This is a genomic window from Saccharothrix tamanrassetensis (assembly GCF_014203665.1).
Lineage (GTDB): Bacteria > Actinomycetota > Actinomycetes > Mycobacteriales > Pseudonocardiaceae > Actinosynnema > Actinosynnema tamanrassetense.
This window is the reverse complement of the sequence record NZ_JACHJN010000006.1, coordinates 1-115,343: the sequence shown is the minus strand read 5'-3', so window position 1 is coordinate 115,343 and position 115,343 is coordinate 1. Positions and strand designations below refer to the sequence as shown.

Annotated in this window: 105 protein-coding genes, 3 tRNA genes, 1 rRNA gene, 1 other RNA gene and 1 pseudogene (1 of these 111 running past the window's edge); 37 read left to right on the top strand and 74 right to left on the bottom strand. The window is 69.9% G+C overall.

Annotated features, from left to right (window positions below; translation table 11 throughout):
- A protein-coding gene (locus FHS29_RS20010) for an ArsR/SmtB family transcription factor (protein WP_184692590.1) crosses the window boundary here: on the bottom strand, positions 1-198 show its 5' portion. It extends 135 nt beyond the left edge of the window; the window shows 198 of its 333 coding nt (coding positions 1-198); its start codon is at positions 196-198; the stop codon falls past the left edge of the window.
- A gap of 422 nt (positions 199-620) precedes the next feature.
- Here FHS29_RS20010 and FHS29_RS20005 point away from each other — a divergent pair, with 422 nt between their 5' ends.
- On the top strand, positions 621-3,269 hold the full coding sequence (locus tag FHS29_RS20005; protein ID WP_184692588.1) for a M4 family metallopeptidase: 2,649 nt from the start codon (positions 621-623) through the stop codon (positions 3,267-3,269).
- A gap of 196 nt (positions 3,270-3,465) precedes the next feature.
- Here FHS29_RS20005 and FHS29_RS38200 read toward each other — a convergent pair whose 3' ends face one another.
- Positions 3,466-4,752 (bottom strand): FHA domain-containing protein, encoded by a 1,287-nt coding sequence (locus tag FHS29_RS38200; protein ID WP_184692586.1) that lies wholly within the window; start codon positions 4,750-4,752, stop codon positions 3,466-3,468.
- Positions 4,749-5,537 carry a PP2C family protein-serine/threonine phosphatase gene (locus FHS29_RS19995; RefSeq protein ID WP_184692584.1) on the bottom strand — a complete coding sequence of 263 codons (789 nt, stop codon included), beginning with the start codon at positions 5,535-5,537 and terminating at the stop codon, positions 4,749-4,751. Before FHS29_RS19995 ends, FHS29_RS38200 begins: the two co-directional genes overlap by 4 nt.
- Positions 5,538-5,931: 394 nt before the next feature.
- Between FHS29_RS19995 and FHS29_RS19990 the strand changes: the two genes are divergently transcribed.
- The 3 genes from FHS29_RS19990 to FHS29_RS19980 are packed head-to-tail and all read left to right on the top strand — an operon-like array spanning position 5,932 to position 9,085.
- The gene (locus FHS29_RS19990; RefSeq protein ID WP_312865008.1) at positions 5,932-7,344 is read left to right on the top strand and encodes a serine hydrolase domain-containing protein; all 1,413 of its coding nucleotides are present in this window, start codon (positions 5,932-5,934) and stop codon (positions 7,342-7,344) included.
- Positions 7,345-7,355: 11 nt separating this feature from the next.
- A complete protein-coding gene (locus FHS29_RS19985; RefSeq protein WP_312865007.1) occupies positions 7,356-8,435 on the top strand; it encodes a sensor histidine kinase in 1,080 nt (359 codons plus the stop codon).
- The gene (locus FHS29_RS19980; protein WP_184692577.1) at positions 8,432-9,085 is read left to right on the top strand and encodes a response regulator; all 654 of its coding nucleotides are present in this window, start codon (positions 8,432-8,434) and stop codon (positions 9,083-9,085) included. Before FHS29_RS19985 ends, FHS29_RS19980 begins: the two co-directional genes overlap by 4 nt.
- 224 nt (positions 9,086-9,309) lie before the next feature.
- Here FHS29_RS19980 and FHS29_RS19975 read toward each other — a convergent pair whose 3' ends face one another.
- The 4 genes from FHS29_RS19975 to FHS29_RS19960 all read right to left on the bottom strand — a co-directional run bounded on the left by FHS29_RS19975 (position 9,310) and on the right by FHS29_RS19960 (position 13,721).
- The gene (locus tag FHS29_RS19975) at positions 9,310-10,011 is read right to left on the bottom strand and encodes a hypothetical protein (RefSeq protein WP_221456336.1); all 702 of its coding nucleotides are present in this window, start codon (positions 10,009-10,011) and stop codon (positions 9,310-9,312) included.
- Entirely contained in the window at positions 10,008-10,337 is a 330-nt protein-coding gene (locus tag FHS29_RS19970) for a hypothetical protein (RefSeq protein ID WP_184692575.1), read from the bottom strand. Before FHS29_RS19970 ends, FHS29_RS19975 begins: the two co-directional genes overlap by 4 nt.
- A 35-nt stretch (positions 10,338-10,372) precedes the next feature.
- Complete coding sequence (locus tag FHS29_RS19965; RefSeq protein WP_221456335.1) at positions 10,373-12,580, bottom strand: glycoside hydrolase domain-containing protein; 2,208 nt, start codon at positions 12,578-12,580, stop codon at positions 10,373-10,375.
- Positions 12,581-13,163: 583 nt separating this feature from the next.
- On the bottom strand, positions 13,164-13,721 hold the full coding sequence (locus tag FHS29_RS19960; protein WP_184692571.1) for a GtrA family protein: 558 nt from the start codon (positions 13,719-13,721) through the stop codon (positions 13,164-13,166).
- A 591-nt stretch (positions 13,722-14,312) separates the two neighbouring features.
- Between FHS29_RS19960 and rho the strand changes: the two are divergent.
- Positions 14,313-15,407 (top strand): annotated as a pseudogene (gene rho / locus FHS29_RS19955) (transcription termination factor Rho); the annotation flags it as partial.
- 177 nt (positions 15,408-15,584) lie between these two features.
- On the opposite strand, the gene FHS29_RS19950 reads toward rho, so the two are convergent.
- Positions 15,585-16,121, bottom strand: a complete 537-nt coding sequence (locus tag FHS29_RS19950; protein WP_184692567.1) for a hypothetical protein — start codon at positions 16,119-16,121, stop codon at positions 15,585-15,587.
- Between the two features lie 145 nt (positions 16,122-16,266).
- On the opposite strand from FHS29_RS19950, the gene FHS29_RS19945 reads away from it, so the two are divergent.
- Both FHS29_RS19945 and FHS29_RS19940 read left to right on the top strand, forming a co-directional pair.
- Positions 16,267-17,466 (top strand): cytochrome P450, encoded by a 1,200-nt coding sequence (locus tag FHS29_RS19945; protein ID WP_184692565.1) that lies wholly within the window; start codon positions 16,267-16,269, stop codon positions 17,464-17,466.
- A gap of 17 nt (positions 17,467-17,483) precedes the next feature.
- The gene (locus FHS29_RS19940; protein WP_184692563.1) at positions 17,484-18,503 is read left to right on the top strand and encodes a methyltransferase; all 1,020 of its coding nucleotides are present in this window, start codon (positions 17,484-17,486) and stop codon (positions 18,501-18,503) included.
- A 75-nt stretch (positions 18,504-18,578) separates the two neighbouring features.
- Here the strand turns inward: FHS29_RS19940 and FHS29_RS19935 are convergent, their stop codons facing one another.
- The 4 genes from FHS29_RS19935 to FHS29_RS19920 form a co-directional block, all read right to left on the bottom strand.
- Positions 18,579-19,046 (bottom strand): anthrone oxygenase family protein, encoded by a 468-nt coding sequence (locus tag FHS29_RS19935; protein WP_184692561.1) that lies wholly within the window; start codon positions 19,044-19,046, stop codon positions 18,579-18,581.
- A gap of 1 nt (position 19,047) precedes the next feature.
- Positions 19,048-20,871, bottom strand: coding sequence for an asparagine synthase (glutamine-hydrolyzing) (gene asnB, locus FHS29_RS19930; RefSeq protein ID WP_184692559.1), 1,824 nt, complete (start codon positions 20,869-20,871; stop codon positions 19,048-19,050).
- Between the two features lie 207 nt (positions 20,872-21,078).
- Entirely contained in the window at positions 21,079-21,774 is a 696-nt protein-coding gene (locus FHS29_RS19925; RefSeq protein WP_312865005.1) for a response regulator, read from the bottom strand.
- Complete coding sequence (locus FHS29_RS19920; protein WP_184692557.1) at positions 21,771-23,033, bottom strand: sensor histidine kinase; 1,263 nt, start codon at positions 23,031-23,033, stop codon at positions 21,771-21,773. Before FHS29_RS19920 ends, FHS29_RS19925 begins: the two co-directional genes overlap by 4 nt.
- A gap of 136 nt (positions 23,034-23,169) precedes the next feature.
- Between FHS29_RS19920 and FHS29_RS19915 the strand changes: the two genes are divergently transcribed.
- The 3 genes from FHS29_RS19915 to FHS29_RS19905 are packed head-to-tail and all read left to right on the top strand — an operon-like array spanning position 23,170 to position 25,297.
- Positions 23,170-23,766, top strand: a complete 597-nt coding sequence (locus FHS29_RS19915; protein WP_184692556.1) for a hypothetical protein — start codon at positions 23,170-23,172, stop codon at positions 23,764-23,766.
- Complete coding sequence (locus FHS29_RS19910; RefSeq protein ID WP_184692554.1) at positions 23,763-24,002, top strand: ferredoxin family protein; 240 nt, start codon at positions 23,763-23,765, stop codon at positions 24,000-24,002. The genes FHS29_RS19915 and FHS29_RS19910 overlap by 4 nt, the downstream gene beginning before the upstream one ends.
- Positions 23,999-25,297: an FAD-dependent oxidoreductase gene (locus tag FHS29_RS19905; RefSeq protein ID WP_184692552.1), complete on the top strand. Its 1,299-nt coding sequence runs from the start codon at positions 23,999-24,001 to the stop codon at positions 25,295-25,297. Before FHS29_RS19910 ends, FHS29_RS19905 begins: the two co-directional genes overlap by 4 nt.
- Here the strand turns inward: FHS29_RS19905 and FHS29_RS19900 are convergent.
- The 11 genes from FHS29_RS19900 to FHS29_RS19850 form a co-directional block, all read right to left on the bottom strand.
- A complete protein-coding gene (locus FHS29_RS19900; RefSeq protein WP_184692551.1) occupies positions 25,275-26,681 on the bottom strand; it encodes a peptide MFS transporter in 1,407 nt (468 codons plus the stop codon). The genes FHS29_RS19905 and FHS29_RS19900 overlap by 23 nt on opposite strands.
- Positions 26,678-28,453: an AfsR/SARP family transcriptional regulator gene (locus FHS29_RS19895; RefSeq protein ID WP_184692550.1), complete on the bottom strand. Its 1,776-nt coding sequence runs from the start codon at positions 28,451-28,453 to the stop codon at positions 26,678-26,680. Before FHS29_RS19895 ends, FHS29_RS19900 begins: the two co-directional genes overlap by 4 nt.
- Before the next feature lie 372 nt (positions 28,454-28,825).
- Positions 28,826-29,128: an antibiotic biosynthesis monooxygenase family protein gene (locus FHS29_RS19890; protein ID WP_184692549.1), complete on the bottom strand. Its 303-nt coding sequence runs from the start codon at positions 29,126-29,128 to the stop codon at positions 28,826-28,828.
- On the bottom strand, positions 29,125-29,445 hold the full coding sequence (locus FHS29_RS19885) for an antibiotic biosynthesis monooxygenase family protein (RefSeq protein ID WP_184692548.1): 321 nt from the start codon (positions 29,443-29,445) through the stop codon (positions 29,125-29,127). The genes FHS29_RS19890 and FHS29_RS19885 overlap by 4 nt, the downstream gene beginning before the upstream one ends.
- Positions 29,445-30,650, bottom strand: a complete 1,206-nt coding sequence (locus tag FHS29_RS38195; RefSeq protein ID WP_312865004.1) for an SDR family oxidoreductase — start codon at positions 30,648-30,650, stop codon at positions 29,445-29,447. Before FHS29_RS38195 ends, FHS29_RS19885 begins: the two co-directional genes overlap by 1 nt.
- A gap of 4 nt (positions 30,651-30,654) precedes the next feature.
- A complete protein-coding gene (locus FHS29_RS19875) occupies positions 30,655-30,915 on the bottom strand; it encodes an acyl carrier protein (protein ID WP_184692547.1) in 261 nt (86 codons plus the stop codon).
- 28 nt (positions 30,916-30,943) lie between these two features.
- Positions 30,944-32,179 (bottom strand): ketosynthase chain-length factor, encoded by a 1,236-nt coding sequence (locus FHS29_RS19870; RefSeq protein WP_184692545.1) that lies wholly within the window; start codon positions 32,177-32,179, stop codon positions 30,944-30,946.
- On the bottom strand, positions 32,169-33,431 hold the full coding sequence (locus tag FHS29_RS19865) for a beta-ketoacyl-[acyl-carrier-protein] synthase family protein (RefSeq protein ID WP_184692543.1): 1,263 nt from the start codon (positions 33,429-33,431) through the stop codon (positions 32,169-32,171). Before FHS29_RS19865 ends, FHS29_RS19870 begins: the two co-directional genes overlap by 11 nt.
- On the bottom strand, positions 33,428-33,856 hold the full coding sequence (locus FHS29_RS19860) for a cupin domain-containing protein (protein WP_184692541.1): 429 nt from the start codon (positions 33,854-33,856) through the stop codon (positions 33,428-33,430). Before FHS29_RS19860 ends, FHS29_RS19865 begins: the two co-directional genes overlap by 4 nt.
- Positions 33,853-34,188: a TcmI family type II polyketide cyclase gene (locus FHS29_RS19855; protein ID WP_184692539.1), complete on the bottom strand. Its 336-nt coding sequence runs from the start codon at positions 34,186-34,188 to the stop codon at positions 33,853-33,855. Before FHS29_RS19855 ends, FHS29_RS19860 begins: the two co-directional genes overlap by 4 nt.
- Positions 34,189-34,375: 187 nt before the next feature.
- Positions 34,376-34,867, bottom strand: coding sequence for an FBP domain-containing protein (locus tag FHS29_RS19850; RefSeq protein WP_184692537.1), 492 nt, complete (start codon positions 34,865-34,867; stop codon positions 34,376-34,378).
- A gap of 81 nt (positions 34,868-34,948) precedes the next feature.
- Here FHS29_RS19850 and FHS29_RS19845 point away from each other — a divergent pair, with 81 nt between their 5' ends.
- Complete coding sequence (locus tag FHS29_RS19845) at positions 34,949-35,521, top strand: TetR/AcrR family transcriptional regulator (protein WP_184692535.1); 573 nt, start codon at positions 34,949-34,951, stop codon at positions 35,519-35,521.
- 76 nt (positions 35,522-35,597) lie between these two features.
- Here FHS29_RS19845 and FHS29_RS19840 read toward each other — a convergent pair whose 3' ends face one another.
- Positions 35,598-36,563, bottom strand: coding sequence for a LysR family transcriptional regulator (locus FHS29_RS19840; RefSeq protein ID WP_184692533.1), 966 nt, complete (start codon positions 36,561-36,563; stop codon positions 35,598-35,600).
- 38 nt (positions 36,564-36,601) lie between these two features.
- Between FHS29_RS19840 and FHS29_RS19835 the strand changes: the two genes are divergently transcribed.
- Positions 36,602-37,825 (top strand): MFS transporter, encoded by a 1,224-nt coding sequence (locus FHS29_RS19835; protein ID WP_312865003.1) that lies wholly within the window; start codon positions 36,602-36,604, stop codon positions 37,823-37,825.
- 22 nt (positions 37,826-37,847) lie between these two features.
- Here the strand turns inward: FHS29_RS19835 and FHS29_RS19830 are convergent, their stop codons facing one another.
- Positions 37,848-38,714: a hypothetical protein gene (locus FHS29_RS19830; protein WP_184692531.1), complete on the bottom strand. Its 867-nt coding sequence runs from the start codon at positions 38,712-38,714 to the stop codon at positions 37,848-37,850.
- Positions 38,715-38,792: 78 nt separating this feature from the next.
- Positions 38,793-39,320, bottom strand: coding sequence for a hypothetical protein (locus FHS29_RS19825; RefSeq protein ID WP_184692529.1), 528 nt, complete (start codon positions 39,318-39,320; stop codon positions 38,793-38,795).
- Between the two features lie 302 nt (positions 39,321-39,622).
- Here FHS29_RS19825 and FHS29_RS19820 point away from each other — a divergent pair, with 302 nt between their 5' ends.
- A complete protein-coding gene (locus tag FHS29_RS19820) occupies positions 39,623-41,410 on the top strand; it encodes a tetratricopeptide repeat protein (protein WP_184692527.1) in 1,788 nt (595 codons plus the stop codon).
- A 59-nt stretch (positions 41,411-41,469) separates the two neighbouring features.
- On the opposite strand, the gene FHS29_RS19815 is transcribed toward FHS29_RS19820, so the two are convergent.
- The 10 genes from FHS29_RS19815 to FHS29_RS19770 all read right to left on the bottom strand — a co-directional run bounded on the left by FHS29_RS19815 (position 41,470) and on the right by FHS29_RS19770 (position 52,176).
- On the bottom strand, positions 41,470-41,682 hold the full coding sequence (locus FHS29_RS19815) for a hypothetical protein (protein ID WP_184692525.1): 213 nt from the start codon (positions 41,680-41,682) through the stop codon (positions 41,470-41,472).
- 108 nt (positions 41,683-41,790) lie between these two features.
- Positions 41,791-42,492: an SDR family NAD(P)-dependent oxidoreductase gene (locus FHS29_RS19810; protein WP_376774456.1), complete on the bottom strand. Its 702-nt coding sequence runs from the start codon at positions 42,490-42,492 to the stop codon at positions 41,791-41,793.
- A gap of 280 nt (positions 42,493-42,772) precedes the next feature.
- Positions 42,773-43,720: a class I SAM-dependent methyltransferase gene (locus tag FHS29_RS19805; RefSeq protein ID WP_184692521.1), complete on the bottom strand. Its 948-nt coding sequence runs from the start codon at positions 43,718-43,720 to the stop codon at positions 42,773-42,775.
- Between the two features lie 310 nt (positions 43,721-44,030).
- Positions 44,031-44,609: a hypothetical protein gene (locus FHS29_RS19800; protein ID WP_184692519.1), complete on the bottom strand. Its 579-nt coding sequence runs from the start codon at positions 44,607-44,609 to the stop codon at positions 44,031-44,033.
- A complete protein-coding gene (locus FHS29_RS19795; RefSeq protein ID WP_184692517.1) occupies positions 44,606-44,770 on the bottom strand; it encodes a hypothetical protein in 165 nt (54 codons plus the stop codon). The genes FHS29_RS19800 and FHS29_RS19795 overlap by 4 nt, the downstream gene beginning before the upstream one ends.
- Positions 44,771-45,108: 338 nt before the next feature.
- A complete protein-coding gene (locus FHS29_RS19790) occupies positions 45,109-45,576 on the bottom strand; it encodes a DNA phosphorothioation-associated 4-like protein (RefSeq protein ID WP_512700867.1) in 468 nt (155 codons plus the stop codon).
- Complete coding sequence (locus FHS29_RS19785; protein WP_184692513.1) at positions 45,573-47,633, bottom strand: AAA family ATPase; 2,061 nt, start codon at positions 47,631-47,633, stop codon at positions 45,573-45,575. The genes FHS29_RS19790 and FHS29_RS19785 overlap by 4 nt, the downstream gene beginning before the upstream one ends.
- Positions 47,630-47,824, bottom strand: coding sequence for a hypothetical protein (locus FHS29_RS19780; protein WP_184692511.1), 195 nt, complete (start codon positions 47,822-47,824; stop codon positions 47,630-47,632). Before FHS29_RS19780 ends, FHS29_RS19785 begins: the two co-directional genes overlap by 4 nt.
- 12 nt (positions 47,825-47,836) lie before the next feature.
- Positions 47,837-49,969, bottom strand: coding sequence for a DEAD/DEAH box helicase family protein (locus FHS29_RS19775; protein ID WP_184692509.1), 2,133 nt, complete (start codon positions 49,967-49,969; stop codon positions 47,837-47,839).
- A complete protein-coding gene (locus FHS29_RS19770) occupies positions 49,966-52,176 on the bottom strand; it encodes a sigma factor-like helix-turn-helix DNA-binding protein (protein ID WP_184692507.1) in 2,211 nt (736 codons plus the stop codon). Before FHS29_RS19770 ends, FHS29_RS19775 begins: the two co-directional genes overlap by 4 nt.
- A gap of 326 nt (positions 52,177-52,502) precedes the next feature.
- Here FHS29_RS19770 and FHS29_RS19765 point away from each other — a divergent pair, with 326 nt between their 5' ends.
- The gene (locus tag FHS29_RS19765; RefSeq protein ID WP_184692505.1) at positions 52,503-53,939 is read left to right on the top strand and encodes a DNA phosphorothioation-associated putative methyltransferase; all 1,437 of its coding nucleotides are present in this window, start codon (positions 52,503-52,505) and stop codon (positions 53,937-53,939) included.
- A 4-nt stretch (positions 53,940-53,943) separates the two neighbouring features.
- On the opposite strand, the gene dndA is transcribed toward FHS29_RS19765, so the two are convergent.
- Complete coding sequence (gene dndA, locus FHS29_RS19760; RefSeq protein ID WP_184692503.1) at positions 53,944-55,086, bottom strand: cysteine desulfurase DndA; 1,143 nt, start codon at positions 55,084-55,086, stop codon at positions 53,944-53,946.
- A gap of 215 nt (positions 55,087-55,301) precedes the next feature.
- On the opposite strand from dndA, the gene dndB reads away from it, so the two are divergent.
- The 4 genes from dndB to dndE are packed head-to-tail and all read left to right on the top strand — an operon-like array spanning position 55,302 to position 60,405.
- Complete coding sequence (gene dndB, locus FHS29_RS19755) at positions 55,302-56,429, top strand: DNA sulfur modification protein DndB (protein WP_184692501.1); 1,128 nt, start codon at positions 55,302-55,304, stop codon at positions 56,427-56,429.
- Positions 56,426-58,006: a DNA phosphorothioation system sulfurtransferase DndC gene (gene dndC, locus FHS29_RS19750; protein ID WP_184692499.1), complete on the top strand. Its 1,581-nt coding sequence runs from the start codon at positions 56,426-56,428 to the stop codon at positions 58,004-58,006. The genes dndB and dndC overlap by 4 nt, the downstream gene beginning before the upstream one ends.
- Entirely contained in the window at positions 57,993-60,038 is a 2,046-nt protein-coding gene (gene dndD / locus FHS29_RS19745; protein WP_184692497.1) for a DNA sulfur modification protein DndD, read from the top strand. The genes dndC and dndD overlap by 14 nt, the downstream gene beginning before the upstream one ends.
- Positions 60,028-60,405 (top strand): DNA sulfur modification protein DndE, encoded by a 378-nt coding sequence (gene dndE, locus FHS29_RS19740; RefSeq protein ID WP_184692495.1) that lies wholly within the window; start codon positions 60,028-60,030, stop codon positions 60,403-60,405. The genes dndD and dndE overlap by 11 nt, the downstream gene beginning before the upstream one ends.
- 199 nt (positions 60,406-60,604) lie before the next feature.
- Here dndE and FHS29_RS19735 read toward each other — a convergent pair whose 3' ends face one another.
- The gene (locus tag FHS29_RS19735; protein ID WP_184692493.1) at positions 60,605-61,495 is read right to left on the bottom strand and encodes an HNH endonuclease family protein; all 891 of its coding nucleotides are present in this window, start codon (positions 61,493-61,495) and stop codon (positions 60,605-60,607) included.
- The gene (locus tag FHS29_RS19730; protein WP_184692491.1) at positions 61,416-62,294 is read right to left on the bottom strand and encodes a DUF262 domain-containing protein; all 879 of its coding nucleotides are present in this window, start codon (positions 62,292-62,294) and stop codon (positions 61,416-61,418) included. Before FHS29_RS19730 ends, FHS29_RS19735 begins: the two co-directional genes overlap by 80 nt.
- Before the next feature lie 1,094 nt (positions 62,295-63,388).
- On the opposite strand from FHS29_RS19730, the gene FHS29_RS19725 reads away from it, so the two are divergent.
- Positions 63,389-64,378: an IS30 family transposase gene (locus FHS29_RS19725; protein WP_184692489.1), complete on the top strand. Its 990-nt coding sequence runs from the start codon at positions 63,389-63,391 to the stop codon at positions 64,376-64,378.
- Positions 64,379-65,131: 753 nt separating this feature from the next.
- Here FHS29_RS19725 and FHS29_RS19720 read toward each other — a convergent pair.
- Both FHS29_RS19720 and FHS29_RS19715 read right to left on the bottom strand, forming a co-directional pair.
- Complete coding sequence (locus tag FHS29_RS19720; RefSeq protein ID WP_312865001.1) at positions 65,132-66,148, bottom strand: phosphotransferase; 1,017 nt, start codon at positions 66,146-66,148, stop codon at positions 65,132-65,134.
- A gap of 539 nt (positions 66,149-66,687) precedes the next feature.
- Positions 66,688-66,760 (bottom strand) — tRNA-Ala (locus FHS29_RS19715).
- A 121-nt stretch (positions 66,761-66,881) separates the two neighbouring features.
- Between FHS29_RS19715 and FHS29_RS19710 the strand changes: the two genes are divergently transcribed.
- Complete coding sequence (locus FHS29_RS19710) at positions 66,882-68,174, top strand: phenylacetate--CoA ligase family protein (protein ID WP_184692487.1); 1,293 nt, start codon at positions 66,882-66,884, stop codon at positions 68,172-68,174.
- Here FHS29_RS19710 and FHS29_RS19705 read toward each other — a convergent pair.
- From FHS29_RS19705 to FHS29_RS19685, 5 genes are all read right to left on the bottom strand, one after another.
- Positions 68,167-68,943 (bottom strand): DsbA family protein, encoded by a 777-nt coding sequence (locus FHS29_RS19705; protein ID WP_312865000.1) that lies wholly within the window; start codon positions 68,941-68,943, stop codon positions 68,167-68,169. The genes FHS29_RS19710 and FHS29_RS19705 overlap by 8 nt on opposite strands.
- Before the next feature lie 45 nt (positions 68,944-68,988).
- Positions 68,989-70,296: an MFS transporter gene (locus FHS29_RS19700; protein ID WP_312864999.1), complete on the bottom strand. Its 1,308-nt coding sequence runs from the start codon at positions 70,294-70,296 to the stop codon at positions 68,989-68,991.
- A 57-nt stretch (positions 70,297-70,353) separates the two neighbouring features.
- A complete protein-coding gene (locus tag FHS29_RS19695) occupies positions 70,354-71,163 on the bottom strand; it encodes a GNAT family N-acetyltransferase (RefSeq protein WP_184692482.1) in 810 nt (269 codons plus the stop codon).
- A gap of 4 nt (positions 71,164-71,167) precedes the next feature.
- On the bottom strand, positions 71,168-72,268 hold the full coding sequence (locus FHS29_RS19690) for a glycosyltransferase (protein WP_184692480.1): 1,101 nt from the start codon (positions 72,266-72,268) through the stop codon (positions 71,168-71,170).
- A 62-nt stretch (positions 72,269-72,330) separates the two neighbouring features.
- Positions 72,331-72,957, bottom strand: coding sequence for a RhiA family protein (locus FHS29_RS19685; protein ID WP_184692478.1), 627 nt, complete (start codon positions 72,955-72,957; stop codon positions 72,331-72,333).
- Between the two features lie 241 nt (positions 72,958-73,198).
- Here FHS29_RS19685 and hrpB point away from each other — a divergent pair, with 241 nt between their 5' ends.
- Together hrpB and FHS29_RS19675 are read left to right on the top strand one after the other, a co-directional pair.
- Complete coding sequence (hrpB, locus tag FHS29_RS19680) at positions 73,199-75,532, top strand: ATP-dependent helicase HrpB (protein ID WP_184692476.1); 2,334 nt, start codon at positions 73,199-73,201, stop codon at positions 75,530-75,532.
- A gap of 117 nt (positions 75,533-75,649) precedes the next feature.
- Complete coding sequence (locus tag FHS29_RS19675; RefSeq protein ID WP_184692474.1) at positions 75,650-77,224, top strand: GMC oxidoreductase; 1,575 nt, start codon at positions 75,650-75,652, stop codon at positions 77,222-77,224.
- 303 nt (positions 77,225-77,527) lie between these two features.
- On the opposite strand, the gene ssrA is transcribed toward FHS29_RS19675, so the two are convergent.
- Positions 77,528-77,900, bottom strand: a transfer-messenger RNA (tmRNA) gene (gene ssrA, locus FHS29_RS19670).
- 187 nt (positions 77,901-78,087) lie between these two features.
- Here ssrA and FHS29_RS19665 point away from each other — a divergent pair.
- Positions 78,088-79,335: a sensor histidine kinase gene (locus tag FHS29_RS19665; protein ID WP_184692473.1), complete on the top strand. Its 1,248-nt coding sequence runs from the start codon at positions 78,088-78,090 to the stop codon at positions 79,333-79,335.
- Complete coding sequence (locus FHS29_RS19660; RefSeq protein WP_184692471.1) at positions 79,323-79,967, top strand: response regulator transcription factor; 645 nt, start codon at positions 79,323-79,325, stop codon at positions 79,965-79,967. Before FHS29_RS19665 ends, FHS29_RS19660 begins: the two co-directional genes overlap by 13 nt.
- 87 nt (positions 79,968-80,054) lie before the next feature.
- Here the strand turns inward: FHS29_RS19660 and smpB are convergent, their stop codons facing one another.
- The 5 genes from smpB to FHS29_RS19635 all read right to left on the bottom strand — a co-directional run bounded on the left by smpB (position 80,055) and on the right by FHS29_RS19635 (position 83,991).
- Positions 80,055-80,531, bottom strand: a complete 477-nt coding sequence (smpB, locus tag FHS29_RS19655) for an SsrA-binding protein SmpB (protein WP_184692469.1) — start codon at positions 80,529-80,531, stop codon at positions 80,055-80,057.
- 95 nt (positions 80,532-80,626) lie between these two features.
- Complete coding sequence (gene ftsX, locus FHS29_RS19650) at positions 80,627-81,526, bottom strand: permease-like cell division protein FtsX (protein WP_184692467.1); 900 nt, start codon at positions 81,524-81,526, stop codon at positions 80,627-80,629.
- A 41-nt stretch (positions 81,527-81,567) separates the two neighbouring features.
- Positions 81,568-82,257 carry a cell division ATP-binding protein FtsE gene (ftsE, locus tag FHS29_RS19645; RefSeq protein ID WP_121002587.1) on the bottom strand — a complete coding sequence of 230 codons (690 nt, stop codon included), beginning with the start codon at positions 82,255-82,257 and terminating at the stop codon, positions 81,568-81,570.
- A 78-nt stretch (positions 82,258-82,335) separates the two neighbouring features.
- Complete coding sequence (prfB, locus tag FHS29_RS19640; protein WP_184692465.1) at positions 82,336-83,439, bottom strand: peptide chain release factor 2; 1,104 nt, start codon at positions 83,437-83,439, stop codon at positions 82,336-82,338.
- 51 nt (positions 83,440-83,490) lie between these two features.
- Positions 83,491-83,991, bottom strand: coding sequence for a PadR family transcriptional regulator (locus FHS29_RS19635; protein WP_184692463.1), 501 nt, complete (start codon positions 83,989-83,991; stop codon positions 83,491-83,493).
- Positions 83,992-84,366: 375 nt separating this feature from the next.
- Here FHS29_RS19635 and FHS29_RS19630 point away from each other — a divergent pair, with 375 nt between their 5' ends.
- The gene (locus tag FHS29_RS19630) at positions 84,367-84,561 is read left to right on the top strand and encodes a hypothetical protein (RefSeq protein ID WP_184692461.1); all 195 of its coding nucleotides are present in this window, start codon (positions 84,367-84,369) and stop codon (positions 84,559-84,561) included.
- A gap of 56 nt (positions 84,562-84,617) precedes the next feature.
- On the opposite strand, the gene FHS29_RS19625 is transcribed toward FHS29_RS19630, so the two are convergent.
- The 3 genes from FHS29_RS19625 to FHS29_RS19615 form a co-directional block, all read right to left on the bottom strand.
- A tRNA-Met gene (locus FHS29_RS19625) sits at positions 84,618-84,691 on the bottom strand.
- Positions 84,692-85,580: 889 nt separating this feature from the next.
- Positions 85,581-85,654 (bottom strand) — tRNA-Met (locus FHS29_RS19620).
- A gap of 95 nt (positions 85,655-85,749) precedes the next feature.
- Positions 85,750-88,737 carry a UPF0182 family protein gene (locus FHS29_RS19615; RefSeq protein ID WP_184692459.1) on the bottom strand — a complete coding sequence of 996 codons (2,988 nt, stop codon included), beginning with the start codon at positions 88,735-88,737 and terminating at the stop codon, positions 85,750-85,752.
- A 106-nt stretch (positions 88,738-88,843) separates the two neighbouring features.
- Here FHS29_RS19615 and FHS29_RS19610 point away from each other — a divergent pair, with 106 nt between their 5' ends.
- Complete coding sequence (locus FHS29_RS19610) at positions 88,844-89,383, top strand: PPA1309 family protein (protein WP_184692457.1); 540 nt, start codon at positions 88,844-88,846, stop codon at positions 89,381-89,383.
- A gap of 111 nt (positions 89,384-89,494) precedes the next feature.
- Here the strand turns inward: FHS29_RS19610 and FHS29_RS19605 are convergent, their stop codons facing one another.
- Positions 89,495-90,580 (bottom strand): YlbL family protein, encoded by a 1,086-nt coding sequence (locus FHS29_RS19605; protein WP_312864998.1) that lies wholly within the window; start codon positions 90,578-90,580, stop codon positions 89,495-89,497.
- An 81-nt stretch (positions 90,581-90,661) separates the two neighbouring features.
- Between FHS29_RS19605 and FHS29_RS19600 the strand changes: the two genes are divergently transcribed.
- Positions 90,662-91,987, top strand: a complete 1,326-nt coding sequence (locus tag FHS29_RS19600) for a zinc-dependent metalloprotease (protein WP_184692455.1) — start codon at positions 90,662-90,664, stop codon at positions 91,985-91,987.
- A 119-nt stretch (positions 91,988-92,106) separates the two neighbouring features.
- Here FHS29_RS19600 and FHS29_RS19595 read toward each other — a convergent pair whose 3' ends face one another.
- Positions 92,107-92,634 carry a M48 metallopeptidase family protein gene (locus FHS29_RS19595; RefSeq protein WP_184692453.1) on the bottom strand — a complete coding sequence of 176 codons (528 nt, stop codon included), beginning with the start codon at positions 92,632-92,634 and terminating at the stop codon, positions 92,107-92,109.
- A 204-nt stretch (positions 92,635-92,838) separates the two neighbouring features.
- Between FHS29_RS19595 and FHS29_RS19590 the strand changes: the two genes are divergently transcribed.
- From FHS29_RS19590 to FHS29_RS19575, 4 genes are all read left to right on the top strand, one after another.
- Positions 92,839-92,994 carry a DUF5679 domain-containing protein gene (locus tag FHS29_RS19590; protein ID WP_015098458.1) on the top strand — a complete coding sequence of 52 codons (156 nt, stop codon included), beginning with the start codon at positions 92,839-92,841 and terminating at the stop codon, positions 92,992-92,994.
- 124 nt (positions 92,995-93,118) lie between these two features.
- The gene (locus FHS29_RS19585; protein ID WP_221456331.1) at positions 93,119-94,135 is read left to right on the top strand and encodes a TOMM precursor leader peptide-binding protein; all 1,017 of its coding nucleotides are present in this window, start codon (positions 93,119-93,121) and stop codon (positions 94,133-94,135) included.
- An 84-nt stretch (positions 94,136-94,219) separates the two neighbouring features.
- Positions 94,220-95,530: an ABC1 kinase family protein gene (locus tag FHS29_RS19580; RefSeq protein ID WP_184692451.1), complete on the top strand. Its 1,311-nt coding sequence runs from the start codon at positions 94,220-94,222 to the stop codon at positions 95,528-95,530.
- Positions 95,531-95,626: 96 nt separating this feature from the next.
- On the top strand, positions 95,627-96,283 hold the full coding sequence (locus FHS29_RS19575) for a hypothetical protein (RefSeq protein WP_246440608.1): 657 nt from the start codon (positions 95,627-95,629) through the stop codon (positions 96,281-96,283).
- A gap of 89 nt (positions 96,284-96,372) precedes the next feature.
- On the opposite strand, the gene FHS29_RS19570 is transcribed toward FHS29_RS19575, so the two are convergent.
- The 6 genes from FHS29_RS19570 to FHS29_RS19545 form a co-directional block, all read right to left on the bottom strand.
- Entirely contained in the window at positions 96,373-96,546 is a 174-nt protein-coding gene (locus FHS29_RS19570; RefSeq protein WP_184692449.1) for a hypothetical protein, read from the bottom strand.
- Between the two features lie 189 nt (positions 96,547-96,735).
- Positions 96,736-97,629, bottom strand: coding sequence for a class I SAM-dependent methyltransferase (locus tag FHS29_RS19565; RefSeq protein ID WP_184692447.1), 894 nt, complete (start codon positions 97,627-97,629; stop codon positions 96,736-96,738).
- A gap of 136 nt (positions 97,630-97,765) precedes the next feature.
- Positions 97,766-97,990 (bottom strand): putative WhiB-interacting protein, encoded by a 225-nt coding sequence (locus FHS29_RS19560; RefSeq protein WP_184692442.1) that lies wholly within the window; start codon positions 97,988-97,990, stop codon positions 97,766-97,768.
- Positions 97,987-98,400 (bottom strand): WhiB family transcriptional regulator, encoded by a 414-nt coding sequence (locus tag FHS29_RS19555; protein WP_184692440.1) that lies wholly within the window; start codon positions 98,398-98,400, stop codon positions 97,987-97,989. Before FHS29_RS19555 ends, FHS29_RS19560 begins: the two co-directional genes overlap by 4 nt.
- Before the next feature lie 128 nt (positions 98,401-98,528).
- Positions 98,529-98,747, bottom strand: a complete 219-nt coding sequence (locus FHS29_RS19550) for a hypothetical protein (RefSeq protein ID WP_184692439.1) — start codon at positions 98,745-98,747, stop codon at positions 98,529-98,531.
- Positions 98,748-98,894: 147 nt separating this feature from the next.
- A complete protein-coding gene (locus FHS29_RS19545) occupies positions 98,895-100,949 on the bottom strand; it encodes an ATP-dependent DNA helicase UvrD2 (protein WP_281391657.1) in 2,055 nt (684 codons plus the stop codon).
- Between the two features lie 71 nt (positions 100,950-101,020).
- Between FHS29_RS19545 and FHS29_RS19540 the strand changes: the two genes are divergently transcribed.
- Complete coding sequence (locus tag FHS29_RS19540; RefSeq protein ID WP_184692435.1) at positions 101,021-101,749, top strand: DUF4191 domain-containing protein; 729 nt, start codon at positions 101,021-101,023, stop codon at positions 101,747-101,749.
- A gap of 294 nt (positions 101,750-102,043) precedes the next feature.
- Here FHS29_RS19540 and FHS29_RS19535 read toward each other — a convergent pair whose 3' ends face one another.
- Positions 102,044-102,517, bottom strand: coding sequence for an RDD family protein (locus FHS29_RS19535; RefSeq protein ID WP_184692433.1), 474 nt, complete (start codon positions 102,515-102,517; stop codon positions 102,044-102,046).
- 197 nt (positions 102,518-102,714) lie between these two features.
- On the opposite strand from FHS29_RS19535, the gene glnA reads away from it, so the two are divergent.
- On the top strand, positions 102,715-104,139 hold the full coding sequence (gene glnA / locus FHS29_RS19530; RefSeq protein WP_184692431.1) for a type I glutamate--ammonia ligase: 1,425 nt from the start codon (positions 102,715-102,717) through the stop codon (positions 104,137-104,139).
- 54 nt (positions 104,140-104,193) lie between these two features.
- Here glnA and FHS29_RS19525 read toward each other — a convergent pair whose 3' ends face one another.
- Together FHS29_RS19525 and FHS29_RS19520 are read right to left on the bottom strand one after the other, a co-directional pair.
- Positions 104,194-104,931 (bottom strand): DUF6338 family protein, encoded by a 738-nt coding sequence (locus FHS29_RS19525; RefSeq protein ID WP_184692429.1) that lies wholly within the window; start codon positions 104,929-104,931, stop codon positions 104,194-104,196.
- 325 nt (positions 104,932-105,256) lie between these two features.
- Positions 105,257-105,880: a hypothetical protein gene (locus FHS29_RS19520; protein ID WP_184692427.1), complete on the bottom strand. Its 624-nt coding sequence runs from the start codon at positions 105,878-105,880 to the stop codon at positions 105,257-105,259.
- A 201-nt stretch (positions 105,881-106,081) separates the two neighbouring features.
- On the opposite strand from FHS29_RS19520, the gene FHS29_RS19515 reads away from it, so the two are divergent.
- On the top strand, positions 106,082-106,297 hold the full coding sequence (locus FHS29_RS19515; RefSeq protein ID WP_184692425.1) for a hypothetical protein: 216 nt from the start codon (positions 106,082-106,084) through the stop codon (positions 106,295-106,297).
- A gap of 46 nt (positions 106,298-106,343) precedes the next feature.
- On the opposite strand, the gene FHS29_RS19510 is transcribed toward FHS29_RS19515, so the two are convergent.
- The 6 genes from FHS29_RS19510 to FHS29_RS19485 form a co-directional block, all read right to left on the bottom strand.
- Positions 106,344-107,273: an NADP-dependent oxidoreductase gene (locus tag FHS29_RS19510; RefSeq protein WP_184692423.1), complete on the bottom strand. Its 930-nt coding sequence runs from the start codon at positions 107,271-107,273 to the stop codon at positions 106,344-106,346.
- A 12-nt stretch (positions 107,274-107,285) separates the two neighbouring features.
- Entirely contained in the window at positions 107,286-110,228 is a 2,943-nt protein-coding gene (locus FHS29_RS19505; RefSeq protein WP_184692421.1) for a bifunctional [glutamine synthetase] adenylyltransferase/[glutamine synthetase]-adenylyl-L-tyrosine phosphorylase, read from the bottom strand.
- A gap of 39 nt (positions 110,229-110,267) precedes the next feature.
- Positions 110,268-110,492, bottom strand: coding sequence for a hypothetical protein (locus FHS29_RS19500; protein ID WP_184692419.1), 225 nt, complete (start codon positions 110,490-110,492; stop codon positions 110,268-110,270).
- Positions 110,489-111,622 (bottom strand): inorganic phosphate transporter, encoded by a 1,134-nt coding sequence (locus tag FHS29_RS19495; RefSeq protein ID WP_184692417.1) that lies wholly within the window; start codon positions 111,620-111,622, stop codon positions 110,489-110,491. Before FHS29_RS19495 ends, FHS29_RS19500 begins: the two co-directional genes overlap by 4 nt.
- Before the next feature lie 83 nt (positions 111,623-111,705).
- Positions 111,706-112,443: a type 1 glutamine amidotransferase gene (locus tag FHS29_RS19490; protein ID WP_312864997.1), complete on the bottom strand. Its 738-nt coding sequence runs from the start codon at positions 112,441-112,443 to the stop codon at positions 111,706-111,708.
- A gap of 15 nt (positions 112,444-112,458) precedes the next feature.
- Positions 112,459-112,881 (bottom strand): rhodanese-like domain-containing protein, encoded by a 423-nt coding sequence (locus FHS29_RS19485; RefSeq protein ID WP_184692415.1) that lies wholly within the window; start codon positions 112,879-112,881, stop codon positions 112,459-112,461.
- A gap of 80 nt (positions 112,882-112,961) precedes the next feature.
- On the opposite strand from FHS29_RS19485, the gene FHS29_RS19480 reads away from it, so the two are divergent.
- The 3 genes from FHS29_RS19480 (at position 112,962) to FHS29_RS19470 (ending at position 114,362) form a co-directional block, all read left to right on the top strand.
- Complete coding sequence (locus tag FHS29_RS19480; RefSeq protein ID WP_184692413.1) at positions 112,962-113,426, top strand: Lrp/AsnC family transcriptional regulator; 465 nt, start codon at positions 112,962-112,964, stop codon at positions 113,424-113,426.
- Between the two features lie 124 nt (positions 113,427-113,550).
- Entirely contained in the window at positions 113,551-114,150 is a 600-nt protein-coding gene (locus tag FHS29_RS19475; RefSeq protein WP_184692411.1) for a DUF2975 domain-containing protein, read from the top strand.
- Entirely contained in the window at positions 114,147-114,362 is a 216-nt protein-coding gene (locus FHS29_RS19470) for a helix-turn-helix domain-containing protein (RefSeq protein WP_184692409.1), read from the top strand. Before FHS29_RS19475 ends, FHS29_RS19470 begins: the two co-directional genes overlap by 4 nt.
- Here FHS29_RS19470 and FHS29_RS38190 read toward each other — a convergent pair.
- Both FHS29_RS38190 and rrf read right to left on the bottom strand, forming a co-directional pair.
- Positions 114,334-115,197, bottom strand: coding sequence for a GNAT family N-acetyltransferase (locus FHS29_RS38190; protein ID WP_221456329.1), 864 nt, complete (start codon positions 115,195-115,197; stop codon positions 114,334-114,336). The genes FHS29_RS19470 and FHS29_RS38190 overlap by 29 nt on opposite strands.
- A gap of 68 nt (positions 115,198-115,265) precedes the next feature.
- Positions 115,266-115,343: ribosomal RNA gene (rrf, locus tag FHS29_RS38635) — 5S ribosomal RNA — on the bottom strand; the annotation flags it as partial.

Here is a 115,343-nt window from a genome sequence, read left to right as displayed (position 1 = left end):
CTTGCGGGTGGTCACCAGCCCCGCGCGGCGCAGCACGGCCAGCTGCTGCGACAGGTTCGCGGCCTCGATCCCCACCTCGGGCAGCATCTCGGCGACCGCGTGCTCGCGTTGGCTCAGCAGCTCCAGCACGCGGATCCGCGCCGGGTGCCCGAGCGTCTTGAAGAACTCGGCTTTGAGCTGGTACAGGGGCCTGCTCACCAGCACGCCTCCCCACGCGACGACACCGAACCGCGACTGCCGACCCTAGCAACCCGGCGCCCCGGCCCGGCTCCCGGACGCGGCGACCGACCGGCGGGCATTCGTCCCATTGCGCACGTCCGGATCCGGACAAATACCGGAAACAGGCGATCGGGGCCACGGAGGGGTAGATTCGTAAATAATCGTGCGACCGTTCGGGGGCATACCGGAAAGCCATAAGGCCGTCGGTATGACCAGCTGGCTCCGTGGTCATGCCGGATTGCCCCGAATAGATCAATAAACACGTTCTGGCAACGGTTAATCCTCGATGGGTTACGCCATGCGCGTTACACAGGGACTGTTTCCAACGAGGCCGCCCACTTCGTGACTTGGGACGTTCCCGTCCGAGTCCTCGGTATTCCCTGCGTGCCTGAGGAGCTGGCATGAAACGCAGTATCGGCGTCTACCTGGCCGCGTGCCTGGCCGCGCTGTCGGTACAGACCGCGTCGAGCGTCGCGCAAGCGGCGCCGGCCGCGCCGGACAGCCCGGTCACCCTGGCCACGACCGCGGCCGACGCGGCCGCGGCGTCCGGCCTGGACGCCCTGGCCAAGGGTCCTGACGAGCAGTTCCAGCGGAAGGCCGTCTACACCGGCGGCATCCCCGGCAAGAAGGACCTCTTCTACGTCTCCTACGACCGTACCTACAAGGGCCTGCCGGTGATCGGCGGCGACGCGGTCGTGGCCACCGACGCGGCGGGCAAGATCCTGGACACCGTGGCCGCCAACGAAGGCGGACTCGCGGTCGACACCAGAGCCCGGGTCAGCGTCCAGCGGGCCAAGGCCATCGCCCGCGGCCAGCTGTCCAAGGTGGACAAGGTCGAGGGCGGCACGCTGTCCGTGCTCGCCGAAGACCACGGCAAGCTGGTCTACGAGGTCATCGTCAGCGGGCAGCGCGAGGGCGCGCCGAGCCGGCTGCACGTCTACGTGAACGCGCACGACGGCGCGGTCGAGGACCTCGTGGACGACGTCAAGGCGGGCACCGGCAACAGCGAGTGGAACGGCCCGAACCCGCTGAACATCGACACCAGCAACAACAGCACGGTCGACGACACCCGTCCCGGCCTGCGCTGCGTCGACTACGCGACCAACCAGCCGTTCAGCAAGCCGTCCAACTCCTTCGGCACCGGCAAGGCGACCAGCAAGGAGACCGGCTGCGCCGACGTCCTGTGGTCGACCCAGAAGCAGTGGGACATGCTGAAGAACTGGCTGGGCCGCAACGGCATCGACGGCAACGGCCGCGGCGTCACGGTCAAGGTGGGCCTGGACAAGGTCAACGCCTACTGGACCGGCCAGCACATCGAGATCGGCCGCAACAACGCCAACCAGTGGATCGCGTCCATGGACGTGGTCGGCCACGAGCACGGGCACGCCATCGACCAGTACACCCCCGGCGGCGCCGGGCGTGAGGCCGGTCTCGGCGAGGCCACCGGCGACATCATGGGCGCGCTGACCGAGGCGTACGCCAACGAGCCGTCCCCGTTCGACACCCCGGACTACCTGGTCGGCGAGAAGGTCAACCTGGTGGGCCAGGGCCCGATCCGCAACATGGCCGACCCGAAGGCCGTCGGCGGCCACCCGAACTGCTGGTCCAGCGCCATCCCGGGCACCGAGGTGCACGCCGCGGCCGGTCCGCTGAACCACTGGTTCTACCTGCTCGCCGAGGGCTCCAGCCCCGGTGGCGGCAAGCCGAACAGCCCGACCTGCGACGGCTCCACCGTGCGCGGCATCGGCATCCAGGCCGCGGGCCGGGTGTTCTACAACGCCATGCTGCTGAAGACGTCCACCATGACGCACTTCAAGTACCGCGTCGCGACGCTGACCGCCGCCAAGGCGCTCGACCCGACGTGCGCGCAGTACAACGTGGTGAAGGCGGCGTGGCAGGCGATCAGCGTGCCCGCCCAGGCCGGTGAGCCGACCTGCGTGTCCACCCCGGTCGACGACTTCAGCCTGGCGCTGAACCCGAGCTCGGTCACCGTCCCCCAGGGTGGCCAGGGAACGGCGACCCTGAGCAGCACCACCACGTCCGGCAACCCGCAGTCGGTGGCGCTGTCCGCGAGCGGCGCGCCGTCCGGCGTGGTCGTCAAGTTCAACCCGGAGACCATCACCTCGGGCCAGTCGTCCACGGTCAACGTGACCGTGCCGTCGTCCACCCCGGCCGGCACCTACCCGGTCACCGTGCAGGGCAAGGGCGGCGCCACGCACACGGCGTCGTTCAACGTGGTCGTCACCGGCACGGCGCCGGTCAACGACTTCTCCATCGCCCTCAACCCGAGCAGCGGCGACACCAACCCGGGCGGATCGGTGACGACGACCGTCGGCACCACCGTCACGTCCGGTGAGTCGCAGAAGGTCTCGCTCAGCGCCTCGGGCCTGCCCGCCGGCGCGACGGCGACGTTCAGCCCGGCCACCATCGCGGCCGGCGAGTCGTCCAAGCTGACCATCGCCACCACCGCGGCCACCCCGGCGGGCACCCACACGGTGACCGTCACGGGTGCCGGAGCGGACGCGTCGCACTCGGCGACGTACACGCTGCGGGTCGGGGGCGAGCCCCCGGCGAACGACTTCTCGGTGGCGCTGAACCCGACCAGCGGCACCGTGCAAGCGGGCAGTTCGGCGACGTCGACGGTGAGCACCACGACCACCGCCGGCTCGCCGCACAAGGTGCACTTCGCGGCGTCCGGCCTGCCGACGGGCGCGACGGCCACCTTCACCCCGCTGTCGGTGGAGTCCGGTGAGTCGTCCACGCTGACCATCGCGACCGCGGCCACCACGCCGGAGGGCACGTACACCATCACGGTGACGGCGACCGGCACGGACACCAGCCACACCGCCACCTACACCCTCACGGTCCAGGGCGGCGGCGGTCCGGGCGGCTGCGACGGCGTTCCGGCGTGGGACGCGTCCACGGCCTACGTGCCCAACGACGAGGTCTCGCACAACTCCCACAAGTGGAAGTCCACGTGGTACTCCACCGGCGCTGAGCCCGGCCACCCCGGCTCCTGGGCCGTGTGGCAGGACCAGGGCGCCTGCTGATCAGCTGAGCAGCTGACCGCCTGACAGGGCGGCTGTCGACCGGGTCCGGTCGACAGCCGCCCTGTCGCACGTCGGTCGACTCCGACGCCTGCCTGACCTCCGGAGCCGCTGCTCCGGACGTGGTCGTGGGGCGTCCTACGGCACGATCAACGCGCCGGTCCGCCCGATGTGCTGCGGCGGATCTCCGGCGGCGTCGTCACCCGGTCACCTCGTAGGTGAAGAACGCGCCTTCGCCGACCATCACCCGCGAGCCGGGCGTGAGGATGGCCGGGATGAGGCCCGCCAGCTCCTGCGGCGACCAGCCGGGCGCGATCACCGTGGTGCCGTTCTTCGAGCCGAGGTCGACGACGAGGACGTCCCAGCCGTCCAGGCGGACTTCGACGTGGTTGCGCGAGATGTCGTTGCCCTGGTTGGCCAGGCGGATCGCGTGCGGGCCGGTGGAGCCGCGATCGGCCACCTGCGGGTCGCGGCCGAGGATGACGCTGCGGTCCAGCGAGATCACCTCACCGGTGGACAGCCGCAGGACACCCAGTGGCGGGCGCGGCACGACGAACGCGTCCTGCGGGGGGAGTGCTTGGCCGCAGACCCGGCAGGCGATGGCGTGCTCGGGGTTGAGATGCCTTGCGGGACAGGCGATCGCGCGCACTCTGGGCGTGCCCGTCGTGGCGATGTGCCTCGTGTCGTCGGGGGAAGCGTTGCGGCGCAACGACGTTTCGTCCACTCGCGGGGTCGCGGCGGGCTGCGCCGCGGGTTGTGGCGCTGGTTTTGGCGCTGGTTTTGGCGCTGGTTGTGGTGCGACTGCGGGCACCGGCTGCGCGACCACCTGGGGCACCGGCTGGGATACCGACTGCGCAACGCCTTGCTCGGCCTGCGGCACCACCACGCCTTGCACCGACGGCGTGAACCCGTGCGGCACGGCGATGACCTCGGTCCACCGCTCGGCCACCGCCGGATCGACGTCCGGAACCTTCGGCAGCGCGGCGACCACGGTCGGCGCGGACTCGATCGCCACCCCGTCCTCGGGTTCCACCGACGTCACCGGCTGCGGTGTCACCTCCGCCAGTGTCGCCACCAACAGGGAGGCCAGCACGACCCCGCACTCCACCGGCAGCTCCGGCCCCGCGCCGACCCCGGCCGCCAGCCGCAGCTCCGCCACCTCGTCCGGCAGCCCGGTGTCCACCCAGGTCGCCGCACCGTCGTCGCGCAGCTCCAGCGGCACCCCGTCGGCGCCGACCACGCCCACCACGGCGTCACCCCGCAGCACGACCCGCCGCTCGGCGTCGTCGCACCGCACCAGCGCGAAGCTCCCCACCGACCGGAACCCCTCGTGCGCGATCACGCTCAGCACGTCGTCCAGCCCGGCCCCACCGCGCACCAGCTCCCAGCACCGCCGCACCACGTCCGACGCCGGCGCGGCACCGATCAGCAGCCAGGTCCGGTCGGCCACCACAGCCACCGCCGCACCCGGTGTGTAGACCGTCACGGGGCGCTCCGCGGCATGGTGTCCTCCGGTCCGGCCGCACGGACGCCCTGCCCGGACTCGCCGTCGCCGACGCCGTAGTCCACGACGACCACCGTCACGTTGTCCCGCCCGCCGGCGACCACGGCCCGCCGCACCAGCTCCGAGGCGGCCGACTCCGCGTCGGGCACGTCCCGGAGCACGGCGGCGATCTCGTCGTCCTCCAGCTCGCCGTTCAGCCCGTCCGAGCACAGCAGGAACCGCTCCCCCTCGACCGGCGGGAACACCCACTGGTCGGGCTCGACGGATCGGTGCACGCCCAGCGCCCGGGTGATCACGTTCCGGTACCGCGAGTACCGGGCCTGCTCGGCGGTCATCGTCCCGGCGGCCACCATCTCGGCCGCCTCGGAGTGGTCCGCGGTGAGCAGCGCCAGCACACCGTCGGCATACCGGTACACCCGCGAGTCGCCGAGGTTGAACACCACCCAGTGCGGCGACCCGGCGAAGCGCACCAACCCCAGCCCGGTGACGGTCGCCCCCATGCCGGCCTGCTCGGGGTGCTCCACCCCGGCGGCCCGGATGGCCTCGTTGGCCTCTCCCAGCGCCACCCGGATGTCGTCCGGCCGCAGGTCCGCGCGCCCGTCGAGGGACCGCAGGTGCTCGACCGCCATGGCGCTGGCCACCTCGCCGGCCGCGTGCCCACCCATCCCGTCCGCCACGGCGAACAGCGCGGAGCCGACCAGCAGACTGTCCTCATTGGACGCGCGCACCAGCCCCACGTCGGAAGCCGCCCCAGCCCGCACGACCATGAACGCCTCCCCAGCCGGCCGCCCCGGCGACGACCACCACTCGCGTCTCACATCGCCGAACCGCCCGAGAACGTTGCACGCGCCCGGCGAAGCATCGGCGACCGATGGAACTGTCACACCCGTGCCGGACGGCCCGTCCGAGCGGCGGCGTCAGACCCGGCCGGCGGCGGGTTCGCCCGGCCGCGGCGAGGTCGACACCGCTTCGACTGTGCCCACACCACTCGAACGACCCGCCACCCGCCGTGGTTCCCCGACCCCTGACGAAAGTCATGGCCGGGCCCTGCCCTTCGGGTCGTGCCCCGGGAAGCCGGAATTCCTAGCGTCACCACCATCGGACCAAGACGATCGGGAGTGTGCTGTGGGGCATTGGCGTGCAGTAGTCGCAGCGGTGGCAGTGGCCGCCGTTCTCGCACCGAACGCGGCGGTCGCGGCGGCGGCGGGTGAGCCGGACCGCGCGGCGATCGACCGCTTCGTGACGGAGTTCGCCGGGAACGCCGGCTATCCCGACGTCACCGTGGCGATCACCAAGGGCGACCGGGTGGTGCACGTCGCCGGTTACGGCCGGGGTGACGCGGACGTCACCGCGACCACCCCCATGCCGGTGGCCTCGGTCAGCAAGTCGTTCACCGCGCTGGCCGTCATGCAGCTGGTGGAGCGGGGAGCGGTCGCGCTCGACCGGCCGGTCGCCGACTACCTCCCGGACTTCCACCTCGCCGACCCGCGCGCAGCAGGCATCACGGTCCGCCGACTGCTGAACCAGACGTCCGGGATCAGCGACCGCACGCTGCGCGAGAAGAGCCTGCCGCAGCCGGACTCCCTGGCGGACGCGGTCCCCCGCGCCAACGCCGCGACGCTCGCCGTGGACCCCGGCACGAGGCACCACTACACGAACACCAACTACCACCTGGCCGGCCGGCTCGTGGAGGTGGTGAGCGGCGAGCCGTACGCGGACTACCTCCGCCGGCACGTGTTCGAGCCCGCCGGCATGAGGTCGACGACCACGATCACGCACGCGCCCGGCGGCGTGACGAAGGGTCACGTCTACGCCTACGGCGCGTCGATCCCGGCCACCGAGCCGCACCGGTTGGTGGCCGGCTCAGACGGCGTCGTCAGCACGGCCGAGGACATGGCGCGGTGGCTGGTCGTGCAGTCGAACGGAGGTCGGACCGCCGACGGCACCAGGCTCGTCTCGCCGGAGAGCGTCAAGGCCATGCACACCTCGTCCGACCCGCGCTGGACGTACGGGATGGGCTGGGACACCTCCGAGGACGGGCGCGTGCGGCACAGCGGCATCTGGTTCACCCACTCGGCGGGCCAACTGCTGCTGCCGTCCGGCTACGGCATCGCGGTGACCGCGAGCAGCGGCGTCGCACTGGGCAACGAGGGGACCGGCGCGTTGGAGGACGGCCTGGCCACCCTGCTGGAGGGCGGCGTCCCGGACACCGGCTCCTCGCTCCGGCTGGTCATCGACCTGGTCCTGGCCGCGCTGACGGTGCTGAGCCTCGTGCTGTGCTTCCTCGCCCTGCGCCGCTCCGCCCGGTGGGCCGCCACCCCTCGGCCCGGGTGGCAGCGGGCGCTGCGACTGCTGCCCCGGCTGGTGCCGCTCGTCTTCCTGGTGACCATGTCGGACCTGGTGGGGCTCGTGGTGGGCGGCGGTCGGGACATCTCGGGCGTCCAACTCGCCTACTACTCCCCCGCCCTGGTCACGTGGCTGACCGTCTCGGCCGTCGGGAACGGCGCGGTGCTGGTGACCCGCTTCGTGGCGCTGGTGAGGCCGCGGCGGTCGCCGCCGGTGGTGGCGGGGTAGCGTCGATGCCCGTGAAGCGGATCCCGCGATGGGCGGTGGCCCTGCTGGTGGCGGTGCTGACGGTCGTCGCCCTGTCCGCCGGCGACCTGGGCGGCTGGGCCTACGCCGGCGCGCTGGTGGCCCCCGTGGCGGCCCTGGCGGTGCTCGACCGGTCCGCACCGGCCGCGCTGGGCGTGTGCACCGTGGCGGCGCAGGCGCTGGCCCTGGCGTTGGGCGACAGCGTGCCCCCGTGGGCGGTGGCGCTCGGCGCGGCGCTGGGTGTGATCAGCTTCCTGGCCGGACGCCGGTCACCGCGCGCCGTACCCGCACTGGCCGTGGTCGCGGTCCTGAGCGTTCCGCCGGTTCTGGTCGACGTGGACGCCTGGGCCACCGGCCTGCTCGCCACGGCGCTGGCCGTGGCGCTCCCGTGGCTGGTCGGCCGCTCGGCCCGGCAACAGGCCGACCTGGCGGCGGCCGCCGCGGAACGCGTCCACCTCCGGGAACGCGCCCGGATCGCGCACGACATGCACGACACGCTGGGCCACGAACTGAGCCTGCTGGCGTTGCGGGCCGGAGCCCTGGAACTGTCCCCGGACCTGCCCGGGAACCACCGGACCGCGGTGGGCGACCTGCGGGCCGCCGCCGGGGCCGCGACCGAGCGCCTGGCCGACCTGGTCACCATCCTGCGGGACGGCGAACCCGCGCCGCTGCACCCCGGGTCCGAGGACATCGCGGACCTGGTCGGCCGGGCCACCCGGGCAGGCGTCACGGCGACCGTGGACTGGTCCGGCCCGACGGCCCTGCCCGCCCTGACCGAACGGACCGCGCACCGCGTGGTGCAGGAGGCCCTGACCAACGCGACCAAGCACGCACCCGGCGTTCCGGTGCGGATCCGGGTGGTGAACACGTCGTCTGCGACGACGATCGCCGTGTCCAACGACGTGCCGGCGGGTGCACGGCGCGGCGCGGGAGCCCGGACGGGCCTGACCGCGCTGCGGGAACGGGTGCGGCTGGTCGGCGGTACGTTCGAGGTCAACCGGGGCGACGGCACGTTCGAGGTCGTCGCCACACTGCCGCGCACAGCGGCACCACCACCCACAGGGGAATCGTGATCCGGGTACTGCTGGCCGACGACGAGGCGATGATCCGGGCCGGGGTGCGGGCCATCCTCGCCACCGACCCGGACATCACCGTGGTGGCCGAGGCGGCGAACGGCCGGGAGGCCGTGGAGTTGGCCATCGCCCACCGGCCCGACGTGGCGCTGCTCGACATCCGGATGCCGCAGCTGGACGGGTTGGCCGCCGCCACCGCGATCACCGGGGCGGTGCCCTCGGTGGCGGTGGCCATCCTGACCACGTTCGGCGACGACGAGTACCTGGCGAGAGCCCTGGACGGCGGCGCGCGGGGCTTCCTGCTCAAGTCGGGCGACCCGCGGGAACTGGTGGCGGGCGTGCACGCGGTGGCGGGCGGCGGTGCCTACCTGGCGCCGAAGGTGGCGGCCAGGGTGATCAGCCGGCTCCGGCCGACCGCCCTGACCCGCGCCGGCACCGCCCGGGCCCGGACCGACGCCCTGACCCCGCGCGAACGGGAAGTGCTGTCGCTGCTGGCCGCGGGGCTGTCCAACGCCGAGATCGGCACCCGCCTGAACCTGGTGGAAGGCACCGTCAAAGGCCACGTGAGCACCATCCTGACCCGCCTGGACCTGACCAACCGGGTCCAGGCCGCGATCCTCGCCCACGAAGCCGGCCTGGTCGCCGACTGACCGTCGAGCCGGTCGGGATCCGGCGTTCGCGACCTGGCGCCCAGCCGTTGGTGCCCCGGGGTCGGCGCGTGTCGACCTGGGTTCCGGCCCGCGGCAACCCGGGCCGGCCCGTGTCGACCTGTTCCAGCCGGTGACAACCCAGGTCAACCCGTGTCGACCTGTTCCGGCCGGCGGCAACCCGGGTCAGCCCGTGTCGACCCTGGTTCCGCAGGTGGTGACCGGGGTCAGCCGGTGGCTTTCTGGCGTTCCGCCAGCCTTTCCGCCGCTTGCCGGCGGCCCGGCACGAACGGGTCGGCCGGCGCGACCCGGCCCGGCGCGTCCGCCCAGCCGCCGACCTTGCGCGCCACCCGGTCCAGCGCCGCGTCACCGGGCTTCACGTCGATCCGGAAGTGGCCCTCCTTCGGGGTCTTCCGGAAGTCGCCGCCCCAGCGGACCACGCCCTCGCACTCGACCAGGACGTCGCGGACGATCGCCACCTCGTGCGGGAACAGGCCCCCGGTCGCCCCGGCCGGGTACATCGCGGGGCGGATGGCGATGGCGGTGCCGGAGCGGTAGTCCGCCTCGAACGGCGAGCCGGCCGGGACCTCGGCGTAGCCGGCGACGTCGTCCGCCCCCAACGTGCCGATCTCGTAGTGGAAGCGCCGGGCGACGTGCAGCAGCACGACGGCGGACGGACCGGACAACAGCGTCACCGACGCGTTGGACCCTTCGACCGCGTACCTGGCGAGGGCGTCCGGCTGGGCGGGCGGGTTGGTCGAGGGCGCGGCGGACGCCACGGGCGGCGCGGCCAGGCCGACTGACGCGACGGCCACGAGACCGCCGGTGATGGCGAAGAACCGGCGACGCCCCAGCCGGTTCGCGTCCCCCGCGGGTCCTCTCGCGGTGGGATCTTCCTGGGTGGGATCTTCCTGGCTGGATTCGCTCATGGTGGCTGAGGCTCCTTGCGGGATCGAGGGTTTCGGCGGGCGGCGACGGCCAGGACCACGAACAGCGCGGTCGCGGCCAGCAGCGCGACGACGGCCGGGTTCACGTAGGAAGGCACCATGTCCTGGTAGGCGTTGCACTTGCGGGACAGCGGGAGGTAGGTCACCCGCCCGTAGGCCGGATCCCACCCGCCGTGCTGCAGGGTGCACGTCTCCCGGATGTCCGGCGCGTACATGTGGATCGCGCCCCAGACGTACACCAGGAACGCCGCCGGTGGCGCGCACAGCGCGGCGACCGCCCACCGCCGCGTCGTTCCCGGGACTGCCACGGTTCCTCCTCCACGCCCGCCGTCAGGGCGTTCCGTCAGCTGCGCGACAACCTCTCGATCGTCTCCGCATAGCCTTGCAGGAACGGCTCCAGCTTGGCGGCGGGCAGTTGGGTGGGCAGCAGGCACGCCCCGCCGGTCTTGCGGATCGCGGCCTCGGTGAGCCCGGAGAGCTGCGCGTCCCCGGTGCTGCCGCCGAGCGCGTTCCAGGCGGCGTCGCGGACGCCGGCCACCGTGCCCCCGTAGCGGTTGTCGTAGAACTGCCGGAACCTGGTCCGGTGCCCGCCGGTGAGGTGGGCGCGGATCGCCTGGTCGATCCGCGCGCCGTTGCGCACCGCGCTGCCGACCAGGTAGCCGTCGACGTCCTCCACCAGGTCGTTGAGCGGGAACGACGACAGCACGTTGATCTTGGCCAGGCGGTCGGAGCAGAACGCGTACCCGGAGGCGTACTCGTCGCCGTGCGAGCGCCACTCGCCGTAGAACGTGGCCAGGTCGCCCGACCAGCCGCCGAAGTCGCCGCGCCCACCGTTGCCCTTGAGGTACACGGCATTGGCGGTGGCCCCGAAGTGGTCGGCGTTCACCGTGATGCCGAGCGCGGGGTCCACATAGGACCCGACCCTGGCCGGCGCGTGCGCCTGGGCGTAGTCGATCCACGCCTGGTCGACGTTGCCGATGAGGATCTGCCAGCCGGACCAGGCCCCGTTGTAGGCGGGGTGGCGCAGGTACTCCATCACCCGCAGGTTGGCGTCACCTCCGTAGGCCACGGCGGTCGCGTACAGGCCGTCGATGTAGCGCAGGTAGGCGTCGACGGGGGAATCGCTGCCGCCGACGTTCTCCCGGCCCACGCCCGGGTCGTTGCCCCGGCGGACGTCGCGGTCGAGCCCGAAAACGTCGCCGCCCGCGTTGAAGTCGAACTCCTTGATCTGGTTGAACGACCAGTTCGCGGGCAGCGGGAAGCCCAGGTTGCCGGAGAATCCCCACGACATGCCGGACACGAACGAGTACCGCGCGAACGCCTCGTCGCTGACCCGCGAGCACACGTTGCGGGAGCCGTAGACGCCCGCGACGTACCGCTTGCCGCGCGTGCCGAGACCGGCCTGGATGCCTTGGAAGTACGGGATGATGTTGCTGGTGATCTGCTCGCCGGTGGCGTCGTAGTCGACCGCGAAGTAGATCACCGTGCCCCGGTTGAAGCCGTACCCGACGGCCCGGTCGTGGGCGCGCAGCGCGTGGTCGTAGCCCTTCGACCAGGTGAAGTCGCCGACCGCGTCGGAGGCGTACTGCGAGATGGGGAACATCCGCATGCCGCCCGCGAAGATGGCGTCCAGCTCGCCGGGCTGGATCTCCTTGTCGATGGTGCTCCACGGGTCTTCGTCCAGGTAGCGGCCGACCACGTGGTAGCCGGCGGCCTTCAGCGCCTGTGCCCGCGAGACGCTGATGTGGAACCGGGTGTCGCAGGCGCCCGCGGGCCGGTCCGGGTCGCCGGTCGACACCAGCAACTGCGCCCACGTGGCGTAGTCCCCGATGCCGGTGCGGGCGAGGATGGAGAAGTCCTGGAAGGCGTTGACGAAGTTGCCCAGCGCCGAGTCCCAGTCGGAGGTGAACCCGGCGTGGACTGCGCCGACCCCGCCGTTGAACACGCAGGCGGCGCTGAACAGCTGCACCCAGGCGGCCGGGGAGCCGGGCCGCACCGTGTTGTTGCGCAGGCCGTTCTGCGTGCCGGGCCCGAAGTTGCCGGTGGCCTGGTCCTCGGGGATGCCGATCTGGTACTGGATGGCCCGCATCAGGGCCACCTGCACGTCCCGCGAGTAGTGGCCGTCGCACGGGATGACGAAGAACGTCGACCTGTTGAGGTAGGTGGCGTTGAGCCAGCGCTGGATGTCCCGCACCTCGGTGCGCCCGCCGGACAGCAGCACGTAGGCGTCCATGTTGAGGATCGCCTTGAAGATCTTCGGCGGGATGTAGCCGTCCGACGAGAACCCGATGTCGCCCTTGAGGTCCCGCACCGCCTCGTACAGGTCGTTGTCGAAGACACCGTTGGACGTTTCACCCGCCCAGTAGCCCTTGCCGAACAGGCCGTACTTGGCGATCCGGACGATGTTCTTGTTCGCATAGCCGGGACCGACGTTGCCGCGTTCGGCGAGTTTGCCCAACGTGGTCGGGCCGAACGTGTCGGAAAGGGTGGTGATGCCCAGTTCGTGCTGGAGCGCGCGGGTGAGGGACAACATGACCCCCCAACCGGTCACACCATTCTCTTCGCATCTCTGGTAACCGGGCACCGCGCCATAGGTCGAGTTCACCCACTGTTGGGCTTCGAGCACTTTCGGATCAGCCATCGTCCGTATCCCCTCGGGATTGCGAAGTTCCCACGACCCATGCCCGGAGTCGCGGCCACCACCGCCGTCACATGCTCAGCAGGTGCCGCTGGTGCGTTTGTGCAGCAGGACGATCGGAGCGAGACCGCCACCGCTCACCGCGGCGATTTCCCCCGAGCAGCTTCACGAACCGTTCCTCCCGCACCGAAGAACGAGAGACCGACACCCGCATTCGAACCCGGACCCGCCGACCCCATTCGCCCGAACGCACGCGGGCACCGGCCGAACGCACCCCCGGACAGCCGTCCGGCGGAACACCGACCAGGAATTCCGTCAAGCGCCGGGCAGTTTCGCACCGGACGCGACAGGAGTCATGAGACGCAGTGGACCCGAATCACGGCAGCCGCCCCCTCGCACTGCCCCCCTGGCAGCCGAAAATGACGCTAATCCATGTTCGGAAGACGTGTCAACGACGGTGTGATCATGCTATGAAGATTCATGGTGATCTTGGAATCTAGGCCGCTTCGCGCAGATCGTCGTCCGGGTCGTCGGACGGCCGGAGGGAGGGACCGCCCGCGTCGGGCGCGTCGTCGCGCAGCGGGAACACCCAGCGGCGGAAGGCCCACCAGCGGAACACCGTGGCGATGAGGGTGCCGAGGACCATGCCGCCCAGGAAGTCCGCGACCTCCTGCACGAGCAGGCTCACCGCGGGTTGGCGGAGGCCCAGGACGTAGCGGGAGACGATGAGCGGCAACGAGTTCAACGCCACCCCGACGCCGCTGATCAGGAAGAAGAGCGCCGCTTCGTGGTGCCGTTCCCGACCGCCCCTGGTGTGGAAGGACCACTCGCGGTTGAGGGCGTACGAGACGATGGTGGCCACGATGGTCGCGATGATCAGCGCGGTGACCGGGTTGGGGCGGAGGACGGTGAACTTGAGCGCGTAGTTGACGCCTGCCGTGACCAGGAAGCAGGTGCCGCCGACGATCAGGAACTTGAGCAGTTCCCGGTGCCTGAGGACCAGGTCGCGCAACGGACCGGGCAGCAGGGCGAGCACCTTGCGGACGATCGACACCGGGTCAGCCTATCGGCGCTCCTCGTTCGACCGGACTCGCCTGCGGCGGTGACCGTTCTTCCTGCGGCCGGCCCAAACCGCCGAATGGCCCCCAATCCGGTCAACCGGCCTGCCAGTGACAACCTGGCGCCGGTCTCGAAGCATGAGCCTAAACAGAAGGCAGCGGGCGACACGGCGGCGGGCAGCAGGCGACACGGCGACGAGCGTCAGGCGGCGGGCGGCGGGCGGCGGGCGTTCGTGGAGGGCGCGCGGGCAGCACGGCAACGAGCGGGTGGCAGGCAGCACGGCAATGAGCGGCAGGCAGCACGGCGGCAAGGGGCAGGCAGCACGGCAACGAGCGGCAGGCAGCAGGCAGCACGGCGGCAAGCAGCCGGTGCTCCCGACCCGTCGACGGAAGCGTGTTGCGATCGCGGTCGATCCCGGCTACCCTCGGTGCATCCCCGTGGATGTTGGCCATGCCTCCCACGGGAACTTCCAAGGATCGAACCCGGCTCGCGGCGTTCACCTTCACCCGTCCCCGTGTGCGCACGGCCGCTTCCGTCCGGAAAGGACACCCACCCCATCATGACGTCGACTTTGTTGCGAGAAAACGAATCCGAGGTACTGGCACCCGTGGCCGGCATCCTCGACGTCCACGACACCACCGCCCACCTCCGGACCCGCGGCTACCTGGCCGGGCCGGAGGACGTGCACGTCCCGCTGTCCCTGGTGAACCGGCTCGGCCTGCGCCGGGGCGACCTGGTGACCGGTGCGGCCGGCCGGCCGAAGGGCAGGCAGCGACCGCCCCTGGTCCGGGTGGACCAGGTCAACGGCCGCCGCGCCGCCGATGCCCTGCACCGGCCCGCCTTCGCCGACCTGGTGCCGGTGCACCCGACCGAGCGACTGCGGCTGGAGACCGGGCCGGACAACCTGACCACCCGCGTGGTCGACCTGGTGATGCCGGTCGGCAAGGGCCAGCGGGCGCTCATCGTCGCGCCGCCCAAGGCGGGCAAGACCTCCGTGCTGCAGGCGATCGCGCACGCGATCAGCCGGAACAACCCGGAGTGCCACCTGATCACGGTGCTCGTCGGCGAACGGCCCGAGGAGGTCACCGACCTCCGCCGCACCGTGCCGGGCGAGGTCGTGGCGTCCACCTTCGACCGCTCACCCGCCGACCACATCGCGATCGCCGAGCTGGCCGTCGAACGCGCCAAGCGCCTGGTGGAGGAAGGCCGGGACGTCGTGGTGCTGCTCGACTCGCTCACCCGCCTCGGCCGCGCCTACAACCTCGCCGCCCCCGCCTCCGGCCGCACCCTGTCCGGCGGCGTGGACTCCGCCGCCCTGCTGCCGCCCAAGCGGTTCCTCGGCGCGGCGCGCAACGTCGAAGGCGGCGGCTCGCTGACCATCTTCGCCACCGCGCTCGTGGAGACCGGCTCGGTGGGCGACACCCTCATCTTCGAGGAGTACAAGGCGACCGGGAACGCCGAGCTCAAGCTGGACCGGAAGATGGCCGGCAGGCGGATCTTCCCCGCCGTCGACCTCGACCAGTCCGGCACCCGGCGCGACGACCTGCTGCTGTCGCCGGAGGAACTCGCCGTCACGCACACCCTGCGCCGGGCGCTCGACGGCCGCGACGTCGACGTGCTGCTCGACGGCCTGCGCAAGACCCGCACCAACATCGAGTTCCTCAGCCAGCTCACCCGCTGACCCGCTGACCCCGGCCACTCACCCCATGCCCGCTCACCCCGCCCGCTGACCGCTGCCCGCTGACCCAGGCCGCTCACCCGTGCCCGCTGACCCACCGACCACTGACCCGTGAACGGTGCCGGCCCACGCCGCCGCCGGCTCTCCGCACCGACGGCAGCACCCCTTGCCGCACAACGGCTAGTCGTTGACCCGACTGCCCGTGCCGGTCGCGTGGAACGTGCCGAGCAGCGAGCCCTCCGGGGTGAAGAACCGGGCGACCGACGACACCTCGATCGTGTCGGCCCCGGTGAAGGTGCACGTCTCGCGGATCCGCAGCTGCCCTTCCAAGGCGCCCTCGGCGGTCAGCACGAACTCGCGGAACGTCACGGTGAACGTCGACAGCCCGCTCCGCTCCCACCGGCCGAACCCGGTGCCGCCGTTGTCGCCGGTGTGCAGGAACATCCCGTCTTCGGAGAGGTTCCACAACGCCAGCTCCCGGCGCTGCTGCTCCTGGATGACCAGCGTCGCCTCCCAGAGCCCCGGGATGCGCCGGAGGCGGTTGGTGCCGGTGCCGTCGCGGCCGGTGCCGTCAGGGCTGTTCCCGTCCGGCCCGGCGCCGTCGGGGCGGCGCGGATCGGCCAGCGCGGGCGCGACCGTCCCCACGCCGGCTGCGCCGACGAGCCCGGTCAACGCCGACACCCTCAACATCGAGCGGCGGTCCAACGGCTTGGTCATGGTGCTCCTCCTCGTGTCCGGGCCGGAACGGTCGCCCTCGCGACTCGGAATCCCCTCGAAGCCCGCTGGGGTCGAGTTCGGTCCGAGCCTGCGTCGAGTCCGGGTTCGGACACTCGGTGGCGATCCGACGATCCGAGGAGCACCGATGACAGCAGACCCGGCCGGCTCGACCTTCCCGTTCCCCCGCGCGCAGCCCCTGCGACCACCGCCGGAGTACGAGGAGCTGCGGGAGGCCGGCGGGCTGGCCAAGGCCACCCTGCCCACCGGCCAGGACATCTGGCTGGCCACCCGGTACGAGGACGTCCGCACGGTATTCGCGGACCAGAGGTTCAGCCGGCAGGCGATCACCGCGCCCGACGCGCCGAAGCTGCTGCCGGTGGCCACCGGCTCGAAGTCGATCTTCGTGCTGGACCCGCCCGAGCACACCAGGGTCCGGTCGCTGGTGGCCAGGGTGTTCACCACCCGGCAGGTGGAGCGGCTGCGCCCCAGGGTGGCCGAGCTGACCGAGGGCATGGTCGACGACCTGGTGCGGGCGGGCGATCCGGCCGACCTGATCGCGCACCTCGCCGAGCCGCTGCCGATCACCGTCATCTGCGAGCTGCTCGGCGTGCCCGCGCAGGACCGCGCGGTGTTCCGGGACTGGACCGACGTGATGCTCAGCTTCACGCCCGAGAACCGCGAGCGGGTCGGTGCGGCCGTGCGCGACCTGCGCGGCTACCTGGGCGGGCTGATCGAGGCCAAGCAGCGGACGCCGCAGGACGACCTGCTGACCACGCTGGTGCGGGCGCGGGACGACGACGACGCGCTGACCACCGAGGAGCTGCTCGCGTTCGGCCAGACGATGCTGGTCGCCGGGTACCACGCCACGTCCGCGGAGATCGCGCACGCGGTGCTCAACCTGACCGGGCGACCGGAACTGCTGGACCGGCTGCGGCGGCACCCGGAGGAGCTCCCGGCCGCCGTGGAGGAGCTGCTGCGGTTCTCCCAGGCCGGGGGCGGCGTCGGCCCGGTGCGCATCGCCACCGAGGACATGACCGTCGGCGGCACGCGGATCTCGGCCGGTGACGCGGTGCTGCCGTGCATCAACTCGGCCAACCGGGACGACCGGGTGTTCGACTCGCCCGACGACGTGGACCCGGCCCGCGCGCACAACCCGCACCTGGCGTTCGGCCACGGCATCCACCACTGCCTCGGCGCGCACCTCGGCCGGGTGGAGCTCCAGGTGGTGCTGGAGACCCTGCTGCGCCGGCTCGGCGCGTTCCGGGTGGCGGTGCCGCCCGACGAACTCGTGTGGCGGACCGGCACCGCGTTCGCCCGCCCGCAGACACTTCCCCTGACCTGGTGACCGGAAGGACCGACACGATGACCCAAGAGATGGTGAGCCCCCGCCCGCTGATCGAACTCGGCACCGGGTTCTGGGCGTCCAAGACCCTGCTGTCCGCCGTGGAGCTCGGCCTGTTCACCGTGCTGGCCTCCGGGCCCGCCACCGAGCCGGAGCTGCGCGCCGCGCTGGACCTGCACCCCAGGTCCAGCCGGGACTTCCTGGACTCGCTGGTCGCGCTCGGCGTGCTGGAGCGCGAGGGCGACCGCTACTTCAACACCGCCGCCGCCGACCTGTACCTGGACGAGCGCAAGGACGGCTACCTGGGCGGCTGGATGCGCCAGGCGAGCAAGCGGCTGTTCCTGGCGTGGGGAGGGCTGACCGAGAGCCTGCGCACCGGCCGGCAGTCCATCGGCTCGGACACCCAGGACTACTTCCGCAAGCTGTACGCCGACCTGGACCACCGCCGGTCGTTCATCTCGGCGATGGACGCGATCACCAACCACATCGGACCGGAGCTGGTGGACCGGGTCGACTGGTCGCGCTACACCTCGGTGGTGGACATCGGCGGGGCCCGCGGCAACCTGCTCACGTACCTGGTCAAGGCGCACCCGGAGCTGCGGTGCACGGTCTTCGACATGCCTGAGCTGCGCCCGCTGTTCGACGAGCACGTGGCCGCGCACGGCACGGGCGACCGGATGCGGTTCGTGGTGGGCGACTTCTTCACCGAGCCGCTGCCCGAGGCGGACGTGCTGGTCTTCGGCCACATCCTGCACGACTGGGACGTGGAGGAGCGCCGCGCGCTGATCGCCAAGGCGTTCCAGGCGGTGCGGCCGGGCGGCGCGGTGGTGTTCTACGACCGGATGATCGACGACGACCGGCGCACCAACACCGTGGGCCTGCTCGGCTGCCTGAACCTGCTGCTGGTGACGCCGGGCGGGTCGGAGTACACGGTGGCGGAGTGCCGGCGCTGGGTGGAGGAGGCGGGCTTCGCCCGGACCGTGGCGCACCCGCTGGTGGACGGCCTGGAGACGGCGGTCGTCGGCTACAAGGCGGAGTAGCCGGACACGACGGTGGCCGGGAAGCCGATCGGCTTCCCGGCCACCGTCTTCCGTGCGGTCGGAACGTTCTTGTGGTCAGGTGGGCAGCACGGTCACCACGGCGACGACGTTCGCGCCGAACGCCACGATCGCCAGCACCGTCCGGGTCAGGTTCCAGCGCGCCCAGTCCGGGCGGGGGTCGGCGTCCGCGAAGTCCTCCGGCGGGTGGGCCGGGTCCAACGACATCACCCAGCGCTTCATCGGCACGTTGCGGGTCGCCGAGACGGCGACCACCAGCGCCGCCGCCACCGCGGCCACCCCGAACAGCGGCCGGGCCGGACCGCCGGGCCCGGTCACCGCCAGCAGCACGTCGGCCAGCGCGGTGAGCACCACGCAGATCGGCTGGAAGGGCTCGAACCGGTTGCCCCACAACAGCTCCACCTCGATGTACCGGTCGGGCGCGAGGGTGCGCAGCAGGGGCACGCCGCACACCGCCGACCACAGCAGCACGCCCGCCGCCAACCCGTTGGCGGACAGCGCGACCAGCACCAGCACCGCGGTCACGTCAGAGTTCCAGCCGCGGCCGGTAGTCCGCCAGCCAGGTGTTGACCTGGAGGACCATCTCCACGTCGCCCCGGCTCTGCCAGCCCGCCGCCAGTTCCTCCACAGTGGACACGGCGGTCTTGGTGGCGTCCACGTCGATCAGCGGCAGCACCGGCGACGCCGGGTCCGCCAGCACGGCCAGCGCCTCCTCCCGCAGAGCGGCCGCGTGCGCCAGGTCCGGTGTGGACGGGAACGGGTTCTTCGGGCGGTCCAGGATGGACTGCGGCACCAAGCCCTCCGCGACCTTGCGCAGCAGGCCCTTGGCGCGCCCGTCGAACGTCTTCATCGACCACGGGATGGTGTAGACGTACTGCATGAGCGCCGGGTCCGCGAACGGCGCGCGGAACCGCAGGCCGTGCGCCGAGGTGAGCCCGTCGTCCTGCGCCAGCCCCATCTCCATCCAGCCGCGCAGGTACAGGTAGCTGATCTCGCGCATCCGCCGGTCGTGCTCGGACTCCGCGCCACCGGACGGCATCCCGGCCAGCTCGTCGCGGTACCGCTCGGCGCAGTAGCCGGGCAGGTCCAGCTGCTTGAGCAGGGTCGGCTCGAACAGCCCCGACCCGAGGCCGGTGCTGCGCACGTGCAACTGGCCCGACGCCACCCACGGCAGCGTCTGCCGCGCCACCACCTCGGGGTCCTCCAGCCGCAGGAACGCCCCGAACAGGGTGTCCGCCCACTCGCCCATCATGGTGACGGAGGTGTTCTGCGCCACCGCCTTGAAGAACACGTACAGGGCCGTGGTCATCTCACCGACCGGGCACGGCAGGTCCGGGTACGCCCGCACGGCGGCGGCCCGCGGCAGCGCACCGAGCAGCAGGCTGCGGTCCAGCATGATGTCCCGGTGGTCGGTGCCGATGTGCCGGGCCATCTCGGCGGCGAACGTGCTGTCGTCGGTGCCCGCCGCACGGGCGTTGACGGCGTGCTCGATGAAGTCGACGGCCATGGTGCGCACGCTGTCGACTCCGCGCTCGCGCAACGCCCGCGAGGCGAGTGCGGTGATCAGGCTGGAGTCCAGGCCGCCGGACAGCATGATGCTGAAGCCGTCGTCGGTGGCGATCCGGCGGGCCACCGCGTCCGCGAGCAGCTCGCGGATCCGGCCGACGGTCGTGTCCAGGTCGTCGGTGTGCTCGCCGTCCTCCAACCGCCAGTACCGCCGGCGGATCATCCCGGACCGGCCGAACCGGATCAGTTCCCCGCCTTCGACCTTGCGCATCCCCCGGTAGACCGCGTGGCCGGGCGTGCCCGCGAACGACAGGGCCTCCCGGAAGCCGTCCAGGTCGACCACGACGTCGACCTGCGGGTGGGACAGCAGCGCCTTGGGTTCGGACGCGAACAGCACCCCCGAGGGCGTCGGGTGGTAGTAGAGCGGTCGCAGCCCGATGTGGTCGCGGGCGATCAGCAGCTCTTCGGCGTTCTCGTCCCAGATGCCGAACGCGAAGCTCCCGTCGAGCTGGTCCACGCACCGCTCGCCCCACTTGAGGTAGGCGGCCACCACCAGCTCCGGGTCCGAACCGGTGAGCCCGAGCCGTTCGCCCAACGAGGCCCGGTTGAACAACTCGCCGTCGAACGTGACGACCACGACCCGGTCACCGGCGCGCACCACCAACGGCTGCGGCGTCGGGTCGGCGATGGCGAGCCTCCGGTGCCCGAGCACCGCGTGCGCGGACGCCCAGACCCGTTCGTCGTCGGGCCCGCGCGTGGCGAGTGTGGCCGTCATGTGCCTGGCGACGGCCAGGTCCTGGCTGATGTCCCGAAGGAAGTCCACCCATCCGGTGATCCCTGCCATGCGTATCGCCTTCCCGCGCGTGTCGACTGGTCAGCCACAAGGTCGGCGGTGGCACTCGAAGACCCGTCGAGAAAGGCTCGGACCGGCGGCGGCCCGCGGGGGTGGCCCGGTCGCTCGCGGCCTGCTCCGACACGCCCGGTCGGCCCCGGCTCCGGTCCCGTTGACGCCACCCGGTCTGCGGTCGGCGTCGGCTCAGTCGGCACCGGCTCAGTCGGCGTCGGCTCCGCGCAGGTAGGTCAGCACCGCCAGCACCCGGCGGTGGTCGGCGCCGTCGCTGTGCAGGCCGAGCTTGGTGAAGATGCTGCCGATGTGCTTGGACACGGTCACCTCGGAGATCACCAGCCGCTCCCGGATCGCCGTGTTCGACCGCCCCTCCGCCATCAGTCCCAACACCTCCAGCTCACGCGCGCTCAACAGCCGCAGCGGGTCACGCCGGTACGCCAGCAGCCGCCGCACCATCTCCGGGTCGACCACGGTGCCGCCGGCGGCCACTTCGTCCAGCGCCGCCACGAAGTCCGTCCCGTTGGTCACCCGGTCCTTGAGCAGGTACCCGGTGCCCGCCGCGCCCGTGTCCAGCAGCTCCGTCAGCGACGGCGTGTCCACGTGCTGGCTGAGCACCAGGATCGGCAGTCCGGGCCGCTCCCGGCGCAACGCGATCGCCGCGCGCAGCCCCTCGTCCCGGAACGTCGGCGGCATCCGGACGTCGGTCACCACGATGTCCGGCGGCGCCGCGCGCACGGCGGTCAGCAACTCGTCGGCCGAGCCGACCGCGGTGACCACCTCGTGGCCGAAGCGGGTGATCAGGGCGACCAGGCTGTCGCGCAGCAGCCCGGAATCCTCGGCGAGCGCGACCCGGACGCGCACGCGGTCGGGCACGCGGTCGGGCACACGGGCACCGGTCACGGGCGGACCACCTCACCCGGCAGGCACGGGATCTCCACCCGCACGACGGTAGGGCCACCGGGCGGGCTGGACAGCATCGCCCTGCCGCCGACCGCCGCCACCCGGTCGGCGATGCCGCGCAGCCCGCTGCCCCGCTCCGGGTCCGCGCCGCCCGCCCCGGCGTCGCCCACCTCCACCACCAGCAGGTCGCCCGCCAGGTGACCGTGCACCCACGCCTGGCCGGCGCTGTGCTTCGCCACGTTCGTGAGCGCTTCGCTGACCACGAAGAACGCGGTGCTCTCCACGGTCGACGGCAGCCGGCCCAGACCGGGCAGCCGCACCCGCACCGAGGTCGGGTGCCGGGTGACGAGTTCGTCGACGGCGGCCGGCAGCCCCCGTTCACCGAGCACGTGCGGGTGGATGCCCTGGACCAGCTCGCGCAGCTCGGCGAGGGTCGTGGTGGCGTCGGCGTGCGCGCGGGCCAGCAGGTCGGCCAGTTCCCGGTCGAGCCCGGGCAGTTCGCCGGCCCGCATCCGGGCCAGGTCCAGCAGCATGGTCAGCGCGACCAGGCGCTGCTGCGCGCCGTCGTGCAGGTCCCGCTCGATGCGCCGGCGCTCGGCGTCGAACGCGTCGAGCAGCCGCCCGTTGGACCGGATCGACTCCATGTCGTCGTCCGGTTCGCCGTCGGGTCCGGTGAGCAGGGCGCGGGCCACTCGCGCGTGCAGCCGGGCCACCCCGGCGACCAGGCACGCCCCGAGCAGCAGCGCCGGGACCGCCACCGCCGCCACGAGCAGCGCGGACCCCCACGACGCCAGGGCGAACCCCAGGTAGACCGCGTCGCCGTCGGACAGCGCGTAGGCCACCGGAGCGCCCAGCAGCAACAGCGAGACCACCGGCACGACGGCGGCGACGTAGTCCAGCAGCCACAACCCCGTCGCGAACAGCACGGTGTAGGCGAACTCGCGCCCGGTGGCGGCCTCCCCGGCACGGGTGCGGGCCCATTCCCGCACTCCCGTGTTCCGCAACGTGCGGTGCGGGCTGCGCGGCGGCACGTCGCCCAGCAGCCCCAGCCGCCGCCGTTCCACCGCCCCCACCACCAGCCCGCTGAGGCCCAGCGCGGCCAGGATCGGCAGGCCGACCAGCACCGGCGACAACGCCATGCCCAGGCCGGTCAGCACCACCACCGCGAACAGGGTGGGGAAGCCGACCAGCGCGCCGGTCGCCACGTAGAGCCACGCCCGCCACGGCGCCGGTGTGCCGAGGAACCGCCGGATGTCCATGTTCCCGCAGCGTACGAGGAAAACCCGCGCGCGCAGCACAGTCCGCTATACCTCCGGGACGGCAGTCCGCCGTGATTCGCGCGGGCCGGGAACCCGGTGGACTCTTCCCATGCCAGAACTCCCTTCAGAAGTGGTGATGACCGAACCCGCCGGCTCCCGCGTGCGGGAGCCCCGACAACAGCGCCGCCGCAAGCGGTCGATGACCTGGGTGATGAAGCCGGGCACCCGCAAGGCGTGGCTGATCGCGCACGTGGTGATCTCGGTCGGCTGGTTCGGCGGCGGCTACGCGATGCTCGTGATGGGCATCTTCGCGATGTCCAACATCGGCACCTCGCTGCGGCCGGCCGCGTACGAGCTGATGCACTTCAGCGACCTGATGATCATGATCCCGGGCAGCCTGGGCGCGCTCATCACCGGCCTGGTGCTCGGCCTGTACACGAAGTGGCGCGTGCTGCACCACTGGTGGGTCGCGGTGAAGCTGCTGCTCACCATCGGCGCGATGGTGTTCGCCTACGCCTACGTGGCGCAGAACGTGAAGACCGCGCTCGCCGCGACGCTGAACGACGTCAACGCCGACATCGGGCGGCTGTCCGAGAGCGTGATCGCGGGTTCGTCGGTCATGTTGGCCGTGCTGTTCGCGACCACGCTGCTGTCCATCGTGAAGCCCTGGGGACGCACCGGGTGGGGTCGCAAGGCCCTCTCGAAGCGGCGGCCGGCGGGGGGCACGCGATGACCTTCGTGGTGACGAGCCGGTGCGTGGGCACCAAGGAGACCTCGTGCATGTCGGTCTGCCCGGTGGACTGCATCCACGACATCGGCGAGCAGGTGGTGATCGACCCGGTCGAGTGCGTGGACTGCGGCGCGTGCGTGGACGTCTGCCCGGTGGACGCGATCGTCCACGAGGGCGAGGCGGACGACCCCTCGGTGGTGGCCGACGCCTACCGCAGGTTCGGGTTGGAGGCGCCGTGAGGATCGCCGTGGTGGGCGCGGGGCCGGCCGGGGTGTACTCGGCGCAGGAACTGGTCGACGCCGGGCTGTCGGTGGACGTGTTCGACAAGGTGCCGGCCCCCTACGGGCTGGTCCGGTACGGCGTCGCGCCCGACCACCCGAAGACCAAGCGGATCGCGCTCGCGCTCGGCCGCACGCTCGGCAACCCCGCCGTCCGGTTCTTCGGCAACGTGGCCTACGGGCTCGACCTGGACCTGCGCGACCTGCTGGCCTGCTACCACGCGGTGGTGTTCGCGGTGGGCGCGGACGACGACCGGCTGCTGGACGTGGCGGGCGAGCACCTGTGGGGTGTGGGGTCCGCCGCGCAGCTCGTCTCCTGGTACAACGCCCACCCGCACGCGGACGACTCGTTCGCGCACACCGTGCTGGCCGCCCGCGAGGTGGCCGTGGTCGGGGCGGGCAACGTGGCGCTGGACGTGGCCCGGATGCTGGTCGGCGGCCCGCACCGGCTGGCCGCCAGCGACGTGCCCGAGCGGGTGCTGGACCTGCTGGCCCGCAGCCGGGTCACCGACGTGCGGGTGATCGCGCGCCGGGGCCCGGCGCAGGCCAAGTTCACCGTGCCGGAGCTGACCGAGCTGGGGAAGCTGGACGACGTCGACGTCGTGGTGGACCCCGCCGACCTGGCGGGCGCCGACGACGAGGCCGACTCGCGCCGGGCCAGGGCCAACGTGGAGCTGCTGCGCGGGTGGGCCGAACGGCCGACCGGCCGGGCCGCCCGCCGCGTCCACCTGTCGTTCCGCCTGCGGCCGGTCGCGGTCGTCGGCGAGACGGCGGTGGCCGGCCTGCGGCTGGACCGGCTCGGCGTCCCGTCCACGGTGCCCGCGCAGGCCGTGGTGCGGGCGATCGGCTACCGGGGCGCGCCGCTGCCCGGCGTGCCGTTCGACGAGGAGACCGGCACGGTGCGCAACCTGGGCGGCCGGGTGGTGGACGCCACCGGCACCGTGCTGCCCCGGCTGTACGTGGCCGGGTGGATCAAGCGCGGCCCGAGCGGCGTGATCGGCACCAACAAGGCGGACGCGGCCGAGACGGTCCGGGCGCTGCTGGCCGACGCGGACGGCTTCCCCGCTCCGCTCAAGGTGGGCCCGGCGACCGTGCCGGCGCTGCTGCGCGGCCGGGGCGTCCGGTTCGTGACGTGGCCGGGCTGGCTGCGGCTGGACGCCTACGAGGTCGCGCTCGGCCGCTCCGGGGGACGGCCCCGGGTCAGCGTCGACGACCTCGCGACGATGCTCGCCGTCACCCGCGCGGGCGACCTCTGACCAGCGCGAGCAGCACCCCCGCCAGCACCGCGAGCACCCCGAACCCGAGGAAGTACACCGTGCCGGGCACCACCTCCACCAGCCGGGCCAGCTGCGCGGCCACCACCACGCCGGTCGCGACGAACAGCCAGCTCAGCCCGACGAACCGGCCCTCGTACCCCGGTGGCGCGGTGCCCGCCGCCGCGCTGAGCACGATCGGGCCGATGGCGAGTTCGCCGCACGCCAGCAGCAGGTACACCGCGACCAGCCACCACGGCGTGACCGGCCCGTCCGAGGCGGCCAGGCTCGCCGAGGCCATCACCAGGAACCCGGCGCCCGCGAGCAGCAGCCCGGCGGAGGCCTTCCCGGCGGGGTTCGCCCGACCGCCCAGGCGCAGCCACAGCCAGGCCGCCACCGGCGCGCCCACCAGCAGGAACAGCGGCGGCAGCGACTGGAACCAGCCCGCCGGCACCACGTGCCCGAGCACGGACCGGTCGGTGGACTCCTTGGCGAACAGGCTGAGCAGCGCGCCCCCTTGCGCGAACAGCCCCCAGAACAGCGCCGCCGCCGTCATCAGGACCGCGAGCGCCCGCAGCGCCGCCGGGTCGACCCCGGAGTGCCGCCGCAGCCGGCGCAGGCAGACGAACGGCAGCACCAGCACCACCACTCCCACCACGGCGAGCAGGACCGGCGCGGCGAACCCGGCCGCGACCAGCAGCACCACCGCCGCGGCACTGGCGACCGCGAGGACGACGTGCTGACGCGTGAACGCCACCCGTGGCGACGGCGGGGCGCCGATGTCGCCGAGCCGGTGCATCCCCCGCGCGTACAGCACGACGCCGACGGCCATGCCCAGCGCGGCGGCCCCGAATGCGGCGTGCCAGCCGACCCGGTCCGCGAGCAGCCCGGTGACCAGCGGCGCGATCAGCGCGCTGATCTGCACGCTCATGTAGAACACCGACATGGCCGCTTCCCGGCGTTCCCGCGACCGGTGGTGCTCCCCGATCATGGCCGCGATGCTGGGCTTCACCAGCCCGGTGCCGACGATGACGAGGCCGAGCCCGACCGCGGTCGCGCCGCCCACCGGGAGGGCCAGCACGCCGTGGCCGCAGGCGATGACCGCGCCGCCGACCAGGACGGCCCGGCGCCGGCCGAGGACCCGGTCCGCGACCCAGCCGCCGGGCAGCGCCGCCAGGAAGTTCAACGCCAGGTAGGTGCCGAACCCGGTGGCCGCCGCGCCGGCGCGCAGCCCGAGACCGCCCTCGGCGACCGGTGCCACCAGGTAGAGGTAGAGGATCGCCAGCATCCCGTAGAAGCTGAACCGCTCCCAGACGTCGACCACGAACAGCACCCGGAACCAGTGCGGCTGCCCCAGCACGGTCCGGGGCGGCGCGGTGGCGGTCACGCGAACTTCCGCACGGACGGGTCGCCGTCGGCCAGCGGCGGCGCGCCGAGGTCGCGCAGGCCCAGCCGGACCAGCGGCGGGATGCGGTACTGGAAGTCGCCCGCGTCGGTGGGCACGACGTCGGCGAGGTGGTGCTCGACGAGGCACTCCAGCGCGGACTCGGCGGCGTGGGCGTCGGCGCCCAGCAGCGCCGCCGCGTCGACCGGGGTCAGCGGCGCGGTCGCGGTGGGCGCGAGCACCCGCAGCGTCGCCCGGACGTCGGCCGGCAGCAGGTCGCACGTGGTGCGCACGGACGCCGCGACGCCCAGCCAGGTGGCGGGCTTCTCCTGGCGCAACAGGTGCGCGATCGGCCAGTGCGAGCGCACCCGCAGCACGGTCGCCGCCGCCCGCAGCGCGAGGGGCAGCCCGCCGCAGAACTCGGCGAGCCGGCGGGCGTCGGCGAGCTGCCTGCGCACCCGCGGGCTGCCCAGTTCCCGCACCAGCAGCGCGAGCGCGTCGGCGTCGTCCAGCGGGGCCAGGTCGACGGTGCGGCTCACCGACGGGTGGTGGATCCGGCGGCGGGTGGCGACCAGCGTCGCGCAGTCCGGTCCGCTGGGCAGCAGGTGGGCCAGCTGGTCGGTGTCCACCACGTCGTCCAGCACCACCAACACGCGGCGGCGCGCGGTCCAGCTGCGGAACAGCCCGCTGCGTTCCTTGAGGTCGTCGGGCAGCCCGTGGTGGGAGGTGCCGGTGCCGCGCAGGAAGGCCGCGAGCACGTCGTCGACCTGCACCGGGCCGGAGCCGGGCGCGGTGAGCTTGGCGTAGAACTGCCCGTCCGGGTAAGACTCCCTGGCCTGGTGCGCGGCCTGCAGGCACAGCGCGGAGCTGCCGACGCCGGGCGGTCCGGTGACCACCAGCACCGGCGGCACACCGGTCGGCAGCCGCTTGCACAGCAGGTCGTGCAGCTCGCCGGCGGGCCGGTCGCGGCCGATCAGGCCGGACACCTTGGGCGGCAGCTGGGCGGGCGGCTCGATCGCGCCGGCGCGGGCGGAGGAGCGCTGGAAGGACGATTCGAGGGTGCCGTCGGAGTCCAGGATGCGCCGCTGGAGCCGCTGCAGCTCGGCCGACGGCTCCAGCCCGAGTTCCCCGGCCAGGCTCTCCCGTGCGCTCTGGTAGACGCGCAACGCGTCGGACCGGCGGCCGGCCAGGTGCAGCGCCAGCATCAGCTTGCCCTGGAAGCCCTCGTGCGTCGGCTCGCCCGCGACCAGGTTGGTCAGCTCGCCGATCAGGTCGTGGTAGCGGCCCAGCCGCAGGTCCGCCGCGACGCGCAGTTCCAGCGTGCTCTTGCGGCGCTCCTCCAGCCGGACGATCTCCGAGCGCAGCAGCGGCCCGGCGGGCACGTCGGTGAGGGCCGGTCCCCGCCACACCTCCAGCGCGTCCCGCAGCACGGACGCCGCCGAGTCGACCCGGTCGGCGGCGAGTTCGGTGCGGCCGCGGTGGGCGAGCTCCTCGAACTGCCCGGCGTCCACCGCGTGGTCGGGCAGCCGCAGCAGGTAGCCGCTGGGGCGGGTGGTCAGCGCCACGGCGGTCTCCCGGGCGGGCCCCGCGCTCGGGTTGCCCAGCAGCATGAGCTTCCGCAGCTTGTACACGTAGGTCTGGAGCGTCGTCATGGCGCTCGCCGGCGGGCGTTCCGGCCACAGCTCGTCGATCAGCTGGTCGGTGCGGATGAGCCGGTTGGCCGAGACCGAGAGCACCGCCATGACCTGGCGCAGCTTCGGCGCGGTCGGCGTCACGACGACACCGTGGTGTGAGATCTGGAATGGCCCGAGTATGTCCACACGCATGTGTATTTCCCCCCGTAGACGGTCGGCACTGCGTCGAGCGTGCACGCCCGGTCTGCGGCAAGGTCGACGCAATCGCCCCCGCGAGCGTCGGGAGTGCCGTCAGGCGCGCACTCGTTACCTCCTTGATCAACCCATATCCGGCGCAATCATACTAGCGACCGCGCCCGAATAGCAGCGGCGACTCCCCGGAATCCAGAAATCTTCAATACGGGCCTATCCGGATTCGAAAGGCGCCGCCCGCCGAACCGGAACGACTTTCGCGTATGGCCTGGCCGGGCCAGGCCATACGCTAGGTCGGAAATACACCGCAAAAGTGCGTATCTAGTGGACTTCGGCCGACCGGTAGACCCCGAAAGGGACCGCTAGCCGTTGATCGCGGAACGGCCGCAAGGGTGCGGTCGCGGCCCGGTGGTCATTTCCCCGCTCCCACGCCGTGAATGCGTCGAGGTCTGTCCAGGAACTGACCACGACGAATCCGGTCCGATCATTCACGGATTCCAGAAGTTCGTGACCGGTCAACCCCGGCACGTCCCGCAGCGCCGCGCTGGCCTCCCGGTAGGCGGCGCGCACCGCGGCCGCGTCGGAACTCCGGTAATAGACCACGACCCGGATCCCGTCGGTCACCGCGGCCCGCCGTCCGCCGGCAGCGCGGCCACCACCCGCATGGTCGTCATCGACCCGCCGGACCGGTAGGGGTGCAGCAGCTGGCGGTGCGCCAGGTGCCGTTCGCTGGTCTCGAACTGCCGGAACCGGGGCTCGTCCACCCAGTCGCTGGTGATGTAGTAGATCCCCGGCTCCTCCAGGCTGCGCGCCAGCCACTGGCCCAGGTTCGCCGGGTGGCCGGTGACCGAGTCGCCGACCTCCAGCCACACCCGTTCGAAGTCCTGCTCGCAGCCGGGCTTGATCTGCATCCGCAGCTGCACCCGGAACACGTCGCCCATCAGGAGATCCCCCCGCCCACGTGCAGCACCTCGCCGGTGATGTAGCTGGACAGCGGGGAGGCCAGGAACAGCACCGCTCCGCCGACCTCCTGCGGCTCGCCGAGCCTGCCCAGCGCGGTCTTGTCCCGGTACCGCGCGCGCAGCTGGTCCCTGGTGTCCTGCGGCAGCTTGCGCATCGCCTCGGTCTCGATCACGCCCGGCGCCACCACGTTGACCCGGATCCCCTTGGGGCCCAGCTCCTTGGACAGCGACAGCGCGAGCCCCACCAGGCCGGCCTTCGCCGCCGTGTAGTGGGCCCGCAGCGGCACGCCGACCTCGGCCACCTTCGAGCCGATGTAGATGATCGACGACCCGCGGGACAGCAGCGGCAGCGCGTACTGGGTCACCAGGTGGCTCGCGGTGAGGTTGACCTCCAGCACCCGCCGCCACTCCTCCACCGGCAGCTCCCGGTACGGCACGTGGCTGATCACGCCCGCGTTGTTCACCACCGCGTCGAGCGTGCCGAACCTCACCTCGCACTCGTCCACCAGCCGCTCGATCTCGGTCGCGTCGGCCAGGTCCGCGCGCACCACGTGGTGCGTGCCGGCGGTCTGCTTGAGCTCCCGCTCCAGCGACGCGGCCTCCTCGTCCTGCTGCCGGTAGCACGTCAGGACGTCCGCGCCGGCCCGGGCGAGCATCCCGACGATGCCCCGGCCGACACCCCTGGTGCCCCCGGTGACCAGGACCTTCTTCCCGGCCAGCCCCAGGTCCGCGGCCGGCTGCCCGGCCGCCGCCTCGATCCGCTCCTTGATCAACCCCATCTGCGTCACCGTGTTCCGGTTGAGCCGCTCGGTCATCGCCTCGTCGTCCAGCGGCGCGTCGGACTTCATCCGGAAGTCCTGCACCCACCGCATCAGCACCCCGCCGGCGACCTCGTGGTACTCCCAGTAGATCTCCATGAACTCGAAGACGCCGGTCTCCACCCGGCGCGCCCGCACGGTGCGGGTGGCCGGGTCCGGCGTCCGCTCGGACACCCAGCTCCAGGTCCGGCCCTGCTCGTCCGGGTGCAGCGCGAGCCGGAACGTCGTCGTGCCGTCCACCTCGGACAGCACCTCGGCCGAGGCGTACTCGCTGAACAGCTCCGGCCACCCGGCGACGTCGTTGGTGACCTCCCAGACCAGCGACAGCGGCGCGTCGACCAGCACCGAGTTGTCGGTGTGCCCCACCACGTCAGCCTCCCGACCGGGCGATGCGACCGCCGATGACGTCCACGGCGACCTTCGGCGTCGACGTCTCGGTGAGCGCGTCGTCGGGCAGGTCCACCCCGTACTCCCGGCGCACCCGGCCGAGCAGTTCGAACAGCGCCAGCGAGTCGTAGCCGAGGTCGCCGAACGAGGTGTCCGCCACCGGGCCGTCCAGGTCCACCGCCTCGTCCACGCCCGCGCACGACTTCAGCAGTCTCTTCAGGTCTTGCAGCACGAACTCCGTCATGTCTTCCCTCTGCGTTCGTCGGTTGCCGTCAAGAGGTCGGCGCGGCGCGGCCGAGCACGACCGCCGAGGTGAACCCGCCGTAGCCGCGCGCCAGGACCACCGCGTGCCGCAGCGGCAGCTCGCGTGGCCGGTCGACCACCAGGTCGATGTCGCAGCCGGGAGCGAGGCGCTCCGGCCCGACGGTGTGCGGGACGACCCCGTCCCGCAGCGCCAGCAGGGCGGTGACGGCGTCCAGCGCAGCCCCTCCGCCGTAGAGCCGCCCGGTCAGCGTCTTGGGCGCGGTCACCGGCACCCCGCGCGGACCGAACACCGCGCTGATCGCCCGCGCCTCGGCCAGGTCCGGCCCCGGCACGCCCATCGCGTCGGCGAACACCACGTCCACTTCGGACGGACCGAGCCCGGCGTCCCGCAACGCCTCGCCGAGCACCCGTTCCAGCGCGGGCGGGCGGGTCGAACCCGGCGGCGGGTCGAACCCCGCCGCGTACCCCAGCAGCACGCCGTACCCGTCGGCGCGGCCACGCGCCCTGGCCGCACCCAGTTCCTCCGCGATGAGCACGGCCCCGCCCTCGCCGGGCAGGTAGCCGGACGCGTTCACGTCGAACGGCAGGTAGGCGCGATCCGGGTCGTCCACGGTGGACAGCAGGCCGGTGGGCAACTGCGCCACCAGCCCGTAGGGCGACAGCGACGCGTCGGTGCCACCCGTGACGACCAGCCGGCAGTCCGCCCGCGCCAGCCTGCGCGCGTGACCGAGCGCGTCCAGCCCGCCCGCCTGCTCGCCCGCCAGCACCGCGCACGGCCCGCGCATCCCGTACCGGATCGACAGCTGCCCGGTGGTGGCCGCGTAGAACCACGCGATCGACTGGTAGGCGCCGACGTGGTCGGGGCCGTCGCGCCACAGGCGTTCGATCTCCCGCTGCCCGAACTCCGTGCCGCCGGACGAGCTGGCGGTGACCACGGCCATCTCGTACTCCGGCAGCGCGGCCGGGTCGACCTCGGCGTCCCGCACCGCCTCCTGCGCGGCGACCAGGGCCATGTGGGTCCACCAGTCGGTCTGCGGGACCAGCCGGCCCGGGACGGCCTCGGCGACCGCCGGGTCGGTGACCTGGCCGGCCAGCCGGACCGGGTAGGGCGTCGGGTCGAACCGGGTGATCGGACCGATCCCGGACCGTCCTTTGAGGACCGACGCCCAGTGCTCCTCCAGGCTCGAACCGGTCGGGGCGATCACCCCGAGACCGGTGAACGCGATCGTGGTGTCAGGCAGCATCGCCCCGCCCCAGCACCATCGCGCTCTGGAACCCGCCGAACCCGCTGGCCACCGACAGCACGGTGTCCGCGCGGTGCTCGCGCGCGGTGAGCGGCACGTAGTCCAGGTCGCACTCCGGGTCGCGGGTCCGCAGGTTCGCCGTCGGCGGCACGGTCTCCCGGTCCAGCGCGAGGGCGCACGCGGCCACCTCGATCGCCCCGATCGCCCCGAGCGAGTGCCCGACCATCGACTTGATGGAGCTGACCGGCACCCGGTACGCGTGGTCGCCGAGGCTCCGCTTGAACGCCGCCGTCTCGTGCCGGTCGTTCTGCTTGGTGCCGGAGCCGTGCGCGTTGACGTAGCCGACGTCGTCCGGGTTCCTCCGGGCCCTGGCCAACGCGGCGGTGATGGCCTCCGCCATCTCCCGCCCGTCCGGCTTGAGCCCGGTCATGTGGAAGGCGTTGCTGCGACTGGCGAACCCGAGCAGCTCGCCGTAGACCCGGGCGCCGCGCGCACGCGCCGCCCCGCGTTCCTCCAGCACCAGCACGGCCGCGCCCTCGCCGAGCACGAACCCGTCCCGCTCGGCGTCGAACGGCCGGGACGCGTGCTCGGCGTCGTGGTTGCGCGGCGAGGTCGCCCTGATCGCGTCGAAGCACGCGGAGGTGATCGGCGACAGCGGCGCGTCGGTGGCGCCGGCCAGCACCACGTCCGCCGCACCGTCCGCGATGAGCTGCGCCCCGTGCCCCACCGCGTCGATACCGGACGTGCACCCGTCGGAGACCAGCGCGACCGGCCCCTCCGCCGCCACCTGCCAGGCGACCTCCACCGCCAGCGTGCTCGGCACCATGTGGCCGTAGAGGTGCGGCACCGCGTACCCGTGGTCCAGGTTCCAGCGCTGCCCGCCGTCGGACAGCACCACGTACTCCCGTTCCAGCGCCATGGTGCAGCCGACCGCGCTGCCGATGCTCACCCCGATCCGGTGCGGCGGGACGCGGTCCAGCGCGATCCCGCTGTCCAGCACCGCTTCCCGGGTGCCGACGACGGCGAACTGGGCCGCGCGGTCCATCCGCCGGACCTCCTGCGGCGAGAGCCCGTGCTCCGCCGGGTCGAAGTCGCACTCGGCGGCGATCCGCGAGCGGAACCCGGTGGCGTCGAACAACGAGATGCTCCGCGTCGCGGTCCGCCCCTCGGTCAGCAGCGCCCAGAAGTTCTCCCGGCCGACCCCACCGGGCGCGACCACCCCGATGCCGGTGATGACGGCCGTCCGGCTCACGACGGTCCCCCGACGTCGATGTTCGGCTGCCCGCCGGACAGCGGCGCCTCGGTGTCGACGTGGCCGAGCTCGGGCCGCGGCGCCAACGGCGACAGGTGGAACACGACGTGCGCGTGGGACGTGCCGGTGTTGACCAGCCGGTGGCGGGCGTTGACCGGCACGAGCAGCGAGTCCCCGGCGGTCAGCGCGATCGGCTCACCGTCCAGCAGCATCTCCAGTTCCCCGGTGACGACGTGCAGGAACTCCTCGGAGTACGGGTGGTAGTGCTCGGTCACGAAGTCGCCGGGCGCGAGGTCGAGCACACCCCCGAACCCGGAGCCCGCGCCGACCGTCCGGGGGCTCAGCGTCACCCGGATCTGCCCGCCCCGGCGGACGTTGGGCTCGACCGACCCGGCGGCGACCTTCAGCGTCCTGGTCGTGGTCACTGGACCCGCCCCGCCGTCGCCGTCCACCGGTAGAACGGCTTGGCCATCGCGTCGGCGGGTTCCTTCCAGTCCGGGTCGTACGGCGAGATGTACTTCCCCAACTTGGTGTTGATGTCCCGGTAGAGCGCGTGGTCACGCGCTTCGTACAGGTTCGGCGTGATGTCCTCGTCCGCTTCGACGAGGTGGAAGTAGAGACCGTGGAAGAGGAACAACGTCCGACTGGACACCCCGATCCGCCGCGGCAGTTCGGTGGTGTCGGACTCGGCGAAGACCTCGGCGACGGCCTCCGTGTCGCGCGGGTCGAGCTTGGCGACGATGAGCGTGCGATGCACGGCAACCTCCCGGATGGGTAGCAGAGCGCCGCACAGACGGTCACCGACCTACCTGGTGCCTGACTCGAAAGCCGGCAGTGCCACCTCACCCGTACGGGCGCACGTGATCAGCGCCCGACCGCATTCCCTCACGCGCCGTGACCACCCCGTCTCAGAGGGCATTCCGCAGTAGTCGGTGGCGCCGACGTCAGCCGGTCACCTTGACCAGGAACGCGTTCAGGTTGGCCTTGGTCCGCTCGATCGTCTCCTCCGGCGTGAGCGACTCGTGCAGCCGCCCGCCCGGCTCGACCTCCTTCTTCCCGCGCAGGTAGAGCGAGCAGGCCAGATCGGCGCAGAAGTAGGAGCCGACCGAGTTGCCCAACTGCCCTTCACGCCCGGCCTTGCGCGCGGTCATCAGCGCGACGCCGTCACCGGAGTGCGTGGTCATGCACAGCGTGCACATGCTGCGCCGCATGTGACCGTGCGGCGTGGCCAGCCGCAGCGCGACCGCCACGAACCCGTCGCCGGACTCGGTGACCAGGTAGGCGCGCTGCGGCGAGGCGGGATCGCGCCAGCCGAGGAAGTCCAGGTCGTCCCATGGCCGGGTGGCCAGGTCCTTCGGTACGGCCAGGCGCTTCGCCTCGCCCTTGGTGCAGTTGATGAATGACGCGCGGATGTCGCGTTCGGTAACCGGCCTCATGACCTGGAAGCTACCCCTGCTAGTCCACATGCGCGACTCATTAAGTAGTAGCCTAGGGCACCTAGGAACGGAAGGTGGCGCATGGCACGTGCGGGAGTGACCCCCGAACGCCTCACCCTGGCGGCGGCGGACCTGGCCGACGAGATCGGCTTCGACAACGTGACCGTCTCGGCGCTCGCGCGCGGCTTCGGCGTCAAGGACGCCAGCCTGTACTCCCACGTCAAGAACGCGCAGGAGCTGCGGACCAGGGTCGCGGTGCTGGCCTTGGCGGAACTCGCCGACCGGGTCGCCGCCGCGCTGGCCGGCCGCGCGGGCAAGGACGCCCTGGTCGCCTTCGCCGACGCCTACCGCGACTACGCCAGACAGCACCCCGGCCGGTACGCCGCCGCTCAAGAGCAGCTCGACCCGGAGACGTTGGCGGCCAGTGCGGCCAGGCGGCACTCGGAAATGACGCGGGCGATCCTGCGCGGCTACCGACTGTCCGAGCCCGACCAGACCGACGCGATCCGCTTGCTGCACAGCACTTTCCACGGCTACGTGAGCCTGGAGGCAGCCGGCGGCTTCCGCCACAACCCGCGTGACGCCGACATCTCGTGGTCGCGAAGCCTGGACGCTCTCGACATCGCCCTCAGGAACTGGCCCGCCACCCCGTGAGCCTGCCAACTCGCTAGTCCGCCAACTCATGAGCCACCCGGCCTCTCACCACCGGACCGCGGGCGACGTCGGTTCGTCAGCCGGCCAAGGGTTCCGCTTCACCGACCGAGGCATCCCCGAACCGTTCCGGCCGCGACCGGTGATCGGGGTCGGGCAGTGTGTCGACGACGGCCTGGGCGAAAGCGCGCGCCTGCGGCGGAGTGCGGTGGCGGTGCCGGACGAGGCCGAGCTCGGAGACGGGCAGGCCCGTGACGGGCACGAACGCGACCGAGCTGCGGTGGGAGTGGTGGGCGGCCGTGGCCCGGCACAGCAGCATGGTGCCCCGGTCCGCCGCGACGAGGCTCAGGCCCTCCTGCAACGTGTGGACCGCGGGCCCGGACGGCACCGGGCGGCCCGTCGGGGTGCGCGTCGGGGCGTGGACGGCGCGCCAGTACTCGGGCGCGTCGCTGTGGACGCCGATGACCCGGCACTCCGCGAGTTCCTCGGCACTCACCGACTCCCGCGCGGAGAAGGGGTGGCGGGCCGAGACCGCGAGGGTGTGGTGGTGCCGGGAGAACACCGGGCCGACCACGAAGTCCGGCTCCCGCACCGGCAGCAGCACGACCGCGGTGTCCACCTCACGTCGGCGGAGTGCGCCGAAGGGGTCGGACAGCGGGATCTCCACCAGGTCGACCACGCAGTCCGGGTACCGGTCGCCGAACAGCGTGAGCGCATCGGTGAGGTGGCCGTCGAGAGTGCCCTGGAAGCCGACGCGCAGGGACGCGCCGATACCCCGCGCCGCCGCGCGGACGTCGTCCACCGCCCGGTGCAGAGCCTCGTACGCAGGCCCGAGATCGGCCAGGAACCGCTCGCCGAGGGCGGTCAACCGCACACGGCGGCTGGTCCGGTCGACCAGCGTGGCACCGACGCGGGACTCCAGCGAGCGGAGCAGCTGGCTGACCCGGCTCTGCGACACGTAGAGCCGCTGACCGGCCCGGCCGAAGTGCAGTTCCTCGGCCAGCACGAGGAACGCCTCCAGCTCCCGCACCTCCAGACCGCTCACGGACGTCCTCCCGATCCAGTAGCCCCGCTAATGGAAGCGTGAGGGATCGGCCGTTGTTCCCGATGGCGTCCCCGGCTTGTCTGGTGGACATGCACAAGATCGAGGAACGGCGGGACGTCCGGGGCTGGCCCGCGGTGGCGGCGCTGGCGGTGGCGACGTTCACCGTGGTCACCTCCGAGATGCTCCCCGTGGGGCTGCTGACCCCGATCGCGGGCGCCCTGGAGGTCTCGGGAGGAACGGTCGGGCTGACCCTGACGGTGACCGGCCTCGTCGCGGCGGTGTCCGCTCCCCTGCTGGTCCCGGCGTTCGGTGCGGCCGACCGCCGAGCGGTGCTGGCGGTGCTGATGGCGGTGCTCGCGCTGGGGAACCTGGTGGCGGCCTGGTCGCCGTCGTTCGCCGTGATGGTGGTCGCCCGGGTGCTGGTGGGGATCGGCGTGGGCGGGGTGTGGGCGCTGGCCGGCGGGCTGGCCGCGCGCCTGGCGCCCCCGGCGTCGGTCGGTCCGGCGACCTCGCTGGTCTTCAGCGGCGTCGCCGCGGCGTCCGTGCTGGGCGTCCCGACGGGCACCTACCTGGGCGAGGTGGTGGGCTGGCGGGTGTCCTTCGTCATCGCGGGCGGGTTGGCCCTGGCGGTCCTGTCGGCGCTGGTGGTCGTGCTGCCCCGGCTGCCGGTCGGCGGGCCGGTGCGGCTGGGCGGCACGCTGCGGCTGGCCGCCCACCCCCCGGTCGCGACCGGGCTGGTCGTGGTCGTCCTGCTGGTCGTCGGGCACTTCGCCGCCTACACCTACGTGCGGCCGGTGCTGGAGGACGTGTCCGGGGCCCAGGCAGGCACCATCGCCACGTTGCTGCTGGTGTACGGCGTGGCGGGGATCGTGGGCAACTTCGCGGGCGGCCTGGGGGCGGCCCGCTCGCCCAGGGCGACGCTGCTGGCCGTCAGCGCGGTGCTGGCGGCGACGGTGGCGCTGGTGCCGGTGGTGGGCACGTCGGTGCCGACCGCGGCGGCGCTGCTGGTGGTGTGGGGACTGGCGTACGGGGCGGTCTCGGTGAGCACGCAGACCTGGCTGCTCGCCGCCGCGCCGCACGCCCACGAGTCGGCGTCCGCCCTGTTCTCGGGCGTGTTCAACGGAGCCATCGCGCTGGGCGCGCTCGGCGGTGGCCTGGTGGCCGACGGGATCGGCCTCACGGCGGTGATGTGGCTGGGTGCGGCGCTGGCCGCGGCGGCGTCGCCGGTGCTCCTCCGAGGCCGCGCCCCTTCCGCCCGGTGACCCCGCGGCCCTCGGCGCGGTCTCAGTCGGCGGGTAGCCAGTCGCCGGGGGAAGGGTGGCGCCGAAGCGCCACGAAGATCGACCTGTCGTGGGTCGGGCGCTCCGGGTCGAACAGCACTTCGGCGAGACCGGCACCGGTCACGACCCCGACGTCCGACGTGCGGCGGATCACCCAGTGCCGGACTCCGGCGAGGTCGACGAAGCAGACGGTGACTATCGCGCCGACGGCGCGGCCCCGGCCCGTCTCGCTGTTCGTCGAGATGCGCAGCTTCACGTCGACCACGTCCGCCGGCACGCGGCGGCCTCGCGCCAGCAACCGATCCCGCTCCTCGACCATGTCGGCGTACCGGCGGGCGAGCCTGATGGTCTGGAGCACCACCAGTGACGTCACCACGAGCAGCAACGCGGGCAACCACCGGTCCGCGTAGTACATGACCCAGGCCCAGAGTCCCCAGGCCTCGTCCCTGTGGAAGATCGGGTCGACTTGGGTACCGACGGCGAGCGGCGGACGCCACCCCCGTGACGACACCCACGTTCCGACGGTGTGCCCCGCCGACGCCAAGGAGATCGGGAACACGGGAGCCGACGGACGCCCCTGGTACCGCCGCGCGGCGCCGGCGGCCAGGTGGCCCGCGAGGATGCAACCGAGGAAGCCGAACGTGCCCCACACCAACCGGTACGGCGGATCGCCGTCGCCGCGGTCGTCGAAGACGCTGTCGACGGCCACGGTCCGGAACTGCTCCACGAGTTCACCGAAACCGATGCCCGCCAGATATCCGAGAACGAGGGTGGCCGCCGAAGCCACGACCGCGCCGACGAGCAACACCGGACTCCCCCGCCGGCGTTCGTCGCGGTCGTGCCGGACCTGTGCCGGGTCCACCGTGTTCATGACGTTCCCTCCCGGTATCCGCGCGGAGATCGCGCAGGCGTGACACCTGTCCGGTGTCTTCGACGTTCCGGCCGTGACTCAGTCGACGAGCCCGAACACACCGACCTGGGCCGGGTCGCGCGGGTCGATCCTGGCCTCGTGCTTGGTGCCCGGCGTGTACTGCGAGAACACCATGGCGGGCACCAGGTGCGTGATCGTGGTCTGGTACGTCGTGCCGTCCGCGCGGGTGACATCGAGCAGCGAGGTGTACTGCTGCTGGCCCGCGACCGTCGACCCGGTCGGATCGAGCGTGCGGATGACGGCGGTGGCGGGTTCGCCGGACTCGTGGAGCCTGCGCAGGTTCCGGCCGTAGGCGTTGGCTTCGCCCTGCTGGCGCAACTGCTCCTCGCCGGGCAGCGCGAGGAACTCGACCATCGCCGGGTCCTCGTCGACCGCCCGGAACCCCTGCGCCGCCATGCCGACCGTCGGCATCTGCGGCCTGATGTCGTGGCCCTGCCTGGCCGCTTCCTGCTGGAACTGCGCCGCGTGCCACTGGAAGTCCCGCTCGCCCCGCGCCGTTGCCTGCTGCGTCGCTTCGTTGATCCTGTCGCGGATTTTCTTGAACACGTTGTCCCGCCTCCCGAGCCGCTGACGTTGTGGGCACATCCTGCGGCGGGCGAAGCGCCTACCGATCCCAGGTTTCGCGCGGACCGCCGGTCGAGGACGGGTCGGCCGGCGTTCCACGAGCGCGACAACGGCTCGACCGGTCGGACCACGCGGGCTGAGGCGACCGGACGCAGCAGGAGTCGATCGCGCAACGACAGGAAGTTTCCGCCCGGGCAGACCGCTCGATCGCGGGACGGCGGCGGGGTCGACCCGCCAGCATGAGGGCGCCGTCTCTACAGGCACCTCCCCGTGAAAGGACCGCAGTGGACCAGCCGACCCCGCCGGAGCCCACCCCGGAGGCATCGCCACCGGTGCCCGCACCGGAACCCGCGGCGGCGACGCCACCGCAGCCGACACCACCGCAGCCGACGCCCGAAGCCCCGCAGGAGGCAGCGGAAACCCCGCGGACACCCGAGTCCACGCCCGTGGCGGAGGTGGAGGTGGAGGTGGAGACGCCACCACAGGACAGCGCGGAACCCGCGCCCGAGCCCGTGCCGGCGACCACGAGCGAACCCGTGCCGCCGACCACGGCGGAGTCGCCCTGGCAGTACTCGTCGCAGCCGGTGCCCGTGGTCACGGTCCAGCTGCCGTGGCAGCAGGCAGCGGAAACCCCGCCGGGCTCCGGGTTCGGAGCGCCGCACGAAGCACCGCCGGTCGTCGAACGGGTAGTCGACCCGCCTGCCGCCGCGCTCGCCAACGCCTCCCTGCTCGGTGCCGGCTACCTGATGCTGGGCCGCAGGCAGGCCGCCATCGTGACCGGCTTCATCACCCTCGTGCTCCTCGTCGTCCTCGCCTCGTTCGTCCGGTCCCTGTGGTTGGAGGTGGTCGTCGTCCTGTGGTGGGCGGCCGTCATCGCGCACGGCTGGCGCCTGGCAGGTGGACGCGGGCGCACCCCCGGCCCGCACGCGCGACGGCAACGGCTGATCGCGCTCGCCACCACGGTCCCGGTGCTGCTGGCAGTCGGCTTCCTGCGGTTCGACGCCGCCGGCATCGAGCAGGACGCCGCCGATGCCCGCAGCGCGGGCGACTGCCCCCAGGCCGTGGCCGCCGTGGACCGGCTGTGGTTCGGTCACCGCCTGGCCAACGCGCCTCTCACCGTGCGTGGCGAGGACACCGTGCTGGCGTGCAAGCGACTCGACGCGGCCGCCGGCGAGCTGCGCACCGCGTTGACCGGCGACCTCAAAGCCTTGGAGACCGGCTTCGCCGACCTCTCGGCGGTGCTGGTCGAACTGCCCGGCTACGAGAAGGTCGTGGAGCGCGTCCTGGACGGCTTCCTGGCCGGCCTGCCCACCCGGGACGCCTGTGACACCAGGGACCTCACCGAATGGCTTCGCGAGCGCGGAAGCAAGGGCAATGCGCTGGACCGCGCGACCGAAGTGGTGCCGCGCGTCGCCCCGGCGGCCATCGTGCAGTGCGCCGACAGCCTCATGGCGTCCACCGCGTTCACCGAGGCCCGCGAGCGCTACCAGGAGCTGCTCGACCAGTACCCGACGCACGAACTCGCGCCCAAGGCCAAGGAGGGCGTGCAGAAGGCCACGTGGGCGATCGAACTCGCGAACGTGCGGTCGCTGCTCGCCACCCCGTCGACGGACAAGCCCAAGTACTGCGACGCGCCAGCCCCGTACAGCGCCGCCGCGCCCTACGGCGCCCAGAGCCCCAACCGCATGTGGCTGGCGGGCACCAACGAGCACACCAAACGGCTTCCGGGCGACTGGCTGGTCAACGACGTGGCCAACGCGACGTTGGTGGTGTGCGCGGGTGCCGTGGCCCACGGCTCCGTCGCGGAGACGTGCACGTACCTGTTCTCGGGGATTCTCAGCGGGGAGAAGGACGTGACGTTCCACCGGATCGCGATCCCGGTGCGCGTCTACGAGGTGAAGACCGGCCGGTTGATCACGGACACCACCCTGGAGATCAACGGCGAGAGCTGCCCGACGGTCGTCAACTACACCACGTACAACCGCCTCGACACCGGACCGGCCTCCGACATGTACGTCACCGCCTCCGAGGCCGACGTGCACGCCGCGTTCAACCCGCTGATCAACCCGTGACTTCCGGGGCGTCATCCCGCGCCAGGCCGATTCGCGGGCCTGGCGGTCGGATTCCGCGACTACTCGGGACGATCCTCGTCCACGACCTCCGTGGCGCCCCTCTTGGCGAACGCCGCCCACAGGTTGAACCCCAAGATCCCGAGACCGATCGCGGCCCACAGCCAGATGAAGCCGTTGTCCTTCGGGAACTTCAGGAGGACGAAGACGACGATCGCCAGACCGGCCACAGCACCGAAGACCGCGGCCGGTTTGGAAGGTCGGATGCGTGCCACTCGAATACCTCCCCCAGTGTGATCATGTCCACCAGGGGATATCCAGCCAAGCGAAAGCCGAAACACGCTCACAACACCGACCACCCCAGACCGACGTGGACCATCGGATCACCTGACCGGGTCGGCCGATCCGACCCACCAGGGTGCGATCTGGCGCGGTCGCAGGGTGATCGCGTCGCAGATCATCGTGACGGCCTCGGCGTGTACCCGGTCGGGTGATCGTGCCCAGAGCGAACCGGTTCCGCCCGTGCGGGTACCGATCAGTCCTCTGTAGATGCTCGTGGTGGTGAAGCCGGGGTCGTGGGTGGCCGGGGTCAGGCTGCGGAACCAGACGTCGAACGCGGCCTGTGACGCGCGGCGGCCACCCCAGGCGGCCGGCACGGGGAGGCGGACGTGCGCCGGCGAGATGTTGATCAGGTGGGCGTTGCCGGTCCGCATCGCGGGCAGCAGGCTGCGGATGAGCGTGCTCGGGCCGACGTAGTGGGTGTTGATCGGGTGCTGGGGACCGTGGGTCGGGCGGCACGGCTGTGTCGCGGGCCGGCGGGGTGGGGTGCCGGCGTTGTGGATCACGAGGTCGAGATCGTCGTGCTCGTCGAGCACCTGATTCGCCAACATCCGCATGGCGACGGGGGTGGCGTGATCGACCCGGTAGACCGACACCGGTCCACCGGGCTCGCGGGCGGGTGCGACGGGCTGGTCGGCCAGGTGCGTGGCCACGAGGACTTTCGCGCCTACCCGGGCCAGGCATCGCGTGGCGGCTTCGGTGACACCGCACGCCGTTCCGACCAGCAGGACCGTCCTGCCGAACACGGCGTGCCGGAGCGGGGTGTCGTTCACGCGGTGCCTTCCGTCGAGGACCGAGGCCACCGGCAGCCCCACGACGCCGGGCGGTCACCAGTCCGTGATCATGATCCAGCTCCACCCGGGTGACCGACCATTCCCCGGATGCGTGGTCAGTGCTGACTGCCTGTGTTCGCCGCTCTCCAAACCGGCACGACCCGGATGCTGGCGCCGGCGGCGCGCAACACGTCCACCGGGTCAACCACGACCGCACCACGCCAGTCGATGGCGGGGTAGCAGCGCTCCCGCCTCACCGCACGCCCCCCGAACCGGCGGGTCCGGGCCGGTCCAGCACCAGAGCCGAGTAACGGCAGGCCCGCCCGAACACCAGGTGCGCCCGGACGGAGGTCACCACCTCGGCCCAGTCGTCACGGGTCAGCTCGCGCAGACCCGGCCAGCGCAGGCACAGCGCCCGACGACCCGCCTCGGTGGCCACCAGCCGCGGTGCCGGCTTCATGAGTCCCAGCGGGAGCCGAACGACCGGCCGCGTCCAGTCGTGCACCGCGCGGACCGTGAAGCCCACCTCCGCCGCGTGGGTCAGGTACCGCGGCAACGGCTCCAAGTCCTCGAAGCACCAAGCCGAGCGCACTAGGCCGGTGGGGTCGGCGGTGTCGATGGTGCCCGGGTCGGCCGTGGGCCAGGTGAGGTCGACCAGCACCAGTCGCCCACCCGGCCGCAGCAGCCGGAAGCTCTCGGCCAGGAAGGCACGTCGCCCGTCGGGACCGAAGTGGAAGGCCGCCTCCAGGCAGTGCACGCGGTCGAACGTGCCGTCGGCCAACTCGACGTCCGCAGCCCTCGGCGGCAACGCCGTGACGTCGGCAACCGCGAAGCGGGTGTTCGGCCGATCACCGAACCGCCGCCGTGCCTCGGCGATCTGCTCGTCCTGGACATCCAAACCCAGCGCCGCGCAACCCGCCTCACCCAACGTCGCGGTAGACAGCCCCCGGCCGCAGCAGGCGTCCAGCACCCGGTGCCCCGGCCGGGCGTCCAACAGGGCCAGCGACCGGTGCAACAACCTGCGCTGAAACCACCCCAGCCCACCGAGCACCGCGGGCAACGCCGGCCAGGTGAAGTAGCCGATGTTGACCAGGTCGCCCCAGCCGAGGTGGCTGAGGAAGCGGAACAACGCGTTCGCGTCGTTGTACGAGTCGGCGATGGGCGCACGGCGTCGGCCGTGCTCCGGAGGCTGCGATGTCATGACCAAGCCCTTCCCGTGCGCCCCAAACCCAAACACATGCGGACGAACTCCGCGACGCCAGCGACCGCGGTAAAGGCTTCCCCCGGACCTGATCGCGTCCACTCCGAGCGCGGATATCGCCAGCTGGAACTTGTTGCGGATGACATAGCCCGTCCGCTGGAGTCCATACCGAAGAGCGCGCGCCGACGCCGAAACAGATACCGGCCGGGGCCTACCCGTCCGAGGCGTGTTCGTCACCCGCGTTATGTTGAACCGACGTTCAACCGAAATGTCGGTAGCCGGCCACCAGCTCGGACCGCGTCTTTCACCTTCAATCGTGGTCGCTGCGGATGGGCAGGACGGTCTCCGGGGTGTCGTGGGTGAGCGGGTGCGACAGGGCTCGGGCACGGAGTGTGGCTCCGTAGTGGTCGGTCTGTTTGTGGATGACGGTCGGGGCGGCCGGAGCGGGCCAGAGGGAGAGTCGGTAGAACTCGACAGGGTCGGTGGCCACCTGGTCGACGGCAGTGTCGCGGCCTCGGACGTGGACACGCACCCGGTAGGTGCCGGGACCGGCGTGGGTGAGTACGGGCAGCCCTTGCGGCGGGTTGCTCATCAGTCCGGCGGCGCGGACCTCGCCGTGGGGTGCGTCCAGGGAGATCTCCACGACGTCGTCCCAGGGCGCGGTGTCCGGTTCCGGTGCGTGGTCGTGCAGGTCCACGGAGAGGTCGACGTATCCGGTGTGGATGCTGGCGAGGACGACCGCGGCCCCTCGTTGGGCGGCCACCAGTCCGTTGGCGTGTGCGGCGTCGAGCGTCGGCGGCGACGTGCCGTCCATACCGCGGTCGACGAGTTCGAACTGGTGGTAGCTCAGACGTAGGAGGGCGTGGGCGTTCCTCACCGGCTCGTTCACAGCGTGTCCACTCTGCGGGGGTCAGGGGTGATGTAGACCATGAAAGCATCACGTTCCAGGACCCGGTCCCCGCTGTAGAAGCGCGACAGCACGCCACCGCCACCGCTGTTCTGGCTCTCGTCGATCACCCGCCGGCTGAACCTGCCTCCGCCGGTGAGCACGCCTTCCCAAGTGGGGTGCCAACTGGTACTCGTCGCAGCTCTTTCCGGGCGGCGCGACAGGTCGTCGGGGACAGGCGGTCTACCGGTTACGGTCCTGCAGGGCTTCGTCGGTCAGCCGATGCAGCGGGGCGCCACCCTACGCGCCGGACAAGCGCGAGCCGACGCCGATCTCCTCAAGCAGGAGTGCTGCGCGATCACGCTTGATGTGCAAATAATAGGAGTAACTCCACACGCGAAGCGATTGGGTGCCCGCCACCCACAACGAGCACCCGACCACAAAGAAAGTCAAGCTGAACTGGAATGCTCACCCGCTTAACCGACGACACCTCCTAGAAGTTTCACCAGGTTGTGCCACCGAGGAGTTCTTCAACTGATGCGGCAGTTGCTCCACCCGAGTCGCTCAAGGCGTCGGCCACCAGGTTGGCAACGACCATGGCTGCTGGCTGATGCCGCACGTTGACCTGTTCTTGAATGTACTCGAAGCCACCATTGGCATACTCTTCGAATGACCTGATACGTTCCTCGATACGTTTGTCATCCATGATCTCGGGGTCATCTTTGGCGACATTGGCGGCGATCATGTTGACCAATGCTTCGCTGTACTTGGGAACGATAAGCGTTTCGTAACGGATCGGATCACCGGCCACTGCGGTGAATGGAGCTCGACGGGCAACACGGAATCCGAGCGCAGCAGCGAACAGCAGAATATCCCGGAAAGTGGTGAAACCAGCTTCTTCCTGGAGTTCGAGCATGAGCCGTTCGTAGTGCTGGGGACGACGGACACGTACATCTGTTGATGCATTCACGACGTGATTTCCTTGAGTAGGGCGAAGTCGGTGGCGGCGTGGCGGATATAAGGGTGGGAGTAGCCGCGCAACTCGATGTCCTCTTCAACTGTGCTCGTGAGGCACGTGTGGGTTTCGATGACACCGAGGTGGCTGACATACGGATTGAGCTCAGTCGCCACCTTGCCCAGTCCTTGACTTTTGCTTACGAGCACCACCAGTTGTGGCGCCATCTGAGCCAGCGCCCGGGACACCGCCTCCTGGTAGTTGTGATCGAGCGAACCGAACGCGGCATCCATCACGATCGGGTACGTACCCGCGTCGTCTGCAGACTGCCCCTCGGCCCTGCGTTCCTTCCGGATCTCCCGGGCGAGTTTGGACACAGCTGCCACGAAGCTGAGGCTGAGGATCTGGTTCTCGCCGGTCGACTTCGGAACCGGTAGCTGCACTCCGTCCACATTGGTGTGCAAGGTGAGCTCGAAGCCGTCGCTGAGCGTTGGGACGTAGTTCTTGTGAGTAATGCTCCGGAAGACCGACTTCAGCTCCTCGTCAAGTCGGTGACGCATATCCCTGGTGCGGATCTCCAAGATTTCTTCGAGTGCTCGCCGAACGTTTTGAACCAGATCGGAACGCGCCCTGGCCTTCGCGGCGAGTTCATCGGTCACTTCAGCGTTCTTACGATCTCGGGTCTTCTGCTCGATGTCCTTCACGATCTGTTCCAGATCGTGGCCCACCGCTCCGATCCGCCGCTCTTTCTCACTGCGCCGAGTGTCGAGTTCGATTCGCTTCGACTCCAGGGCTTGAACATTCTCCAGACGACTGTCGCGGAGCTTGCCGTCCAGTTCGGACTTCACTTCTTCAAGCCTGTCGACACGGTCTCGGTGATCACCGATGCGTTTCATGGATTGCCCGAGGTCGTCCCGCAGTGTTCTTCTGTCCGAAGTCATGGGGTCGATTTGGCCGCTGAGCCTCTGCCATACGGTCTCCACAGCTTGAAGCCCGGCTCGCTGTCGCCAACTCGTAACCCTTCCCCAAGGCTCCGTGTGCATCTCCAATGGCGTACCGCAGATGCACTCGCCGGCTTCGAGGAGCTGATCTACAAATTCCCGCTTGAGCGGGGCAGGTAGCGCACCCTTCCGGTACATTGCATCCGCGATGGCTTTGGTGCTATCTGCGAGCTGCTCGGTGAAAGCCAGGAAACCGCGTGTCGCGATAAGGCTTGCACGCTCGCTCAGTGCCGCCTCCAGGGAGTGGCGCGCCTCTTCGAGCTCTTTTGTGACAGTGTCGCGCTGCTGTTGGATCGGCGCCACTTCCGAGTTCTGGCGCAAGAGGTTCATCACACTCTCGCGCTCCTCGTTCAGAGCGTTGAGGTCACTTTCCAGTACCTTCAGCTCCTCCCGCAGCGAACCTTTCCGATCGTTCAAGTCGTCAATGCTCTTCTGGATTTCACTCGCCTTGTCGCCACCGTGTTTGCGGATGTCCGCAGTGAGTCGGCGATCCACCTTGGGCAGGTGAACCAGTGCCCGTTCGACCTGTTCGAGGTCGAGTAGGACTTTGATATCCTGCCGAACCTCGCTGTAGGCGCCTTTCTTGACGAGGTTTTCGATGCGCTCACCGTTGAAGAAGAAGAACCTGCTGACGCCACGGGGCAAGATCGTGTAGATCATTTCCTGCGGAGCACCGACGAGTTCCGACGAGCCGTCTGCCTTCGTGGTCCACATTTGCACGTCCGGCGCGACGGGTGGCTGCTGATCGGAGTTCTTGTGCACACGCGCCCGGCGTTGTACCCGGTAGTTGTGCCCGTCGTGGTCGAACACGACTTCGGCGCTGACATCCACCGAGTCCCCGATGGCAGTTTCGCGCCAGACGCTGTCGGTGACAAGCCGTTGCTGCTGCTCTACATCGTCGGATAACGTGCCGTACAGCACCCAGCTGAAAGCGTTCAGCAAAGTCGTCTTACCGGCACCGTTGGCACCGAAGATCAAGGTTACAGGCTTGATGCTGTCCGAGCGCAGGCTGAACTGCTGCACACCTGCGAATTGACGGAAGTTGGTCAACAGGATCGAGTGCAACCTCACAGGATGATCTCCTTCACTGCAGCGAGCAGATCTTCCGTGGCATCGTAGGCACGGATATTCAGTTTGGCGCGCTCGATTTGCAGAACTCGCTTGAGCAGCGCCTGCTCTTCCGGGCTCAGCTCCTCGAGTACCTGCCTCTCCGTGCGACTCGTAGTACTCACCGACAGATACCCCTCATCATTCCTTGCCACGGTTACCCTGTCTCACAGGTGCATCAACTGGTACCGCTCCTTGAGCGGTCGCAGCGTGTCGAGTGTCGCCTCGTAGTTCTCCGACAACTTGCCGAACTCGTTCGCTCGTTCGAGTTCTCGGGTCAACAAGCTCCGCTCGATGTCGAAGTTGATTGGTGTCCCCGCCGGCGGGACTGCCAGGTAGTCGAAGATCCGGGCTCGGTCCTTGCCGTCGGCCAGGCGCAGCAGTCGGCCTCTGCGCTGGATGAACTGCCGGGGGTTGCTGCTGCTGGCGAGTAGGTAGCCGGTTCGCGCGTCAGGGATGTCGACCCCCTCGTCAAGGCAGCGCATGGCCACGAGCACGCGGAGGTCGTCACCGCTGCCGAAGCGGCGGAGGAGGACCTTGCGTTCAGCGCGAGGCGTATCGGAGATGTACGAATGGGTGGCGAGGCGCAGGTCTCGTCCCACCAGCTGCATCACCTCGCGGAGTTGATTCGGGCCGCGGGGATCGCCCTGAGGCACCGGACGGGTGCCCTCAGCACAGTAAACGAGTTGGAACCACGAGTCGGCGTGTGCGCCGAGGTCGTCGCGCAGCACGGCGAGCTTGCCCTCGGCGTGCCCCAGAACGCCTGCGCGTTGCCGGAGCAGGTGACCGAGTGGCGAGTTCAGGTCGGCGTCAGTGATGCTTTCCCCCGCGGCAACGTACTTCGCGATCTTCGTCGACAGGTCGATGTACAGCTGCGTCTCGTCCTCGCCGAGCTCGACCAGGCGGGGGTGATAGGTGTACCGGCACAACGCACCCGTGTCGATGGCGTCACCGAGCCCGAGTTCGAACACGATGGGGCCGAAGTAGTCGATGAGCGCGTCGGTGCCCTCGTCATCGAACCAGCGCTCCGGGGTGGCGGACAGCGCCAGCCGGTAGGTGGCGTTCGAGGGCATGGACGAACGGTAGGCCGTGGAACCGAGGTTGTGCACCTCATCTGCGATGACCAGTAATGGTTGCGAGATGCGCGACAGAATCGATTGGAACCTGCTTCCCGCGAACGACGCGTTGGTCGCCACCATCGTAACGATCGGCCGTTGCCCGAGCCGCACCTGGCTCAGTTGTTCCTCAACCAAGGGGAGCCACTTCTGACTCGATTCGTACACCGGGATCGGGCGGACACCGAACCCTTCGACCTCTGCAACCCACTGGTCGACCAAGTGCTGCAGCGGCACGATGACGAGCATGACCAACGGTTCTTCGCGCCGCCGCAGGACATCCGCGAGTTTGGTGGCGGCGATCATGGATGTCTTGGTCTTGCCGGTGCCGGTGGCCATCTTGAGGATGCCGCGACCGCGGTGACGGAGCCATGACTCAACCGCCTGGCGCTGGTAGGCGCGAATGGTCAACCAGTTCGGTATGGCGAGGTGGGTTGCTTCGTCCACGGCCACCGGGGGCGACAGCAGTGCGTCGTCGTGTGGCGACAGCGGGCTGTCCCGCTCCTGACCGAGTTTGACGAGGCGGTCGCGCGCGACGTCGGGGAAGTCTTCAACGCGAAGGTTCTGCGTCTGATTTGCCCACAGAGCCTCGAAATCTTCTTCGAGACGCAGAGCGCGAACGCCGTCGCCGTCGACCCAGCTGCGGTACACCTCTACCGACTCGAAGTTCGCGGCCAGCCCACCCAACGTCTCGTTGCTGCTCCCCGTGAAAGCGATGAGATCACCGGCAGCATCCCTGAAGACACCCAGCTTCTCGTGGTAAATACCGATGCGGCCTCGTTGCTCGACGAACGCCAACTTGATGTCTAGCCGGCCCTCGGCGATGAGGCGACCGACTTGACCGAGCCCGTCGAGCACCGAATCACCTTGTTCCGCCTCGAGTTGGCGTTCCGCAGCCCGCGCGATGACGGCCCGGACGTCGTAGCCGCGCTCGATGTCGAGCACGTCGTCCTCGGTAAGATGCGGGGAGGCGATCAGGCGCATCCTGCCGCCCCGCTCGGCGAAGTTTCCGATACCCCTGGCGAATAGGGCCATGCTGGTCGACGTGAAGTAGCCGACGGCGCGGCTGTAGCTGGTCGCGACCGAAAACGCCGGCAGGTAGAAACCCTTGACGACATCTTCCCGGTCGCTGCGGTAGCGCCCCTCGAAATGAAGGCTGCGGAGTCCGTCGGGTCCAGTTGTCACAGCAAGCCCAGGATGTCGTCGACGTCGGTTGTCCGACACGGAGGTCCGACAGCTCGGCCAGTCTCCAAGTATTCCCGAACACCGGCGAGGAGTTCTGCGACGTCGTTGTCGCCGCGCTCTCGGTAAGCACCGATGATGCTGACCACGGGGATGTCGCCGGGTAGCTTGATGGCAGCGGCGAGCGCCTGCCGCGCGGAGACAGCATCCAGATCGGTCGGTGCGCCGATCAGCGCCAGTGCATCGTGCAACGCCTCGCCGCTCGGCTCCGCCACCAACTCCACCTCGAATGTATTGTCGTCCTTGATCACCAGGAAGACATCCCTGTCGGCCGGCACGTCGCGTTCGAGCAGGAACCGGCGGATCGTCCCGAAAGCCGGCTGAGTACCGGTCCAACTGATCACCTGCGGACCGAGAGCGGACTCGAGTTGACGTCTCTCACCGTACTTGAGGCCAAGAATGCTGGCGACAGCCATTGACGCAACGGATCCGCTGCCACGAAGATGGTCGTGGGTGATGCGCACCCGGTAGACCCAGCCGTGGTTCTGCCGGAACATCCGGCTGGTGCGCTCCGGTGCCTTCCTGGCCTCGCGCGACGTGCCCGCGACCCTAACCACGCCTTGGCGGGTCTCGAACGGCGCGGTGCAGGCGTAGGCGACAACGCTGCTCGCGGCCACGTTGTACTTACCGGTGATCCGCTCGATCAAGGTGTCCACATCGATCCTGCCACCCGCTTTGGTCAGCTCCTCACGGATCACCGAGCGCACACCCCGGTAGGCCTCCATACCCCATTCCCTGAGCGCCCAACGATCACGGTCCACCCGCTCGAACCGGTCGTCCAGCGCCACGGCGTTTTTGAGCGAACCCACGTTGCGCTCGTACACAAACCTCTCGACGAGCTCCTGAGCGCTCATCGGCGACCCGGTGATGGAAAGGATCGCCGCGGCGTAGTCACCGACCGACCGGGTTCGAGTCAGCACGTAGTCACCGTCGATGACGTATCCGCAGGTTATCAGCCACTTCTTGGCCAAGTCTCCACGCGATTCGGGAGTGCTTGTCTCGACCAGGTCAAGATCATCGACGTGCACCACGCCGTGCTCGTTGGCGTGCTCGCGCAGGTGGGTTCGTGTCCAGTCCTGCGCGGCACTCAGGGTCGGCACCACGCACCACCCATCCTCGATCTCATAAGCATCGTCGAGGCGGTCGATCACCCGCCACACCGGCCGGCCGACGGACTCGACCGTACCGGCGAGCGCGGGCAAGTGCAGCACCAGGTCGGACAGGGGGCGGACGTATCCGATCATGGTGCGAGCAGCGTTGGCGACCATGTCCAGCGCCCCTACGGCAAGTGCGTCCAACATCGCGGCACGCGCCTTGCCCTCGATCTGACGAACACGCTCGCGCGTCAAGCCCAGCTGCCGACCGAGCTGGTCCAGGGTGACGGGTTCATCGGCGAACAGGCGTTGCTTCAAAATTGTCATCGCTCGCGGGTCGAGGGCGCGAAAGGCCGTGTCGAGCAGACTCGCGGCGTCCCGCCCGAGCGCGTCCTGGCCCAAGATGTCGCTGGCGGACAGCGCGGCCAGCCGCTGCCGCGCCTTCAACACCTCGTCCGGTGTGCCGGTTGGCGACGAGGCACGCAGGAGCGGCTCCGCGGGTAAGCCGATGGCGGCCTGCCACTCGGCGATTCTGGACAGGTCGCCGAAGAGCGTGGCGAGCCAACCAGGGGGCCGTTCGGTAGGAACCGCTTCCCTTCCGGACGAGGTCGGTGGCGACAGGTGGCCGATGTCGGGTGTCGGTTGCGACGTTGACACGTCGGCGAGTGCTCGAAGGATGGCGTCGATCCCGCCCATCCCGACGTTCCGCAGGTCAAGCACGTCTCCGATGGTCAAGCCGACCAACTCGCCGAGCGTGGTGTAGCCGGCGCCTGACGTGAGGGCGTTTCGCGGGCGCGGTGGCAGCTCGAGAGCGGCGATGTGCAGCTGAGGCGGTAGTCCCGGGAATATCTGACCTATCGTCCACCGCGTCAGCCTGTTCATCGCCAGTTCGGAGACCTCTGCCAACCGCTGCCTTCGCTCGTCCGGTGGTGCGTCGGAGATCGCCGCGTCCCACCACGGTGTGTCCGCATGACCAGCGGAGGCACCGCGAAGCCAGGGAAACGCGTCGAGCCACGTCAGAGGGCGCAAGTCGTCGAGCACGAGCTGATCGATCATGCAGAAGGTCTCCTCACCGGTGCCGCCACAGCTACATCGATGACCGCAACAGTCCACCCGTGTTGATCGCAGACAAGGCGCTCTTCGTTTCGCACGCGATCGGGGACGTGAGCAGACGTCGGACCAGGGTCTGTTCGAGACCTTCGACCCGTGCTCGAGCAGGTGGACCTCACCGGCGCGGTTTCGTCCCGCGCACCGAGCCGGGCCGACGATGAGCGCGCACCCTAGTACGCTTCGCCGCATCGGCGACTTACCGCGGGAGTCAACGAACAGGCCACGGTTAACGGTAGGGCGCCTTCTCGACTGTGCGGAGTTGTGGGACGCCCATGTACCAGGCTTGGGGCAGCGAACGCCGGTTGACGGCGATCGGCCGGACGGCGCTGTCGTACCCAGCCCGCCAGGCCCTGGCTGATCGACAGCTCATTCCGGAACGGACGGTCCTCGACTACGGCTGCGGTCGTGGTGACGACGTCAGAGCTTTGACGGACCTGGACTGCAGCGCATCCGGTTGGGATCCGCACTACAAGCCCGACACCCCGCTGACTCCAGCGAACGTCGTCTTGCTGACCTACATCCTCAACGTGATCGAAGACCCTGCCGAAAGGCGGCGCACGCTGGCGATGGCATGGGAACTGGCGAGCACCGTCCTGGTGGTTTCCGCTCGTCTGACCTGGGAGAGGGCCAGGGTCAAGGGCACGGAGTTCAACGACGGGGTGCTCACCGGCAGGCAGACCTTCCAACACCTCTACCATCCAGGTGAGCTGCGCGCGTACGTGGAGCAAGTCACGGGAAGGCGTTGCGTCTCAGCCGCACCGGGCATCGTGTACGCCTTCAAGGACGATACGGCGCGGCTGAGCTACCTGGCCCACCGTGTCGTCCCGGATGCCGCATGGCTCGCTTCAGCGGACACCAGGTCCGCGCTCGCAGCGCTGGTGGACCAGTTCGAGCGCCGCGGCCGGCTCCCCCGCGTCGAGGAAATGCCCTCGGCTGTCGCGGGCTTGCTTGCCCACTTGAAACCGAACGAGCTCAAGCGAATCGCCCGCGACTCGTCCGACCCCGACAAGGTCGCCGAGGGTGCCAAGCGCACGACCCTTCGGACGCTGCTCTTCCTGGCCGTCGAGTTGTTCAACGGTCGAGGTCCCTTCGGGCAGCTCCCGCTCGGCGTGCAGATCGACGTGCGCGCTTTCTTCTCCTCCTACAAGGAAGCATGCCGGCGTTCCGACAGGCTCTTGTTCAAGTTGCGTGATGACCAGTACATCCGCGGCGCCATGAACGCGTCCACCGTCGGGAAGCTGACGCCTACGGCGCTGTACGTGCATCAACGCGCCATCGAACACCTACCGACAGTGCTCCGGCTGTACGAGCATTGCGCTTCGATCGCAGCAGGGCGCCCGCAAGAGTGGACGATCGCCAAGATGAACCACCAAGGCCGAGCGGTAAGTTGGTTGCACTACCCCGACTTCGATAAGGACCCACACCCCCGGATCATCTCGTCCTACCACGTCGACCTGAAAACGCTCGATGCCTCGCACACGTCCTACTCAGCTTCCACGAACCGGCCGCTGCTGCACCGCAAGCACGAGTTCTTGGCACCGCAGGACCTGAACGCCGCGCGGTATGAGCGCCTCACCAGGTCTGAGGTGCGGGCAGGGCTCTACCAGAACCCGCACCTCATCGGTACGGAAGCAGGTTGGGAAGCGGAACTCGAGCGGTGCGGCCGCGAGCTGCGGGGGCATCGCCTGGTGCGACGCACCGGCAAGTGACCGGTCAAGCCCTGCCGGTCTGCATGGCCGCGATCGTCTCGGCCAGCTCCTCGACGTCCAAGCCGGTCGCCTGTCCCGGGTGCCACGACAGCCTCAGCCCGTTCGTGACCACTTGCTGGGGCAGGTCCATGGCCGTCAGCACATGACTGACCGTGTACGAAGCACTCGTGCACGCTGACCCCGTGGCGATGGCGACCTGATCCTTGAGCCGCACGATCAACCTCTCCGCGTCCACGTCGTCGAACGACACGTTGAGAATGTGCGGCACGGCGTGCTCGGGATCACCGTTGATGCGGAAGCGGGTCCTGCTCAGTGCCGCGAGCAACCGCGTGCGCAGTTCACGGCTCTGCTGCAACCAACGCGGGTAGTCGGCGGTGAAGACCTTCGCGGCTTCGGCAAGCCCCATGATCAGCGGAACGGGAAGCGTTCCGGGGCGGAGCTTGCGCTCCTGCCCGCCACCGAACATGATCGGTTGCACCGGAACCCTCTCCCACCCACGACGTCGGGTGACCAACGCTCCGACGCCCTTGGGCGCACCGACCTTGTGGCCGCTGATGCTGATCAGGTCGATAGGCGCCCGCAGGTCCTCGGGCACCTTGCCATAACCCTGAGCCGCGTCCACGTGCAGGTACGTCTGCGTCGACTGGAGCCGCCGGGCCAGTTCGGCGACCGGTTGGATGATTCCCGTCTCGTTGTTGACGTGCATCAACGACACCATGAGGGTGTCCGGCCGCAGCTTCTCCATCACAGCGTCCGCAGCCACCCGACCCGTCGGGCCGGGCTGGAGGTAGTCCACTTCGAAGCCTCGCTCCTGCAAGTGCTCCAACGGTTCCAGCACTGCCTTGTGCTCGATCGCGGATGTCACGATGTGACGCCGACTCGTGCGCTCGCCGTGGGCCGCCATCCCGAGCAGGGCGATGTTGTTGGACTCGGTCGCACCGCTCGTGAAGATCAGCTCGTCGCTCCTGGCGCCCACCGTTCCAGCCAGGAACTCGCGCGCCTGGTGCACAGCCTTCTTCGCCCGAGCACCGTAGTCGTGGGTCCGGCTGCCGGCGTTGCCGAACTCCACGGTCATCCAGTGGAGAACGACCTCTGCCACTCGGTGATCCACCTGGGTCGTCGCAGCCGCATCGAGGTACGTCGTCATGGTGCCTCACTCCCACCGCATCTGCTCGAGCTGGTACGTCGTATAGTTAACGTACGTACGTGCGGAGATCATGCCATGTCGTCCACCCCGGAACCCGCCCCCTCTGGCACGCAGGGCGGCACGGGGTGGGAGACTCGGCACCACCGTCGTGTGATCTGATCGGCGAAGCGGCGTGTACGTTTCCAACTTCACGTACCTACGCTAATGTTCCCGAGGTGGGGATCTCAGCGGCGTCAACCCAGCGCCCCAAGGCGTCAACCGGCTTCGAGTACAGCTTTCCGGCCATCCGCGGCATCCAGGCGGGACGAGAGTTCTACGTGTCGATGTGCCCGCTCCGTCTCATACCGAAGATCTTCCTCTTCGACGAGGACGAGCTGACACCCGAGGTACGAGCCCAGCGGGTTCTCAACAAGGGTCGCTTACCGGCTCTCACCAAGTACATCCTGGACAACCCCGACGACTACGTGTTCAGCGCCCTGACCGCGTCGGTCGACGGCGACATGTTTTTCGACAGCATCAGCGATACAGGACCCGGCATGCGCACTGGCCAGTTGCGCATCCCGATGGACGCCCGCTTCCTGATCAACGACGGCCAGCACCGCCGAGCCGCCATCGAGGCCGCGCTGAAGGAGAACCCGGACCTGGGCGAGGAGACCATCGCGGTTGTCTTCTTCCACGATGCGGGCCTGGAACGCTGCCAGCAGATGTTCGCAGACCTCAACCGCCACGCTGTGCGCCCCGCGCGGTCGATCGGTGTCCTGTACGACCACCGCGACGAGGAGGCCAGCCTCGCTCGACTGCTGTCACTGCGTTGCCCCGTCTTCAAGGGGTACGTGGAGATGGAGAAGAGCACGCTGTCGGCCCGCTCGCGCAAGCTGTTCACGTTGAGCGCGTTGTACTACGGTTCCCATGCGCTCCTCCAAGGGCTCGAACTGGACACCGATGCTGCGGCAGAACTCACACAGGACTTCTGGCAAACGGTGGACAAGGCGATTCCGGAGTGGCGTTTGGTGCGCAGCGGCGAGTTGTCGGCCCCAGAAATCCGGCGCGACTACATCCACAGTCACGGCATCGCCCTCCACTCATTGGGGCGCATCGGCAACTCACTGCTCCGAGAGTCGACCACCCCGAGCAAGTGGAAGAAACGCCTGACCCCGCTCGCCAAAGTGAACTGGTCACGCTCGAACACCGACTGGGAAGGCCGCGCCATCGTAGGCGGTCGTGTTTCGAAGAGCCACCAGAACTTGACCTTGACCGTAAACTACCTCCGTCGACACCTCGACTTGGCTCTCAGCCCAGAGGAACAGCGGGTGGAAGATGCATACATGCGAGGTGAACGATGACGACTTCTTTCCTGCCCCTGCCCATCACTCCTGTACGGCGAAAGCCATTCGGGGGACGTTCGCTGACGGAGGTTGTCTCCGATCTGACTGCGGAGATCCAAGAACTTTACACCGCGGATCAAGTTCCCTGGGTGATCGGATACAGCGGCGGCAAGGACTCCACGGCCGTGCTGCAGCTCATCTGGTTGGCGCTCGGAGACCTGCCCCGGGAGAAGCTTACGAAGCCAGTGCATGTCATCAGCACCGACACACTCGTCGAGAACCCGGTGGTCGCCGCCTGGGTCACGCAGTCGCTCGAGACGATGCGCGACGCGGCCGCGAAACAGGAGCTGCCAATCGAGCCTCACCGGCTCACTCCGGAGGTGAAGGACTCCTTCTGGGTCAATCTCATCGGCCGTGGTTACCCGGCTCCACGTCCGAAGTTCCGCTGGTGCACCGAGCGCTTGAAGATCAAGCCGTCCAATGCGTTCATCCGCAGCGTCGTCGCTTCACACGGGGAGACCATCCTCGTGCTCGGCATCCGGAAGGCGGAGAGCCAGGTTCGCGCCAGGGCGATGGCGAAGCACGAACGCCGACGTGTCCGTGATCGGTTGTCGCCGAACGGCAACCTGCCGAACTCCCTCGTCTACAGCCCTGTCGAGGACTGGACGAACGACGACGTGTGGGAATTTTTGATGCAGGTCCCGAACCCCTGGGGGTACAACAACAAGGACCTGCTGACGATGTACCAGGGCGCTTCGGCAGATGGCGAGTGCCCATTGGTCGTCGACTCCACGACCCCTTCCTGCGGTTCGAGCCGCTTCGGGTGCTGGACCTGCACTCTCGTCGAAGAGGACAAGTCTATGTCGGCCATGATCCAGAATGATGAGGAAAAGGAGTGGATGTATCCGCTCCTAGAGCTCAGGAACAAGCTGGATGCACCTTTCGGGCGGTATGAGGAAGGCGACGAGGACATCCCCCCCGGTAAAGCGGTCGGTGACAAGCGGCCGGACCAGCCGGCACGGGACTTCCGGAAGATGAACGGTAGGATCCAGCTGTTCAACGACGACATCGTGCACGGCCCGTACAGGCAGCAGTACCGGGAGGAGTGGCTCCGCGACCTGCTTCGCGCTCAAACCTGGATCCGCGCGAACGCCCCGAAGAACCTCCACGAGATCGAACTGATCACGCTGGACGAGCTCCACGAGATCAGGCGCCTATGGGTGTTCGAGAAGCACGAAGTCGAGGATTCTCTTCCTCGCATCTACGAAGAAGAGACCGGCGTCCCATTCCCCGGTGATCCGCTTGACGCCCAACTCGTCCTGGGTTCGGAGGAGATGGAGCTCCTGGCCGAAGCGTGCGACGGTGATGAGCTCCACTTCGAGACGATGCGCGAGCTGCTCGCAGTCGAGCGGCAGTACCGGACGATGACGCGCCGAGCCGGTCTGTTCAAGGCTCTGGAGAGCGCGGTCACCAAGGGGTACTACGACGACCGTGAGGACGCGGTCGACTTCGCCAAGCGCAAGAAGAACATGCGCGAGAACATCCCCACCCAGCACACCCTGGACGGAGAGAGCGTCCCCGATGCTCTTGCATAAAGTTTCCCTCGAGGAGTTCGGAGCCTACCGGGGGAAGCAGTCACTCGACCTGCTCACCAGGAAGAACCGTCCTATCATCCTGATCGGCGGTCTGAACGGGTGCGGCAAGACCACTCTCCTGGACGCGATCCAGCTCGCCCTTTACGGTCCGCGTGCGCGGTGCAGTGGTCGTGGCAACCGTCCTTACGAGACTTACCTGCGTGAAAGCATCAACCGCCAGGCCGACCCTACTCGTGGAGCATCTGTCGCGCTCGAGTTCGCCATGCCCATCGAAGGCGAGGAGCACTACTACAGGGTCATCCGCAGTTGGCGCACCAGCGGGAAGTCCGTCAAGGAGTACTTGAGCGTTTGGATCGACGAGAACTACGGCGAGCGCCTCGCCGCCGGGAACCGCCTATCCGTCGACCCCAAGTTGAACTACAGCAAGGCGCTCAGCGAGGGGTGGTCCGACCACGTCGAAGACCTGCTTCCCCTGGAAGTCGCCTCGCTGTTCTTCTTCGACGGTGAAAAAATCGAGTCGCTGGCCGACCCGGAGCGCGCCGCGTCGGTCATTGAGTCGGCCGTCCACTCGCTACTGGGCGTGAACACCGTCGAACAGCTCCGCACCGACCTGCTCGTGCTTCAACGGCGCCAGCGGCTGTCCGGGGAAGACCAGCAGACGCTCGCCAAGATCCGCGAACGCGAACTCGAGCTCGAGGTGGCGATCGAGGCCGTCACCGACGCGGAGCACCGCGTGGCTTCATGCCGAACCCAGCTGGACAGGGTGAAGAAGGAGAGGAAGGCCGTCGAGGATGCCTTCGCGAAGGAGGGCGGGACTCTCTTCAACCGCCGGGAAGAGCTCCAAGCGGAGCGAGATCGTGTAGCGGAAGAGCTCGCAGCCGTCAGGGCCGCGCTGACCCACCTGGCGAGCGGTGCGCTGCCGTTCGCGATGCTGCACGATCAGCTTGAAACCGCAGGTGCTCAGGCTGCTCGTGAGCGGGAAGCGGAACAGGCACGTCAAGTGCTCGGCGTGCTCGAAGAGCGCGATCAGTGGGTGGTCGACATGATCGGTGGATCGACGCCCTCGGAAGCCCACGCGTCACTGTTCGAGAAGCTGGACTCCGATCGCGCCAGGTGGTCGAGTGCGGCTCAGCTGGACGTGACCCTCGGACTGCCGCAGGACTTCTCCGTTCAGCTGGCCGCACTTCGCCAAGCACTGAGCAGCGACATGTCCCGAGCTCGGGAACTGCTGCAGACTTCTCGTGAAGCAGCGGACAAGCTGGCCCAGCTGGAGCGTCAACTCGCCGGCGTTCCCGCCGAAGCGAAGATTGAGGCACTGCAGCAGGCGCTTGAACAGCACCGTGCCGCGGTTGCCGTCGCCGAAGCGGCCTACGCTCAAGCCGTTTTGAACTCAAAAGACCTCAAACGGCGGCGTGACTCCATTGCCAACGAACTGGAGCGAAGCCACCAAGAGCGAGTGAGGACCCTGATCAAGGCAGAGGAGGCGCAGCGGATCGTCTCGTACTCCGACAGGGCCCGCGACACCTTGGAGCGCTTCGGAAACGCCTTGCTGAAGCGCCACATCAATCGCCTCGAAGTTGCTGTCCTGCAAAGCTTCAAGGAGTTGATGCGCAAGCACGATTTGGTTCACGACCTGCAAATCGACGTGGACAAGTTCACCCTCACCCTCTCGAATGAGGAAGGCGAGCCCATCGATCCGGGCCGACTGAGCGCCGGTGAACGCCAATTGCTCGCCGTATCCCTCCTGTGGGGGCTGGTGAAGGTGGCAGGGAACCGACTACCCAGCGTCATCGACACTCCCCTGGGCCGCCTGGACAGCCGACACCGCCAACACCTCGTCGATCGGTACTTCCCGCACGCCAGTCACCAAGTGCTCCTTCTGTCGACCGACGAGGAGATCGACGAGCAGCTGCTCAGCAGGCTGCAGAAGTCGATAGCCCACTCCTACACTCTCGTCCACGACGACACCACCCTCACCACCACGGTCCAGCCGGGGTACTGGTGGGCTACCGGGGGCAGCCATGTCGCTTGATGTTATTCGCCTCTCGCGACCGGCACGGGATCGGCTCGTCCGCCTCAAGAGGACTACCGGTATTTCGCACTGGAACGTTCTGTGCCGGTGGGCACTGACCATATCGTTGAAGGACCCTTCCACTCCCCTGGTGAAGGAAATCGTCACGGACTCGAACGTCGAGATGTCGTGGCGGACCTTCGCAGGCCAGTACGGCGACATCTACCTCGCACTCCTGAAGCAGCGCTGTATCAGCGATGGCGAGGTTCCCACCGACGAGGTCGTATCGCGGACATTGATCATCCACCTCCACCGCGGAATCGGTTACCTCGGTGGAAACAAAGAGATGAACTCCATCGAGGGGATGATTTCTAGCGTCAGCAGTTGATGGCACTGCGGCGGGCTCGAGGGTCGGCCCGCCGCCGGGCTACGAATCTGTTATCACGCCTCTCAGAAATGGGGTCACGAGTCACAGTGGAGTACGGCGAAGCTCCTGCGAGGCAGTGGCCAGGCGCAGCCTCGTCGGCGTTGGAGACTTCGCTTGCTTGTCGCGTGCAGCTACCGCTCCGCTCGGTGTGCCCGTTCGCTCAACGAGGCCATGTGGCGACAGCAAGCTTCGCCAGACGTCGCTGACGCCTGTCAATCTCCTCGGGGCCCCAATCTTCTTCCTGAGCCACTTCAGCGGTGAGCACAAAAGCACTATTGGCGAGTACCGTCCTCTTATCGGAGAAAGGCTTGTTGCCAAGTCGACTGTTGGAGCCTTTCTGCAGTAGGACCATGTTGCCGATTCGGTGGGTCCAAGCGGCCACATCTCCCGAGTTCGTAATGCCCACCCACTCCTCCGACTTTGCGTTCCGGGGAAGCACGTGCTCCAGATTGACCTCGTCCGGATTCGGATTGGGAACGTTCTCGGGCTCCTTGCCGCGACTGTGCTTTTCGAGCGAGCGCAGATAGTAGCGGGCCAGCGATGTCTTCGTCACCCGAGTAATCGCGAATTCGGCTTCGAACTCGGCGTCACCGGCGATCACGTCGACGATATTGTCGTAAACTTCCCGAGCGGTTGTAATATTACTGTTTCGGATACTGCGGGCAACGTTGCAGTACACGTCCTCGATCTTGCCAGAGTTTATCGTGCCGAGAGTGAGCGCCCGAACCGACCAATTGACCAGCCTGGCAGACAGGGAACGGATCTCTTTCGGCTCGAATGTCTCGATGGCCGCCAGCAGGAGCGGCCGGTTCGGCAGGAGGTTAAGCTCGATCAAAACCTCCATGTTGTTCCTGGTGGCCGGATCGTAGCCCTTCCAGAGCTCGTGCTCCGGATTAGTGAGGGCGGCGTACTTGACTGCCTCGTGTTCAAGCTGTACCGCGAAATCGGATACTTCCGACTCCGTAGCGATACTAGCTTTGATCTTGCTGTACAGGTCTTTCTCGCGGGTCAACCCCTGCTTTGAACTCCAGAAGTGCCGCAGGTACGTCATGAACTTCGCGTCCGCTGCCGTCAGCTCCAGAGTGCCGAAGGGTTCGAGCCCAATGGTGCTGGGTGAACTTGAGTCGGTCGCCGGAGCGGCCGTACAGGTAGTTCTTCAGGAGGTCTGCCGCTGTGAGAGCCGCACCACGATCGTTCAGGGTTTCGAAGATGATGTACGCATCAGCTTCGGTGGAGACCTCGATGACCCCGATCTTCGCTCGATCATGCAGGAACTCCGTCCACTCCAGCAGGCCGCTTACACCGTGCCTCTTCGCGAGCATCTCGATCTTCTCGGACAGGAAGTCGAATGCCTGCTTCATGCGCCCCTGCGAGGGAACCTTGGGGTCCGGAGACCTACCTGCATCCGCCACGATCAGTGTGTCGAAGTAGTCAGCATCCTCAATATTGAGCTTAAGCCGCCGCTCCTTCCCGGAAGATTTGATGGTCTCCTTGGCGAGGAAGTCGCGCTCAACAACTCCGGCTTTTTCGCTCCCGAGTGCGCTCAGGTGGTTCCTGATTGCCGCCAACAGCATCGACGTCGTAGCGAGGCGCTGCTGCCCGTCGATGATGGTGCGCCGGTTGCTATCACTACTCCGCGAGAGCACGACCGTACCGAGGAAGTACTCCTCACTCGTTGCGGCGACTCGCTCCAAGTCGTCCCAATACTCGTCGATCTGTCGCTCGCCCGAGACGTTCCACGAGTATGAACGCTGGTATTGTGGAACAGAGAGCTCTCGTGATTCCAACAGCTCTCCGATGCCGACAAGGTCAAAACTGATGGAGTGGCGATCCGGTGAAGTGCTGCTCATCCACCATACGGTAGCGCATCCAGCAAGCTCTCATATGGGGTTGGCGATGTCCGGCTTGCGAGAGGGCGGCGCGAACGAAGAAGCCGGTGGGCGGGATGGCGTTGGATGCGATGCGACCTGCGGCGAACGACTCGAGTAACGGTGCTGGTGACCGTGGCTAGACGAAGTGGCTTGAACTCGACGGTGTGCCTGCGCGCGTTACAGGGGGTTCCACCGAGTAACGTGTAGCGTGGCTCCGCGGAGTCGACGCGAGGAAGCAGGATCGTGTTCGCCGCTGTTCGAACGGTCGTTGTCTCGCTGGCTGAGGTGACTCTGAGGACCGCCGGTGGCTGCCACAGCACCCATTCCACTGTTCGGCCCCACACGGACCGTCCACTCATCCCGGCCACCGCCAAGATTCGCCGTCCTACCGCCGGAGACAGAGTTCGGATGGTCAGGTCATGGGATGTTCCTACCCCATGTCCCACGCCTAGCACGGCTTCGGTTGGCCACAGATGCCAAGTGCCGCTCTATGTCGTGGATTGCAAACTGCCCACGGACGCTTCGACGGCGAAGGCCTGTCCGCGCTCCGACAGGATTGCGCAAAGGTTCCCAAGATCAGCGACGTTGACCCGTCGTTGACGTCCGGTGATCGACGCGTTGGTGTCTATCGGCTACCGATGCAGCGTTTGAGCACGACACCGCGGGTGAGAGGTCCGTCAGAAAGCAGCCCTATCCCGTAATCGGTGATGACTTCGAGTAGCCTCCGGCGATTATGATCTTGTGATGGATGCCGATTCCCTCGTGGAAGGGGTTCCGGACTGTCGGCGTTGGCCGTTAAGGACGTGACAGAGAGCGTTGGTAATGTAGTACTCACGGTCCGCACTCGCGACGTGCCCTGCTGTGTTCGGCGTGCGGACTGCGAAGGCGAAGGTGCACGGGTATCACCACCGGACAGTAAGACGCTTTTGATCGTGGTTGGGCCTTCACCCCGAATGCTGGACACGGGGTGCGGTTTGGGTCAGCGTAGCTGGTGTCGGGGTCAGGCTGGGCGGTGTCATACGGTCATGGCGACAGTAGTTGTGATCCTGTCCGTTGATCGTGGGGGTTGTCGTATGGCCGGTGGCGTGTTGTTGTCGTTCGAGGAGCGGGAGTTGAGTCGGAACGCGCGTTGTTCGACCCGTGTCCTGGGGGTGCTCCTGGGTCGGCATCATTCGACGGTGGCGCGGGAGATCGCCGCGAACGGGGGCCGCCGTGGTTATCGGGCGGTGCGGGCGCAGTGCCGGGCCGCCGACCACCGCCGACGGCCCAGGCTCCGTAAACTGGAGTCGTCGGCCCGGTTGCACGACGCGGTGAACACCGGACTCGCCCGGAAATGGTCGCCGCGGCAGATCGGCCGGCGGCTGCGCCTGGACCACCCGGACGATCCGGAGATGCGCGTGTCGCACGAGACGATCTACCGATGCCTCTACCTCCAGGCCCGCGGCGAGCTGCGCACCCAACTCAAGCTCGCGCTGCGCCAGGGCCGGGTCCGGCGGGTCGACCGCACCCGGCCGGCCGCCTCCCGCCAGTACATCAAGGACATGGTCCACATCAGCGACCGCCCGAAAGAGGCCGACGACCGCGCCGTCCCGGGCTTCTGGGAAGGCGACCTGATCATCGGACGCGGCAACGCCTCCCAGATCGCCACCCTGGTCGAACGCACCACCCGCTTCCTCATGCTCGTGCGCATCCCGCACGACCGCAACGCCCAACGCGTCGCCACACTCCTCGCCCGCAAGATGGAGACCCTCCCGGAATTCCTGCGCCGCAGCGTCACCTCGGACCAGGGCCGGGAAATGGCCCGCCACGCCTACTTCACGATGCGCACCGGCATCCCGGTCTACTTCTGTGACCCGCACAGCCCCTGGCAACGCGGCAGCAACGAAAACACCAACGGCCTCCTCCGCCAGTACTTCCCCAAAGGCACCGACCTGTCCGTCCACACCCAAGCCGACCTCGACAAGGTCGCCGCCGAATTGAACGGACGCCCCCGCCAGACCCTCGACTGGCGCAAACCGATCGAGGTCTACAACGACCTGATCAACACCCACACGTCGCCATGACCACTTGACCCCACCCTGGTTTCGTAGTCGATCAGGGTCTTCTGGCTGAGGCGGGAGTGGCGTCGTCGGGTGTTGTAGCGGTGCAGCCAGCCGAAGACGGTTAGCCGCTTCCCTTGCACTGCACCAACTTTGAGATCCTCGGACGGTCTCACGTTTGGGGATGCGTTGAGGCTTCGGCGATGTTGTCGACCGAGCTGCCGAAGGTGCCCATGTACCGGGTCACCCCAGTGGATTGCCAGGTCTCGACAAACGCCCGAGCGCTGTATTGGGCGCCGTGGTCGCTGTGAAAGATCGCTCCGGCCAGGCTGCCCTGCGTACGCTGCGCGGCGTGCAGGGCTCAGCGACCAGCGCGGTGCGCATGTGGTCGGCGAGTGCCCAGCCGACCAGGCGGCGCGAACACAGGTCCATCACGGTCACGAGATAGCGGAACGTCGAGATGGCGGAACGTGTCGTCGGCGATAGGCAGGTAGGTGATGTTGCCGACGTAGCGGGGTGTAGAGCGTCTGGGCGGTGAAGTCGCTACGACCTTGCCGGGGCTCTGGACCGCATCAAAAGTGAGTGTCCCGCTTCCAGGGCGATGAACTGTCACCACCGGGTTCCGTCGCAGCCAATGGTCGAAGTGTCATCCTGCCCGGACGCACCTGTCGGGCTGGCCTGCCGGCACGACGAGGGATGCGGCGGTGTTGCCTTGCCCGGTCAGGTCATCGTCGGCGCGTCGCTCGAAGGCGGTCAGCCAGGGGCTGCGCGGCGGGCCTACGGCCTGCGCGAGCCGGCGTCAGCACGACGGAGGCGCTCGCGGGCCTCATCCTCCGACAGTGAGGTGACGGGCTGCCCGACCGTATGCTGATACTTGGCGTCATAGGCCCTGGTCCAGACGCCTGCCGCCCACGACCGCCGCAGCTCGCCGGCGCTGAACTGTCGGCCACGCACATGGCAGTACGCGTCGAGGAACCGCTCAGTTTCCTCGACGGTGGCAAGCTCGTCCGCGCTGACGGTCGAATACAGTGCGGCAGCGAAGCCCACCAGGACGGCTTCGCTCTCCGCGATCACGCTGTCCCAGTCGTGCACCACCAGCAGCGCTTCGCCGCTCCAGCGCAGATTGCCGGCAAGCCAGTCGCAGTGACCGATCACGGAATCGGACCCGCCGGCTCGCAGCCGGTCACGGGCACGCCGCCCGGCATCGTTGATCCACTCCGCGCCGGCCAACGCGTTGAGGTCGACATCGGGGTCCTCCTCCGAACACGGCCACAGTCCTTCCCCGGCGTGGTTCCAAGCCGCCCACGACGGTGCCGGGGCGAGCGAGGACACCTCGGCCGGCCGAGGTGCCAGCCGGATCAGCCGCGCCAACGCCTCGGCGAATGCCAGGGCCGCGTGGTCCGTGCTCGGGAGCACGTCGCCGCCGGGCACAAAGGTCTCCGCAGTGGCGATATCGCCGTCGAACGACGTTGCGCCGGTGAGCGGCCGGGGGCAGGGATAACCGGCCTGGAACAAGTGGCGCTGGACTTCGACGCAGGCCGATACCCGCGGCGAGTCCGGACGAACCTTGACCACGACCTCGCGGTCATCGGCCAGCCGCAGCCCGATGACAGCGGACAGGTGCCCGGATCGGAACAACTCCTGCGCCGGTGGGCTGCCCAGGTGCTCCCTGCACCACCGGGCAAGGCGACCGAGATCGACGGCACGTGCGCGAGGTGACACAGGAACATCCTCACGGATCCGGCCTACGCCCGCACCCAACTTGGCGAGCTTCATTTCAAGGGTCGATCCCACCGCCACCTTCAGCTGGACAGGACAACACGAGGTGATCCCGCGCGAGCAGGTCGAACCGCCGAGTCCGGCGCCACAGGCACCGGTACCGGTTGCTGTCCGCCTTGGACGACTGTGCCGTGATCGGGAACCTCCCGACCCACACGATCCGGCCAACCCGGCTCGGGCAACCAGACCGCCCGGTGTCCGCACACCAACTGAGCAGCGCGAGGGCGACGACAGCACCTGGCACAAAATGGCGTAGCAGGGACGGGCCAACCGCGGTTCGGGGCACGAGACGTCCACTGCGGACCCCACGGGACCACCTGGGCATTGCAACATTGGCGGCGACTACGGCGACCGGAAAGTTCTCTAAAGCGGATCCACCCAGGCGGATTGATAAGACCTGGAGCACACAGCTGACAACATTTCGTTCGGAGCGACCGCCTGCTCCAGATTTGCTCCGGATCAGCCAGCACAGTCCACCATGGACTCGAAGACAAGATCGCCCGCTAACTGCATTACCGCAGGTCAGCGGGCGATTCTCAATCAGTATCAACTTGTGGAGCTGAGGGGACTCGAACCCCTGACCCTCACACTGCCAGTGTGATGCGCTACCAGCTGCGCCACAGCCCCGTACAGGCACGTTCCCGGTGGTCAGCCCGCCGTTCTCGTGTGGCAATACCGTACAACATCGGCCCCGGCGGATGGAAATCGGGGGTACCGGGGGTGCGTTCGGGCTGCTAGACCGGGGTGCATGGGTGTCTCGTCGTTGGTCGAGCCGGATGCCGAAGGCGTCCGGGCGGAGGTTCGTCGGGGTGTGCAGGAGCGGCGGCTTCGGATGTTGGTGGAGCGGCTGTTGACGGCCGACGGCGTGCAGGCCGGGCGGTTGCGGGAGGTTGGGGTTCGGGGTGGTGGGGATGTGTCGCTGGACGAGTTGTGGCGGCTGCCCTTCGTGACCAAGCAGGACCTTTGGGACCACTACCCGATGGGTTTCCAGGTCGACCGGCGGATTGTGTGCATCCACGGGTCGTCGGGGACCGGTGGGCGGCCGACGCTGGTCCCCTACACGGCTCACGACGTGGACGTCTGGGCGTCGGTGATGGCTCGGGCACTGGGTGGCGCCGGCGTCACGTCGCGGAGTCTGATCCACAACGCGTACGGGTACGGGCTGTTCACCGGCGGGCTGGGGGTTCATCACGGTGGGATGCGGTTGGGTGCCACCGTGCTGCCGCTGTCCGGCGGGATGACGGAGCGGCAGGTGCGGTTGATCGCCGACCTCAAGCCCGATGTGTTGTGCTGCACGCCTTCCTACGCCATCCACCTCGGCGAAGCGTTGCGGCACAGCGGGGTCGAGCCCACCTTCCGCGTCGGCGTGTTCGGCGCCGAGCCGTGGACCGACGGGATGCGCGAGCAGATCCGGTCGCTGCTCGACCTAAAAGCTCTCGACATCTACGGGCTCTCCGAGATCATCGGTCCCGGTGTGGCGTGTGAATCCCTTGACTCGCAGGGAATGCTGAACGTCGCCGAGGACCACTTCCTCGTAGAGGCCGTGGACCAGGACGGAAAGCCGGTGCCGGACGGGACGCCGGGCGAGCTGGTGTTCACCACGTTGACCAAGACGGGGATGCCGTTGCTGCGCTACCGGACCGGGGACGTGGCGACGTTGGCCCCGCCCGTGCCGGACAGCCCCCGCACGCTGCGCCGGATGAGCAAGGTGTTGGGGCGCCGGGACGACATGCTGGTCGTGCGCGGTGTCAACGTGTTCCCCACCGAGATCGAGAGCGTGCGGCTCGCCGACCCGCGGGTCAGCCCGCACTACCTGATCGTGGAGGACCGCCGCGCCCGCCCCGAGCTGTGGGTGGTCGTGGAGAGCGCGCAACCCGAGGGCCTGCGGCAGAACCTGACCGATGCCCTCCGGGAACGGCTCGGCATCACGTGCAAAGTCGTGGTCGCACCCGGGGGCACGGTGCCGCGCACGGAGACCGGCAAGGCGCAGCGGCTGGCCCGGTGGAACGAGGGCCGGCCGCCGGTCGCCGGGCTCACTTGACCAAGTTGGTCAGCCAGTTCTCGTCGCGCACGTCGACCTTCTGCTCCCCGGACGCGACGGAGGGCGTGCCGCCGAAGTACGGCTTGCCGCGCACCTGGTCCAGCTCCGCCTGGGTGTCCTTGTCGTACGTGTCGCCCTCGACGCAAGCCTTGAACGTGTCGCCGGTGATCCCCAGGTCGGTCCCGAGCTTCACCAGCTCCTGCTTGGTGTAGCCGGGGCCGCCCTCGTCGGGCTGCTCGGCGAACAGGGTCTCGTGGTACTCCCAGAACTTGCCCTGGTCGGCGGCGCACAGCGCGGCGTTCGCCGAGTCCTTCGAGTAGCCCGCCGGGTCGGACATCCGCACCAGGAACGGCAGCGCGTGGTAGCGCACGCGCAGGGTGCCCTTCTCGATCTCCTGCTTGATCTGGTCGCCGTAGATCTTCTTGAACTGCCCGCACGCCGGGCACAGGAAGTCCTCGTACAGGTCGATGGTGGCCTTCGCGGTGTCCTTGCCGACGACGACCACGCCGCCTTCGCGCTTGACCGGCGCGGCCACCGAAGCCACGTCCTTCGGCGGGGTCAGGCTGCCGCCGGAGCCCGACTTGGACCAGATCACGCCGCCCACCACGACCAGCGCCAGCACCGCGACGACCACGACGCCGATGACCACCTTGGTCCGGTCGCCCTTCGCCCCGCGGGCCGCCGCCACCGCCCTGGCCGCCTGCTGCTCCTGCTTCTTCTTCCGAGCGTTGCGCTCAGCGCCACCCACGTCCCCGGTCCCTTCCGTCACCTGCGGCCGCAGGCTACCGAGGGATGCTGAGCAGAACCTGAGTGATCACGCTTCCGGCTGACGCGGCCGGCCCGCGAGCCGTTCGCCGGTCGGCACCTCGGGGCCTTCGTCCAGGCACCCGGCTTCGGTCGCGACGACCTCGGCGACGTGCTCGGAGGGCTCCCTGGGCAACGTCTCGGGCGCGAACGCCCACACCACCAGGGCGATGACCATCATGACCCCCGTCAGGGTGAACGCCGCGCCGTACGACACGTGGTCGACCAGCACGCCCGCGAGCAGCGGGCCGATGATCGCGCCGCAGTCGGTGACCATCTGGAACGCGGCGAGCACCGGCCCGCCCTTGGCCTTGGTCCCGATGACGTCCGCGACGACGGCGTTCTGCGGCGGGTTGAGCAGGCCCGCGCCGATGCCCGCGACCAGCGACGCCACCATGAACATCGGCACGCCGGTGGTGAAGCCCAGCCAGATGGTGCCGACCGCGGACACCGCGAGCCCGGCCATGCCCACCGGCTTGCGCCCGATGGTGTCGGACAGCTTGCCGGAGATCATCAGCACCGCCGCGTTGCCCGCCGCGAACACCGACAGCGAGATGCCGGCGATGGCGGGACTGCCGTGCAGCGCCTCCACCACGAACAGCGGCACCAGTGAGATCCGCACGCCGAACACGGCCCAGCCGTTGGCGAACCCGGACGCCAGCGCGGCGCGGTAGGCGGGCGAGCCGAGCGCCTGGCCGACGCTCAGCGACGTCTGCTGCCGGTTGGTGTCCAGCGCGGCGAGGGTGGACCGCCGCAGGAACCACCACACGAAGATCGCGGCGAGCACCAGCGCGGCGGCGTAGACGATGAACGGCAGCCGGATGGAGAACTCGGCGAGGGCCGCGCCGACGATCGGGCCCGCGATGTTGCCCAGCAGGAAGCCGGTGGCCCACAGCCCGGCCGCCCGGCCGCGCATGGGCGCCGGCGTGATCCGGATGAGCAGGCCGACGGCGGCGACGGTGAACATGGTGGAGCCGACGCCCGCGAACGACCGGAAGACGATCAGCTGCCAGTACGCGGTGGCGAACCCGCACAGCCCGGTGCCGAGCGCCACGATGAGGATGCCGACGATGTAGGTCCGGGTCTCCCCGAACCGGCTGACCAGCCGGCCGCTCACCGGCGCGAACAGCAGCCTGACCAGGGCGAACGCGCTGACGATGGCGGACACGGCGGTGGTGCCGACGTCGAAGCTCTTGGCGTACGCGGGCAGCACCGGTGCCACGATCCCGAAGCCGATGGCGATGATGAAGCTCGCCACCACGAGCACCCACACCTCGCCGGGCAGTCGGGGCTTGGACCGCACGTCGTTCCCCGACACGGTGCCCTCCATTCTCCGTTAGCTGTGCTAAGGATATGCGGTAGGGCAACCAAAAGCTCAATCCAACAGCTCGTCGACCCTGCGTGCATACGCCGTGACCGGATAACCGGTCTCGAACCCGCACGCCTCCGCGAACCGCTCCCCCGCCCCGCCCTCGGCCACGTGCGCGACCACCAGCAGCGCCCCGAGGTCGTGCAGGGCGGCCACCACACCGTTCACCAGCGCCGACCCGACGCCCCGACGCCGCCGCGCCGGCCGCACCACGACGTGCTCGACCAGCCCGACGCCGCGCTCGCCGAAGCCGGCCGCGAACCCGGCGAGCCGGTCCCCGTCGTCCACCGCGACGAACACGCAGCGCGGGTCGTCCAGCCGCTGCCCGAGGTGCCGCACGAGCCGCGCCGGGTCCGTGCCCAGGTCGTCGGCGAGCAGCACGGCCATGCCTTCGAGATCCGCGTCCACGGCCGCCCGCACGGTCGACTCGCGGACCGCTCCCCGGTGCACGACGGCCAGCGACTCCTCGACCGCGTACCAGCCGGCGTCGTCCGCGATGCCCTCGATCTCGGCCACCGTGGTCGGCGACGCGTACACCACCGCCTCGGCCCGCCCCACGTCCGCAAACGATTGCTCCAGCCGCATCAGCGTGCCCGCGACCTCCGCCGACGAGCCGTACAGCGCGCAGGCGTGGTTCCCCAGCGGCAGCGGGTTGTCCCGGTTCACCACCACCTGGGCGCACCCGACCCGCCCGACCTTGCCGTACCGGACCGCACCCGACGCCAGCCGCGCCGCCTCCACCAGCCCGGCCAGCTCACGTGCCCGGTACGGGTCCAGCAGTTCGGGGTCGTCGGGGTCGTGCAGCGGATCAACCACCTGGTCAGCCTCGCACGTCGCGGCCCTTCCAGGTCGCCCCGCCGCGCAGCGCGTGCCACGCCGCGTCCAGCATCAGCACGCCGAACGCCACCGTCGACAACGGCCCCAGCAGCGCCGCCGGTTCGGGTTGCCGAACGCGCCTGAGGTACGCCCAGTGCGCCAGCGAGTGCCCGAGCCACGCCAACGTGCCGCGCTTCGAGCCGCGCAGCGTCGTCACGACCGGGACCAGCCCGTATGCGATCTGCGCAAGCCCGGCACCGCCCAGCGCGAGGAACGCGCTCGCCGGTCCCTTGGCGTACATCGACGTGCCCGCGACCAGGCTCTTGCGCATGGACCGGTACGTCTCGCCGAACGTCGACAGGCCCGCCGTGGTCAGCGAGTCGGTCCCGTCCACGTACCGGGTCCGCCCGCCGGTGTCCCGGATCAGCGTGGCGAACGCCACGTCGTCCGCCCGCGTCCCGGCGATCGCCCGCCAGCCGCCCGACTGGTCGTAGGCCGTGCGGCTGACCAGGATGCAGTGCCCGACCGCCAGCGCTTTCCCGCGACTGCCGTCCACCGACGTGCTCTCGAACAGCAGCACGTTCGTCGGCGGCAGCAACAGCCACCACCCGGCGTTCACGGTGGTGGAACGCCCGGCCGTCGACACCAGGTCCACGTCGTCCCGCTCGGTCGCCGCGAGCAGCCGCCCCACCAGGTCGGGCGCGGCCTCCGTGTCGGCGTCCACGAACAGCAGCCACTCCGACTCGGCGGCCTCCGCGCCCAGGTGCATGGCATGCACCTTGCCCGCCCAACCGGACGGCGGTCCGGCGCTGGTCACGAGCCGGACGCGCGGGTCCTCGGCGGCGTGCCGGCGCACGACCTGCGCGGTCCGGTCGGTCGACGCGTCGTCCACCACCACGATCCGCAGGTGCGGGTAGTCCTGCCCGCGCAGGCCGGTGAGGCAGCGGTCGATGTTCGCTTCCTCGTCCCGCGCGGGCACGACCACGGTCACCGACCCGGCGTCCACGGAAGTCCTCGGCAACCGCTGGACCTGCTGCCACGTCCGCACCGTCCACGCCGCACGGGCGAGCGTCACCGCCGCGCCGAGGGCACCCCATTTCCCCATGGGGTCCACAGTGGCACACCGGCTCCCGCGGAGGCCGTTCGTTCCAGCTCGCGCGGGCCAGGTCAGTAGGAGATGTTCCAGCCGGTCCCGTCGAACACGGCGGTCGCCGTCGTCGCACCGCCCGGGTAGTCGAGCGGCGCCTGCGTGTTGATGCCCATGGTGCTGAAGAGCTGACCCTGCCGGTAGGTGCCGGTGCCGATGGAGAACTGCGGCGCGTACCCGTAGCCCTGCTTCACGCCGGGCTCGGCGAGCGCGACGAACGTGCCGAGCCCGGCGATGCCGACGCCCACGTTGCCCGATCCCGGCGGCACGCTCGGGTCCTGGACGACCAGCAGCGTCCCGGGCGGTCCGGCCTGCTGCCCGACCAGCGCGAGCTCCCCGTCGACCAGCGCCAACGTCACCTGGTTCGACTGCCCCGGCACCGCCTCGACGATCTGCACCGGGTCGTAGTCCTGCCCCGGACCGAAGTCGGTCAGGGTGCCGCGCACGAAGTTGAGGGTGTGCCGCCACTCCAGCACGGCGGACTGGTCCGGTCCCAGGTCGAACGACCGCCACACCACCGGACTGCCCGGGACCACGGCGGGGGCGGTGGGGAAGATCATCACGTTGGTCGGTTCGGTCGTGTCGTTCACGACGGTCAGCGTGAACTCGACGCCGACCGGCGGCGCGACCTCTGCCCCTTGCTCCACAATAGACATTGTTGTGCCCCTCTACCTGCGTATTTGTGGCCGGCGATGGTCGACCACGACCCACGCTAGTCCGGGGTGGACAGACGTCGGAACACTCGCCACCCGTCGGGGGCGGCAGGTCGCGCAAATGGCCGCACCAGCGCAGAACTGCGGGAACGGTGCGTAGCGCCTCGCGGGGGCCGATGTGCCCTGGCGCACCTCCGTACCGCGCCGATCCGGAGGAGGGCCACACTGGGTCACCGTGGAACTGCCGATCGCCGGAGTGCTGGACGAACTGGTGCGCACCCTGGCCGCACACGGCTCGACGGTGCTGGTCGCGCCGCCGGGCACGGGCAAGACGACCCTCGTGCCGCTCGCGCTGGAGGGCCGGGTGGTCGTCGCCGAACCCCGCCGCATCGCCGCCCGCGCCGCCGCCGCGCGGATGGCGAGCCTGCTCGGCGAGCCGGTCGGCCGGACCGTCGGCTACGCGGTGCGCGGCGACCGGCGGACGTCCCGCGACACCCGCATCGAGGTCGTGACGTCGGGGTTGCTCGTGCGGCGGCTGCAGCACGACCCGGAACTCGCCGGCGTCGGCACCGTGCTGCTGGACGAGTGCCACGAACGGCACCTGGACGCCGACCTCCTGCTGGCCCTGCTGCTGGACGCCCGGGCCGGGCTGCGGCCGGACCTGCGACTGCTGGCGACCTCCGCGACGGTCGCCGCCGACCGCCTGGCCGACCTGCTCGGGCACGCCCCGGTGGTCCGGGTGTCCGCGCGCACCCATCCGGTCGACCTGGCGTACGTACCACCGACCCGGAACGAACGCGTCGAGAACGTCGTCGCACGAGCGATTCGCCGCGCCCTGTCCGAAGTGGACGGTGACGTGCTCGCTTTCCTGCCCGGCGTGGCGGAGATCCGCCGGTGCACGGCGCTGCTGGACGGTGTCGACGTAGTGCCGCTGCACGGCCGGCTCGCGTCCGGCGTGCAGGACGCGGCACTGAAGCCCGGCACCCGGCGACGGGTCGTGCTCGCGACCGCGATCGCCGAGTCCAGCCTGACCGTGCCCGGCGTGCGCGCGGTGGTCGACTCGGGGCTGTCCCGCGTGCCGCGCGTGGACCACCGGCGGGGGCTCGCGGGCTTGGCGACGGTGCGGGTGAGCGCGGCGGTGGCCGACCAGCGGGCGGGACGCGCGGGCCGTGAAGCGCCCGGCCGGGTGTACCGGTGCTGGCCGGAGCACGAGCACAGCACGCTGCCGCGCTACCCGGAGCCGGAGATCCGCACCGCCGACCTGACCAGGCTGGCCTTGGAGCTGGCGTGTTGGGGAGTGCCGACCGGCGAGGGCCTGGGTTGGTGGGACGCCCCGCCGCCCGGTGCGCTGGACGCCGGACGCGCCGTGCTGAAAGCGTTGGGAGCACTGGACGACCGAGGCGCCACGGACCGCGGCCGACGCATGGCCGACCTCGGCCTGCACCCGCGGCTGGCACGGGCGTTGTTGGACGGCGCCGCCCTGGTCGGCCCTCGCACAGCGGCCGAGGTCGTGTCGCTGCTGGACAACGACCGCACCTCCGAGGGAGTGGAACTGTCGACGCGCCAAGCGGATCCGCGCGAAGTGCGGCGCCTGACCAAGCTGGTCGCGGAAGGCGGGACCACGCCGACCGTGACCGACCGGGTGGACGCCCAGGCCCTCGTGGTCGCCCTCGCCTACCCGGAACGCCTGGCGCGCAGGCGTTCTCCCGGTTCCCCCAACTACCTGATGGCAGGCGGCACCGCCGCCGAACTCCCGCCCGGCAGCGGCCTCGGCGACTCGGAATGGCTCGCCGTCGCCATCGCGGACCGTGAGCCGGGACGCAGCCAAGGCCGGATCAGACTCGCCGCCCGCGCGTCCGAAGACCTGGCCCGCCAAGCCGCCCCGGCCCTGCTCGCCGAACAGGACGACATCCGCTGGGACGGCGACGTGGTGACCGAGCGCCTGCTCAAGCTCGGCGCGATCACGTTGTCCGCCAAGCCACTGCGCACCCCGGAGGCGATCCGGACCGCCCTGCTCACCGGCCTGCGCGCGGAAGGCCTGGCCCTCCTCCGCTGGGACGCCGACGGCCTGCGCACCCGCGAGCGCATGGCGTTCCTGCACCGGGTCCTCGGCGACCCGTGGCCCTCCGTGGACGACGACGCCCTCCTGGCCGTCATCGACCTGGGCAACGCGCGCAAGCGGGCCGACCTGGGGAAGATCAGCGGCGAGCAGGTCACGCGCCGGCTCCTCCCCTGGCCCGCCGCCGCGAAGTTCGACGAACTGGCGCCGGACCGGCTGGAAGTCCCGTCCGGGTCCAGGATCCGCGTCGACTACTCGGGCCCCGAGCCCGTGCTGCCCGTCAAGGTCCAGGAGGTCTTCGGCTGGACGGAAACCCCGCGCCTGGCAGGCGGCCGGGTTCCCGTCGTGCTGCACCTGCTCTCGCCCGCCGGCCGTCCCACGGCGGTGACCGGCGACCTCGCTTCGTTCTGGCGCACGGGCTACCCGCGGGTCCGGTCCGAACTGCGCGGCCGTTACCCGAAGCACCGCTGGCCGGAGGACCCGATGACCGCCGCCCCGGCCCGCCGCTAGCTCCTCGGCGGTGCTCGACCGGCGGTCCGACCACTTCCACGCTGAGTTGTCCACCGAACCACACTCCGTGGCCACCCTCGTGAACGGTGTCCTCGATGACCGCTAGCCTCGGCGAACATGAACAACTTTTCACGTCGCCGCTTCCTCGGCGTCACCGCGCTGGCCGCCGGCACGTTCGTGACCGGGCGCGCGGGAGCGTCGACGCAGCACGTGCCCGCCGTCGTGGTCGGCAGCGGGTACGGCGCGGCGGTGGCCGCACTGCGGCTGGGCGAGGCCGGCGTCCGGACCCTCGTGCTGGAGATGGGGCAGCGCTGGGACCGACCGGGCCCGGACGGCAAGGTGTTCTGCGGGATGCTCGACCCGGACCGCCGTTCGATGTGGTTCAAAAACCGCACCGAAGCCCCGGTGAACGGCGTCCTGTTCCTGGACCTGGCGAACCGCCCCATCCAGCGGTACGCGGGCGTGCTCGACCGGGTCAACTTCCCGAACATGGGCGTGTACGTCGGCCGGGGCGTCGGCGGCGGCTCACTGGTCAACGGCGGCATGGCCGTGGTGCCCGACCGCGACTACTTCACGCGCCAGTTCCCCACCGTCGACGCGGACGAGATGTACACCCGCTTCTTCCCGCTGGCCAACCGGATGCTGCGGGTGAACAACATCCCCGGCGCGTACTTCGAGGCCAGCGACTACTACCGGTACTCCCGCCTGTCCCGGACCCTCGCCGGGCGCGCGGGTTTCGACACGGCGTTCGTGCCCAACGTTTACTCGTTCGAGCACATGGCCGCCGAGGAACGCGGCGAGGCCCCGAAGTCCGCGCTGGGCACCGAGGTCATCTACGGCAACAACCACGGCAAGTTCACCCTCGACCAGGGCTACCTGGCCGAGGCGGCGAACACCGGCCACGTCACCGTCGCCGCACTGCACCAGGTGACCCGCATCCGGCGGAACAACGCCGGCTACGCCCTGACCGTCCGCGAGATCACCCCGGACGGCGCGCTGGTGGCCGAGAAGCACGTCACGTGCGACCACCTGTTCCTCGGCGCGGGCAGCCTGGGCTCCACCGAACTCCTGCTGCGCGCCCGCGATTCCGGCGACCTGCCCGACCTGGCGGCCGAGGTGGGCGAGGGCTGGGGCCCCAACGGCAACGTGATGACGGCCCGCAACAACCACCTGTGGCACCCCACCGGCTTCCGCCAGTCCGCCATCCCGACGCTCGCGATCAGCGACCCGGGACGCCACGTCTTCGCCGAGGTCGCCCCCGTCCCGGCCGGCATCGAGACCTACGTGAGCATGTACCTGGCGATCACCAGGAGCGAGGAGCGGGCGAAGTTCGTCTACGACCCGTCCACCGACAAGGCCGTGCTCCAGTGGCGGCAAGGCCAGAGCGCCGAGTCCCTGGCCGCCGCCAAGGGCACGTTCGACCGGATCAACGACGCCAACGGCACCACCTACCGCTACGACGTGTTCGGCGGCGGCAAGGCGTTCGCCGACGACTTCTGCTACCACCCGCTGGGCGGCGCGGTCCTCGGCAAGGCCACCGACGACCACGGCCGAGTCAAGGGCTACCCCAACCTCTACGTCACCGACGGCGCCCTGGTCCCCGGTTCCCTGGGCGTGAACCCCTTCGTCACCATCACCGCCCTGGCCGAACGCAACCTGGCCACCATCCTCACCGAGGACGTACACCCCTAAGCCACCCCACGCGCCTCTGCACCCCCACCCTGCATCCCCCCACCCAGCCCACGCTGCCCCCACCCAACCGCCCCGCCCCACCCCGCCCCAGGCGGGGTCCGGGGCGCAGCCCCGAGCAGGGGTCCGGGGCGCAGCCCCGAGCAGGGGTCCGGGGGCGCAGCCCTCCGGGCGGGGCCCGGGGGCGCAGCCCTCCGGGCGGGGCCCGGGGGCGCAGCCCTCCGGGCGGGGCCCGGGGGTCGCACCCCCCGGAAAGCACAACGGCCGACCCGGTTCGCGCTCTCCGCGAACATGGGTCGGCCGAGGCCGTGGAGGTGCCGGGAATCGAACCCGGGTCCTCTGCCGTCTCAACAAGGCTTCTCCGTGCGCAGTCCGCTACATCTCTACTCGGCCCCGACGATCACGCGGACAAGTCGTCGTGATGAGCCCAGCCACTGTGGGTGTCCCGACCGCTCCCCGTGACCGGGAGCGGAGGTGAGCCTCCTAGCTGATGCCGGCGACCGGAGCGGAGGCTCCTCCGGGCCGACAGCGTCGCTCCTAGCCTCAGGCGGCGAGGGCGAACGCGCGCTGGTCGTTAGACTCGGCGCTTATTGGTTTGCGATGACGCTTACGGTGGTCTCTCGCCTGCACCGGCACGCTTCCCTTGAATCAACGCACAAAGTCGAAACCGTTCACCCCCTGGTCCGGGACTTGCTTCCACACAGCATAACGCGTCCAGCCCCTCGGCTCATTCCCAATACGCTCGGGCGTGGCGGACCGCCGGCAGGTAGGGCTGCCCCCACCCCTCGCACGCCGGCCGACCTGATGGTTTCGGCCGCGCGAACGGGCGATGCTGGTCGGGTACATCAGGCGTGAAGGTGGGGAACATGACGACGCGGGCCAACCCGGACATCGCACGGACCAGCGGGTACTTCCTGCTCAACCTGGTCACCGGCATCTTCTGGTTCTGCCTGCTGGTGCCCTTGCTCGCGGTCAGCGTCGGCACGATGGTGGTGTGGGTCGGCTTCCCGCTGCTGGCGCTGACCCTGCTGCTGGCGCGCGGCGCGGCGACCGTCGAGCGGTCGTGGCTGCGCGTGACGCTGGGCGTGGAGATCCCGCCCCCGTACCGGCCGCGGCCGGAGGGCACGCTGTTCGAGCGGACCAAGGCGATGATGACCGATCCGGCGACCTGGCGGGACTTCGGCTACTGGATGCTGATGCTGCCGCTGGGCGTCGTCGAGTTCGCGATGGTGGTGGCGCTGTGGCCGGCCGTGCTGTCGCTGACCTTCTTCCCGGTCTACTACCAGTGGCTGCCCAACAACTTCGAGGTCAGCGTCGGCAACTCGGTGTGGCTGATCGACTCGTTCGCCAGTGCCATCCCGGTCAGCGTCCTGGGCATCGCCCTGGGCCTGATCGTGCTGCCCCTGGTCAAGGCCACCGGCCGGGGTCACGCGGCGCTGGCGAAGTCGCTGCTCGGCCCGTCCCGCACCAGCGTGCTGGAAGCCGAGACGGGTCGGCTGTCCGCCAGCCGCGCCCGCGGCGTGGAGGCGGCGGAGGCCGAGCGCCGGCGCATCGAGCGCGACCTGCACGACGGCGCGCAGCAGCGCCTGGTCGCCGTCGCCATGGGCCTGGGCCGGGCGCGCAGCAAGATGGAGTCCGACCCCGACGCGGCCGCCGAGCTGATCGCCGAGGCCCACGCCGACGCGAAACTGGCCATTTCCGAACTCCGCGACCTGGCCCGGGGCATCTACCCGTCGGTGCTGGGCGACCGGGGCCTGGACGCCGCCCTGTCGTCGCTGGCCGCGCGGTGCCCCATCCCGGTGGACGTCTCCGTGGACGTGGAGCCCCGCCCGCCGACAGCGGTGGAGAGCACCGCCTACTTCACCGTCGCCGAGGCCCTGACCAACATCGCCAAGCACGCGGGCGCGACGCAGGCGGCCGTGCGGGTCACCCGAACGGAGAACTCCGTGGTCGTGGAGGTCACCGACAACGGCCACGGCGGCGCCCAGATCCGTCCGGGAGGAGGGCTGGCGGGCTTGGCGGACCGGGCTGCGACCATTGACGGCGTGGTCGTGGTGGTCAGCCCCATCGGGGGGCCGACCGTGATCCGGACGGAGCTGCCGTGCGCGTGGTGATCGCCGAGGACTCGGTCCTCCTCCGGGTGGGCGTGGAGCGCCTGCTCGCCGACGAGGGCATCGAGACGGTGGCGGCGGTGGAGGACGGCGACGCCCTGCTGACCGCGGTCGAGGAGCACAAGCCGGACCTGGCCATCGTCGACGTGCGGATGCCCCCGACGTTCACCGACGAGGGCCTGCGAGCCGCCATCGAGGCCCGCAAGCGCGTCCCGAACCTGCCGGTCCTCGTGCTCTCGCAGTACGTGGAGGAGCGCTACGCCGTCGAACTGCTGGCGGGCGGGGCGAGCGGCGTCGGCTACCTGCTCAAGGAGCGGGTGGCCGACGTCTCGGAGTTCGTGGCGGCGGTGCGCCGGGTGGCCGAGGGCGGCACCAGCATCGACCACGAGGTCATCACCCAGCTCATGGTCCGCAGCAAGCGCAACCCGGTCGACTCCCTGACCCAACGCGAACGGGAGGTGCTGGGCCTCATGGCCCAGGGCCTGTCGAACGCGGCCATCGCCAAGTCGCTGGTCGTGTCGGACGGCGCGGTGGAGAAGCACGTCGGGAACATCTTCGCCAAGCTCGGCCTGGAACCCAGCAACTCCGAGCACCGCCGGGTGCGAGCCGTCCTGGCCTTCCTCAACCTGGGCTGACCGACGCACGGGCGGAAAACCGCTCCCGGTCCGCGAGCACGTCGACCAGCTCGTGGCCGTGCTCGCCACCGGCCGCGGTCCCGGCCCTCAGTACCGGCCCTTCAACGCCCGCCCGTGCGCCTTCTGGATCTCCCGCTGGGCATCCCGCTTGGCGAGGTCCTGCCGCTTGTCGTACGCCTTCTTGCCCCGCGCCAGCGCCAACTCCACCTTGACGTACCCGTCCTTGAAGTACATCTGCAGCGGGATCAGCGACAGACCGCTCTCCTTGGTCTTGCCGATCAACCGCTCGATCTCCTTGCGGTGCAGCAGCAGCTTCCGCTTGCGGCGCACCTCGTGGTTGGTCCAGGTGCCGGCCACGTACTCCGGGATGTGCAGGGCGTGCAGCCACACCTCGCCGTCGTCGACCTGGCCGAAGGCGTCCACCAGGGACGCCCGGCCCATGCGCAGGCTCTTGACCTCCGTGCCGACGAGCACGACACCCGCTTCGAAGGTGTCGAGGATGGTGTAGTCGTGCCGAGCCTTGCGGTTCGACGCGATCACCTTCTGACCGCGTTCCTTGACCATGCCGAAAACCTTACGTGAGCACGCCAGCCTTTAAACCGCGGCGACGACCACCCGAACAGCTGCAACCACCTGAGCGGCCCCGCCGCCGGGGACGGTTACAGCCGCACGTAGAGCCGCAACGTGACGTAACCGGTCAGCGCGGAGATGAAGACCGCCACCCCGAGCAGGATCGGCGAGATGATCACCACGTCCAGCATGCCCATCGGCGGCAGGATCTGCGAGGTGAACAGGTCCCCCGAGACCCTGGTCGCACCGAACACCATCAAGGCCAGACCGCCCACGCCGACGATCGCGCCGATCACGCCGGCCACCACCGCCTCGATGAGGAACGGCAGCTGGGTGTACCAGCGCGTGGCACCCACCAGCCGCATGATGCCGACCTCGGTGCGCCGGGTGAACGCGGACACCTGGATCGTGTTGGAGATCAGCAGCAGCGCGGCCAGCGCCTGGATCAGCGCCAACGCCAGCACGATGTTGCGCAGGCCGTTGAACACGTCCAGCAGCCGACCGAGGAACTCGCCCTGGTCGTTGACCGCCTTCACGCCCGCCTTGCCGGTGAACGCCTGCACGATGACGTTCGCCCGCGCCGGGTCCTCCAGCTTCACCCGGAACGTGGCCGGGATGGCCTCCGGACGGGCCAGCTTCACCAGCTCGGGCTGCGCCTCGAAGATCTGCTTGAACCGCTCGTAGCCCTTCTCGCGGTTCTCGTAGACCACCGTCTCCACCCCGGACGTCGCCTCCAGCGCGCTGCGCAGGCCCGCGCAGGGCTGCTGGGCGCAGTCCTTGTCGTTCGCGCTGACGTCGTTGGTGAGCAGGACGGACACTTCGAGCTTGCTCTGGTAGTTGTCCTGCATCTTGTCGACCATGCGGACGATGAGCAGGCCACCGCCGAGCAGGCCGAGCGAGATCGCGGTCGTGAGGATCATCGCGATGGTCATCGTGACGTTCCGGCGCAGGCCGGTGACGACCTCGCTGAACACGAAGCTGGTACGCATCGGGGGGAACGTTCCTCAGGGTCGGGGGTTGAGGGTGGTCTCTAGCGGCCCACGCCGTAAACACCCCGCGCGTCGTCGCGGATGATGCGGCCGTGGTCCAGCTCGACCACACGGCGGCGCATGGAGTCGACGATGGAGTGGTCGTGGGTGGCCATCAGCACCGTCGTGCCGGTGCGGTTGATCCGCTCCAGCAGCAGCATGATGTCCTGGCTGGTGTCGGGGTCCAGGTTTCCGGTGGGCTCGTCGGCGAGCAGCACCAGCGGCCGGTTGACGAACGCGCGGGCGATCGCCACCCGCTGCTGCTCGCCGCCGGAGAGCTCGTGCGGCATCCGGTCGGCCTTGCCGTCCAGACCGACCAGCTGCAGGACCTCCGGCACCACCTTGACGATGGTGTTGCGCGGCTTGCCGATGACCTCCAGCGCGAACGCCACGTTCTCGGCCACCGTCTTGTTGGTGAGCAGGCGGAAGTCCTGGAAGACGCAGCCGATGGACTGGCGCAGGCGGGGGACCCGGCGCCGGGACATCTTGGCCACGTCGAAGTTCGACACGTACACCCGACCCTTGCTCGGCACTTCTTCGCGGAGCAGAAGTCGTAGGAACGTGGATTTTCCGGACCCGGACGGTCCGATGAGGAACACGAACTCACCCTTGTCCATCTCGACCGAGACGTTGTCGAGCGCGGGGCGCGTGGAGGTCTTGTAGACCTTGGACACGTGTTCGAGGCGAATCACGACGGGTGAGTCTACCGGTGGCCTGGGTAAAGCCTCCGTCTCGCCCTGGCTAGCAGTGCGAAACGGGAGCTTGACCGATCAGGAGGACTGCTGCTGCTTGCGCCACCGGATACCCGCTTCGAGGAACTCGTCGATCTCGCCGTCGAGCACCGCGGACGGATTTCCGACCTCGTGCTCGGTGCGCAGGTCCTTGACCATCTGGTACGGGTGCAGCACGTAGGAGCGCATCTGGTTGCCCCAGCTGGACCCCGAGTCCTTCAGGGCGTCCATCCGGGCCTGCTCCTCCTGCCGCTGGCGCTCCAGCAGCTTCGCCTGCAGCACGGCCATCGCGGTGGCCTTGTTCTGCAGCTGGGAGCGCTCGTTCTGGCAGGACACCACGATGCCGGTCGGGATGTGCGTCAGCCGCACCGCCGAGTCGGTGGTGTTCACGCCCTGCCCGCCCGGACCGGACGAGCGGTACACGTCGACCCGCAGGTCCTTCTCGTCGATGTCCACGTGGTCGGTCTGCTCGACCACGGGCACCACTTCGACCCCCGCGAACGACGTCTGCCGGCGTCCCTGGTTGTCGAACGGGGAGATGCGCACCAGCCGGTGCGTGCCCTGCTCCACGCTGAGCGTGCCGTAGGCGTAGGGGGCGGTGACGCGGAACGTCGCGGACTTGATGCCCGCCTCTTCGGCGTAGGAGGTGTCGAACACGTCCACGCCGTAGCCGTGGCGTTCGGCCCAGCGGGAGTACATCCGCAGCAGCATCTCGGCGAAGTCGGCGGCGTCCACGCCACCCGCTTCGGCGCGGATGGTGACCAGTGCGTTGCGCTCGTCGTACTCGCCGGACAGCAGCGTGCGGACCTCCAGGGAGGAGATCTCGTCGCGGAGCTTGACGCGCTCGGTGTCGGCCTCGGCGAGGCTGCCCGCGTCGCCCTCGTCCTCGGCCAGCTCGTAGAGCACGGAGAGGTCGTCCAGGCGTTCGCGCAGGTTCACGATGCGGCGCAGCTCGCCCTGCTTGTGCGAGAGCTGGCTGGTGACCCGTTGCGCCTGCTCCTGGTCGTCCCACAGGTCCGGCCGGGCCGCGGCCTCCTCCAGCTCCGCGACCTGGGCGCGCAGCGAAGCGAGGTCCATCACCGCCTCGATGCTCGCGAGGGTGGCGGAGAGGTCCTTGATGTCTGCTTCGACGTCCGGGTTCACGGCAGAAGATTACGCCAGGACCGGTCGCGGAGTGCGACCGGTCGGCGCTCCTCAGGCCGTGGGGATCGCGTCGAGCAGCTTGAGCACGGCCTTGGCGTGGGCGAGGCCGAATTCGGCGACCGCCTTGGCGTAGGCGTCCTCCGCGGTCTTCACCGCGGTCTTGGCGGCCTCCTGGTCGGCGCTGTAACCGGCCCGCGCCGCGTCCACCAGCGACTGGCGCTGTTTGGCGGTCAACGAGCCGGCGTGCACCAGCCGGAGGATCAACGGGCTGCGCAGGTGGTCCGGGCCAGGCTCGGTCAGCAGCCAGTTCTTGAAGGCCTTCTTGCCCGCGGCCGTCAGGACGTACTGCTGGCTGGAGCGTGGGCCCTGCTTTCCGAGGCGCAGCAGCCCCGCGTCAGCCAACGCGGGCAGCTCTCGGTAGACCTGGCTGCGGGTGACGCTGAAGAACGCTCCGAAGCGCTCCCCGGCCTCAGCCACCAGTTGGCCACCGGTCTTGGGTCCGTCGTGCAGCAGCCCGAGCAGGGCGGCGGCAGTCGCGTTCAGGTCCGACACGACACCAACGGTGCCACTTTCAGGGTGAGCTGTCCACAATGGTCAGCCGTTCTGTCCACAGTGGCTGATCACGGGCTAGTGGAGTTGGGCCAAGCGGAGCAACGAGAAGCTCCGTTGCGTGACGACAAGCTGATCAACGCCACGCTTTCGGCCGCTTGACCGGAAGTGTCCACACCATCTGGAAATCCATTGCCGGGCAAGGGAAACCGCACTTTTGCGTTCACCCGAACGCCGCCGGAGGTGACAGCCCGCGCTGTTGGTCTTGGTCGGAGCGGCCCCGCTTAGCACAACACGGTGATGTCCGGCCTCTGGTCTGGCGGATGCCCACAGTGCTGGGATCATCACTCCTCGTAGGCGGTTCTCTGGAGGTGCGTGGTGGGTATCAAGTGGATGGACGCCAAGGTCGTCAAGAGCGCGCGGGCGTGGGCGAGCGGTTCGCTTCCGGAACAGGCCGGCAAGGACGAGTGCATGGTGTGCGGCAAGCAGATCCGCCGTCACCGCACTGTCTCCGGCGAAGGCCGGGTCTGCTCGATGGTGTGCGCCCAGTACTGGGCGGAAAACATGACCTGACCCGAGCAGACGACTGACCCCCTCTCCGGATTCGGAGAGGGGGTCATTCGTTGTAGTAGCGGGGACAGGATTTGAACCTGCGACCTCTGGGTTATGAGCCCAGCGAGCTACCGAGCTGCTCCACCCCGCGTTGGGTAAGACCAACTATACACACCCTCGAACCCCCTTTTCACCGGGGGTCCATCAACCCACGACCGCCACAAAAACCCCAGCTCACAGCCTCTACTCACCCTCATCATCCCACCCCCACCCTCATCGCCGCGTCCCCTCCCCCTCTCGCACACCCGCATCCCCCGCACCCACCAACACCCGCAGTGCGGGCTCGCACAGACCTCTGCTCTCGTGTTCTCCCCGTATGGCCTGCCCGCAGGGCTACCGCGCTTGTCCTGGGGGTGCAAGCACGCTCTTCGCTTGCACCCCCAGGACAAGGGTGGTCGTCTTTGACAGGCCATGCGGGGAGAACACGACGCTCTTCGTTTTCCTCCCCGGAGGTCTGCCAAGCGGCGAGCGTCGCTTTTCCGCTCTTTTTCCTCGGTGGGGTGCGACCTGCGTCACGGTTGCACAGGCCTGAAGGTCTAAAAGCGTCCTCGCCGGACGGGCAGACCGCCAAGGATCTCCACAAGAGCCCTCCAAAGCTCTTCGAGCTTTGGAGGGCGGTGGTCTGCGTGTCATCCCCGTATGGCCAGGTCAAAGACAACCACATGCGTCAAGGGCAGATCGGAAGGCGTGTGCGGTGGTCGCGGGTTCGATCTGCCCTTGACACATGCGGTTCCCTACGGGCAGGCCATACGGGGATGACACGCAGCCTGGGAGGGGTGTGCGCTGGCGCGCGGCCAGCGGCGAGGCGCTGCGCGCGGCTGCCGGCGAGGCGGCGCACGCAACTCAGGCTCGGTGTGGGGCAGGCGGCTCAAAACAGGCGCGGTGTGGGCGGCGTGAGCACCGGTGTGGAGTGACACGGAAATGGACATAGCGTAAAGCCCGGCCTGCAGGACTTCACAGACCGGGCTTTACGACTTCAGTAGCGGGGACAGGATTTGAACCTGCGACCTCTGGGTTATGAGCCCAGCGAGCTACCGAGCTGCTCCACCCCGCGTTGGTAATTGGAACTCTACGCGGTGGTTACCCCTGAGTGCAAATCGGGTGGCCCGGACGTGTCCCAGGCCACCCGATCCACTGCTCGACCCCAGGTCAGCCCGTCGGCGTGGGTGACGGGACGACCGAGGACGGCTGCGTCGGCTGCGTCGCGGCCGCGCTGGCGGTGTCGAATCGCTTCGTCGCGTCGTCCAGCGCCTTGTAGGCGTTGCCGAGCGCGGCGAAGTCCCCGCTGCTCTGCGCGGCCTTGATGGCGGCCAAGGCGCTCTGGATGTCCCGCACGGCCTGTTGCAGCTCGGTGCTCTGCCCGTTGCCGTTCGTCGGCGGGTTGGTGCTCGTCGTCGGCGGGGTGCTGGTCGGCGGCGTGCCCGGCTGGTCGGGCAGCTGCGCCGACGCGCCGGTCAGCACCTTCTCCAGGGCCTCCTTCAAGGTCGACGCGTAGCCGACCTTGTCGCCGAAGCTCACCAGGACCTTGAACAGCTGCGGGAACTGGGTGTTCTGACTGGCCCGTTCGATGTAGATGGGCTCCACGTAGAGCAGCCCACCACCGACCGGGAGGGTCAGCAGGTTCCCGTACACCACCTTGGTCTGGCGCTGCGTCAGCAGGTTCAGCTCCCCGCTGACCTCACCGGAGGTCAGGAACTGGGTCTGGATCTGCTGTGGGCCCTTCGCCTCGTTGTTCAACGTCAGCACGCTTATCCGGCCGTAGTTCTCCGGATCCGACCGCACGCTCACGTAGGACGCCATGAACTCCCGGTTCTGCCGCACCAGGGCGCTGGTCAGCTGGAAGCTCACCTTGTTCGGGTCACCGGTCGGATCACCCGCCAGCACGTAGAACGGCGGTTGCTGGTCACGTGGCTGCTGGCTGCTCTGCTGCTGCTGCTCCACGGTCGTCGGGTTGTCGACGGTCGGGTCGGACGGCACGTCCCAGAACGACACACCGGAGTAGAAGTCGCGCGGCTGTTCGACGTGGTAGCGCGCCAGCGTGTCGCGCTGCACCTTGAACAGGTCCTCCGGGTAGCGCAGGTGCTCCTGGAGCGACTGCGACATCGCGCTCTTGGGCTGCACCGTGCCGGGGAAGACGCCCATCCACGCCTTGAGGACCGGGTCCTTCTCGTCCATCGCGTACAGGGTCACCGTGCCGTCGTAGGCGTCCACGGTGGCCTTGACGGAGTTGCGGATGTAGCTGACGTCCTTGTTGGGCTGCTGGGCCATCCCGGGCAGCGAGTCGTTCGTCGCCGAAGCGAGCGACGTGCGGCGCGCGTAGGGGTAGTTCTCCAGCGTCGTGTAGCCGTCGACGATCCACGTGATGCGGCCGTCCACCACGGCCGGGTACGGGTCGGCGTCCACGGTCAGCCAAGGCGCCACCTTCTCCACGCGGTCGCGCGGGTGGCGGTTGAAGATGATCCGGGACTCGTCGGCGATGGCCGAGTTGAACAGGATGTTCCGCTCGCCGTACGCGGCGGCGAAGACCAGCTTGTTGAACAGGCCGCCGATCCGGACGCCGCCCTTGCCGTCGTACGTGTACTGCGAACGGTCGCTGTCGTACTCGCTCGGCGAGCCCTCGCCGCGCCCGCCGACGATCGCGTAGTCCGACGCGCTGCCCAGCTCACCGAAGTAGGTGCGCGGCTGCTGCACGCCGAACGGACCCGGCTTGACCTTGCCGTCCTGGTCGACCTCGGCCACCTCGAACACCGGGTAGCCGCCGTTGCCGCCCTGGTCGGCCGGCGAGTTGATCTTGCTCGCCTCGGCGAACACCATGCCGTTGCCGTGCGTGTAGATCAGGTGCTGGTTGATCCAGTCGCGCTGGCCCTGCGGGATGCCGGCGGTGTTCAGCTCGCGGACCGCGACGATGTAGTCCTGGAGTTGGTTGTCCACCTTGTACCGGTCGACGTCCAGCTTCTCCGGGAACCCGTAGAACGGGCGCAGCTGCTGGAACTGGGTGAACGTCTTGGAGATCACGGCCGGGTCGAGCAGCCGGATGTTGCCCAGCGTCGCCTGGTCGCTCTTCAGCTCGTCCAGGGAGACGTTCTGCTTGCCCTCGTAGGGTTTCGTCTCGACCGTCTCGTCGGTCAGCCCGAACGCCTCCTTGGTGGCGGTTATGTTCCGGCTGATCGACTCGGCCTCCTTCTCGATCGCGTTCGGCTTCACCGAGAACTGCTCCAGCACCGCGGGCCACGCCGCGCCGACCAGGATGCTGGACAGCACCAGCAGCACGGTCGCGATGGCGGGCAGTTGCAGGTTGCGCAGCACCGCGCCGACGAAGAACGCGACCGCGCAGAACACCGCGATGCAGAGCAGGATCAGCTTGGCCGGCAGCACCGCGTTCAGGTCGGTGTAGGTGGCGCCGTAGAACTTCTCGTTCCGGTCGGAGAACAGCAGTTGATACCGGTCGAAGAAGTACGCCACCGCCTTGAGCAGCACGAACACGCCCGCCACGATGGACAGGTGGGTGCGCGCGGGCCCGGAGAGCTGACCGCCGCGGCCGGCCAGCCGGATGCCGCCGAACAGGTAGTGGGACACCACCGCGCCGACGAACGACACCGCCGTGGCGATGAACAGCCAGGACAGCAGCCACGTGTAGAACGGCAGCTGGAACGCGTAGAAACCGATGTCGTGGCCGAACTCGGCGTCGGTCTCGTTGAACGACGTGCCGTTGAGGAACAGCTGGAACTGCTGCCACTCGCCCTGCGCGGAGGTGCCCGCGATCACGCCGACGAGCACCGGCAGGCCGATCGCGAACAGCTTCATCCGCCGGGTCACCACCGAGCGGTAGCGGGCGACCGGGTCGTCCGGGCCGGACACCGGCACGAACACCGGCCGGGTGCGGTAGGCGAAGATCAGGTTGAGCGCGACGAGACCGCCCACCAGCAGTCCCACGGCGACGAACAACCCGAGCCGGGTCGCCAGCATGGTGCCGTAGACGCTGCGGAAGCCGACCTCGCCGAACCACAGCCAGTCGACGTAGGTGCCGAGCAGCCTGGAACCGGTGATCAGACCGACCAGCACCACCGCACCGACGATGAGCAGAATCCGGCTTCGACGGGACAGCCTGGGCAGTCCGACCGGGGGCCGAGTGGCCACTGGGCACGCTCCTGGATCGCGGTAATGGCTTTCGTACGTTCTGTCCAACTGTACGGAGGCCGCCCAGGGTTCCCCGTCCGGTCGCCCGATTCGGGTGGATGGGACCATGTCGGGCGTGTCAGCCAGTGAAACGCCGCCCGTCGCGCTGCCCGCCGTGGCCCGCGAGGTCGAGGAGTTCGTGTCCACCGCCGGCTGGAACCAGGCGCCCCAGCTGTTCGCCCTGGTACCCACCGCCGACCTGCTCGCCCAGCAGCCGGAGCTCGCGGGCCAGCTGGATCCGGTGGCCTCGCCGCTGACGCCGATCGCCCAGGACTCGCTGCCGGACGCCGAGCTGGACAAGGCGCTGGCGGGCATCGTGTGGCCGGACGTGGTGCGCGGGTGCGCGCTGGCGCAGGAGATCGTGGTGCTGCCGCCGGACGCCGAGGCCGAGCTGTCCGAGGACCTGGACGACGAGGCGGCCCGGCGGTTCGCCGCGGAGCACCCGCAGCGCCGGGAGGCCCGGCTGGTGGCGGCCGTGCTGCGGGACGGCTCGGCGGCGTGCGTGCTGCGGCTGCGCGGCAACGTGGAGGTGCCCGAGGAGGTCGTGGAGCACCCGGAACTGGCGCCGAACCTGACGGACGCCCTGCTGGAGACGCTGAAGCCCTGACCGGCGGCCGCACGTGATCACCACGCGCGGCGTCGAGCGGGTGTCTTCTTCAGCAGCCCTCTTCAGCAGGCTGTGGTGCGCATCAGCACCTCGGCGAGGCTGCCACGCGCGTCAGCAGCTGGGCGCGTCCTTGCCGTCGTTGATCGCCTTCAGCGACTCGACGGCGTCCGCCAGCTTCTCGACCTTGACCAGCCTCATGCCCTCCGGCGCGTGCTGCTTGGCCTCGTCGCAGTTCCCCGCCGGCACCAGGAAGGTCGTCGCGCCGGCCTCGCGCGCGGCGACCATCTTGAAGTTGATCCCGCCGATCCGGCCGACCTCGCCCTTGTCGTTGATCTCGCCGGTGCCCGCGACCGACTGGCCGCCGTTGAGCTCGCCCGGTGTCAGCTTGTCCACGATGGAGAGCGCGAACAGCAGACCGGCGGACGGCCCGCCGACGTCGGTCAGGCTGATCTTGATGTCGAACGGCACGTCCGCGCGGTCCACCGGCAGGACGCCGAGGAACCCGGTGGGCCGGTCCTCCGTCTTGCCCAGCGTGATCCGGGCGGTCTGCCGGGCGGACTCGCGCTGGAACGTGATGTCGACCTGGTCGCCCGGCTTGGTGGTCTCCAGCGCCGCGCGGACGTCCTCGTAGGAGGTGATGTCCTTGCCGTTGACGGCGAGCAGCCGGTCGTTGGGCTGGATCACGTTGTCCGCCGCGCTCTCCTTGGTGATCTCCGCGGCGACGACCTTCATCGGGTAGTCCAGGTAGCGCAGCGCGGCGACCTCCGCGCTGGTCTGCGAGTCCTGGAACGCCTTCACGTTCTGGTCGCGCACCTGCTGCTCGGACTCGCCGGGCCGGAAGAACTCGTCGCGCGGCGCGAGCGCGTACCGGCCGCTGACCCACAGGCCGAGCGCGCCGAACAGCGACACGTCGTCGGTGAGCGACACCGTGGTCATGGTGAGGGCGCCCTTGGTCGGGAACGTCTCCTGGCCCTCGATGTGCACCACGTCGGTCCCGTTGATGCGGCCGAGCGTGTCGTAGGTCGGGCCGGGGCCCAGCGCCACGTACGGCACCCGCGCGAACCCGCCGAGCAGGCCCAGCGCCAGGACCAGCGCCAGGCTGATCACGAGCGTCCACGTGCGCCTGGTCAGGCCGCGTCGGGGCAGGGCCGGTCGGGTCGTCGGCTGCTCCACGACGGTGTCGGTGCCTTCGCTCACGCCCGACAGGGTACGACCAAACCCTCACGCCGTCGGCGAACCGGTCCCGCACCCCACCCCCGGCCCGCGTACCGTGGGGGCATGAGTGACGTGCCCTTCGGGTTCGGCCCGCAGGACCCAGACGATCGCGGCCGCAAGCCGGAGGAGCCCGCGGGCAACCCGTTCGACTTCAACCAGCTCGGCGCGATGCTGAGCCAGCTCGGCGCGATGTTCAGCAACGCGGGCACGTCGTCCGGTCCCGTCAACTACGACCTGGCGAAGCAGATCGCCTTGCAGCAGTTGACGGGCAAGGGCGGCATGGGGTTCACGCCGGACCAGAGCGGCGCGGTGGCCGACGCCGTGCACCTGGCGGAGATGTGGCTCGACCCGGCGACGGCACTGCCCGCCGGGACCACCAGGTCGGAGAGCTGGAGCGCGCGCGACTGGGTGGAGCGCACGCTGCCGACGTGGCAGCGGCTGTGCGACCCGGTGGCGCAGCGGGTGTCCGGCGCGTGGGTCGAGGCGATGCCCGCCGAGGCGAAGGAGGCGGCGGGTCCGCTGCTGTCCATGCTCGGTCAGATGGGCGGGATGGCGTTCGGCTCGCAGTTGGGCGGCGCGCTGGCGCAGCTCGGCTCCGAGGTGCTGACGTCGACCGAGGTTGGCCTGCCGCTGGGGCCGGAGGGCACCGCGGCGCTGCTGCCCGCGAACATCGAGAAGTTCACCGAGGGCCTGGAGCGGCCGGCCAGCGAGGTGCTGGTGTTCCTCGCCGCGCGGGAGGCCGCGCACCAGCGGCTGTTCAGCCACGTGCCGTGGCTGCGGCAGCGGCTGCTGGACACGGTGGAGGAGTTCGCGAAGGGCATCAAGGTCGACACGTCGGCGTTGGAGCAGCTCGCGGGCCAGGTGGACCCGGCGAACCCGGCCTCGATCGAGGAGGCCATGAAGTCGGGCATGCTCGAACCGCAGACCACACCCGAGCAGAAGGCCGCGCTGACCCGCCTGGAGACGCTGCTGGCGCTGGTCGAGGGCTGGGTGGACGTGGTGGTGGCGGGAGCCGTGGGCGACCGGCTGCCCGGCGCCGAGGCGCTGCGGGAGACGCTGCGCCGCAGGCGGGCGTCCGGCGGACCGGCGGAGCAGACCTTCGCCACGCTGGTGGGCCTGGAGCTGCGGCCGCGCCGGCACCGGTCGGCGGCGGCGCTGTGGAAGCTGCTGGGCGACCAGCACGGCATCGAGCAGCGGGACAGCGTCTGGGAACACCCGGACCTGGTGCCCTCGGCCGACGACCTGGACGACCCGATGGAGTTCGCGGAGCGGTTCGGCCGGACCCGCGAGGCGCTGGAGGACCCGATGGCGGAGTTGGAGCGCACCCTGCGCGAGAAGGACGAGGGCGAGGCAGGCGGGCAGCAGGGCGAGCAGAAGGACGGCGACTAGCCTTCACCCGCTCGGCGGCGCACCCGGCTGAGGGCCTCGCCCGCCGCTGCCGGTCCACGCCCGGGGCCAGGTTCCGACCGTGAGCGCGGCCGCGACCCCGGTCCTCCTCCCCGGACCGGTCAGTCCTCCTCGGTGATGCCCAGACCGGCCGCCGCGGACAGCCCCTCCAGGTAGCCGATCGCCCGCTCGGTCTTCGGGTACCGGTGCACGAGTCCCCAGAAGTCCTTCCCGTGCCCCGGCACGCGCAGGTGCGCCAGTTCGTGCACCAGGACGTAGTCCAGCACCCACGCGGGCACGTCCCGGAGCCGCTCGCTGATCCGGATGGTCCCCTCGGTCGGCGTGCACGACGCCCACCGCGTCCGCATCGGCGCCACCCACCGCACGCTGCTCGGGCGCACCCCGTCCAGGTACCGCTCGGCCAGCTCCTCGCACCGGGCGAGCAGCGCGGCGTCGGACGTGCGGGTTGGCGACCGCCTGCGGGTCTCGCTGCGCTGGAGGCGGCTGAGCATCTCCGCCACCCAGTGCTTCTCCTCGCTCTTGCTCATGCGCGCCGGCAGCAGGACGACGACGGTGTCCCCCTCGCGGTACGCGCTCACCATGCGACGGCGCCGAGCACTACGCCGTACCTCCACCTGCGGTTCGGGCATGGCGTTCACGGTAAAGCCCCGCACCGACAGTTCGCGGCGGCCAAGCGGCGGTCTGTGGGGGGACGGCCCAGCAGATTCGCCCGAACGACGGCTGGACACGCCGGCCACGGCGTGCAGCGGTAACCCGTCCGCCCAGGTAGCGTGCTGCGCAGCCCCCGAGTGTGGTGCAGATCGCTCCGCACTCTCGAAACAAGGGAGGAAGCCGTGGCCGAGACCTACAACGGCTACTGCGTCAAGTGCCGTGAGAAGCGCGACTTCACGGGCGAGGTGCACGAGAGCAACAACCGCCGGATGGCCAAGGGCAAGTGCCCGGTCTGCGGTACCACGGTGACCCGCATCCTCGGCAAGGCGAAGGTCTGAACCCGCAGGTGGCCGGGCCCGCCCGGCCACCTGTCAAGGTTCCGACGAGCTGCCTGTGGACAACGCCGCCGCCCTGTGGACAACCGTTTCGCCTCCGACCGCCGGTACCGGCACGCTGCACGGCGTGAACCTGCCCAATCGCCCCCGAGTGCTGCCGGGCCTGCCGGTGCTGCGCCGTCGACCGGACGGCGTGCAGATCGGCATCGACTCCCGGTACTCGCTGCTGATCGAGGACGTCCCGTCCCCGATGGACGAGACGCTGCTCGGCCTCACCGGCCGGCACACCCTTCCCGAGCTGCGCGAACAGCTCGCCGGACACGGTGACCAGGCCGCCGACCTGGTGCGCCTGCTGCACGGCCTGGCCGAGGCCGGCCTGGTCGAGGAGACCATCCCGGCGCCGCACGGCCGGCTGACGCCGGAGACGACCGCTTGGGCGCTGCGCACCGGCCGACCGGCGCCTCACGTGCCGGGCACCCGCTCCGCCCGCTCGGTCGTCGTCCACGGCGACGGGCGGCTGACGATCGCCGTCGCGACCCTGTTGGCCGCCGCCGGCGTGGGACACGTCCGGGTGGTTGCCCGCGGTCGGGTGAATCCGGAAGACACCGGTTCGGGTTATCTCGACAGCGACGTCGGCCGGCAGCGCGGCGAGGCGGCCAACGAGGCGGTGAAGCGCGCGTCGAGCACCGCGCGGACGTCGACCAGCACCCGGGCACCCGACCTGGTGGTGCTCGCCGACGCGCTGGTGCCGCCGCCGGAGCTGTCGCGGGCGCTGCTGCTGGAGGGCACACCGCACCTGGCGGTGCGGGCGGGCGAAGGGCTCGGCGTGGTCGGACCGCTGGTGGTGCCCGGCCGCAGCAGCTGCCTGAGGTGCGCCGACCTGCACCGGACCGACGCCGACCGGGGCTGGCCGGGTCTCGCGGCCCAGCTGGTGGACCAGCCGCAGCAGGCCGACCTGGCCACCGTCACCGCCACCGCCGGGCTCGCGACCGGTCAGGCGCTGCTCGCCCTGGACCACGGGACGACCGCCCGCACCCGGCCGCCGGCGTGGGACGCGACCCTGGAGGTGGACGCCTATTCGGGCCTGGTCGAGCACCGGATAGCGCCCGTGCACCCGCGCTGTGAGTGCCGCTCGGTTGTGTGAGTCGTTCCTCAGCCGGGGCTGTGTAGGTTCGGAAGAGGCGTAAACCACTGCTACCGCGTCGTCGGGCGGGGGGAGAATCTTCGGGTGAGTGAAATCCCGCGCAAGGCCGTGCAGCGCACCGCCAAGCTGGCCAGCCTGCCCATCGGGGTGGCCGGCCGGGTGGTGGGCGGTTGGGGGAAACGGCTCGCCGGCCGCAGCTCCGAGGAGGTCAGCGCCGAGGTGTCGGCGAAGACCGCGGAGCAGGTCTTCGCGGTGCTGGGGCAGCTCAAGGGCGGTGCCATGAAGTTCGGGCAGGCCCTGAGCGTGTTCGAGGCGGCGGTGCCGGACGAGCTGGCCGAGCCGTACCGGGAGGCGTTGACCAAGCTCCAGACGGCCGCGCCGCCGATGCCCGCCCGCACCACGCACCGGGTGCTCGCCGAACAGCTCGGGTCGGGGTGGGTCAAGCGCTTCACCTCGTTCGACGACGCCCCGGCGGCGTCGGCGTCCATCGGCCAGGTGCACCGCGCGGTGTGGCACGACGGCCGGGACGTGGCGGTGAAGGTGCAGTACCCGGGCGCGGACGAGGCGTTGCAGGCGGACCTGAAGCAGCTGCTGCGGTTCAGCAGGCTGCTGCAGGCGATGATGCCCGGCACCGAGGTGAAGCCGCTGCTGGAGGAGCTGCGGGACCGGTACCTGGAGGAGCTGGACTACCGGACCGAGGCGGGCAACCAGCGGGTGTTCGCGAAGGCGTTCGAGGGTGACGAGCACGTCCTCGTGCCGCGCGTGGTGGCCAGTTCGCCGAAGGTCATGGTGACCGAGTGGACGGACGGCACACCGCTGTCCAAGATCATCCGTTCGGGCGAACGCGAGGAGCGCGACCTGGCGGGGCGGCTGCTGTCGGAGTTCCACTTCTCCGCACCGAGCCGGTCGGGGCTGCTGCACGCCGACCCGCACCCGGGCAACTTCATGCTGGGCGACGACGGCCGGCTGCGGGTGCTGGACTTCGGGGCGGTCGCGCGGCTGCCGGAGGGCCTGCCGCGGACGTTGGGCCTGATGACGAGGCTGGCGCTGGACGGGCGCTCGCGGGACCTGGTCGACCTGCTGCGCTCGGAGCACTTCATCCGGCCGGGCACGGAGCTGCAGGAGGAGGACGTGCTCAACTACCTGGGCCCGTTCGTCGAACCACTGCGCACGGAGACGTTCCACTTCAGCCGGAAGTGGCTGCAGAAGCAGGCGGAGCGGGTCGGCGACCTGCGCAGCCCCGACTCGCAGACCGGCCGCTCGCTGAACCTGCCGCCGCAGTACCTGCTGATCCACCGGGTGACGCTGGGCGCGACCGGCATCCTGTGCCAACTGGACGCGAACGTCCCGGCCCGTGCCATCGTCGCCCGCTGGCAGCCGGGCTTCGACGACTGATCGGCCCGACGCCCGAGTTGTCCACAGCCCCGAAAGTTGTCCACAGATCCCGGATCGCCCCTCGCGCCCCACCCCGCACCGGCCGAAGATCACTGCATGACCCCACTGATCGACACCGCAGCGACCACCACCGCGATGACCAGCACGGCAGCGACCACCACGGCCGTGATCGACGCCGCAGCGATCAAGACCGCAGTGATCAAGACCGCCGACCTGAAAGCCGCGGGCGTGCCCCGCTACGTGATCGACCTGCGCTGCCGTCCGGGCGGCCCGTGGCAGCGCATCCTGCCGGGTGTCCTGCTGCTCAGCGCCAAGCCCCCGACCAGGGCGCAACGCGTCCGGGCAGCCCTCGCCTACGCCGGCCCGGAAGCGGTGCTGACCGGCATCGACGCCCTGCGCGAGCTGGGCTTCGCAGACCTACCCCTGCCGCCGCTGATCCACGTCCTGCAACCCGCCACGCACCGCAAGACCGGCAACGACCGCCTGCGCCTGGAACGCACCACCCGCCTGCCGAAACCGGTGCTCAAGGACGGCCTGCCCCTGGCCCCGCCCGCCCGAGCCGTGCTGGACGCCGCCCGCCACGAGCCCCATCCCCACCGCCAGCAGACCATGATCACGACCGTGCTGCGGACAGGTGGGGTCAGCGTCACGACCCTGCTGCGCGAACTCGACGCGGGAGGCCAACGAGGTTCCGGCACACCGCGCACAACGCTGCGCCGACTGGCCCGGGACCACCGAGCCGCCTTCACCTGACAACCCGCGCGCCGGTCGCGGTGACACGCGCCCGCCCACCGCACGATGCGCCACCACACAATGCGAAAGGAGTCCCGTCAGGAGCAACCTCACCAGTACTCAGCAGGCAGCTTGCCCTCGATGTCGCGCACATGAGCCCGCGCGCACTCGTGGCACAGCCAGCGGTCGGTGCCGTTCTCCCGTTCCCGCACCCAGGTCAGAAGCTGGGCCGGATCGGTGACCGACTCGCGAGTTCTGCCGCAGCGCGCGCAGGCCTCGGTCACGCCTGGCACCTCACATACGCGGTCACGACAGGCCGTACCTCCGTAGCCACCGCTTGCCGAACCTGCGTGGTCACGGCTCGCCCCACCTGCCTGTCATGGCTTGCTGAACCTTCTTGGTCATGGCTTGCTGAACCATCGCGGTCACCGCTAGCCGAACCTGCCTGGTCGTGGCTTGCGGTACCTGCGCGGTCATGGCTTGCGTCCCAAGTGCACGGTTCCGGCGGACAGCAGGAACACGTCGTCCCTCAGCCCGAGGTACGCGGAGTCCTGCGGGTCGAGCAGGCGTGCCACGGTGCGTCGGTCGGCGGGGTGCAGGTGGTCGCCGGCAACGTCGGCCAGCCACTGCAAGCGCTCGACGGCCCAGTCGCGCACGGCCTGCTTGGCGGGCGCGGGGTGGTCGACGAGGTAGCTGAACGCGGTGACGTCGAGCAGGCCGGTCTCGCCCAGCACGATGTTCCAGCCGACCGGGAGCGGAACGGCGCCGGTCATCGACTCGCGCATCCGCACGAACCACTCGGCGCGCACGTAGGCGAGTCGTTCCTGGAGGCCGGGTTCGCCCACGCCGATGTCCCAGGGCAGGAACTTCATGTCCAGACCGCCCTCGGCCAAGGCCAGCCACCCGCCGGGAGCCAGCGCGTCGACCAGGCCTGCCACGCCTTGCCGCTGGTCGGGCAGGTGGTGGACGACCCGGGCGGCCCACACCAGGTGGGCGGGACCGGCGATGTCGGCCGGGCGTTCGGTGGCCAGGTCGGCGAGCACCGGCCGCACGTGGACGGACGGGGTGGTGGTGTCCGCCTCGTACGCGGCGGCGGCGCGGGCTGCGGTCGTGGCGGCGTCGAGCAGTTCCGGCACGGCGTCGACCAGGACGATCGTGCCGCCGCCGCGCGCGGCCAGCGCCTCCACCAGGGCGACGCTCATGCCGCCCGCCCCGGAGCCGACGTCGACCACGGTCGGCTTGTCCGGCAGTGGGCGGACGAGTCTGCGCGCGATCACGCGCTCGGCCTCGGCGTCGAGTTCGTCGGCCCGCCGCAGCGCGGTCAGGCGGGTCGTCCAGTCGATTCCGTCGTGAGTGTGAGCGGCCACACGACAGACCGTACCGACGAGTCGGCCCGCCCTCCCGTCGAATCGGGAGGGCGGGCCGGTCTCACAGCGTCCGGGCACGTGGGCCTGGGTCAGCCGCCGGGTGCTCGGGCACCCGGGGCCGGCTCAGGCCCCGGACTCAGAGCGCGCGGGCCTTCAGTCGAGCCCTGCGCTCGGCCCAACCGGCCAACCGGCGCCACCTGCGGGCGACGACGAGGCGGTGGGCCATCCGTTGCCTTCGGGCGAATACCTCTGCGTCGTGCATTCGGGATCTGGCCAGATTTTCTTCGAGCAACATGGGGTTACCTCGCGGGTCGAGTTCGATGATCACTGCTTCGTCGCTGGTGGTTCGGTACGTGGTCACGCGGCGGCCTCCTGGTCGTTAGCCCCCCGGACAACGGTCGCGGCGGGTGCCGCGGGAACAACAGGTGTTGCGACAACGGGTGCTGCGTCCTTGCGCGGGCGTCCACGGGGACGCTTCCGCGCGATCACGGCTCCGCGCTCGAAGATCTCGCCGCCCCAGACCCCCCAGGGCTCGTGCCGGGCGAGCGCGCCCGCCAGGCACTCGGCGATCACCGGGCAGGTGACGCAGAACTTCTTGGCCTGCTCCAGCTCGGCCGGAGCGTCGGCGAACCACAGGTCAGGGTTGTTGGTACGGCAAGGAAGCTCCAAGCCGGCGTCGGGCGCGGTGTCGATCAGGTTGGCGACTCCGGCTCCGGAGAGCTCCGGCTCGGTGGGCAACGTCCCGGCTATCGGAACAGTCGCGGTCAACATCTCGTGGACTCCTGTCACAGGTCTTGCGATGGGGTTTGTCCTGCTAAAACGGGTCGAGCAAACACAAAGGCCGCGGATCCGGTTACGGGTCCGCGGCCTTTGTGAGCCTCAGTGTCCTGACAGGTCTGTCAGGTACTTCGCTCCTGCGCGGACGGCGCAACGTGCTGAGTCGGGACAACGGTCGGCGCATACACGGCCTGCACCTGGATAACCTGAACAAGCTCGCCGCCCCGCTTCGAGGCGTGGCGATCGCGGGCAGACTTCTCCCCCGCGACACGAGCATTGCCGGACACAGCGGTGGCCCAGGTCAGGTGACCGCGCGTCTCGAAGCACATGAAAGTGTTCACACCGGTCACCTCCTCGGGCAGCTAGTCTCGAAGCAACGCTCTTACTCAATCCCCAGCGGGCGCTTCGCGCCCGGCCTCAGCAGGTTATGACCCGGTCCGGGGACGATGCAACCGGTTTTTCCAAATACCTGTCGATCGTGTGAAAATTCAGCGTTTGCCCTGCACAAGGGCCAGTACGTCGGCCGCGTAGCGGTCCAGCTTGGCCGCGCCGATGCCGGCGATGGCGACCAGGCCGGGGATGTCCTCGGGGCGCTGCTCGGCGATGGCGACCAGGGTCGCGTCGGTGAACACCACGTACGCGGGCACCTTCAGCTCCCGCGCGCGGCCCGCCCGCCACGCCCTCAGCCTGTTCAGCAGCTCTTCGTCGACGTCGGACGGACAGCTGCCGCACCGGCTGAGCTTCACCGCCCGCGCGTCGGTCAGCGCCGACCCGCACACCCGGCACAGCGGCTTGGACTTGCGCTGCGCCGGCTCCCGTTTCGCGGTCCGCGACGCCGGGTGGTCCTCCGGGATCAGCCCGTAGAGGAACCGGCTCCGCCGGCGGTACCGACGACCGCCCACGGCACGGGCCAGCGCCCACGACAGCCACAGGTGTTCACGGGCACGGGTCACCCCGACGTACAGCAGCCGGCGTTCTTCCTCGATCGCCGCCTCGTCGCCGTCGGCGTGCACGATCGGCACGGTCCCCTCGACCAGGCCGACCAGGAACACCGCGTCCCACTCCAGGCCCTTCGCCGCGTGCAGGGACGCCAGCGTGACGCCCTCCACGGTCGGCGGGTGCTGCGCCTCGGCGCGCATCTCCAGCTCGGCGACGAACTTGGGCAGGTCCGCGCCCTCGACCGCGGCCACCAGTTCCTCGGCCAGCTCTACCAGGGCGAGCAGCGACTCCCACTTCTCCCGCGCGGCACCGCCGGCGGGCGGCTCGTCGGTCAGCCCGATCCCCGTCAGCACCTCGCGCACGACCTTCGGCAGCTCGCCGGACGGCTCGTGCGACGCCGCGGAGCGCAGCGCGACCATCGCCTGCCGCACCTCGGCCCGCTGGAAGAAGCGCTCGCCGCCGCGCACCTGGTACGGGATGCCCAGCTCGGCCAGCGCCTGCTCGAAGATCTCGGACTGCGCGTTGACCCGGTACAGGATGGCGATCTCGCTGGCCGGCACGCCGTCGTCGAGCAGCGCCTTGACCCGCTGCGCGACCGCGGCGGCCTCGGCCGACTCGTCGTCGAACTCGGTGAACCGGGGCTCCGGTCCTTCCGGCCGCTGCCCGATCAGCCGCAGCCGCGAGCCGGCGGGACGTCCGCGCGCCCACTTGATCACCTCGTTGGCCAGCCCCACGACCTGCGGCGTCGACCGGTAGTCGCGTTCCAGCCGCACCACGGCGGCCTCGGGGAACCGGCGCGGGAAGTCCAGCAGCGGGCGCGGCGAGGCGCCCGCGAACGAGTAGATGGTCTGGTTCGCGTCGCCGACCACGGTCAGGTCGTCCCGCGTGCCCAGCCACGCGTCCAGCACTCGTTGCTGCAACGGCGTGACGTCCTGGTACTCGTCCACCACGAAACACCGGTACCGGTCGCGGAACTCCTCGGCGACGTCGGTGTGCTCCTCCAACGCGGCGGCGGTGTGCAACAGGAGGTCGTCGAAGTCGAGCAGCTGCGCCTCGTTCTTGAGCTGCTCGTACGTCCGGTAGACCTGAACGACCTGCTCAGCGGGTGCCGGCGTGTCCCGCTGCGCCCGCCCGGCGGCCACCGGGTAGTCGTCCGGCGCGATCAACGACGCCTTGGCCCACTCGATCTCACCGGCGAGGTCGCGCAGCGAGTCGGACTCGGTGGACAGCCCGACCCGGTTGGCGGCCTGCGCCACGAACCGCAGCTTGTTGCGGTCGATGAGGTCCCACTGCGGCCCGCCCACGACCCGCGGCCAGAAGTACCGGAGCTGCCGCAACGACGCGGCGTGGAACGTCCGGGCCTGCGCACCCTGCACGCCCAGGGCCCGCAACCGGGTGCGCATCTCCCCGGCGGCACGCGCCGTGAACGTCACGGCGAGGACCTGCCCGGCCGCGACATGACCCCGTTGCACCAGGTAGGCGATGCGATGGGTGATCGTCCGGGTCTTGCCGGTGCCCGCACCCGCGAGCACGCAGACCGGACCGCGCGGAGCCTCCACCGCGGCACGCTGTTCCGGGTCGAGTCCCTCCAGCAGCGCGTCCATGCGCTGCATCCTCGCATTGCACACGGACAGCGCTGTGATGGGGCGAGACGGCGCGCCGTATCCTGACGGGTATGGTTGGAAAGCAGGACAAGGCCGCCGCCAAGGAAGCGGCGAAGGCGCGGCGCGCGGCTTCGAAGGCGCGGCGCGGGCAGATCTTCGAGGCGTTCAAGGTGCAGCGCCGCGAGGACAAGGCGCTGGTGCCCCTGATGCTGGCGTGCGTGTTGGGCGCGACGGCGGCGGCGTTCCTGCTGGGTCTGATCTGGGACATGCAGTGGGTCCTGCTACCGCTGGGCATCGCGGTGGGCGCGCTCCTGGCGGTGATCGTCTTCGGCCGGCGGGTGCAGCGCAACGTCTACGCCAAGGCCGACGGTCAACCCGGCGCGGCGGGCTGGGCGCTGGACAACCTGCGAGGCCGCTGGCGCGTGACCCAGGCCGTGGCCGGCACGACCAGCGGCGACATGGTCCACCGCGTGATCGGCCGGCCGGGCGTCGTCCTGGTCGCCGAGGGTGCCCCGCACCGCGTGAAGGGCCTGCTCGCGCAGGAGAAGAAGCGCGTGGCCCGGGTGATCGGCGAAACCCCGATCTACGACGTCATCGTCGGCAGCGAAGAGGGCCAGGTCGCCCTGCGCAAGCTCCAGAGCCACCTCATGAAGCTCCCGCGCAACATCTCCACCGCCCAGGTGGACACCCTGGAGAACCGCCTGGCAGCCCTCGCCAGCCGAGGCGCCGCCATGCCCAAGGGCCCGCTCCCCCAGGGCGCGAAGATGCGCAACATCCAACGAGCCATGCGCCGCCGCTGACCCCACGCCACAAGCCCCCGACTCCCACCAGCCAAGCCCCGACTCAGACAAGCCCGAGTCGGGCAGCGGCACACTCCGGCACACGTAACGGCACGCACTCCGGCAGCTGTCCACAGGGCTGGGCAACCATCCACAGCCCACCTGTGGACGCGCCGGAGCTGTCGGCACCCCGTGGGACCATGGACTCGGGGGCCGGAGGCCACGCCACGACGGTCCGGCACCGCAGCAGCGCTGCTTTCCGCAGGTCACACGGGTCACACAGGTCGCTCAGGTCCAGGTCACAGGTCGCTCAGGTCAGCGGACGCGGATGACCACGGTGCCGGCCGCCTTGTCGTGCAGCCCGCGCCCGTCCGCGTCCCACACCACGGCCGGGATCACCGGGAAGATCAGCAGCGTGCGCAGCGCCGCCCGTCCGACACCCACCAACCCTGCCCCGTCCAAACGCGCCACACGCAGGCCGAAGACCGCGTGACCAGGCGTGAAGCCGAAGAACCCGACCGCGATCACGGTGATCGAGAACCAGGCCAGCAAGCTCCAGTTGCGCGGCAGTTCGGGGTAGCTGAAGACGCTCGCCACACCCATCGCCAGCGCGAAGTCGACCAGGATCGCGAACGCCCGCCGCCCCGTGGACGCGACCGAACCCGGGCCGGTCCGCGGCAGACCGAGGCGTTCGCCCTTCCACTGCTGGGCCGTGCCGTCACCGGAGTCGGCGCCCGGCTCCAGTGCCGAGCGGGGTCCTGACAGCCACGAACCGGTCCACTTGCTCACCCCACCAGAGTAAGGCCGTGCTCGGTGAGTGAGGATCGGGAGGTCCGGTTGCCCGCCCCGGGAGGCCCGTTAACACTGGCGAAACATGAGGGTGATTGCTGGGCAACACCACGGTCTTAGCGTCGCCGACGATGGCAGGCCGCGCGCAACCGCGGCGTACAACCACGCCCCCCACCGCAGTGAAGGAGTCGACGAGGGTGTTCAAGAATCCCGACGAGGTCCTGAAGTTCATCTCCGACGAGGGCGTGAAGTTCATCGACGTCCGGTTCAGCGACCTGCCCGGTGTGATGCAGCACTTCACGCTCCCGGCCTCGGCGTTCGACGCGGACGCCATCGCCGAGGGCCTCGCGTTCGACGGCTCGTCGGTGCGCGGCTTCCAGTCGATCCACGAGTCGGACATGCTGCTGCTGCCCGACCTGTACACGGCGCGCGTCGACCCGTTCCGCATCGAGAAGACGCTGATCGTCAACTTCTTCGTGCACGACCCGTTCACGCGTGAGGCGTACAGCCGCGACCCGCGCAACATCGCGCGCAAGGCCGAGCAGTACATCACCGAGTCGGGCATCGCGGACACCGCGTACTTCGGCGCCGAGGCGGAGTTCTACATCTTCGACTCGATCCGCTTCGACACCACCCCGAACGCCTCGTTCCACGAGATCGACGCCATCTCCGGCTGGTGGAACTCCGGCCGCGAGGAAGAGGGCGGCAACCGCGGCTACAAGGTCAAGTACAAGGGCGGCTACTTCCCGGTCACGCCGACCGACCACTACGCCGACCTGCGCGACAAGATGGTCCTCAACATGGAGGCCAACGGCTTCACGGTCGAGCGCGCGCACCACGAGGTCGGCACCGGCGGCCAGGCCGAGATCAACTACAGGTTCAACACGCTGCTGCACGCGGCGGACGACCTGATGCTGTTCAAGTACATCATCAAGAACACCGCGTGGCAGGCGGGCAAGACCGTCACGTTCATGCCGAAGCCGCTGTTCGGCGACAACGGCTCGGGCATGCACACCCACCAGTCGCTGTGGAAGGACGGCGTGCCGCTGTTCCACGACGAGTCCGGCTACGCCGGCCTGTCCGACAGCGCGCGCCACTACATCGGCGGCATCCTGCACCACGCGCCGTCGCTGCTGGCGTTCACCAACCCGACGGTGAACTCCTACCACCGCCTGGTGCCCGGCTACGAGGCCCCGGTGAGCCTGGTCTACAGCCAGCGCAACCGCTCGGCGTGCGTCCGGATCCCGATCACCGGCAACAACCCGAAGGCCAAGCGCATCGAGTTCCGCTGCCCCGACTCGTCGGGCAACCCGTACCTGGCCTTCTCGGCGATGGTGATGGCGGGTCTGGACGGCGTGAAGAACAAGATCGAGCCGCCGGCCCCGATCGACAAGGACCTCTACGAGCTGCCGCCCGAGGAGGCCCTGAACGTCAAGCAGGTCCCGGCCACCCTGGACGCCGTCCTGGACAACCTGGAAGCGGACCACGAGTTCCTGCTGGAAGGCGGCGTCTTCACCCCGGACGTCATCGACACCTGGATCTCGTTCAAGCGCGAAGAGGAGATCAACCCCCTCCGCCTCCGCCCGAACCCGTACGAGTTCGCCCTGTACTACGACGTGTGATCCCGCTCGAAGCCTGAAAGGCCCGGCGTCCCCCAGGGATGCCGGGCCTTTGGTCTACGGCTGCGCTTCGAGGACGCGAGGGCGTTCGCGGGCCGGTACGCGTTCGTCGGTGGCGAGCGAGCGGTACTGGATGCGGAGGTATTTGATCTGGTTGGCGGGGATCACGATCCGGGACCAGCGGTCGCCGATCAGTTTGTGCTCGGGGGTGTCGCCGCCTCGCAGGGGTGTGCCGATGTACGTCAGGTCGGCGCCTTCCAGCACGATCTCGCGTTCCTCGGGAATGCCGGAAGCGGTGTGGGAGCGCAGGAAGCCGAAGAACGACGTGCCGTCCACCAGGTGCACGTGCACCCAGGGCACCGACTGGTCGGGGCGGTCGGTGCGGAACACCAGGTGCCAGGCGGTCTGTTGTCGCACGGCCACGACCTCGCGGCGCCGGCGGGCCAGCAGGTGGTCCAGCAGCACCGCCAAGGTGCAGGCCACCAGCAGCACGGCGAACGCGGTGCCGACGATCGGCCAGAACCTGGACTTCGCGTGCGCGCCGCCGTCGGTCGCGAGCCTAGCGACGTCCAGCGGGTCGATCCCGAACAGCAGGCGCAGCACCGCCAGCAGACCCAGCACCAGCAGGCACGACGCCGTGGTGAAGACCAGGCTGCCGAGGGCGACCCGGGCCGCCTCGCGGAACGCCGACTCCTTGCGACCCGCTCGTCGGCGTTCCCGCAGCAGCTCGAAGACGATGCCGGGCGCGACCAGGGCGAGGAACGACAGCAGGGTGCCCAGGGTCTGCGGCACCATCAGTCCGTGTCACCACCGGTCCGGGGCGGTTCCACCGGTTCCGAGTCGAGGTACTCGAGGGGCCCGGGGGTGGCCCCGAACGGACCGCCTTCCGGCGTCGCAGAACCGTACGAACCGCCTCCCGGCAGCACAGGACCGTACGGACCGCCTCCCGGGTCATCGGGCGTCTCGTGAGGACGCTGCGCCGTGGTGACCGTTTCCGGTTTGGTGTGGTCCAACTCCGGGACGAGTTCGGGATCCCTCTCCCGTTGGCTCTTGTCCGCCATCGTCCACCTCCCGCGATTCACATGGCCTATCCATGGAGTCGCGGGCCGGGTACTACGCGTTACCTCGGGATCGGGATGTCCGCCACCGACACCGCACCACCGGTGGGGGCGAGTTGGCCGATGATGCCGGAGAACGTCAGCGTGAACCTGGTCGCCGCTGCCGGGGCCTTCTGGTCCAGTTCCACGTACCCCGAGATGCTCGCGTTCTTCGCGATGCCCGCCGGCCACTTGCTGGTGGACAACGAAGCGCCGTAGTCGCGCCTGGTGTCGTCCTGACCGGTCACGGAAGCCAGGGGAAGGTCCATTTTCGACGTGCTGGCGTTGATGGCCGTCACGTGCACCCGCAGCCGCCCGGCGGCGTTCTCCACCCGGTTCACCTCGACGGTCAGCAGCCCCCGCGACTGCTTCCACGAACCGACGCCGACCTTGCTCTCCGCACTGGTGGTCGGGGTTTCCCCGGTCGTCGTGCCGAGTGCGCCGTCCAGGCCGCCGCCGGACGAAGCGGCGGTGGTCGTGGTGGTCGTCGTGGGGGCGCTGGAACGGAACGTGACGCTGAGTGCGCCGATGCCCACGGTGCCTGTCGTCGCCGCCTGGACCACACCCAGCAGCACCAGCACGCCGAGCACGACGAGTCTGATCTTCAGCGCGGTGTTGTTCTTCCTGCGGTGGTGATCGTCGGCCATGACGTCCTTCGTCCGGGCGCACGCGTGCGAACGGGAATTCCCCCTTGAGCCCCGCCAGTCTCGGCACAGCCGATACCGATAGTCAATGCGCGCGGTCCTATTCGGACCCCTGTTCCACCCTGCGTGCACACGCGCGGACAGCGGGTTCACGACGTGGGGCCTGCCCGTCCCACCATCGTGGCGGGCGGTTAGGGTCGCGCCGTGTCTGATGACGTCGAAAACACCGCGCAGGTGCTGTCCACCAACATCTTCGACTCCGCTGCCGAGGCCATCGAGGCGATCGCCGCCGCCGACGTGCTCGGCCTCGGTGTCAAGGTGTCCAACCGGCTCGTGCCGGACGAGGAGTCCGACGACACCCTGGTCGAGGAGTGGGTCGTGGAGCTGTACACCTCGGTCCCCACGGTCGACGAGGACTGAGCAGAGGACCGATCGGAGGGGCCTCCGCCGGGAGGCCCCTCGACCCTCACACCGTCAGCACGATCTTGCCGCGCACGTGCCTGCCCTCCAGCAGCCGGTGCGCCTCAGCCGCCTCGGCCAGCGGGAACGTCTGCTGCACCACGACCTTCAGCTCACCCGAGCCGGCGTGGGACGCCAGCCAGTCCAGATCGGCCCGCACGGGCTTGGCGTAGGCGTACCGGCCGCCCAGCCCCAGCACGTTGGTGTCCACAATGGAGACGATCCGGGACGGGTCGCGGACCAGCGCGGGCGAGTCGTTCAGCGCCGCACCGCCGACGCAGTCGAACGCCACGTCCACCAGCCCGTCACCGCCGACCAGTTCGGCCACGTTGTCCACCAGCGCGTCCCCGTACGCCACCGGCTCGACGCCGAGCCCGCGCAGGAACTCGTGGTTGCGCCGGGACGCCGTGCCGATCACGCGGGACGCACCCAGGATGCGGGCCACCTGCACGGCCAAGTGCCCCACGCCACCGGCGGCGGCGTGCACGAGCACCGTGTCGCCGGACGACACCCGCACCGCGCGCAACGCCTGGAGAGCGGTCAGCCCGGTCAACGCCAGCCCCCCGGCCTCCGCGAACGACAACGATGACGGCTTGTGCGCCAGCCCTCTCTCGGTGGCGGCGATCAGCTCCGCGTAGGTCCCGTGCTGCACGTGGTCCTTGCGCTGGTAGCCGAACACCTCGTCACCGGGCTGGAACCCCTCGACGGCCGGCCCGACCTCCCGCACCACGCCCGCCACGTCCCAGCCGGGGATGAGCGGGAAGTGGTGCGGCAGCCGGTCCTTCGCGTAGCCCATCCGCACCAGCCGGTCCACCGGGTTCACGCCGGCGGCCCGCACCTCCACCAGCACCTGGTCGGCGTTGATCCGGGGATCGGGCAGGTCCCGCAACCGCAGCACGTCGACGTCACCGAACTCGCTCTGTGCAATCGCCTTCACGCACCCCAGTGTTCACGAGCCGTAGAAGACTCGCTCGATCACCGCCCGTGCCCGCCGCGTGGTGCGCCGGTAGGAGTCGAGGAACTCGCCGGGGTCGCGCGGGTGCCCCATCACCTCGGCCACGGCCGCCAGGTCACGCCCCGTGGTGGGCAGTTGGTCGCCGGGCTTGCCGCGCACCAGCACGATCGCGTTGCGCGCCCGTGTCGCCATCACCCAGGACTCCATCAGCGCGGACGCGTCGTCCCGCGACACCAGTCCCGCGTCGGCCGCCGCGCGCAGCCCGCGCACGGTCGACGGTGTGCGCAGGGTCGCCACCTCGGACGCGTGCTGCAACTGCAGCAACTGGACCGTCCACTCCACGTCCGCCAGCCCGCCGCGCCCCAGCTTGGTGTGCGTGGACGGGTCGGCGCCGCGCGGCAGCCGTTCGGCCTCCACGCGGGCCTTGATCCGCCGGATCTCCCGCACGGACGCCGCGTCCAGCCCGTCCGCCGGGTACCGCACCGGTTCCACCAGGTCGATGAACCGCGCGCCGAGGTCGCTGTCGCCGGCGATGAACCGGGCCCGCAGCAGCGCCTGCGCCTCCCACAGCTGGGACCACTGCGCGTAGTACGCCCGGTAGGACTCGAACGTCCGCACCAACGGCCCCTGCCGACCCTCCGGCCGCAGGTCGGCGTCGACCTGCAGCGCCGGGTCCTGGCTGGGCGCGCTGAGCAGCCCGCGGACCTTCTCCACGACGGCACTGGCGTACCGGAGTGCGTCGGAGTCGCTCACCCCCGGCACGGCCTCGCACACGAACATCACGTCCGCGTCCGACGAGTACCCCAGCTCACGCCCGCCGAGCCGGCCCATGCCGATGACCGCGATGGACGCGAGCCGCTCGCCGGCGTTGCGCACCACGGCGTCCAGCGCGGCCTGCAACACCGCCACCCACACCTCGGACAGCGACACGCACACGGTCCGCAGCGGCACCAGGCCCAGCAGGTCCGCCGACGCCACCCGCAGCAGCTCCTGGCGGCGCAGCGACCGGGCGGCGGTGACCGCGCGTTCCAGGTCGTTGTACCGGGACACGGTGCTGCGCAGCGGGTTGCCGATGGCCATCGGGTCGCGTCCGACCAGCGCGGACGTGTCGGCCAGCAGCCGCAGCACCTCGGGCGCCCGCACCAGCAGGTCCGGCACGAACTTCGAGGTGCCCAGCAGCGCGGCGAGCCGGTCCACGACCGTGCCCTCGTCCCGCAGCAGCCGCAGGTACCAGGGCGTTTCGGCCAACGCCTCGGACACCCGCCGGTACGCCAGCAGCCCGCCGTCGGGGTCGGGCGTGGTGGCGAACAGGTCGAGCAGCACGGGCAGCAACGCGGTCTGGATGCGCGCCCGCCGGGACACCCCGCGCGTCAACGCCTCGATGTGCTTGAGCGCCCCGTCCGGCGCGGCGTACCCCAGCGCGGCCAGCCGGGCGGCGGCCTCGGCCGTGGTCAGCCGCAGCGCCTCGGTCGGCACGTTCGCCACGGCCTGCAACAAGGGCCGGTAGAACAGCTTCTCGTGCAGCCGCCGCACCTGGTTGGCGCGCTTGCGGAACTCGGCGAGCAGGACCTGGGCCTCGGACAGCCCGCCCTCGGCCTGCAACCCCGCCGCGCGGGCGAGCCAGCGGAGCCCCGCGAAGTCGTCGTCGGCCGGGAACAGGTGGGTGCGCAGCAGCCGCTGCAACTGCAACCGGTGCTCCAGCGTGCGCAGGAACCGGTACGCGCGACCGAAGTCGGCGGCGTCCGTGCGCCCCACGTACCCGCCACGACCCAGCGCCGCCAACGCGGCCGTCGTGGTCGTGATGCGCAGCTCCTCGTCACCTCGGCCGTGCACGAGTTGCAGCAGCTGGACGGCGAACTCGACGTCCCGCAGTCCGCCGCGCCCCAGCTTGAGCTCCCGGTCGGCCAGCCCCACCGGCACGTGGTCCTCCACGCGCCGGCGCATGGCCTGCACGTCGGGCACGAAGTTCTCCCGCTCGGCGGCGGTCCACACCAGCGGCCGGACCACCTCCAGGTACCGCTGCCCCAGCTCGGCGTCGCCCGCCACCGGCCGGGCCTTGAGCAGCGCCTGGAACTCCCAGGTCCGCGCCCACCGCTGGTAGTACGACGCGTGCCCGTCCAGCGTCCGGACCAGCGCGCCCGCCTTGCCCTCCGGCCGCAGCGCCGCGTCCACCTCGAAGCACGCCTTGCCCGCGACCTGCATCGTCGTGCTGGCCAGCCGGGTCGCCACCCCGAGGTCGCCCTCGCCGACGAACACCACGTCCACGTCGCTGACGTAGTTCAGCTCCCGCGCGCCGCACTTGCCCATCGCGATCACGGCCAGCGTGCATTCGTCGGCCCGCGGCACCTCCCGCGACGCCACGTCCAGCGCGGCCCGCAGCGCCGCCACCGCCAGGTCGGACAGCAGCCCGGCCACGTCGTCGTAGCCCACGTGCCGCGCGTCGGGCTCGGCGACGTGCGCCAGGTCCTCGGCGGCGATCCGGCACAGCAGCGCCCGGTACTCCAGCCGCAACGCCCGCACCGCGGCCGCGCCGGTCAGGCCCTGCACGGCGGCGACCAGGGTCGGCGCGAACACCTCCGGCGACACCGGCTCGACATCGGCCAGCCCGTGCCACCGGTCGGGGTTGGCGACCAGGAAGTCCGACAGCGCGGTGGACGACCCGAGCACGGCCAACAGCCGGCCGCGCAGCACATCGTTGGCGCACAGCGCCTCGTCCAGCCCTGACCACCCGTCACCGAGCGCGATGCGCAGCCGGTCGACGCCGAGCAGCGCGAGATCGGGGTCGGGGCTGCGCGACAGCGCCCACAGGACCGACTCCCTGCCCTCCGCCGGTCTGCGGTCCGCCCACCACCCGGCCGCGCGCAGGTGTTCGCCGCTGCGCGCCTCGGTCAGGCCGAACCGAGCGGGGGACGTCGGGGTGCGGGCTGGATCGGTCATCGACGAACACCGTAGTCCGGGAATCCGGGAGGAGGAGCCTCAGCGCGCCACGATCAAGTAGATCCCGAACAACACCACGGTCACGCACGCCACGAGACAGGCGGTCGCCGCGGTGGTGGGCAGGGCTACCGAAGCGCCGCGTTCCCGTGCGTCCTCCCGTGCCGACAGCGCGCGCAGCCCCGCCGAGAACAGCACCACCAGCCCCAGCACCACGGTCAGGCTCACCCCGAACACGGTGCCCAGTGCCGCCCAGTCGACCTTCATACCGCCACCTTGTGCGTCTCGGCCTGCGCCGCGATCTCGTCCACCACGTGCTCCGGCCGCACCGGCTCGCGCCGGGACAGCAGCCAGATGCCCAGCGACACCGCCACGGCCACCGCCGCCACGACCACCACGCCGACCGTGCCGGTGGACGCGACCCTGCCCGCCAGCGCACCCACGATCCCGGCGGCGGGCAGGGTGAGCAGCCAGGCCAGCGCCATCCGCCCGGCCACGCCCCACCGCACGCCGTCGCGCTGCCGCCCCAGGCCGGAGCCCATGATCCCGCCGGACGCGACGTGCGTGGTGGACAGCGCGAAGCCCAGGTGCGAGGACGCCATGATCACGGTCGCCGCGCTGGTCTGCGCCGCGAAGCCCTGCGGGGCCTCGATCGTGGTCAGGCCCTTGCCGAGGGTGTGCGTGATGCGCCAGCCGCCCAGGTAGGTGCCCAGCGCGATGGCGACCGCGGCGCTCAGGACGACCCACATCGGCGGCGCGGCACCGGGCTGGAGCATCCCGGCGGTGATCAGCGTGAGCGTGATGATGCCCATCGTCTTCTGCGCGTCGTTGGTGCCGTGCGCCAGCGACATCAGCGCGGCGGACGCCACCTGACCGGCCTTGAAGCCCTTGTGCGAGACGGACTCGCGGGTCCGGCGGGTGAGCCGGTAGGTCAGGAACGTGGCCAGCAGCGCCACGATCCCGGCGACCAGCGGCGCGGCGATCGACGGCACCACGACCTTGTCCACGACCTTGGCGAAGTGCACCGCGTCCGCGCCGGACGCGATCCAGGTGGCGCCGATGAGCCCGCCGAACAGGGCGTGCGACGAACTCGACGGCAGACCCACGTACCAGGTGACCAGGTTCCACACGATCGCCCCGACCAGGCCGCCGAACACCACGGCGGGCGTGATGCGGGCGTCGTCCACGATGCCGCCCGAGATGGTCTTGGCCACCTCCACCGACAGCAGCGCGCCGACCAGGTTCAGCACCGCCGAGAACGCGACGGCCGTGCGCGGCTTCAGCGCCCCGGTGGCGATCGACGTGGCCATCGAGTTGGCCGTGTCGTGGAAGCCGTTGGTGAAATCGAACGCCAACGCCGTGGCGACCACGATGATGACGAGGAGCGAGGCATCCACGCTGATTCCTCCGGCTGAACCGACACAGTCGTGGATGAACGCTACCTGTCCGACCGATGAACACTCACCTCGGCGGAGGTTCGTCACACCAGGGGCAGGTTCCTCTGCCGGGACAGCTCACCGCCGGCGAACCGGACGAACCGCTCGGCGAACGGCTGCCACACCTCGCGGATGTCCTCGTGGCCCCGCGCCAGGTTGTCCGGGTCGAGCTGACCGGGCCGCGTGCACGCGGCGGCCTCCGGCGCACCCCGCGCCCAGCCCAGCACGATCTCCGGGGTCGTCTCGATGTGGAACTGCACCCCGTAGGCGTTGTCGCCGACCCGGAACGCCTGGTTCGGGTACTTCGGGGAGGAGGCGAGCAGCTCGGCCGTCGGCGGCAGCAGCGCGATCTCGTCCTCGTGGAACTGGAGCACGTCCGGCGTCCACGGCAGCTCGCCGAACAGCGGGTCGTTGCCCGCCGCGTCCCGCTTGGCGACCAGCAGCACGCCCACCTCCGGCCCCTTCGGACTACGCCGGACCTGCCCGCCGGTGGCCGCCGCGAGGAGTTGCGCCCCCAGGCAGATCGCCAGCGTCGGTACGCGCTTGGAGACCGCGTGCGACAGCAGTTTTCGCACGTCGGCGAGCCAGGGGTGGTCCACGTCGTCCAGCGCGCCCATCGCGCCGCCCAGGCAGACCACCCCCTGGTAGCCGTCCAGCGTGGTGGGGAGCGGCTGCTCGTGCGGCTTCACCACGTCGAGCACCGCCCCGGCACCGGTCAGCCAGTCGCCGAGGCGGGCGACCGGGTCGTTGTCGTCGGGTTGCAGCACGAGCAGACGCGTCACCCGGCCGAGGGTAGATCAGCAGGAGCAAGCGATTCCGTGCAGCCCGTCGCCCTCCACCGGGTAGCCCGCGGCCGCCCAGGCCCGGATGCCGCCGGCCAGCCGCTTCACCCGGAACCCGAGCCGCGCGAGCGTGGCCGCGCCCTTCGTGGCGGCGTTGCACTCGGGGCTCTCGCAGTAGCAGACGTAGACCAGGTCGCGGTTCCAGTCGGCGGTGGTCGTCTCGTCCATCTCCCAGTGCGGCAGGTTGATCGCGCCGGGGATGTGCGCCCGCGCGAACGCCTCCGCGCTGCGGGTCTCGACCAGTCGGAATCCCGCGGTGTCGCCCGCCTCCAGGTCGCGCACGACGTCGTCCGGGTCGGCTTCGAAGGACAGCTCGGCGGCGAAGAACGCGGCGGCGGTCGCGGGGTCGGCGGGCGGGAAGCGCAGCGTGTTCGTCATGGTCTGAATCCTGCTTGCCCTGCGGTTCCCGGGACATGGAGAAGTCCAGGTCTGCGGCGGCCTGTGCCTACGATTCCACGGTGGAACTGGACGACCTGGACTGGAAGCTGCTGGACCTGCTCCAGCAGGACGGGCGGATGACGTTCACCGAGTTGGCCAGGCGGGTCTCGCTGTCCGCGCCCGCGACGACCGAGCGGGTGCGGCGGCTGGAACAGGCCGGTGTCATCACCGGGTACACGGCGGTCGTGTCGCCGCAGCGGCTCGGGCTGCCGATCGAGGCGATCGTCCGGGTCCGGGTGCGCAGCCTGGACACGCCCCGGTTCCGGGAGCGGATGGTGACCCTGGCGCAGGTGCTCGACGCCGACCACGTGACCGGCGACGACTGCTGGCTGCTGCGCGTCGTGTGCCGGTCGATGGTGGAGTTGGAGGAGTTCGTCGAGCACGCGCAGAGGTACGGGGACACCACCACGTCGCTGGTGTTCTCGTCGGCGGCCCGGAACGGACCCGTGACGCGGAACGTGCTCGGAGGTATCGTTTCTCGATAACATCGATAAACGATATGGGGGGAACCATGTCAGGTCGGAGTGGGAGCCCGTTACAACCGCTGCTGGGCGTGGTGGCCGCGTTCGTGTCCGCCGCGGGGATGCGGGCCGGACTGGCGACGACGGTATGAAGAACCCGTTGCAGCCGTTGACCAGCCTGGTCCGGTTCCTGTGGTCGATCACCGCTGTCCTGGTCGCGGGCGGTGCGGTGCTCCGGGCTGTCTACACGGTCCAGGGATCGGTCTGCTTCAAGGCCGACAGCGCACCGAGCCCGAGCGTGGACGGCTCGCCGCTCTACCGCGACACCGTCACCGCCTACCCGGAGGTGGTGCAGGTCTGCATCCCGGAGCCGACGATCGGCGACCGGCTGCTCGGCATCCTGGAGTCCGCGCCGTCCGCCTTCGCCTACGCGGGTACGTTCCTGCTGCTGATGCTGCTGCTGGAGAAGGCCGCCAAGGAGGGCATCCACACCGTCGACACCGCGCAGCGGCTCACCCGGTTCGGGGTGTACCTGCTGATCGCCCTCCCGGTGACGACACTGGTCGAAGCGGTGGCCAGGACGGTGCTGCTGCTCGACTCGGTCACCCTGGACCTGGACCCCATGGTGTTCGTCTCCGAGTGGCACCTCCCGGCTTGGGCGGTCGTCACCGGGTTGGGCATGCTGTCGTTGGGGGCGATCATGCGGACCAGCGCTTCGATGCGCGAGGAGCTCGAAGGAACGGTGTGAGCGTCCAGGTGCACCTAGACCGGCTGTTGGCCGAGCGCGGGATGACGTTGACCGAGCTGTCCGAACGGGTCGGCGTGACAGTGGTGAACCTGTCGATCCTCAAGAACGGCCGGGCGAGGGCCATCCGTTTCAGCACCCTGGTCGCCCTGTGCACGGCTCTCGACTGCCAGCCGGGCGACCTGCTCAGCGTGGTGCCGGCGCGGGTGGAGTGAAGACGAACTCCGCCGCGTCGCACACCGGGCGGAACCCGATCCGCTGGTAGATCGAGTTCGACGTCGGGTTGGCCAGGTCGGTGAACAGCACCACGTGCTCCGCACCGGCGTCCGACGCCCACCGGGCACACGCCGAGGTCACCGCCGCGCCGTAGCCGTGGCGGCGGTGCTCCTCCGGCGTGTAGACGGGGCCGATGCGGGACATGCCGGCGGCCGGTCGACCGGCGCCCGCCCACGCGACCGGCCGGTCGCCTTCCAGCCACAGCAGGTGACCTGACCCGGCGGCCAGGCTGCCCCGGACGAAGGTGTTGGCCAGCTCCTCGTCGGAGTCGTAGGGCGTCGACTCGTCCACGAACTCCATGTACCAGCGGACGAGCAGCTCGGCGTCGTCCTCGGTGGCCACCCGCGCCCGGCCGGGCACGTCGGTCGGCGGGACCAGTTCTCCCAGCCGGTACAGGCGCAACGACGTGGCTTCCCTCGCGCTGCCCCCGTGACGGGCCGTCCAGGCCAGGGCGAACGCCTCAGCCGATTCGCGCGGCCCGTTTACCCCCGGCAGGTCGACGTCCGACAAACCCTCGACGACCGCGTCGACCCATTCCACCGGAACACCGCTCACCGCGAGAGCCCACGGTGGGGTTCGCACAGCCGCCGCGACGACCTCACCGTTCTCCACCACCGTGAGGAGCACGAGTGCTTCATCGGTCGGCTGCGGGTTGTTGAGCCGCCGGTGCACAGCCGCCACCGGGACGGTGTGGAACACCGGGTCCGCGGTGAAGAAGTCGCCGGCCACGGCCCAGAAGCCGGCCACGTCGTGGTGCCTCGCCACGTCTGCCACGGACGGCACCGTAACGCAGAAAGCCCTCAGGGGCACCCGAGATAACGGGTGCCCCTGAGGGAAGGAATGTTCGGCGGCGTCCTACTCTCCCACACCCTCACGAGTGCAGTACCATCGGCGCTGGAAGGCTTAACTACCGGGTTCGG

Coding starts and splice junctions, on each gene's coding strand:
- FHS29_RS20005 (WP_184692588.1), top strand. CDS start 621: ATGAAACGCAGTATCGGCGTCTACCTGGCCGCGTGCCTGGCCGCGCTG.
- FHS29_RS19995 (WP_184692584.1), bottom strand. CDS start 5,537: ATGGTCGTGCGGGCTGGGGCGGCTTCCGACGTGGGGCTGGTGCGCGCG.
- FHS29_RS19975 (WP_221456336.1), bottom strand. CDS start 10,011: ATGAGCGAATCCAGCCAGGAAGATCCCACCCAGGAAGATCCCACCGCG.
- FHS29_RS19950 (WP_184692567.1), bottom strand. CDS start 16,121: ATGACCAAGCCGTTGGACCGCCGCTCGATGTTGAGGGTGTCGGCGTTG.
- FHS29_RS19945 (WP_184692565.1), top strand. CDS start 16,267: ATGACAGCAGACCCGGCCGGCTCGACCTTCCCGTTCCCCCGCGCGCAG.
- FHS29_RS19940 (WP_184692563.1), top strand. CDS start 17,484: ATGACCCAAGAGATGGTGAGCCCCCGCCCGCTGATCGAACTCGGCACC.
- asnB (WP_184692559.1), bottom strand. CDS start 20,871: ATGGCAGGGATCACCGGATGGGTGGACTTCCTTCGGGACATCAGCCAG.
- FHS29_RS19920 (WP_184692557.1), bottom strand. CDS start 23,033: ATGGACATCCGGCGGTTCCTCGGCACACCGGCGCCGTGGCGGGCGTGG.
- FHS29_RS19915 (WP_184692556.1), top strand. CDS start 23,170: ATGACCGAACCCGCCGGCTCCCGCGTGCGGGAGCCCCGACAACAGCGC.
- FHS29_RS19910 (WP_184692554.1), top strand. CDS start 23,763: ATGACCTTCGTGGTGACGAGCCGGTGCGTGGGCACCAAGGAGACCTCG.
- FHS29_RS19885 (WP_184692548.1), bottom strand. CDS start 29,445: ATGGGCGACGTGTTCCGGGTGCAGCTGCGGATGCAGATCAAGCCCGGC.
- FHS29_RS19875 (WP_184692547.1), bottom strand. CDS start 30,915: ATGACGGAGTTCGTGCTGCAAGACCTGAAGAGACTGCTGAAGTCGTGC.
- FHS29_RS19870 (WP_184692545.1), bottom strand. CDS start 32,179: ATGCTGCCTGACACCACGATCGCGTTCACCGGTCTCGGGGTGATCGCC.
- FHS29_RS19850 (WP_184692537.1), bottom strand. CDS start 34,867: ATGAGGCCGGTTACCGAACGCGACATCCGCGCGTCATTCATCAACTGC.
- FHS29_RS19845 (WP_184692535.1), top strand. CDS start 34,949: ATGGCACGTGCGGGAGTGACCCCCGAACGCCTCACCCTGGCGGCGGCG.
- FHS29_RS19830 (WP_184692531.1), bottom strand. CDS start 38,714: ATGAACACGGTGGACCCGGCACAGGTCCGGCACGACCGCGACGAACGC.
- FHS29_RS19805 (WP_184692521.1), bottom strand. CDS start 43,720: ATGACATCGCAGCCTCCGGAGCACGGCCGACGCCGTGCGCCCATCGCC.
- FHS29_RS19770 (WP_184692507.1), bottom strand. CDS start 52,176: ATGATCGATCAGCTCGTGCTCGACGACTTGCGCCCTCTGACGTGGCTC.
- FHS29_RS19765 (WP_184692505.1), top strand. CDS start 52,503: ATGTACCAGGCTTGGGGCAGCGAACGCCGGTTGACGGCGATCGGCCGG.
- dndA (WP_184692503.1), bottom strand. CDS start 55,086: ATGACGACGTACCTCGATGCGGCTGCGACGACCCAGGTGGATCACCGA.
- dndC (WP_184692499.1), top strand. CDS start 56,426: ATGACGACTTCTTTCCTGCCCCTGCCCATCACTCCTGTACGGCGAAAG.
- dndD (WP_184692497.1), top strand. CDS start 57,993: ATGCTCTTGCATAAAGTTTCCCTCGAGGAGTTCGGAGCCTACCGGGGG.
- dndE (WP_184692495.1), top strand. CDS start 60,028: ATGTCGCTTGATGTTATTCGCCTCTCGCGACCGGCACGGGATCGGCTC.
- FHS29_RS19735 (WP_184692493.1), bottom strand. CDS start 61,495: ATGACGTACCTGCGGCACTTCTGGAGTTCAAAGCAGGGGTTGACCCGC.
- FHS29_RS19730 (WP_184692491.1), bottom strand. CDS start 62,294: ATGAGCAGCACTTCACCGGATCGCCACTCCATCAGTTTTGACCTTGTC.
- FHS29_RS19725 (WP_184692489.1), top strand. CDS start 63,389: ATGGCCGGTGGCGTGTTGTTGTCGTTCGAGGAGCGGGAGTTGAGTCGG.
- FHS29_RS19710 (WP_184692487.1), top strand. CDS start 66,882: ATGGGTGTCTCGTCGTTGGTCGAGCCGGATGCCGAAGGCGTCCGGGCG.
- FHS29_RS19690 (WP_184692480.1), bottom strand. CDS start 72,268: ATGGGGAAATGGGGTGCCCTCGGCGCGGCGGTGACGCTCGCCCGTGCG.
- FHS29_RS19675 (WP_184692474.1), top strand. CDS start 75,650: ATGAACAACTTTTCACGTCGCCGCTTCCTCGGCGTCACCGCGCTGGCC.
- FHS29_RS19665 (WP_184692473.1), top strand. CDS start 78,088: ATGACGACGCGGGCCAACCCGGACATCGCACGGACCAGCGGGTACTTC.
- smpB (WP_184692469.1), bottom strand. CDS start 80,531: ATGGTCAAGGAACGCGGTCAGAAGGTGATCGCGTCGAACCGCAAGGCT.
- ftsX (WP_184692467.1), bottom strand. CDS start 81,526: ATGCGTACCAGCTTCGTGTTCAGCGAGGTCGTCACCGGCCTGCGCCGG.
- FHS29_RS19610 (WP_184692457.1), top strand. CDS start 88,844: ATGTCGGGCGTGTCAGCCAGTGAAACGCCGCCCGTCGCGCTGCCCGCC.
- FHS29_RS19600 (WP_184692455.1), top strand. CDS start 90,662: ATGAGTGACGTGCCCTTCGGGTTCGGCCCGCAGGACCCAGACGATCGC.
- FHS29_RS19595 (WP_184692453.1), bottom strand. CDS start 92,634: ATGCCCGAACCGCAGGTGGAGGTACGGCGTAGTGCTCGGCGCCGTCGC.
- FHS29_RS19575 (WP_246440608.1), top strand. CDS start 95,627: ATGACCCCACTGATCGACACCGCAGCGACCACCACCGCGATGACCAGC.
- FHS29_RS19555 (WP_184692440.1), bottom strand. CDS start 98,400: ATGTTGACCGCGACTGTTCCGATAGCCGGGACGTTGCCCACCGAGCCG.
- FHS29_RS19545 (WP_281391657.1), bottom strand. CDS start 100,949: ATGGACGCGCTGCTGGAGGGACTCGACCCGGAACAGCGTGCCGCGGTG.
- FHS29_RS19540 (WP_184692435.1), top strand. CDS start 101,021: ATGGTTGGAAAGCAGGACAAGGCCGCCGCCAAGGAAGCGGCGAAGGCG.
- FHS29_RS19525 (WP_184692429.1), bottom strand. CDS start 104,931: ATGGTGCCGCAGACCCTGGGCACCCTGCTGTCGTTCCTCGCCCTGGTC.
- FHS29_RS19520 (WP_184692427.1), bottom strand. CDS start 105,880: ATGGCCGACGATCACCACCGCAGGAAGAACAACACCGCGCTGAAGATC.
- FHS29_RS19505 (WP_184692421.1), bottom strand. CDS start 110,228: ATGACCGATCCAGCCCGCACCCCGACGTCCCCCGCTCGGTTCGGCCTG.
- FHS29_RS19500 (WP_184692419.1), bottom strand. CDS start 110,492: ATGAAGGTCGACTGGGCGGCACTGGGCACCGTGTTCGGGGTGAGCCTG.
- FHS29_RS19485 (WP_184692415.1), bottom strand. CDS start 112,881: ATGACGAACACGCTGCGCTTCCCGCCCGCCGACCCCGCGACCGCCGCC.
- FHS29_RS19475 (WP_184692411.1), top strand. CDS start 113,551: ATGAAGAACCCGTTGCAGCCGTTGACCAGCCTGGTCCGGTTCCTGTGG.